At 39.3% G+C, this 115,343-nt stretch carries 75 protein-coding genes (2 of these 75 cut by a window edge); 34 read left to right on the top strand and 41 right to left on the bottom strand.

Annotated features, from left to right (window positions below; translation table 11 throughout):
• From ACY2A0_RS11510 to lipA, 11 genes are all read left to right on the top strand, one after another.
• A protein-coding gene (locus tag ACY2A0_RS11510; protein ID WP_461791519.1) for a phosphatidylglycerophosphatase A family protein crosses the window boundary here: on the top strand, positions 1–413 show its 3' portion. Its footprint begins 43 nt before the window's first position; the window shows 413 of its 456 coding nt (coding positions 44–456); the start codon falls outside the window, past its left edge; the stop codon is at positions 411–413.
• Positions 414–430: 17 nt separating this feature from the next.
• Positions 431–793 (top strand): GtrA family protein, encoded by a 363-nt coding sequence (locus ACY2A0_RS11505; RefSeq protein WP_461791518.1) that lies wholly within the window; start codon positions 431–433, stop codon positions 791–793.
• A gap of 1 nt (position 794) precedes the next feature.
• A complete protein-coding gene (locus ACY2A0_RS11500; RefSeq protein ID WP_461789600.1) occupies positions 795–3,353 on the top strand; it encodes a DUF5686 and carboxypeptidase-like regulatory domain-containing protein in 2,559 nt (852 codons plus the stop codon).
• Between the two features lie 3 nt (positions 3,354–3,356).
• Positions 3,357–4,634 carry a DUF4833 domain-containing protein gene (locus tag ACY2A0_RS11495; RefSeq protein ID WP_461789599.1) on the top strand — a complete coding sequence of 426 codons (1,278 nt, stop codon included), beginning with the start codon at positions 3,357–3,359 and terminating at the stop codon, positions 4,632–4,634.
• A 4-nt stretch (positions 4,635–4,638) separates the two neighbouring features.
• The gene (locus ACY2A0_RS11490) at positions 4,639–5,271 is read left to right on the top strand and encodes a sterol desaturase family protein (protein WP_461789598.1); all 633 of its coding nucleotides are present in this window, start codon (positions 4,639–4,641) and stop codon (positions 5,269–5,271) included.
• 39 nt (positions 5,272–5,310) lie between these two features.
• Positions 5,311–6,252 carry a phosphatase PAP2 family protein gene (locus ACY2A0_RS11485; protein WP_461789597.1) on the top strand — a complete coding sequence of 314 codons (942 nt, stop codon included), beginning with the start codon at positions 5,311–5,313 and terminating at the stop codon, positions 6,250–6,252.
• Positions 6,252–6,686, top strand: coding sequence for a GNAT family N-acetyltransferase (locus ACY2A0_RS11480; protein WP_461789596.1), 435 nt, complete (start codon positions 6,252–6,254; stop codon positions 6,684–6,686). The genes ACY2A0_RS11485 and ACY2A0_RS11480 overlap by 1 nt, the downstream gene beginning before the upstream one ends.
• An 89-nt stretch (positions 6,687–6,775) precedes the next feature.
• Positions 6,776–7,354, top strand: a complete 579-nt coding sequence (locus ACY2A0_RS11475) for a YdeI/OmpD-associated family protein (RefSeq protein ID WP_461789595.1) — start codon at positions 6,776–6,778, stop codon at positions 7,352–7,354.
• 4 nt (positions 7,355–7,358) lie between these two features.
• A complete protein-coding gene (locus ACY2A0_RS11470) occupies positions 7,359–7,916 on the top strand; it encodes a DUF4256 domain-containing protein (RefSeq protein WP_461789594.1) in 558 nt (185 codons plus the stop codon).
• 84 nt (positions 7,917–8,000) lie between these two features.
• Positions 8,001–10,100 carry a tetratricopeptide repeat-containing sensor histidine kinase gene (locus tag ACY2A0_RS11465; protein ID WP_461789593.1) on the top strand — a complete coding sequence of 700 codons (2,100 nt, stop codon included), beginning with the start codon at positions 8,001–8,003 and terminating at the stop codon, positions 10,098–10,100.
• A gap of 64 nt (positions 10,101–10,164) precedes the next feature.
• The gene (gene lipA / locus ACY2A0_RS11460) at positions 10,165–11,058 is read left to right on the top strand and encodes a lipoyl synthase (protein WP_461789592.1); all 894 of its coding nucleotides are present in this window, start codon (positions 10,165–10,167) and stop codon (positions 11,056–11,058) included.
• A 189-nt stretch (positions 11,059–11,247) separates the two neighbouring features.
• Here lipA and ACY2A0_RS11455 read toward each other — a convergent pair whose 3' ends face one another.
• The 6 genes from ACY2A0_RS11455 to uvrA all read right to left on the bottom strand — a co-directional run bounded on the left by ACY2A0_RS11455 (position 11,248) and on the right by uvrA (position 27,440).
• Positions 11,248–15,588: a pectinesterase family protein gene (locus ACY2A0_RS11455; protein ID WP_461791517.1), complete on the bottom strand. Its 4,341-nt coding sequence runs from the start codon at positions 15,586–15,588 to the stop codon at positions 11,248–11,250.
• Between the two features lie 117 nt (positions 15,589–15,705).
• Positions 15,706–19,326 (bottom strand): pectate lyase family protein, encoded by a 3,621-nt coding sequence (locus ACY2A0_RS11450; protein WP_461789590.1) that lies wholly within the window; start codon positions 19,324–19,326, stop codon positions 15,706–15,708.
• Positions 19,327–19,400: 74 nt separating this feature from the next.
• Entirely contained in the window at positions 19,401–20,687 is a 1,287-nt protein-coding gene (locus ACY2A0_RS11445; RefSeq protein WP_461789589.1) for a T9SS type A sorting domain-containing protein, read from the bottom strand.
• Between the two features lie 265 nt (positions 20,688–20,952).
• The gene (locus ACY2A0_RS11440; protein ID WP_461789588.1) at positions 20,953–22,446 is read right to left on the bottom strand and encodes an NAD(P)H-hydrate dehydratase; all 1,494 of its coding nucleotides are present in this window, start codon (positions 22,444–22,446) and stop codon (positions 20,953–20,955) included.
• 17 nt (positions 22,447–22,463) lie between these two features.
• Positions 22,464–24,377, bottom strand: coding sequence for an ATP-dependent DNA helicase (locus ACY2A0_RS11435; RefSeq protein ID WP_461789587.1), 1,914 nt, complete (start codon positions 24,375–24,377; stop codon positions 22,464–22,466).
• Positions 24,378–24,602: 225 nt separating this feature from the next.
• A complete protein-coding gene (uvrA, locus tag ACY2A0_RS11430) occupies positions 24,603–27,440 on the bottom strand; it encodes an excinuclease ABC subunit UvrA (RefSeq protein ID WP_461789586.1) in 2,838 nt (945 codons plus the stop codon).
• 630 nt (positions 27,441–28,070) lie between these two features.
• Between uvrA and fabV the strand changes: the two genes are divergently transcribed.
• Positions 28,071–29,273 (top strand): enoyl-ACP reductase FabV, encoded by a 1,203-nt coding sequence (gene fabV, locus ACY2A0_RS11425; RefSeq protein WP_461789584.1) that lies wholly within the window; start codon positions 28,071–28,073, stop codon positions 29,271–29,273.
• A gap of 194 nt (positions 29,274–29,467) precedes the next feature.
• Here fabV and ACY2A0_RS11420 read toward each other — a convergent pair whose 3' ends face one another.
• Positions 29,468–30,979 carry a SulP family inorganic anion transporter gene (locus tag ACY2A0_RS11420; protein WP_461789583.1) on the bottom strand — a complete coding sequence of 504 codons (1,512 nt, stop codon included), beginning with the start codon at positions 30,977–30,979 and terminating at the stop codon, positions 29,468–29,470.
• Between the two features lie 608 nt (positions 30,980–31,587).
• On the opposite strand from ACY2A0_RS11420, the gene ACY2A0_RS11415 reads away from it, so the two are divergent.
• Together ACY2A0_RS11415 and ACY2A0_RS11410 are read left to right on the top strand one after the other, a co-directional pair.
• Positions 31,588–32,475: a pirin family protein gene (locus ACY2A0_RS11415; protein ID WP_461791516.1), complete on the top strand. Its 888-nt coding sequence runs from the start codon at positions 31,588–31,590 to the stop codon at positions 32,473–32,475.
• Positions 32,476–32,572: 97 nt separating this feature from the next.
• A complete protein-coding gene (locus ACY2A0_RS11410) occupies positions 32,573–32,875 on the top strand; it encodes a hypothetical protein (RefSeq protein WP_461789581.1) in 303 nt (100 codons plus the stop codon).
• Between the two features lie 81 nt (positions 32,876–32,956).
• Here the strand turns inward: ACY2A0_RS11410 and ACY2A0_RS11405 are convergent, their stop codons facing one another.
• Both ACY2A0_RS11405 and ACY2A0_RS11400 read right to left on the bottom strand, forming a co-directional pair.
• A complete protein-coding gene (locus tag ACY2A0_RS11405; protein ID WP_461789580.1) occupies positions 32,957–34,003 on the bottom strand; it encodes a 2Fe-2S iron-sulfur cluster-binding protein in 1,047 nt (348 codons plus the stop codon).
• Between the two features lie 179 nt (positions 34,004–34,182).
• Entirely contained in the window at positions 34,183–34,962 is a 780-nt protein-coding gene (locus ACY2A0_RS11400) for a lytic transglycosylase domain-containing protein (RefSeq protein WP_461789579.1), read from the bottom strand.
• Positions 34,963–35,192: 230 nt separating this feature from the next.
• On the opposite strand from ACY2A0_RS11400, the gene ACY2A0_RS11395 reads away from it, so the two are divergent.
• Positions 35,193–36,584: a pseudouridine synthase gene (locus ACY2A0_RS11395; RefSeq protein ID WP_461789578.1), complete on the top strand. Its 1,392-nt coding sequence runs from the start codon at positions 35,193–35,195 to the stop codon at positions 36,582–36,584.
• Positions 36,585–36,654: 70 nt separating this feature from the next.
• A complete protein-coding gene (locus tag ACY2A0_RS11390) occupies positions 36,655–37,755 on the top strand; it encodes a lactonase family protein (RefSeq protein WP_461789577.1) in 1,101 nt (366 codons plus the stop codon).
• Here ACY2A0_RS11390 and bshA read toward each other — a convergent pair.
• The 3 genes from bshA to tilS form a co-directional block, all read right to left on the bottom strand.
• Positions 37,752–38,888 (bottom strand): N-acetyl-alpha-D-glucosaminyl L-malate synthase BshA, encoded by a 1,137-nt coding sequence (gene bshA / locus ACY2A0_RS11385; protein WP_461789576.1) that lies wholly within the window; start codon positions 38,886–38,888, stop codon positions 37,752–37,754. The genes ACY2A0_RS11390 and bshA overlap by 4 nt on opposite strands.
• Before the next feature lie 101 nt (positions 38,889–38,989).
• Positions 38,990–39,472 (bottom strand): hypothetical protein, encoded by a 483-nt coding sequence (locus ACY2A0_RS11380; RefSeq protein ID WP_461789575.1) that lies wholly within the window; start codon positions 39,470–39,472, stop codon positions 38,990–38,992.
• Positions 39,473–40,801, bottom strand: a complete 1,329-nt coding sequence (gene tilS, locus ACY2A0_RS11375; protein ID WP_461789574.1) for a tRNA lysidine(34) synthetase TilS — start codon at positions 40,799–40,801, stop codon at positions 39,473–39,475.
• 238 nt (positions 40,802–41,039) lie between these two features.
• Here tilS and ACY2A0_RS11370 point away from each other — a divergent pair, with 238 nt between their 5' ends.
• On the top strand, positions 41,040–43,235 hold the full coding sequence (locus ACY2A0_RS11370) for an OstA-like protein (protein ID WP_461791515.1): 2,196 nt from the start codon (positions 41,040–41,042) through the stop codon (positions 43,233–43,235).
• Positions 43,236–43,307: 72 nt separating this feature from the next.
• Here the strand turns inward: ACY2A0_RS11370 and ACY2A0_RS11365 are convergent, their stop codons facing one another.
• Positions 43,308–44,273 carry an isopenicillin N synthase family dioxygenase gene (locus ACY2A0_RS11365; RefSeq protein WP_113637353.1) on the bottom strand — a complete coding sequence of 322 codons (966 nt, stop codon included), beginning with the start codon at positions 44,271–44,273 and terminating at the stop codon, positions 43,308–43,310.
• A gap of 530 nt (positions 44,274–44,803) precedes the next feature.
• Between ACY2A0_RS11365 and msrA the strand changes: the two genes are divergently transcribed.
• A complete protein-coding gene (gene msrA, locus ACY2A0_RS11360; protein ID WP_461789572.1) occupies positions 44,804–45,400 on the top strand; it encodes a peptide-methionine (S)-S-oxide reductase MsrA in 597 nt (198 codons plus the stop codon).
• A 79-nt stretch (positions 45,401–45,479) separates the two neighbouring features.
• Here msrA and ACY2A0_RS11355 read toward each other — a convergent pair whose 3' ends face one another.
• On the bottom strand, positions 45,480–46,436 hold the full coding sequence (locus ACY2A0_RS11355) for an outer membrane beta-barrel protein (RefSeq protein WP_461789571.1): 957 nt from the start codon (positions 46,434–46,436) through the stop codon (positions 45,480–45,482).
• 265 nt (positions 46,437–46,701) lie between these two features.
• Between ACY2A0_RS11355 and ACY2A0_RS11350 the strand changes: the two genes are divergently transcribed.
• The 3 genes from ACY2A0_RS11350 (at position 46,702) to ACY2A0_RS11340 (ending at position 50,927) form a co-directional block, all read left to right on the top strand.
• Positions 46,702–47,298 (top strand): TetR/AcrR family transcriptional regulator, encoded by a 597-nt coding sequence (locus tag ACY2A0_RS11350; protein WP_461789570.1) that lies wholly within the window; start codon positions 46,702–46,704, stop codon positions 47,296–47,298.
• A 5-nt stretch (positions 47,299–47,303) separates the two neighbouring features.
• Positions 47,304–47,933 (top strand): NAD(P)H-dependent oxidoreductase, encoded by a 630-nt coding sequence (locus ACY2A0_RS11345; RefSeq protein ID WP_461789569.1) that lies wholly within the window; start codon positions 47,304–47,306, stop codon positions 47,931–47,933.
• Positions 47,934–48,212: 279 nt separating this feature from the next.
• Positions 48,213–50,927, top strand: a complete 2,715-nt coding sequence (locus ACY2A0_RS11340; protein WP_461789568.1) for a carboxypeptidase regulatory-like domain-containing protein — start codon at positions 48,213–48,215, stop codon at positions 50,925–50,927.
• 62 nt (positions 50,928–50,989) lie between these two features.
• On the opposite strand, the gene ACY2A0_RS11335 is transcribed toward ACY2A0_RS11340, so the two are convergent.
• From ACY2A0_RS11335 to ACY2A0_RS11320, 4 genes are all read right to left on the bottom strand, one after another.
• Entirely contained in the window at positions 50,990–51,349 is a 360-nt protein-coding gene (locus ACY2A0_RS11335) for a hypothetical protein (RefSeq protein WP_461789567.1), read from the bottom strand.
• A 69-nt stretch (positions 51,350–51,418) separates the two neighbouring features.
• Complete coding sequence (locus tag ACY2A0_RS11330) at positions 51,419–53,869, bottom strand: outer membrane beta-barrel protein (RefSeq protein WP_461789566.1); 2,451 nt, start codon at positions 53,867–53,869, stop codon at positions 51,419–51,421.
• A gap of 280 nt (positions 53,870–54,149) precedes the next feature.
• Entirely contained in the window at positions 54,150–55,763 is a 1,614-nt protein-coding gene (locus tag ACY2A0_RS11325) for a PspC domain-containing protein (protein ID WP_461789565.1), read from the bottom strand.
• Between the two features lie 38 nt (positions 55,764–55,801).
• Positions 55,802–56,152, bottom strand: coding sequence for a PadR family transcriptional regulator (locus ACY2A0_RS11320; RefSeq protein ID WP_461789564.1), 351 nt, complete (start codon positions 56,150–56,152; stop codon positions 55,802–55,804).
• A 750-nt stretch (positions 56,153–56,902) separates the two neighbouring features.
• On the opposite strand from ACY2A0_RS11320, the gene proB reads away from it, so the two are divergent.
• The 3 genes from proB (at position 56,903) to ACY2A0_RS11305 (ending at position 59,632) form a co-directional block, all read left to right on the top strand.
• Entirely contained in the window at positions 56,903–57,979 is a 1,077-nt protein-coding gene (proB, locus tag ACY2A0_RS11315) for a glutamate 5-kinase (RefSeq protein WP_461789563.1), read from the top strand.
• Between the two features lie 59 nt (positions 57,980–58,038).
• Positions 58,039–59,277, top strand: a complete 1,239-nt coding sequence (locus ACY2A0_RS11310) for a glutamate-5-semialdehyde dehydrogenase (RefSeq protein ID WP_461789562.1) — start codon at positions 58,039–58,041, stop codon at positions 59,275–59,277.
• Between the two features lie 193 nt (positions 59,278–59,470).
• Positions 59,471–59,632: a hypothetical protein gene (locus ACY2A0_RS11305; RefSeq protein ID WP_461789561.1), complete on the top strand. Its 162-nt coding sequence runs from the start codon at positions 59,471–59,473 to the stop codon at positions 59,630–59,632.
• 1 nt (position 59,633) lies between these two features.
• Here ACY2A0_RS11305 and ACY2A0_RS11300 read toward each other — a convergent pair whose 3' ends face one another.
• A complete protein-coding gene (locus tag ACY2A0_RS11300) occupies positions 59,634–60,776 on the bottom strand; it encodes a putative sensor domain DACNV-containing protein (protein ID WP_461789560.1) in 1,143 nt (380 codons plus the stop codon).
• A gap of 364 nt (positions 60,777–61,140) precedes the next feature.
• On the opposite strand from ACY2A0_RS11300, the gene ACY2A0_RS11295 reads away from it, so the two are divergent.
• Positions 61,141–61,854, top strand: coding sequence for a pirin family protein (locus ACY2A0_RS11295; RefSeq protein ID WP_461789559.1), 714 nt, complete (start codon positions 61,141–61,143; stop codon positions 61,852–61,854).
• Positions 61,855–61,938: 84 nt separating this feature from the next.
• Entirely contained in the window at positions 61,939–62,232 is a 294-nt protein-coding gene (locus ACY2A0_RS11290) for a response regulator (RefSeq protein WP_461789558.1), read from the top strand.
• Positions 62,233–62,296: 64 nt separating this feature from the next.
• Here the strand turns inward: ACY2A0_RS11290 and ACY2A0_RS11285 are convergent, their stop codons facing one another.
• From ACY2A0_RS11285 to ACY2A0_RS11255, 7 genes are all read right to left on the bottom strand, one after another.
• Positions 62,297–63,838: a S8 family peptidase gene (locus ACY2A0_RS11285; RefSeq protein WP_461789557.1), complete on the bottom strand. Its 1,542-nt coding sequence runs from the start codon at positions 63,836–63,838 to the stop codon at positions 62,297–62,299.
• 211 nt (positions 63,839–64,049) lie between these two features.
• Complete coding sequence (locus ACY2A0_RS11280) at positions 64,050–65,459, bottom strand: efflux transporter outer membrane subunit (RefSeq protein ID WP_461789556.1); 1,410 nt, start codon at positions 65,457–65,459, stop codon at positions 64,050–64,052.
• A 61-nt stretch (positions 65,460–65,520) separates the two neighbouring features.
• Positions 65,521–68,706 carry an efflux RND transporter permease subunit gene (locus tag ACY2A0_RS11275; RefSeq protein ID WP_461789555.1) on the bottom strand — a complete coding sequence of 1,062 codons (3,186 nt, stop codon included), beginning with the start codon at positions 68,704–68,706 and terminating at the stop codon, positions 65,521–65,523.
• 10 nt (positions 68,707–68,716) lie between these two features.
• Positions 68,717–69,913, bottom strand: a complete 1,197-nt coding sequence (locus ACY2A0_RS11270; RefSeq protein WP_461789554.1) for an efflux RND transporter periplasmic adaptor subunit — start codon at positions 69,911–69,913, stop codon at positions 68,717–68,719.
• A gap of 76 nt (positions 69,914–69,989) precedes the next feature.
• Entirely contained in the window at positions 69,990–70,586 is a 597-nt protein-coding gene (locus ACY2A0_RS11265; RefSeq protein ID WP_461789553.1) for a TetR/AcrR family transcriptional regulator, read from the bottom strand.
• A 145-nt stretch (positions 70,587–70,731) separates the two neighbouring features.
• Positions 70,732–71,106: a response regulator transcription factor gene (locus tag ACY2A0_RS11260; protein ID WP_461789552.1), complete on the bottom strand. Its 375-nt coding sequence runs from the start codon at positions 71,104–71,106 to the stop codon at positions 70,732–70,734.
• A 155-nt stretch (positions 71,107–71,261) separates the two neighbouring features.
• Positions 71,262–72,503 (bottom strand): MFS transporter, encoded by a 1,242-nt coding sequence (locus ACY2A0_RS11255; RefSeq protein WP_461791514.1) that lies wholly within the window; start codon positions 72,501–72,503, stop codon positions 71,262–71,264.
• A 119-nt stretch (positions 72,504–72,622) separates the two neighbouring features.
• Between ACY2A0_RS11255 and ACY2A0_RS11250 the strand changes: the two genes are divergently transcribed.
• Together ACY2A0_RS11250 and ACY2A0_RS11245 are read left to right on the top strand one after the other, a co-directional pair.
• The gene (locus tag ACY2A0_RS11250; RefSeq protein ID WP_461791513.1) at positions 72,623–73,906 is read left to right on the top strand and encodes a DUF2130 domain-containing protein; all 1,284 of its coding nucleotides are present in this window, start codon (positions 72,623–72,625) and stop codon (positions 73,904–73,906) included.
• A gap of 34 nt (positions 73,907–73,940) precedes the next feature.
• Positions 73,941–74,501, top strand: coding sequence for a hypothetical protein (locus ACY2A0_RS11245; RefSeq protein WP_461789549.1), 561 nt, complete (start codon positions 73,941–73,943; stop codon positions 74,499–74,501).
• A 58-nt stretch (positions 74,502–74,559) separates the two neighbouring features.
• Here the strand turns inward: ACY2A0_RS11245 and ACY2A0_RS11240 are convergent, their stop codons facing one another.
• The 3 genes from ACY2A0_RS11240 to ACY2A0_RS11230 all read right to left on the bottom strand — a co-directional run bounded on the left by ACY2A0_RS11240 (position 74,560) and on the right by ACY2A0_RS11230 (position 79,945).
• Positions 74,560–75,882 carry an OmpA family protein gene (locus ACY2A0_RS11240; RefSeq protein ID WP_461789548.1) on the bottom strand — a complete coding sequence of 441 codons (1,323 nt, stop codon included), beginning with the start codon at positions 75,880–75,882 and terminating at the stop codon, positions 74,560–74,562.
• 543 nt (positions 75,883–76,425) lie between these two features.
• Positions 76,426–78,198, bottom strand: coding sequence for a gamma-glutamyltransferase (gene ggt / locus ACY2A0_RS11235; RefSeq protein ID WP_461789547.1), 1,773 nt, complete (start codon positions 78,196–78,198; stop codon positions 76,426–76,428).
• Positions 78,167–79,945 carry an AMP-dependent synthetase/ligase gene (locus ACY2A0_RS11230; RefSeq protein ID WP_461789546.1) on the bottom strand — a complete coding sequence of 593 codons (1,779 nt, stop codon included), beginning with the start codon at positions 79,943–79,945 and terminating at the stop codon, positions 78,167–78,169. Before ACY2A0_RS11230 ends, ggt begins: the two co-directional genes overlap by 32 nt.
• A gap of 222 nt (positions 79,946–80,167) precedes the next feature.
• On the opposite strand from ACY2A0_RS11230, the gene ACY2A0_RS11225 reads away from it, so the two are divergent.
• On the top strand, positions 80,168–80,641 hold the full coding sequence (locus ACY2A0_RS11225) for a hypothetical protein (RefSeq protein ID WP_461789545.1): 474 nt from the start codon (positions 80,168–80,170) through the stop codon (positions 80,639–80,641).
• A 66-nt stretch (positions 80,642–80,707) separates the two neighbouring features.
• Here ACY2A0_RS11225 and ACY2A0_RS11220 read toward each other — a convergent pair whose 3' ends face one another.
• Positions 80,708–82,531, bottom strand: a complete 1,824-nt coding sequence (locus ACY2A0_RS11220; RefSeq protein WP_461789544.1) for a M61 family metallopeptidase — start codon at positions 82,529–82,531, stop codon at positions 80,708–80,710.
• 289 nt (positions 82,532–82,820) lie between these two features.
• On the opposite strand from ACY2A0_RS11220, the gene ACY2A0_RS11215 reads away from it, so the two are divergent.
• The 4 genes from ACY2A0_RS11215 to ACY2A0_RS11200 are packed head-to-tail and all read left to right on the top strand — an operon-like array spanning position 82,821 to position 89,227.
• Positions 82,821–83,897 (top strand): efflux RND transporter periplasmic adaptor subunit, encoded by a 1,077-nt coding sequence (locus ACY2A0_RS11215; RefSeq protein ID WP_461789543.1) that lies wholly within the window; start codon positions 82,821–82,823, stop codon positions 83,895–83,897.
• Positions 83,897–87,019 carry an efflux RND transporter permease subunit gene (locus ACY2A0_RS11210; RefSeq protein WP_461789542.1) on the top strand — a complete coding sequence of 1,041 codons (3,123 nt, stop codon included), beginning with the start codon at positions 83,897–83,899 and terminating at the stop codon, positions 87,017–87,019. The genes ACY2A0_RS11215 and ACY2A0_RS11210 overlap by 1 nt, the downstream gene beginning before the upstream one ends.
• Positions 87,020–87,027: 8 nt before the next feature.
• A complete protein-coding gene (locus ACY2A0_RS11205) occupies positions 87,028–88,344 on the top strand; it encodes a TolC family protein (RefSeq protein WP_461789541.1) in 1,317 nt (438 codons plus the stop codon).
• 19 nt (positions 88,345–88,363) lie between these two features.
• The gene (locus ACY2A0_RS11200) at positions 88,364–89,227 is read left to right on the top strand and encodes an N-acetylglucosamine kinase (protein ID WP_461789540.1); all 864 of its coding nucleotides are present in this window, start codon (positions 88,364–88,366) and stop codon (positions 89,225–89,227) included.
• A 1-nt stretch (position 89,228) separates the two neighbouring features.
• Here the strand turns inward: ACY2A0_RS11200 and ACY2A0_RS11195 are convergent, their stop codons facing one another.
• Together ACY2A0_RS11195 and ACY2A0_RS11190 are read right to left on the bottom strand one after the other, a co-directional pair.
• Complete coding sequence (locus tag ACY2A0_RS11195) at positions 89,229–89,489, bottom strand: PID-CTERM protein-sorting domain-containing protein (RefSeq protein ID WP_461791512.1); 261 nt, start codon at positions 89,487–89,489, stop codon at positions 89,229–89,231.
• Positions 89,490–89,640: 151 nt separating this feature from the next.
• Entirely contained in the window at positions 89,641–90,105 is a 465-nt protein-coding gene (locus tag ACY2A0_RS11190) for a hypothetical protein (RefSeq protein WP_461789538.1), read from the bottom strand.
• Positions 90,106–90,152: 47 nt separating this feature from the next.
• Between ACY2A0_RS11190 and ACY2A0_RS11185 the strand changes: the two genes are divergently transcribed.
• On the top strand, positions 90,153–93,878 hold the full coding sequence (locus tag ACY2A0_RS11185; protein ID WP_461789537.1) for a S8/S53 family peptidase: 3,726 nt from the start codon (positions 90,153–90,155) through the stop codon (positions 93,876–93,878).
• 457 nt (positions 93,879–94,335) lie between these two features.
• Here the strand turns inward: ACY2A0_RS11185 and ACY2A0_RS11180 are convergent, their stop codons facing one another.
• The 9 genes from ACY2A0_RS11180 to ACY2A0_RS11140 form a co-directional block, all read right to left on the bottom strand.
• Entirely contained in the window at positions 94,336–101,466 is a 7,131-nt protein-coding gene (locus tag ACY2A0_RS11180) for a T9SS type A sorting domain-containing protein (RefSeq protein WP_461789536.1), read from the bottom strand.
• Positions 101,467–101,732: 266 nt separating this feature from the next.
• On the bottom strand, positions 101,733–105,407 hold the full coding sequence (locus tag ACY2A0_RS11175) for a T9SS type A sorting domain-containing protein (RefSeq protein WP_461789535.1): 3,675 nt from the start codon (positions 105,405–105,407) through the stop codon (positions 101,733–101,735).
• Between the two features lie 195 nt (positions 105,408–105,602).
• Positions 105,603–109,682, bottom strand: coding sequence for a LamG-like jellyroll fold domain-containing protein (locus ACY2A0_RS11170; RefSeq protein WP_461791511.1), 4,080 nt, complete (start codon positions 109,680–109,682; stop codon positions 105,603–105,605).
• A gap of 377 nt (positions 109,683–110,059) precedes the next feature.
• On the bottom strand, positions 110,060–111,847 hold the full coding sequence (locus ACY2A0_RS11165; RefSeq protein WP_461789533.1) for a peptidase associated/transthyretin-like domain-containing protein: 1,788 nt from the start codon (positions 111,845–111,847) through the stop codon (positions 110,060–110,062).
• Between the two features lie 2 nt (positions 111,848–111,849).
• Complete coding sequence (locus tag ACY2A0_RS11160; RefSeq protein ID WP_461789532.1) at positions 111,850–112,794, bottom strand: FecR family protein; 945 nt, start codon at positions 112,792–112,794, stop codon at positions 111,850–111,852.
• 9 nt (positions 112,795–112,803) lie between these two features.
• On the bottom strand, positions 112,804–113,421 hold the full coding sequence (locus ACY2A0_RS11155) for an RNA polymerase sigma-70 factor (RefSeq protein WP_461791510.1): 618 nt from the start codon (positions 113,419–113,421) through the stop codon (positions 112,804–112,806).
• Positions 113,422–113,467: 46 nt separating this feature from the next.
• Positions 113,468–114,097, bottom strand: coding sequence for a DUF4833 domain-containing protein (locus tag ACY2A0_RS11150; RefSeq protein ID WP_461791509.1), 630 nt, complete (start codon positions 114,095–114,097; stop codon positions 113,468–113,470).
• Positions 114,098–114,156: 59 nt separating this feature from the next.
• A complete protein-coding gene (locus ACY2A0_RS11145) occupies positions 114,157–114,810 on the bottom strand; it encodes a head GIN domain-containing protein (protein ID WP_461789530.1) in 654 nt (217 codons plus the stop codon).
• Between the two features lie 22 nt (positions 114,811–114,832).
• Positions 114,833–115,343, bottom strand: partial view of a hypothetical protein gene (locus ACY2A0_RS11140; RefSeq protein WP_461789529.1) — the 3' portion only. The gene runs 662 nt beyond the window's last position; 511 of the gene's 1,173 nt are visible here — the last part of the coding sequence; its start codon lies off the right edge, out of view — the gene reads right to left on this strand; its stop codon occupies positions 114,833–114,835.

Below are 115,343 nucleotides of genomic sequence, written 5' to 3'. Positions count from 1 at the left end.
ATATAGGCAAAGGTGCCGGCACGTACGCGTCGGTATTCACCTGCTTTTTGTGGTACATTTTGCTAGCTAACGGATATGAAATGAAATTTGCACCGCTGGCAGTTACCCTATTTCTTACGGTTATAGGAATTATCAGCGCAAATAAAGTAGAAATACTTTGGGGCAAAGACCATAACCGAGTGGTTATAGATGAGGTTGCAGGGATGTGCATCAGTCTTTTGTTCATTCCACTGTCTGTTAAGTACATAATTGCCGGATTAATCTTATTTAGATTTTTCGACATAGTAAAACCGTTAGGTGTACGCCAATTAGAAAAATGGCCAGGCGGATGGGGTGTAATGGCAGACGATGTTTTGGCAGGGATTTATGCCAATGTGATACTGCAAGCGGTGGTGTTCTTTAATATTTTTTAAGGAAGATGTTAACCTTTTTGAAAGCACAAGCATCGTCACTAACGGCAACGTTAGTAGATTATGTAACTACTTGGTTTTGTGTGAGTATGTTAGGGTTTTGGTATGTTGCAGGGAGTGTAACAGGAACAGTTGTTGGTGGCTGTGTAAACTTCTATATGGGGCGTAATTGGGTCTTTAACTCGAAAGATAAAGACATTAAACTCCAAATTTTGAAGTACATTTTAGTATGGTGCGGTAATCTTTTGATCGTAACTACGGGAGTTTACATACTCACTCATTTTTTTGGCATAAACTATATGCTATCGAAGATTCTGGTTTCTGGACTAATAGGAACGGTTTACAATTACGTGATGCAGAAGCAATTCATTTTCACACAGTAAAATGAGAAATACATATAAAAAATTGATTTTAGCACTAACTTTTGTTAGTGCAACGGTAATGGGCATATCATCGGCATTTGCTCAAAAAACAGTAATTACAGGTACTGTTAGAGATGCCGTTACGAAAGAAACACTTCCATACGTTTCTATTTTTTTTAACGAAACACGCACAGGTACGCAAACCGACTTAGATGGCAATTTCAAGATTAGCACAAACGAAGATTATAACAAGTTAAAGTTTAATTACGTTGGCTACGAAGTGCTTTATAAAACCATTATGGTTGGCCAAACTCAAAAGCTAGATATTCTTTTAAAGTCTAACGCCCAATCGTTAAATGAAGTAACTATTATTGCCGGCAAACGAAGATATTCCAACAAAAACAATCCTGCAGTTGAGTTAATTAGGCAAGTAATTGAAAATAAAGATAAAAACCAACCAAAAGCCTACGAAACTGTACAATACAAAGAGTACGAAAAAATGCTCTTCTCTATGAGTAATATCTCCGAGAAATTTAAAAATAAACGCATCTTCAAAAATTATCAATTCCTTTTCCAAGAGCAAGACTCAACTCAATTGGGTGGGAAAAACTTATTGCCAATTTATATCCAGGAAAAGCTTGCCGACCAATACTTAAGTTTTGATCCAACTAAAAGCAAAACTGTTGTTTTAGCCGAAAAACAGGTGCAATTTGACAACAGATACATTGATAACCAGGGAATGAAATCGTATTTCGATAGGATGTATCAAAACATCAATATCTACGATAATAACATCTCTGTGATGAGTAACGACTTTTTAAGTCCGATAGCCAATTCGGCTCCAACGTTTTACAAATACTTTATAACCGATACACTTAAAAATCAAAATCCAAAAGTAATTGAGCTTTCATTTACGCCACGCACTAAAGGCGATATGTTATTCGAAGGCAAACTTTATATTACCATGGATGGAAATTATGCTGTTCAGCGTGCCACTTTTGGCGTTAATAAGAACATCAACCTTAACTTTGTTAGGGGAATGGAAATTGAGTTGGGCTTTGAAAAAAACACCGATAACCGTTATTACCTGAGCAAAAGTAATCTCGTGGCAGATTTCGGTATTAACAAAAATAAAGGAATGGGCTTCACAGGCGAAAGAACTGTAAGCTATGACAACTATAAAACCAATGTGGCCATTCCAGATACCGTTTTCTCTGGCAAAAAAATTGAAGTGCTAGCTGATGCCACTAAAAAAACAGATGCTTTTTGGTCGCAAAACCGTTTAGACTCTATTCCTCCACAGCAGCTAAAAATATACAGCAACATTGATACCTTACAAAAATTACCTTCGTTCCGTAGAACAGTTAAACTGGTAACCTTTGTTTTTGCAGGCTATTGGGATTTCGGTCCGTACGAGGTTGGCCCTACCAATACATTCTACAGCTTCAACAATGTGGAAGGCTTCCGTTTACGTTTGGGAGGCCGTACCACTCCTGCGTTAAGCAAGCGTTATTATTTCGAGAACTACGCTGCTTACGGATTTAAAGATGAAAAATGGAAGTTCTTCCTATCTGGCACATACTCTATCAACAACAAGTCTATTTACCAGTTTCCACAGCATTATGTGAGGGCAAGTTTTCAGAGAGACACTAAAATACCTGGACAAGAGCTTCAATTCGTACAAGAAGATAACTTTTTGCTATCGTTTAAACGCGGTGTAAATGACATGTTGTTGTACAACGATTTTTATAGGTTGGATTATGTTAGAGAGTTTGAAAATAGATTCTCGTACAATTTAGGTTTCAAAAAATGGTCGCAGATACCTGCTGGTGGCTTGAACTATGTTGATGCAAGCAATGCTTCAATGATCAACCAAATCACCACATCAGAATTTAGCGTTGGCTTGAGATATGCTAAAAACGAGAAGTTTTATCAGGGGAAAATATACCGTACGCCTATCATCGATAGATATCCGATTTACAACTTGAAATACACTATGGGTGTAAAAGGATTATTGGGCGGCGAATATAACTACCATAATTTCATGGGAAGCGTTGATAAACGTTTTTATCTATCGCAGCTGGGTTTTAGCGATGTACGATTAGAAGGCGGTTACATTATTGGTAAACTACCTTTCCCTTTGTTGGCAGTGCATAGGGCCAACCAAACTTACGCTTACCAACTTAACTCTTACAACTTAATGAACTTCCTAGAATTTGTGAGTGATAGGTATGCTGCTGTAAATATTGATCATAATTTCAACGGATTCTTTCTAAATAAGATACCTTTGCTAAATAAATTGAAGTTACGTGAAATTGTTTCATTTAAGGCGATTTATGGTGGGTTAAGAGACGAGAACAATCCAGAAAAAACAAACAACGGCATTTATAAGCTTCCGAGCTACGACAATGGAATGCAACGTACTTACTCGCTAAACAATGGGCCTTACATGGAGGGTAGTGTTGGATTAGGTAATATTTTCAAACTATTAAGGGTAGATTTGGTTAAGAGATTTAACTATCTCGATCATCCAGAAGTATCTGAGTGGGGAATTAGAGCCAGAGTAAAACTAGATTTTTAAACAATGAAATTGAGAGACAGCCTGCAACTGGGCATTTATAAAGTCATTAATCCTTTTGTAAAGGGCTTGATTAAGCTTGGGCTTACGCCTAATATGGTAACCACCATCGGACTAATGTTGAACATTGGGGTTGCAATTATTTTTATCATTGGCGCTGAGAAATCAAACCGAGGCGAATTGGAATATGTGGGCTGGGCTGGTGCCTTAGTACTTTTTGCTGGGCTTTTCGATATGCTTGATGGACAGGTAGCACGCTTGGGCAACATGAGCTCAAAATTTGGTGCGCTTTACGATTCGGTTTTAGACAGATACAGCGAAATGGTAATGTTTTTAGGTATTTGCTACTACTTGGTATCTCACCATTATTTCTTAAGTTCATTATTTGCATTTATTGCGTTAATTGGTTCAATGATGGTAAGTTACACCCGTGCTCGTGCCGAAGGATTAGGTGTTGAATGTAAGGGCGGTTTAATGCAAAGACCTGAGCGTGTGGTTACAATTGGTGTTTTTGCTATTGCTTGCGGTATTGCCTACAACTTTTTAGGTGGCGATTATAAAGTGTTTGTACCGGGCATCAAGTTTCACATCTTTGAGACGATGACCATATTTACTTTACCTATTGCGATAATGGCCGTTATGACCAATATCACTGCAGTAAACAGGCTAAGAGACGCTAAAAGAGCTTTAGACGCAGTAGAATTTCCGAAAGCAAACAACAAGGCAGCATTAGTAGCAGGCTTAATTTTATTTGCTGGCTTAGGAATTACAAGTGCTCCAAAAGCGATGGCGCAGAATGATGATCCTTCGCCGTTAACTTTCCCAATACCAAAAAACATTGCTAATCAGCTTTTTTATGTACAGCGTGATCCCAACATCAATACCATTATTTGCCAGCTAAATATGGATGAAAGTGGCAACTTGGTTAAAGAACAGCCAGTTAACGTTTTTTGGATGCGTTATGCAGATAAAGAAGGCAAAAAAGATCTAAATTACATCCAACGTAAATTTGCTTATGGCATCCAAACTAAGGATATCGGTAATGGCAATTATGAATTACGTTTCGTGTCGTACAAAAAATTTCCTTTGCTCCTTACCAAATCATCAGCTGATAAAAAATATCACGTTTACGTAACAGCAAATAATAAAAAAATACAATTGGAGCGTATCTTCTTACGCATTGAAGGTGGCAGCTTTTGGGTACCGAACGTGAAATACGTAGAACTTAAAGGCTACGACGCTAGCAATCCAAACAAACCAATAACTGAAAGAATAAAAGTTTAATAACATGGCAAAGAATTTCATATCAAATTCTAAGGAGTCAACAAGAATGTTTAAAAGCGACTTGCTTGAGCCGCTTTCGAAAGTGAAATACTATGTTCCGCTAATAATTTATGTGCCTTTGATACTTTTCTTGGCATGGAAAGCATTATTTGATGTTCAAACTCCAGTGCTTGATTTTATAGGCTGGCTTTTGTTTGGGCTTTTCATCTGGACAATTACCGAGTATGTGCTTCACCGTTGGATATTTCACTTTTATCCAAGCAGCACCTTGGGCAAGCGTATCCATTTTATTTTTCACGGTGTACACCACGATTATCCTAACGACGCCAATCGTTTGGTGATGCCACCATCAGCCAGCATTCCATTGGCATTAGCTTTTTACCTACTATTTAACTGGCTACTACCAGAAAACAAGATATACTCTTTTTTCATCGGTTTTATTGGCGGTTACTTATTTTACGACATGGTGCATTATGCTCTTCATCATGCTAATTTCAAAAGCGGATTTTGGAAAAAGCTGAAGCACCACCACATGTTACATCATTACCAAGATGCTTCTAAAGGTTTTGGCGTAAGCTGGATGTTTTGGGATGGTGTATTCAGGTCGGGATTTGAGAAGAAAACTGAGATAAAATAATCGTTCTCTTATGGCGAGACCGAGTATAAATAAAAACAAATGACATCTGAAATTCCGTCGCAAGAAAAAAAAATAAACCTTAAAAAAGATTTGCCCTTAACTTTGGGCATTTCTGTTTTATACTTGGTCCTTTCCTATTTCTTGGTAGGATTTAAAACAGACCAATTAGTACTTATTGGTATTTTTAATACACTTTATTACCTATCTACAACTACTAGGAAATTCATCATCGGCTTTTCTATTTTCATCGTTTACTGGATCATCTTCGATTACATGAAGGCTTTTCCAAACTACAATTACAACGCGGTACATATCGCGGATTTGTATCAGTTCGAAAAAAGCTTATTTGGGATTAGCCATGAAGGTAAATTATTAACACCTAATGAATATTGGCTACTGCATACTCATTCGTTTTTAGATGTGATGACCGGCGTGTTTTATTTGATGTGGGTTCCAGTGCCCTTAGCTTTTGCCGCATACTTATTTTTTAACGAGAAAAGAAACTTCCTTAATTTTCTACTCACTTTCGTTTGGGTTAATCTATTAGGATTTGTAGTGTATTATCTTTATCCAGCTGCCCCGCCTTGGTATGTGCAACAACATGGATTTGAATTTATAGCAAATACCCCTGGTAACACTGCTGGCTTAGTACGCTTTGATAACTTTTTCGGCATTGAACTTTTTAAATCCATTTACAGCAAAGGTTCTAACGTGTTTGCAGCAATGCCTTCACTACACTCAGCTTATCCGATAATTGTAGTTTATTACGGAGCTAAAGGAAAGTTCCGCAAAGCGAATATCTTTTTTGTAACGGTAATGCTAGGCATTTGGTTCGCAGCAGTTTACACTAGCCACCATTACCTGTCAGATGTACTTGCAGGCATCACTACAGCAATTGTTGGTATATTTTCTTTCAACTGGCTTAAAGAACGAAAACCATTGGCTAACTTTATACAATCGATGTTAAAATTGATTTCGTAATGGAGATTAGCAAGCTTACAAGTGTTACCGACGGTGAATCAGAACAGATATGCGAATTAGCGCTACAGCTAGGATACATTAACAACTTAAATTCCTTAAAACAAAGACTTGCTAACATTATTGCTTTAAACGATCATGCCATTTTTGTAGCTAAGGCCGATGGCGAGATTGTTGGCTGGCTCCATTGTTTAGTTTGTTTAAGGGTAGAAAGTCCAATTTTTGTAGAGATTACAGGTTTAGTTGTACACGAAAACAGTAGAGGAAAACAGCTTGGCCGACATTTGATTGAGGCAAGTAAAAAATGGAGCATCAGTAAGCAAATTGACCAAATCAAACTACGCTGCAACGTAATCCGCAAAGAGAGCCACCAATTCTATCTCTCGCTTGGTTTCTCTTTAAGTAAGGAGCAAAAAGTTTTCGAAATATTGATTTAAGGATATTCCACGACAATATAATATTATTTCGAGCCTGAAATTTTTCTTTAGCGCAGCTATTCCTAACTTTATCATATCAACCAAAGGATATGAACACCAAAGTAGACCAATTTTTAAGCAGAGCCGAGCAATGGAAGGAAGAATTTGAAACCTTGAGGAATATTGTGCTAGAGTGTGGATTAAATGAAGATTTCAAGTGGGGACAACCTTGCTACACCCTAAATAAAGCCAATATTGTTATCATACATGGATTTAAAGAGTATTGTGCTTTACTATTTTTCAAAGGTGCATTGCTCAATAATTCGCATGGGTTGCTCATTCAACAAACCGACAACGTGCAATCGGCAAGGCAAATGAGATTTACCCAAGTAAAGGAAATAACAAAGTTAAAGCAAGAAATTAAGTCGTGTATATTTGAAGCCATTGAAGTAGAAAAAGCGGGGCTAAAGGTTGAATTGAAAAAAACGGAAGACTTTGAAGTAGCAGATGAATTTAAAGAAAAGCTAGCAGCACTACCTGAGCTAAAAACTGCATTTGAGGCGCTTACGCCAGGTAGGCAACGAGCTTATTTATTTTACTTTTCCGACGCAAAACAAGCTAAAACAAGAGCAGCGAGAGTTGACAAATGTATTCCGCAAATTTTAAATGGCAAAGGTTTGAACGACTAACAAGATGAGCAAAAAACTTACTCCACAGCAAAGCCAAGAGCTATTAAGCATCTTAAAAATCCGTTTCGAAAGTAATATGAAACGGCATCCCAACATAGAATGGCTCAAGGTAGAAGCAAAGTTAGAAGCTGCCTCAGAAAAGTTGTGGTCGCTAAACGAAATGGACATTACCGATGGCGAACCTGATGTGGTGAAATATGATGAAACTACAGACACCTATACTTTTATGGATTGTGCGGCTGAAAGCCCCAAAGGCCGCAGGAGTTTATGTTACGATCACACCGCGTTGGAGGCTAGAAAAGAACATAAACCCAATGACAGTGCAGTAAATATGGCGCTTGAAATGGGGATTGAACTTTTAGATGAAGCTCAATATCGTCAACTACAACAACTTGGAGAATTTGACTTGAAAACTTCAAGCTGGATAAAAACTCCGGAAAATATCCGTAAGCTTGATGGTGCGCTATTTTGCGACCGAAGATATAATACTGTCTTTGTTTATCACAATGGAGCACAATCTTACTATGCAGCAAGAGGCTTTAGAGGACTATTAACGCTTTAGCGCATGTATTCCAAATTAGAGTAAATTAAAATATTTGTCTATATTTAAGCATGTTTTAAACAAACAAACCATAAACGCCCAATTATGCATAATGCCATCAAACGCTCAAAAACGCATGTATTTATTTGCATGTTGCTATTTTGTTCGTGTTTTGTTGCAAGTGCTCAAACTTCTAAGATAGATGACTTATTAAGTCAGCTGAAGCCGACAGATCCTGACACCACAAAAATTAAAGTACTTCGAAAATTATCAGCGGCTTATACCTCCGTTGATCCTATTAAAAAGTACTACTACGCTAATGAATACCTTCATCTTGCACAAAAAAACAATATTGACTCCACTATAGCCAATGCTTATTTGGATATAGGCATTTCGCATGCGGTAAGGAGTAATTTAGATAGCGGACTTTACTATTTCCGGCTGGGCCACGAAAAAGCGAAAGCCATCAACTACCTCAATGGCATGGCCAGAGGGTATGTGAATATGGGTTTTATACTAGATAGGCAAGATAAAAAACGGGAATCTGTAAAAAATTACGAGGAGTCGCTAAAAATATATCGACAGCTCAATCATAAGCGAGGCATTAACCAATGCATCATGAACTTGGGCTCTATCTACTTCGATTTAAAGGAATATAAAACTGCCGACCTTTACTTTAAACAAGTTTTAGAAAATGTACGCGAAACTCCCAATGATCAAGTTGGATTAGCCAATGCGCTTTTTTCTCTGGGAAATTCCAATAGAAAAATTGGTGATCCACGCGTTGCATTGGACTATTTCAAACAAAGCTTAGCTATTAGAGAAAAATTGGGCGATGTAAACGGAATCGCTTTAAGTAATTGGGGAATAGGCTTAGTGTTAAATAATTCGGGGAAATATACGGATGCCTTAAAGCATTTCGAGGTTGCACTTAAAAATAATAGGCAAACAAAAAATGTTTATCAAGAAGCTATTGTTTTAATGTCGATTTCCGAAACTTATCTCAACTTAAAAGACTATAAAAAGGCAGAACAATACGCTAAAACGGCTATGGTGAAGTCAAAGGAATCTGATTCAAAAGGCTTAGTAGCTCAATCATTGGAATATCTGATAAAGGTTGAAACTGCGCAAAAGAAATTTGCCGATGCGCTCGAACATCAGTCTGATTATTTAGCAATTACTGATAGCTTAAAGGAAACGGAGACCAAACGTGAAGTGATTTTAGACGACTTAGCACGAGTAAATACCGACAATAAAAAATTAGAAAAGCATAACGAGAAGATTAGTGCAAAAATTATTGACTACTCCTATGCTATTGCTATTATTTCGGTTTTACTGTTTATACTCATTATACTTTTAGTACTTTACTACAAGAAAAATGCGGGTTATAAAACTGCAAACGAACTGCTAAAGCAGCAGAAATTTCAAACTGCAGAAATTAACGAAGAACTAAGTGCACTTAATGAAGAGTTAAAAACTCAAATGGAAATAGTTTCAGCACAGAACATTGAATTGGAAAAGCTGAACAAAATAAAAAACAAGTTCTTTTCGATTGTATCCCATGACTTACGAAGTCCAATACATTCGCTTAAAGCACTATTTGGCATGTACAGAAGCGGCATATTAAGTGAAGAAGAGTTGAGCGATATTTTGCAACGTTTGGAGGAAACGGTTTATACCACGGCTTCATTTTTAGATAATTTACTGGAATGGTCTAAAAGCCAACTTGAAGGAATTGTTATAAATCCTTCGGAAGTAGATTTGAATGACGTAATTGATCACAACATTAAATTGATGGATTCGCAAATTAGAGCTAAAAATCTGTCGGTGCAAAATAATACTTCGAATGACGATAAAGTATTCGCCGATTTAAACATGGTGCATGTGGTGGTTAGAAATCTTCTTTCTAATGCTGTAAAATTTTGCGACGCTAACTGCCAAATCACGTTTAGCTCCCAAAAACTAAACGGACAAATTAGGTGTGCCATATCAGATACGGGAAGAGGAATTAGCGAAAGTGATTTAGAAAATCTTTTCAACTTAACTCACCATTCACAAACTGGAACTTCCGGAGAAAAAGGACATCATATTGGCCTTATTTTATGTAGAGATATGATTTTGCAGAACAAAGGCACCTTGGAAGTAGAAAGTAAACTTGGCGAAGGGACTACCTTTTACATTACCTTACCCACTGAAGCGGAATAAAACATTACAACTTTCCAACATTTCAACCTTATAACATTTAGGCAATATTGCGTAACTTTGTATTATGATTGAACTTCCAGTTGTTGCGCCAACTACCGAAAAAGCTCGTAAACCAGATTGGTTGAGGGTTAAGTTACCCATTGGTAAAGAGTATGCCCAGGTGAGAAGCCTTGTTGATGAGCACAAATTACACACGATTTGCGAAAGCGGAAATTGTCCAAACATGGGTGAATGTTGGGGTGCTGGTACTGCAACGTTCATGATTTTAGGGAATATCTGCACCCGTTCTTGTTCCTTTTGCGCTGTAGCAACTGGCAGGCCACTAGCTGTAGATACCGATGAACCTAATCGCGTAGCGAATTCAGTGAAGTTAATGGGTGTTAAGCATTGTGTTATCACTTCAGTTGACCGCGATGACTTGAAGGATGGAGGCTCGATCATTTGGGCTGAAACGCTACAAGCAATAAGAAGAGAAAGTCCAATTACCACCTTAGAAACGCTAATTCCAGATTTTAAAGGACAGTGGGATAATTTGTATCGCGTATTGGAGGAAAGACCGGAAGTAGTTTCGCACAATATGGAAACTGTTCGCCGCTTAACTCGTCAGGTACGTATTCAAGCTAAATACGATCGTAGCTTGGAGTGTTTAAAACGCATCTCTGATTTTGGTTTACGTACTAAAACAGGTATTATGCTTGGCTTAGGTGAAACCGAAGAAGATGTTTTTGAAGCAATGGACGATCTAGTGGCTAATGGCGTTCATATCCTTACTTTGGGCCAATATTTACAGCCCACCAAAGCCCACCATCCAGTTGTGGACTGGATTCATCCGGATCAGTTTGCCAAATACAAAGAAATTGGCTTAGCTAAAGGATTAAAGTATGTAGAAAGCGGGCCTTTGGTACGTTCTTCTTATCACGCAGAAAAACATTTGTTTGATATCGAAGGGATTGCTTAATAGCTTCTCCTATTTTCTTGATCACAGCTCATGTCTAAGTTGGCAAGTGCTGGTTCTACATCAATGTTGAAGTTTTGATTTACGCCAAGATTAGGCACAACCAACAATATTCCAAAGCAGCATAAAAAAACACCCCTAGTAATTAAACTAGCGGTGTTCGTTATTGTTAATTAAGGATGGTTCCCGAGATTATCTCTTCACTATTTTAATTACTTGCTTGTTTCCATCGGCAACTAAGCTTACCATATACAAACCTTTCGGCAGTGCCGCTAAATTAACTTTGGTACTGCTTTCTCCTTTCGTTGCTGTTTGCGTCAATTGTTTTCTGCCCTGCATATCCACAATCACAACGTCTGCATTAGCAGTCAGCAATTGATGATTTACAGTAATCCAGCCATCTGTAGGATTTGGATAAGCAGCAAAAGTGGCGTTAATATCACCAACATTAACCACTTTCAGATCGCCTAAAGTAAACTTACCATCTACATCATACTGCTTAAGTTGGTAGTAATTATCACCAGCTAAAGGCGTACGGTCAGTAAAGCTGTACTGATGCTCGCCATCAATATTTTTTGCAGCTTGAGTATTGATTACCGCAAAATTACCCTGACTACCTTTTCTAAGCAGCTCAAACTTAAGTGTGTTTACTTCGTTGGTGGTTTTCCAGCTCAAGTTTACCTGCGGACTTGTTGCAGTACCAACTTTCTTAACATCAAAAGCAATCAAATTCAACGGCAATACACCATCATTAACTACTACAAACGGACTAAATTGGTTAACGCCATTTATAGTTGCAACATAAGGATTAGTGCCCGTTACTGTTGCGCCGTAACCTATGTATGCACCATTATGGTAATTGGCTACGCTCACCGGACCTGTAGCTGAAAAGCCTGCGTTATGGTTGGCGGCAGTCCACTGAAATTGTAAGTTAGCATTAGCTCCGCTACCCAATGGCGTAATGTTCCACTGTAGATTAACGGATTTAGTAGCATTGGAAGGTAATGGATTATCGAAACCTGATTTCAAACTAAAAGAGAAATCACCCGAGGTACCTGTGTTAGCTATAGTAACTGGCGAGTAACCTAAGTTTGTTCCCAAAGGCACTGATATCGAAGTTGAACCAATATTTTTAACAACTAAACTTCCAGTACCACTTGTAACAACATAACCTGTAGCAGCATTATCTCTTGTGATGCTGCTTACAGTTAACGAGTTATTACCTAGTGTTAACACTCCATTTTCTACCGTTAAATTGCTTGAAGCTATTGGCGATTGTAATGTATAATTTCCAACTACATCAACTGTTAGGTCGGTTAGCAAATTACCCGCATCGTTGTACTTATAGTTACCTGTAGCACCCTTTAGGTTTAATTTCACTGATGCCGAGTTTGATTCAAATGTGCCACTGTTTACTACAAAGTCACCGTTTACATTAAAAATTGCATTAACTGTACTGTTTTCTCTTACCAATACACGGCCGCCGTTTTGCTCATAGCTACCCAAACCAATAGTTCCACTGCTATTTAATAAAGCCAAGTAAGTTGTTCCAGTACTATTTACTGTAAACTTGCCTCTAACATTTGAAACTAAATTACCTTGAAAAGCATAGTATCTAGATTGATTTGCGTTATCCCAAGTGACGTTATAATAACTAATTGTATTTTTAAGAATGCCTGTTTGAGATGTAGTTATTCCAGAAATTAAGAAAGTAGAGCCATCTTCAAACGTGATCGTACTTGGCATAGTATTGGAGTTTGCGGCATGTTCATAAACACCGCCATCTTTAACAGTAACAAAATTATAGTTAACCGATGAACTATTTTTCAATCGACCTTTAATAAATACGTTACTTCCTGTTTGGTCCACTTTTAAGGTTCCGTTGTTAGTCACCAACCCATTGATAATTAAATCGTATTTACCGTCATTATTAACTGTTCCATTATTTTCAAATTCGCCATCAATTTGATAAAGTTGGTCGCGGTGAAGGTTCAACGTTTTGCCACTCTCCACAATTAATTTACCACCACCTCTAACTACAATCGAATTCACATAACCATAAGATCCGCTTTGCGCTGTGGTTAAATCGGTTGCATTTGGAGCAATAACTGTATGGTTGGATTGAATAAAAGAAGTTTGTCCTGTACCAAAATGCGGTATCGTAGGTGCTGCTGCCCAAGTACCAGCCGTATTCTTTTCCCAGATACTAGGATCTAACCAAGATCCGCTGCTTACCGTTCTATAATCGCCATCCTTCGCAGCTAACGCGGCATCGCCCTTAACATCTAAATTTTTAAGTGTTACATACCTTCCTGTGCTTGAACTACCCGTCCTGAAATAAAGTCTAAACTTCAATTCCTGTGTAGGTGAAACCGTAATGCCTGTTGAGCCATTCAAAGCAAAAGCGTATCGCTTCGCTCCTGTATTTTGGTTGTCCAACAACCAAGTACCATTGGCAAAAGTTGGATACGAGCCAGTTACAGTTAAAGGATTGCCATTAACCATTCCCGAAGTTAGTAATGTACTCGTGGCAAAATTATCAGTTGAATATTCGATAGCGAAATGACCAGTTGTGCTGAACACCGCCAAATTGAACAATACCGAGTCTACTCTAAGTTCATAAGTAGTAGATGGTTTAACTGTTAATTCAATGTGTTTGGTCTTATCAGTCATGTTCTTCAAACCATTATCTACTTGCCAGCCTCCACCATCAGCTACTGGAGCAAACTGAATGCCCGATGCAGTAGAGTAAGCTGCATTTGCACCAGTGGTTTGATTAGATAATAGGTAGGTCTTTAAATCCAAAGAAGCGGACGTAACCCCATCTTTTAAGTAAGTTGCGCTTGCGTTTTGAGCGAAAGTTAAGCTAGCTAAAGTTTTACTATTTACTAATGGCGTACTTAATGTTTCGCCACTTGCAGTGATGGTTTTGTTGTGAGCGCCTGTTCCTGATACAAAAGTAATATCACCTGATGATAGTCCGGCAACAGCTGCGTTTAACCTCACTAAAACCGATTTTGAGGAAAGAATTCCGTTAGTAATTGGTAGTACGAGAGGACTGGCATTTGTTTTCCAAGTAACACCGTTATCAGCACTAACTTCAAATTTTGCCGGCGGCGTAATGGTGACGTCGGTTTGTAAATACTCGCCGCTTAAAATTAACACCTGTGTTGCCGATGGCTTATCTATACCTTGTTTAAAAGCTTGCAATGTTCCGCTTAAGTTCAAAACTGGAATAGCTGCAATAGTTGCGCTTTCTGAACGTGCCGTTCCGCTGGCCGATGTTGCTTCCACATAATATTCATAAGTTGACATTGATGGAGGCACGGTTTCTTTACCTGTTGTTGGCGCATAAGCCAAATTCACATCATTGCCCGAAATCGTTTGCTCATTCACCAAAGTTGGAGTTCCTCCATCTGCTACGCGATATAAACGATAGGTTACGTTACTTTCAGGCCAGTTTAAATTCCATTTGAAAGTAAGCTCATTACCAGTTTTTGTATACTTGAAATTAGAGATGGCCAACCTGTTAGCTGGCACAGCGTTTCCATCTAAAAATACCGCATAAGGATCCCAAACATTGTTATTTCTATCCTTGAAAACGATATTATTATCTAGATATTCCGCAGCCTCAACTGATGATAACTGCTTCGACCAACTTACACGAGAGCTCACATCCAATGGACTTCCATTCATATCCATTGAGCCATATTCAGCATAAATTACCTTGCTCACATCCGTACCCGCATCCCAAATAGCCCAACCTTCTGGCTTCACCACGTTACTCATTTTCGTGTTGATGAATACCGTTGCCGCTGTAGACTTAGGATCTGCGGTAGCTGCATCGTTTTGCCAAGGTCTACCCAACACATACTTAGTTACTCCCCTGTTAGCAATAATTTGGCAATTTCTAAATAAAAACCCTTTTGTTTCACGAGTGTTAGATGCCGTAATATAACTGCTTGCTTGGTTGTCTACCCTATCCCTTGGGTAAATTACACATTCATCGAAAACAGTTTTAGCGTTACCAAAAATAAAATCTACCACACCCTCAATGTAACACTTATAAAGCGACTGAGGATATTTAGAGTTGTAAGACAAAAACGTATCCTGACCACCTAAAAACCTACAATTTTTGAAAGATGCTCTATCGCCACTTACGTTGATAGCCAATGCTTGTGGAGCATCGCCAGTACTGTTTTCAAAGGTTACGTTAGCCGCACTAAAATCGTCAGAATTGATAATTACCGATGCTGAATTTGCAGTCCCATAAGTACCGCCGCCCGGCATTGTTTTACCATTTGCATTGTTATAGGTAATGATTGTTTTTGCTACATCCTCCCCAATAAATTGGATAAAAGGTTTTGCAATGGTTAAATTCTCGTAATAAACACCTTTCTTAATAAAAATCCGATAAGGTGATGTGGCATTTGAAGGAGCGCTATTTAGTGCAGCTTGAATGGTAGTGTGGGTACCTCCGCCGCTCGGGTCAACTGTTGCACTGTACTGTGCTTCGGCTTTAAACCCTAGCATAAATAACATTATGCTACAAACGATTTTAAACAGATGAGTTTTCATTTTCTTGGTTTACATTTTGCTTTCTAATGGGAAAATATGGAAGCGATTGCACTTCCATATTTTGTGGGTGGATTATTTTTTGATGATTTTTATTTGCTGATGTTGGCCGTCTACTTCTACTTTGAGCAAGTAAAATCCGCTGGCTAATGATGATAAATCCAAAGTAGTACTCAACTGCCCTTTAACTATGGCCGTTTTGCTTTTCTGCTGACCCTGCGTATCCAAAACCGTGATAGCGCCTTTTACTTGTGCCGCACTGTGTTTGATGGTAATAATGCCAGTAGTAGGATTTGGATAAGCATTCAGTTGTTCGGACACATCTAAAATGCTTACAGATCTTACCTCACTTAAAGTAGTTTTTCCATCCTTATCATATTGTTTAAGTTGATAATAGTTGTTGCCCGATAAAGGATTGCGATCAGTAAAGCTATAATTGTGCTCGCCTTCAATGTTTTTGGTAGCTTGTGAATTGATCACTACAAAATCACCGTTATCGCCTTTTCTGCGCAACTCAATTTTTTCGGTATTTACTTCTTTAGCTGTTTTCCAAGTTAGGTTAACCTGCGGATTGGTAGCAGTACCAGCTTTTTTGGCATCGAAAGCAACAAAATCCAAAGGCAACGTTTGTGGGAACCAGTCGATTTTATCTGCGCCAGCATAAATAGGCACAATTACACGTACTACAGAAGCTGGAAGCGGTGTATAACTATAATAACTTGACGGGTTGAAAACGTTAGCTGCATTCAGTTCATCAAACTTAACCGAACGACCACCCGGGTTGAGCATTGCCGGATTAATTTGTCCTGTGATTACAGGCAAGCCAGAATCATCGTATTCATTACCTACCTGTTTCAAACCAAATGATGGCTTATTACCAGTTTTGGAAGTGAACATATCATCAGTGTTATTACCAAAAACTGCTCTAAAATCGGCTAAAGTCCTGTCGGCGTACATGCCCCAACGGGTGTTCAGGTAAAAGTTATTTTCTGCAAAAACGTTAGCGCCATTAGCTGCCGCAATACCATAGAGTTTAACGCCGTCGCTCAAGCAATTCAATACGTGTACTTCACCAAATCTTACCCTTGGATTTCTGGAGTTAGTATTTAAGAAATGATTGGCGTAGTGCGTCACTTTCAAGCGGCCAACATCAGTACCGGCATTATTATCCGAATGACCGATTAAGCCTGTTTTCCAGCTGTTACGATAAATAGTCCATGAAATAGTGACGTAGCTTGCACCATCTTTAATGTCGATACCGCCATCAGGATGCTCCGAATCAGATGGCATAGTAGTTGGATGTCCAACCGTACAATGGTCAACCCAAATATGGTGAGTTTCCGTATTACCAATATTGATACCATCATCATAGTAATCTTGGAAAGTGATATTTCTGATGATAATGTTACTGCTTCTTTTTACGTTGATGCCAAACTTGAAGACAACGTTTTTACGGCCGATAATTGTGAGGTTAGACTGCTCTTGAATATCCAACATATGGTTGCCCCAAACAGCTATTGCCGGACTTAAAGCTACATCTTGGTAAACTCCTTCCTCCAGTACTATCGTTAATGGACTAGCGTCCATGTATTTATACCTGATACGATTATATAGCGTTTGTGCCAACTTGTTAAACTCAGCTGGACCATTAATGTAAATGGTTTTGTTGGTGAAGCCCGGTACAACGGCATCACCACCAGTAGTAGGTCCATTGAAACCATCGCCATTAGCTGATGCGAAACCTACCGGCTGTCTAAAATTGATATTTAGATTATCCGTAAATGTAGCGGTAATGGTCTTATTCCCGTCAACGGTAATGGTTTGCGTAGCATTATTGCCGGTTAAAGCGCCAGACCAGCCTTGGAACACCGAACCTAAAACTGTATTAGCCGTTACTGTTACCACTGTTCCATCTGGATATTCGCCACCTGCCGGATTTAAAGTAATGCTACCAATACCCGTTACACTAGTTGTGATGCGATAAGTATTGATCACCCTGAAATTAGCGGTTACCGTTTTATTACTGTTCATGGTTAGGGTTTGCGGGTTGGTGGTCCCACTTAAATCACCCGACCAATTGTCTAATTTCAATGCAGGTTTTTCTTCGGCCAAAAGCGTAACCTGCTCACCAGCAAAGTATCTGTTATTTGCCCTTGCAGGAGTTATTGCTACCGTTCCGCTATTGGTTGTAGCCACTGATAAGGTGTAAGAGCTACACTGTGTACCCGATAAATCTAATCTATCCAAATTTGGACCGTCGGTTGTTTCCCACGCTAATTTGATGGTATTTACACCAGCACTAAGATTTACAGAAGCCAGAACCTCGGTCCAATCTGTAAATGTTGCAGTTCTTGGGAAATCTACCGTTTGTACAAATACGTCATTCACATACAATGCCGCAGAGCGATTTTCATCCTTAGCAAAAGAATACCTAAACTTTGCAGTTTGTACGCCAGCTTGTTGGTTACAAACAGTGAACGTAATTTGATTGTCGCCTGTGGCTAAAAAATCGATAAAGCCAGTACCCGTAAATCCTGTATGCTGTGTATCTACTTTACCTGTAAAATTTGCGTGCTCTGCTTCATAAGTATTAAAAGTCAGGTTTGGATCAACCGTAACCACAGTTACCGTCCAATTTTTTGTAGTGCTATTTTGAGCGGTAACGGTATAAAGTACTGGCGAGGTAAAATCTTGGGCAGCACCTACACCCGGACTTACACTTGCCAAATTTGAAAGGCTAAATATTACTGGCGTAAGCGATGAAAGACTTACACCAATAGGCATAGTCACTAAAATTTGTCCTGTAGCACTATTAATTGAAGCATTGCCAATTTGATCATTGGAAAGCTTAAAGGCAGTAATTTCTTTTTCAGAAGATAGAATGAATGATGTAGTAACTGTCCAATTTTTAGTGGTGGTACCGTCTTGTGCTGTTACCACATAATTTACTGGACTGGTAAAGTTTTGTACCGAATTAGCTAAAGGACTTACTGTTGCGCCATTAGAGATTGTAAATGTAGTTGGAGCAACGTTGGTGATATTTGTTCCAGTAGCCACATTGATGTTAATTGTTCCAGCAGCGTAATTAATTGTTTCATTACCTACTTGTCCAGGCAATTTAAACGCAGTTACATCTACATCAGAACTTACCGTTGCTACCGCAGATGAGATGGTAAGTACATCAATATCGTTATCGTTTGCTGTAGCGTTTACGATCCTAACACGTCTGATATCCGTAGCTGCAATAGTTGCATTTTGAGTGAAATTAACGCTATACAAACCTGCAGCACACCCAGCAGCAGTGGAGTTGGTTGTCCCTATTTGCACCCAGTCACTTTCTGTGATTGTAGAAAGATCTGTTTTTGTAGTCGCAAAAAAGGTCATCGTTCTAATTGAAGCCCTACTGTTGTTAAATGTAAGCGATGAAACGCCATTACTTAAAATTGGAGTGATAGCGTAAGAACTCTCGCCGCCAATGAACCTAAAACCGTAGGTACCGTCGCACTTGCTTGTAGATCGATAAGCACCTTTCATTACCCAAGTGCCTGAGCTAAGTGTTGCTGAAGTTTCGGTAGTGGGTTTTGTTGTAGGCAAGCCCGTTTCGAACCCCTCCGTAAAGTAATTAGTTTGTGCTTTAGCAAAAACACTTAAAATGAGCAGGCATGCAAATGTTAACGTCTGTATCGTTCGTTTCATGGTGTCGAATTTTTGGGCAAAAGATTTCCATGCCAGCATTTTAGCTAGCATCGAAATCTGGAGAAATGATTAATTTATTTTTTGATGAATTTTTGAGACTGCGGTTTTCCTTCACCTTCGTAAACCAGCACATAGGTTCCAGAAGGTAAAGCAGAAACGTTGATAGTAGTGGAAGAAGAGCCTACAGAGGTATTTGCTTTAACTAGGCTTTTACCATCTAAACCAACTACTTTAAACACACTTGGCTGCTTTACATATTCGTGACTAACGACTAGTTCTTTACTTACAGGGTTAGGGAAGATATTTAAAGCAATGTTTTCTATTTTCACATCTGTTGGTTCGCTATTACTGTATTTTCCATCTTTGTCTCGCTGCTTTAATCTGTAATAGGAAGTTCCTGATAGTGGCCGCAAATCAGTAAAACTGTAACTGTGTGTACCAGGAGTGTTTTTACTCAAAACAGTGCCTACGGCTGAAAATTCTGTATTATCGCTTCTTCTTTCTACAATAAAGTCTTGAGTATTTACTTCATTGGCAGTTTTCCAAGCCAAATTTACAGTTTTGCCCAACGCATCTGGTTTAGCAGAAAAGGAAAGAAGGTCAAGAGGTAATGTGCTATCTGAAGTAACCCCAGAAAAACTAGAAAGTCTTAAGAATAAATATCTTGAAGAACCGGTTGTCCCGGTTAAATAAGGATAAAAACGCAAGTAAACTTTTTGACCATTATCTACATTAATTTTTAAATTGCTGTAGGTAATTGCTCTTTTATCTTGAGTTTGACCTGTAGTATTTGAAGCAACTAGTGGGATTGCTGTTGTTGCATCTGTTGCTGCGTACGTAGCAGCCGTACCTGCAGCGTCGTAATAGGTAGCCAAAGCGGGCATATCAAGAAAATTATTGCCATCTAAGGAGTATTTCACAACCATTCTAACGTTGCCGGTGCCGCCTCCTACTGCCACCACACTAATATCCGTTAACCTTAAAAATTTATTATTAGTTGGTTCTATAATATATTGAGCATAATGAGCTGTGTTTACCACATCATTATCAGAAAAATTAGGAACTGTCGCAGTCGCTCTAAATCTGCCCCAAGAATCATCAGCAGCTAATCCTGTTACAGAAGCGGCATTAGTACTGTTACTATAAGCATATAACTCTAAAGTACCCAGATTTCCAAAACTACCACTAGATGTTTCCAAAGCTGTACCTGCAACGTTTCCAGTAACTGTTTTTACGATACCATAGCTACCGGAACCAGTGCCTTTTGATTCCCACTTCACAGAAAACGGAGTTATTTGAGCTTTTGTTCCTACAGAAAAGAGCATACTGATGCATGCGAAAAAAAGTACACGTTTTTTCATATCAATTTGGTTATAAATTTGGTTAATAGATACTGAGAAGTGCTCTTAATCTTGCATGCAAAAGACTATGAAACACTACTTTATTTAAAATCTAATACAGATTTAAGCATTTGTTTTTTCTTGTAAAAGAGAAAACTGTGCAATCGTTCTCGGAAAAAGAAGGGCAAAAAATCAACAAAATTTGCCTGCAATTCAATTAGCGCCGTTTTTTTTATTAACTAAACGTATAAACAGGAGAGCAAAAAAAATTCAGTCAGGATAATATTTACACAACAACCACGTTGCGTAATAATTTTTTAAGTGTTTGCGGAATTTCTTTAGATAAATCGGATGCACCGACTACGGCTCGATTTCTAGCTAAATCGTCACCAGTTTTACCATGCAGAAACACAGCCAAAATAGCGGCCTCTGCAGTGCTATACCCTTGTGCCAAAAATGAGGTAATCATTCCCGTAAGCACATCCCCCATACCTCCCTGAGCCATAGCTGGATTTCCTGTGCTATTGATAAAAATATCGCCACTTGGCACACATATAAACGTATATTGATTTTTCAATACAATAACCAACTGTAGTTTTTGAGATTGCAAGCTTGCAGTTGCTACCCTATCCCACCAATTATTATGACTACCGAACAACCGATCAAACTCCTTCATATGTGGGGTTATGATGCTTTGAGGTGGTAATACCTGCAACAACTCCTTTTGATTGGCAATTATGTTAATTCCATCTGCATCAATTACCAGCTTTACATTCTTACCGGATAACTGTTCTAAAATCTCCACTTGTGCTTTTCCTGTTCCCAAACCTGGCCCAATAGCTACTGCCTGAAATTTATGCAGATCAATATCTTTGATAGCTTCCCTATCTAAAAACATCGCCTCTGGCAAAGCAACATTTAGCGCCGTTAAACCGCTTTGTGGAATACAAGCTGTTACCAGGCCAGCCCCAGCATGTAAGCAGGCGTTTGTACATAATAATGCCGCACCCATTGTTTCGGTATTTCCAGCAACAACCAAGGCATGACCATAACTACCTTTGTGCGAAAAAGCTGAGCGAGGTTTTAACATTTTACCTACTGCTGTTTCGGTAGTCAGTTTCCACGGAGTAACCACGCTTTGCAAGTAAGGTTCATCCAATCCTATGGGAACAACTTCAAACTTTTTCAAAGCAGGTAAACTTTCAGGAAAGAAGAAATTAATTTTAGGACGTTCAAAAGTGATGCAATAATCAGCACTAACGCCATTATAAACTGGTTCCAAAGCACCCTCGCTTTTAAACCCAGTTGGCACATCCACAGCTACCACATAAGCTCCTGACTGATTGATCAATTGAGCTAGTTTTTCATATTCGCCGCTTAGCGCCCGGTTTAACCCAGCACCTAAAACAGCATCAATTACCAGATCATTTGCCGACAATACCAGGTTACGGGCATCTTCTGGACTTATCAATCCTTCCAGACGCTTTAAGTTTATTTGATAATCTGCCGATGAGTTTTCAGAAAATTGTGTGAGAAATACATTTAAATTATGATAACCACGGGCTTTCAATAGCCTAGCAATCGCCAAACCATCGCCGCCGTTATTTCCCTGTCCGCAAATTACCACAACACGACGCGGCGTATCAGCAAACTTTTCAGTAAAGGCATTTACAAATGAAACCGCCGCCCGCTCCATCAAATCTATAGATGTTATGGCCTGATGCGGAATAGTGTAATAATCAGCTTCTTTCATTTGTATGGCAGTAATCAAATTCTCCATAAATTGAGTGATTTGGCTTAAAACAATTGTAAAGTTACAGTTTCTTGTACGCCCGAACGTTTTTCGGAGGTGTTAGTCTGCTTACGGCGGTGTTTGGTAATCCACTCCGTGTAGTTTTTGGCAGCTAAAGGTTGCGCTAACAATCCACTTCCAATATGCATCAAAGTAATGCTGTTTTCTATTTGTTGCCGTAATTTTTGCAGTTGATGCTGTATGTGCTGTTGCAGTTTGTTGGTTGGTTTAACACGAATCAATTTTAGCAAAGGATGGAGCAATTTGACAGAAAGTTCATTGGCAAAATAAGCATTTGCGGCTGTTATCCGATTTTGCAAGTTCTCTTGTGCTTCAAATCCATCTTGCAGGTACAAGTTATTGATCTGCTGCCTGAATTTCTCCAATAGCACATCTAGTTTTTTAATGGCGCTGGTTATTTCCTGCATTTGCGTTTTTAAGAATGGATTATTCACCTTATAGATTTCAGGATCTTGCTGAATTAAATCAACGCCACTCATCATTGAATTAAAGTTAAAGTGTGCCAAAACCAACTTTAAGATGTATTTTTCCTGTGCCTGCTTCATTAACAAATTTAAATCGCTGGCCATTGCCGGTCGAAGAAAATTGATGACCTCGTTGTTCGATCGTAAACTGTCTTTGTTAATTTTAGATTTTAGGATCAAACCCGATAGCGTTCGTACCCTACTTAAAGCCACGTAAACCTGTCCGCTAATGAAAGATTTACCGGCATCAATAATAGCATGATCAAACGTTAAACCCTGACTTTTATGTATGGTTACTGCCCAAGCTAGTTTAATTGGATATTGTAAAAATTCCCCAACTTGGTTTTGCGAAACTTGTTCATCCTCATCAATTTGATATTCAAAAGATTGCCAAGCGCTTTTGGTAAGCAACAAATCTTCTTCGCCGGGAAAAGCAACGCAAATTTCTCCGTTATCAATCGATTTTATCTTACCGATTTTTCCATTATAGAATTTACGTTCGTCACCAGTATCATTTTTGATGAACATGATTTGTGCGCCTACCTTTAACACAAGCTGCTGCTCCGCCTGTAGTCCTAAATCCTTAAACTCACCGTTAATTTCCGCGTCAAAAGTATGGCTTTCGCCTTGTAGCGCCTCTAACTTTTGTTGGTTAATGGCATTGGCTTCCGCATTGTGTGAAGTAATGATAATTGGATTGATGTCCGCATCATCTTGGAAATCAGGGTCAAATCGTTCATTGAGCAAAGCTAAAGTTTCGTCATCAATCTGATTATTCCTAATGTCGTTTAAAATTTTAATGAAGGTTTCCTCGGTTTGCCTATAAACTTTGGTTAGCTCAATTTGTACTACTGGATTTCGCCGTAGCACCAAAGCATCAAAGAAATAAGGCGAGGCATACGCTTTGCTCAATACCGACCAATCTTCTCTTTTAGTAACTGGCGGAAGCTGAAATAAATCGCCAATGAGCAGCAATTGCAAACCACCAAAGGGACTGCTGTTTTTTCGAACGGAACGCAATAAAGCGTCAATCATATCCATTGTATCACAACGCACCATCGAAACTTCATCAATTACCAGCAATTCCAACTCTCTAAATAGCTTCAGTTTTTCGTTGGTGTAACTTAAATCGTTTACCGTAGATTGAATGGAAGAAAACCCATCCTGAAGATGCTGCAAAGCTACATCACCCGGGAAGAAAGACCCCGGAGGCAGCTGAAAAAATGAGTTGATGGTAGTGCCTTTTGCATTCATCGCTGCCACTCCAGTGGGCGCAACAACAACCATTTTTTTGGCACTTTGCTGTTTTATACGTTTTAGTAACGTTGTTTTTCCGGTACCAGCCTTTCCTGTAAGAAAAACCGATTCATTGGTGTATTCAATGAACTCAAAAATTTGATCAGCAATCGGGTTGGCATCGGAAGTGGAACTCATAGCGCAAATTTAGCTAAATAATTTAGCAGAAGAAACCAAGCGCTTAATTAAAAAGTCGATGGGCAGGTAGATTTTGTCATATTATAAAAAATAACGGAATCAAACTTTTACCAGAAGTTTGCTATTAGATCCCTCCGAAGTCGGGATGACAAGGCGGGTTAGCAGTTAGGCATATCGTTATCCAGGGCGCAGCGAAATAGCTATACCTTATAAGATACACTTACCTTACATTTCCTTTTTCAAAAACTTGCCTGTCAAGCTAATCGGATTTTCAATCAAACCCTCTGGTGTACCTTCGAAAATGATTCTACCGCCGCCAGCGCCGCCTTCTTCACCTAAATCAATTACCCAATCGGCCACTTTTACTACATCCAAGTTGTGCTCAATCACCAAAACCGTGTTGCCTTTATCTACCAACTCATTCAGTACACCCAACAATACGTTGATATCCTCAAAGTGCAAACCTGTAGTCGGCTCATCCAAAATATAGAACGTTTTTCCAGTGTCTTTTTTAGAAAGCTCGGTAGCCAATTTCACACGCTGCGCCTCGCCACCAGACAAAGTAGTGGAAGCCTGCCCTAAACGGATATAGCCCAAACCAACGTCATTCAGCGTTTTAATTTTACGATAGATGACCGGCATATGCTCAAAGAAATGACAGGCATCCTCAATACTCATATCCAACACATCACTGATAGATTTGCCTTTATAGCGTACCTCTAAAGTTTCACGGTTATACCTTCTACCGCCGCATTCTTCGCAAGGCACCTGCACATCTGGCAAAAAGTTCATTTCAATTACTTTCATGCCCGCACCTTGACAAGTTTCACATCTGCCGCCTTTTACGTTAAACGAAAAACGACCAGGTTTATAGCCTCTAATTTTAGCTTCGGGCAAAGCCACAAACAAGTTCCTGATATCGGAAAAAACACCTGTATAAGTTGACGGATTCGAACGTGGTGTACGTCCAATTGGCGCTTGATCAATTTCGATCACTTTGTCAATTTCCTTCAAGCCATCAATTTTTTCATAAGGCAATGGTTTTTTCTTTGCTCTAAAAAAGTGATGGTTCAAAATCGGATAAAGCGTTTCAGTAATTAAGCTAGATTTACCACTACCCGAAACACCAGTTACCGCAATAAATTTACCCAAAGGAAAATCTACCGAAACCTCTTTTAAGTTATGTCCAGTAGCTTTAATGATGGAAAGTTTTTTACCGTTACCTTCTCTACGTTTTTCGGGCACCAAAATTGCTTTTTTACCATTCAAATAAGCCGCGGTTAAGGTGTTAGATTTTAGGATTTGCTTTGGTGTACCCTCCGCAACCACCGTACCGCCATGCACACCTGCCGCCGGACCAATATCCAGTACATAATCAGCCTCCAAAATCATATCCTTATCGTGCTCCACAACCAAAACGGTGTTTCCTAAATCACGCAAGTTTTTTAGGGCAGTAATTAAACGCTCGTTATCACGCTGGTGCAAACCAATACTTGGCTCATCCAAAATGTACATTACATTCATCAGCTGCGATCCAATTTGAGTCGCCAAGCGAATGCGCTGCGCTTCTCCCCCTGATAAGGTTCTAGAAGTACGATCAAGCGTAAGGTAGTTTAAACCTACATCTAACAAGAAACCAATACGAGCTCTAATTTCCTTCAAAATTTCCTTGGCAATGGTATTCTGACGATCGCTTAATCTGCTTTCCACTCCGTCAAACCATTGGTTTAAACTGGAGATGTCCATTTCGGCTAGCTCAAAAATATTCTTGCCATCAACCTTGAAATGCAAACTTTCCTTTTTCAAACGAGCGCCATGGCAAGTAGGGCAAGTTTCCAAACGACGGAAAGCTTCCATATCATCGGCAGCACCCTCTCCCCTTTTCTCCTGCTGCTCTTCCAGAAGTTTAATCAGTCCGTCAAACGTTACTTGGTAATTTTGTACGTTCCATTTATTATAGGCCACTTCTACCGAAATCAAATCTGGAGTACCATTTAAAATCAAATCAATATGCTCTTCACTCAGTTTCTCTAAAGGTGTAGATAACGAAAAATTGTACTTCTTCGCCACTGCTTTCAGCACTTGAAAAACCCAAATATCCCTGTACTCACCAAGCGGAGCCAAACCACCGTTAATAATGCTCAATTTTAGGTTAGGCATTACTGATTTTTTATCCACCACAAACACATAACCCAAACCATCGCAAGTTTCGCAAGCGCCATAGGGCGAGTTAAACGAAAAACTATTAGGTTGCGGTTCATCATAGGAAATTCCTGTAGTGGGACACATCAAAAACTTGCTAAAATGCGCTACGTTATTGTCCTTATCGCTAATTTTAATGATACCTTTTCCCAAACGCATGGCAGTTTGGATGCTATCGCGAAGTCGCTTATCATCTTTTGGATCAACCATTAAGCGGTCAACCACAATTTCGATATCGTGAATTTTATAACGATCTACCTGCATTTTGGCCACAATATCCTTAATCTCTCCATCCACACGCACTTTCACGTAGCCTTGTTTGCGTATTTGCTCAAATAGTTCGCGGTAATGTCCTTTACGGCCTTTCACCACTGGAGCCAAAATATTTACTGCGGATTTTTCAAATTTTTTATAGATATTTTGGAGGATCTGGTCTTCGCTCATGCGCTCCATTTTTTCGCCAGTATTGTACGAAAAAGCATCAGCCACACGTGCGTACAACAAACGCATGAAATCGTAAATTTCAGTAATGGTACCCACCGTTGAACGTGGGTTTTTGCTGGTGGTTTTTTGCTCAATGGCAATCACCGGACTCAAGCCCGAAACTTTGTCCACATCCGGGCGCTCCATACCGCCCATAAATTGGCGTGAATAAGCGCTAAATGTTTCCATGTAACGGCGCTGACCTTCGGCGTAAATGGTATCAAAAGCTAAGCTGGATTTCCCGCTACCACTTAACCCAGTAACCACCACCATTTTATTGCGTGGAAAACTCACGTCAATATTTTTTAGATTGTGCACCCTCGCACCGTAAACCTCAACCTCTTTTTGCTCGCCTAAATCAACCTGGTTTTTAGCCATATATGTATTCGCTCCGTTTTTTAAAGTATTTCTTTGTTAAAACACACAAAACCATCGCTTGTTCCTGCTACTTACCGATGAAGGGTTTCAGACCAAACCTTTGTGCCTATGTGTTAAAAAAAATAGCTTGCAAAATTAGCGAAATAAAAGCACAAAAGCTACGGCTACAAATACTTAAAAGCTTTAAATACCATCATCTTATCAGCCTTTTACATTTGACAAACATTTGTGTTGAATTAGATTTTTTGGAGCGCAATTACAGTGCTATTTACAGCGTTCGTCCCGCTTTCTGTTTCTCCCGATGAAAAATCGGGATTCACGCCAATCGGGGCTATAAATGGAAACACCTTGCTATTCACACCGGCCATGTACCACTACCTTTGTAAAATAAACCTTGGCGAAGTGGTTATGCGAAATGGAGCGCAGCACAATGCAGCATTTGAACGAAGCAAAGGACTGCACTTTCCGCAAAACCTGTTGGCTTTGCTTTTCAAAAAACAAATCTTCCTCTATAATGCAATGCCGTACTTAACATCGCACCGCCTGCCTCTACTAAATTTGTAGCGCACAAAAAAATAAGCTAGCTTTGAACTTGGATTGTTGGCCCTGCCAACTTTAAATAAACAAATTATGATTATTGAACCTAGAATGCGTGGTTTTATCTGTTTAACGGCTCACCCTGATGGTGCCGCTCAAAACGTGAAAAACCAAATTGAATATGTAAAATCTAAAGGTGCCATTGAAGGGCCTAAGAGAGTTTTGGTGATTGGTGCTTCAACTGGCTTTGGTTTGGCTTCGCGTATTACCGCAGCGTATGGCAATGGTGCTTCAACCATTGGCGTTTATTTTGAAAAAGAACCTAAGGAAGGAAAAACAGCTTCACCAGGTTGGTATAATACTGCTGCTTTTGAAAAACAAGCACAAGCTGATGGTTTATATGCCAAAAGCATTAACGGTGATGCTTTCTCTAATGAAGTAAAACAACAAACTATCGATTTAATTAAAGCCGACTTAGGTCAAATTGATTTGGTAATTTACAGTTTAGCATCTCCAGTAAGAACTAACCCGAAAACTGGCGTTACACACCGCTCTACCTTGAAACCAATTGGAGGTACTTTCTCTGATAAAACCGTTGATTTCCATACGGGCATTGTTTCTACTGTAAGTATAGAACCTGCTAACGAAGAGGAAATTGAAAATACCGTTGCTGTAATGGGTGGCGAAGACTGGGAAATGTGGATTGATGACATGAAAGCTGCTGGCGTGTTAGCCGAAGGCGCAGTAACCGTAGCTTACTCTTATATTGGCCCTGCGGTAACGGAGGCGGTTTACAGAAAAGGAACTATCGGTCGTGCTAAAGATCACTTAGAAGCTACTGCTTTTACCATTACTGATAAACTGGCCGACTTGAATGGCAAGGCTTACGTTTCTGTAAACAAGGCTTTGGTAACTCAGGCAAGTTCGGCTATTCCGGTTATTCCTTTATATATTTCTTTCTTGTATAAAACCATGAAGGAAAAAGGTTTACATGAAGGCTGTATTGAGCAAATCCAGCGTTTATTTGCGGAAAGATTATACACTAACAGCGATGTTCCCGTGGATGAAAAAGGACGTATTAGAATTGACGATTGGGAAATGCGTGACGATGTGCAGGCAGAAGTTGCTGAACTTTGGAAAACCGCTGATACTGAAACATTGCCACAAACTGGCGACTTAGCTGGTTATAAAAAAGATTTCTTGAACCTTTTCGGTTTTGACGTGGAAGGTGTTGATTACACCGCTGATGCAAATGAAATGGTAGAGATACCTGGTTTGCAGAAAGCAGAAGCATAGTATTTTTGCGCTTTGTCATTCTGAGCATAGCGAAGAATCTATTTAACCAGATTCCTCCTAACGTCGGAATGACAAAGCGCTTATTTCGTTATCGTCATGAAGCATAGAGAATAACCGACGTTTATTCTTCAATTGTTAGCCCCTCAAGGCACAAGTCTTCAAATCCATTAGCTAATTATCATCACATTAGCTAATCACCTATCCGCCACTTTATAAATCGGGTCATCCATATTCACTTCAATTACACCCGCTGCATTTCTAAGCAACAGTCTACTATCAGCACTGAGGTGCTTTAAGGTAACCAGTTTATCTAACTTCTTATAACGCTCTGTGATTTTGTGCACCGCATCAATGGCACTCATGTCGGCAATGCGGCTTTCTTTGAAGTTAATCACAATTTCCGCTGGATCATCCTGTACATCAAACTTTTCCAGGAAGGTGGTAGTTGAGCCAAAAAACAATGGCCCATAAATCTCGTAATGCTTTACGCCGTTCGCGTCAACAAACTTTTTTGCCCTAATACGGCGGGCACTTTCCCAAGCAAATACCAAAGCCGACAGAATTACACCAATAAGAACCGCTAAGGCTAAATTGTGCATAAAAACCGTCACTGCAGCAACAACCACCCCAATAAAAATATCGGCCTTTGGCATTTTATTAATGATACGAAAACTGCTCCACTCGAACGTGGTTACGGCAACCATCATCATTACACCTGTTAGTGCAGCCATTGGCAATTTTCCAATTACAGGAGCACCTACTAAAATAATCAACAAAATAGTTAGCGCACCAATAATTGCCGAAAGTCTTGCTCTTGCTCCCGCAGAAAGATTCACTAAGGTTTGGGCAATCATAGGGCAGCCACCCATCCCAAAAAAGAAGCCATTCAAAATATTGGCTGTTCCCTGCGCTACACTTTCTCGGTTGCCATCACCTTTATTGCCTACAATTTCATCCACTAAGTTTAGGGTCAACAAACCTTCTGTTAATCCCACCATAGCCATAATTAACCCGAAAGGAAATACAATTTTTAAAGTCTCGAAAGTAAAAGGCACTTCTGGAATATGAAACGGAGGAAAGCCTCCAGCTACAGAAGCAATATCACTTACTGTTTTGGTTTGTATCCCAAAAATTAAAACCACCGCAAATACCACCATAATAGCTACTAACGAAGCAGGTACTGCCTTAGTAATTTTAGGCCAAAGCCACACTACAAATATGGTTAATGCAGTTAATCCACCCATGGTATATAATGCCGAGCCACTTAGCCAATCGTTGCTACCTTGCACTTTAAATTGGTTGAGTTGCGATAGAAAAATGACTATTGCCAAGCCGTTAACAAACCCATACATTACTGATTGCGGCACCAGCCTGATGAACTTACCGAGCTTAAACAACCCAACCGCAATTTGGATAACTCCAGCTACCACCACCGCAGCAAATACATACTCCAGGCCATGTAGTTTCATCAGCGCAATTAGCGTAATTACGGTTGCACCAGCTCCGCCCGACACCAAGCCTGGCCTTCCGCCTAAAATAGCAGTAACTAAACCCATAATGAAAGCAGCGTACAATCCCATTAAAGGGGGGAAGCCTGCTAAAATTGCGAAGGACAGCGACTCGGGAATCATCGTCATGGCAACGGTTAAACCGGCTAGGATTTCGTTTTTATAATTGATGGGCTGCTTTAAATCAAAAAGGGGCATGTGAAATTAGTTATATCCGCAAAGGTACGTTATCTATACTTATGGTGCTAGCAATGTTGTTTTTACCCTCTCTACCCTTTGGGCATCTCTCCCAAGGGGAGAGAATAGCGAAATGCCTAAGCAATTTTACAATCTCTCTCCCCCTGGGAGAGATGGCGCAGCCATAGAGGGTTTATCCACAAAACAAAATCTGTGCATCTGTGGCTAAAGAGATAACCCATATTGGTGGCTTCCAATACTTCTAAATGATATGAATTACAATTACGAAAGGGGATTAAACTAACAAGGCTAAACAATTTATAAATAATATAATTCCAAACCCTCTCTGCCCTTCGGGCATCTCTCCCAAAGGGAGAGAGTAGCCCAGTGCCTTTGCAACTTTTACAATCTCTCTCCCCATGGGAGAGATGGTGCAGCCAGAGAGGGTTTATCCACAAAACAAAATCTGTGCATCTGTGGCTAAAAACAAAGTAGTACAGCGAAATGCCTATGCAACTTTATAATTTTCCTCCCCCCTGAAGAGATGGCGCAGCCGGCGAGGGTCTATCCACAAAACAAAATCTATGCATCTGTGGCTAAAAAGAACAACAATTCCTTATCTTTAAACCATGTCAAATATCCAGCTCATTATCGAAGAAAGACCAAGTGACATTGGAAATTTCTTAGTAGGCCGCCTACTTCCTTTCAGGGAAAAAAGATTGGTAGGCCCTTTTTGTTTCATTGACCACATGGGGCCAGTAACGCTTAATGAAAACGAAAATTTCGACATCCCTCCTCACCCGCATATAGGCTTATCTACACTTACATTTTTATTTGAAGGTGCAGTAATGCATCGCGACGGACTGGGTACAGAAGTAGAAATTAAACCCGGACAAGTAAATTGGATGACAGCCGGAAAAGGAATTGCCCACTCCGAACGTACGCCAGACTACTTAAGAGGAACCGTAAAAAACATGCATGGACTACAGATTTGGGTGGCACTGCCTAAACATCTGGAGCAAATGGAGCCAGAGTTTTTCCATGCCGATGGCAAAGATATCCCAGCTTGGGAACAAGACGATGTCAATTTCAAACTGATTGCCGGCGGCGCCTTTGGGAGAAAATCTCCAATACCCGTTTACAGCCCATTGTATTTCATCGAAATAAAAAATAAAGGACAAAAAACATTAACCATAGGCGAGGATTTATTTGGAGAAAGTGGCTTGTATATTTTAGAGGGAGGCATTGAAAATGATGGCAATACCTTTGGTCCAAAAAATTTCTTAGTGGCCAAAGACAGTAAACTTTGCGAATTTACCATGTTACCTAACAGTACGGTTTATATTTTTGGAGGCGAAGCTTTCCCCGAAGAACGTTTCATTTATTGGAACTTCGTAGCAAGCAGTCGCGAACTGATTGAAGAAGCAAAGCAAAAATGGCTGAACCAAGAATTTCCCCAAGTACCTGGCGAAACTGACTTCGTACCTTTACCGCCACAAAGTAAGAACGTAAAGTAGTACGTTTATGAGCGCTAAAGAAATTATAATAGCTAGCTTAATTCATCTGATAATTCCACTAATTGGATTGGCTTTTTATTTTAAAATTAATTTTCGAATGAAAGATGATAAAATTGAAAATGCTCCCATTATTTCTTTATTCTTCATCTTCGCAACTTACGGTTGCCTTTTATTAATTTTACTCACTAGCGTTTTTTGGCATTGGTCAGCAATGGCTTCGCTCGGCATGTTTTATTTGATACTTGGTGCGCCAATAATAATGGGTTTAATCGCTTTCCGCTACCAGAAGAAAAAAAGCACTTCTAAATACCACAATTGGACATTTATTTCTAGCGCATGCTATTTTATAATTGCTCCAATTACGTTTCTTCTCGTTTGCCTAAAAGAGCTTTCATTCTAAGCACAACTAATCATCTAAAAACAGAGTACTAGTTACTAGGCACGACAAAGTTTCTTCGTGTCTTTGTGCCTTTGTGGTTAATCACCCCCAAGTGATCGTGGTATCATTTTCCGTTGGGTGCCCAGTGCAAACCAACACCCTACCTCTGGCAATTTCATAATCGGTAAGCACTTCATTATAATCCATCCTTACGTTTCCCGAAATGCAAGTGGCCGCACAGGTGCTACATACACCGCCGCTACAGCTGTATGGAATTTTGATTTTATTTTCTAGCGCCACATCTAAAATTCGCTTAGGCCAAGGAACTTCCAAATGATGGGTTTCGCCCTGAAATATTAAGTTAACGCTATAGGTGTTTTTGTCAACCACTTTTTCAGTCGCATCATCCTCATCAATTTCATCCTCAGGCAACACAAAAGTTTCTCTTTTAACCTGATGGGGCAAATAACCTGCTCCCAATATGGAGATGCGGCAAACGTCCATATAATCCACCGGCCCGCAAGTATAAAATAGCGCATCTTCTTTAGCAAAAGACAAATGTTGGCGGATAAGCTCATGAACCAAGAAACCGTTCAATCTGGCACGCATCAAATTTTTTGAGTTACTAAAAAGGTTGATGAGTTCAAACCTATCGGGATAAATATGTTGCCATTCCCGCAGCTCCTGCAAAAAAAGTGTTTCTTCTGCCGAACGACTGCTATAAATGAGTACTATTTTTGAATGTTCTTCTCCTACCAGCGCTGTTTTTAAAATCGAAAAAAGTGGCGTAATTCCTACTCCTGCCGCAAACAAAAAAACAGTTCTTTGCTGATGTTTAGCTATATCGTAAAAGAAATTACCATTAGGCTCAGTTACTTCAACGATATCTCCAACCTTTAAGCTATGGTGTAAAAACCTAGAAATCTCACCATTTTCTACCAGCTTCACCGCTATGGAAAGTGGCTCATCAACTAAAGGCGAGCTATAGGCCGAGTAAGACCTTCTCAGCTCCTTTCCCTCCCGTTGAAACACCAGGGTTAAAAATTGGCCTGCTTTAAAAACTAGCTTATTTTCACTCAAAGGTTCTAAAACAACTGTAATCACTTCATTAACTTCCTGCTGAACCCGAGTAACCTTTAATTGCTGCATAGGTTCAAAAGTAGAAAGTCAAAAGTGAAAAGTCAAAAGTACAGCGCAGAAAATTGGAGATCAAATGCAGAACAACTCAACCTTACTTAGCTACGGGGCAAATGCTGAATAGAAAAGGCTGCCTCCATTAAGGAGACAGCCTTTAAATTGCTTATAAAAAAGCTATACCAATTTATATTTTATTCTACTGTAGTTCCGTTTTCCTCTACAGGTTTGTAAGCCAATAAGGCTTTTTGATTTTTGTAGCCATTACGCTTCGGATTTTCCAAAATCTCTTTCACTGAAATCAATTTGTAAACGTACAAACTTGTTTCTCTGTTCAATTTCATTTTAAAATAGTTATCCTGCCCTTGGCGATTGATCTGCTTCCGCATATGGCTATCACCAACATTATAGGCCGCTGCTACTAAAGTCCAGCTTTCAAAAGTATCGTAAAGATCCTTAAGATATTTTGCCGCTGCCACTGTAGACTTCTTAAGATTGTAGCGTTCGTCTACTTTCTTGTTTACTTTCAAGCCATACATCCGTGCGGTGCTTGGCATAAACTGCCAAAAACCTGCCGCTCCCTTAGGCGATACACCTGCTCTCAAACCTGATTCCACTAACGGAATATATTTGAAATCATTAGGTATACCATAGCTCGCCAAAATAGGCTCTACAATTGGAAACCATTCTGCTGCTTTTTTATGCAAACGATTTGTCTGCAAACTTCCATAAGAAAATGAAGCCAAAGTCTTCTTCATTTTTGTGTCTATCCGCTTATCGCCAATCGGCAATGATTCATCGGCAAACTCAAGTTGAGCTATTGTAAAAACCGGCTCTTCGGTGGTATCTGTACTATTGGTATAGTTATCTTTCTTAAGATTTTCTACTTTGGTTGGTAGCTTATAAGCAAACACTTTGGCCATCACCAGTAATCCAAAAATTACTGCCAATGGAATGAGGTGTTTCTTTAACATCTTCCTCCTTTTTTAGTTAACACTTAATACTTGGAGCGCAAAGATACAAATTATATATTTAATTATCAAGCACTTACAAAAATAAGAACGAAAAACGGCGTTTAAAGCATAAACAAGCAAGTTTTTAAAGCACTGATTTTTTGATAAATTCCGTATATTTCCAAATTGTTTATCCCAGTAAATTTGGTAACTTTGCAGCCGCATTATTTTATGCGGTTAAAAGCGTATCAATGACAAATAGTAACAAAGGGAAAAGTCGGGATGACAAGTCCAACACAGGTAAGCGTAGCGGAGAACAACGTGGTGGAGAACGTAGCGGAAGGAGAAGCTACTCAGAAGGCGACAAGCCAAAACGTTTTAATGAAGGAAACGGCGACCGCCGCTTCGATAACGACAAAAAAGATTTCAAATCAAACACTGGCAGACCTGCCAGAAATAATTTCAACGACAATCAGGGTTTCAAAAAGTCTTTCGACAAGAAAGATGATCGTCCTTGGGAAAAAAGAGAACGTACAGATCGCGGAGAACGTTCAGAAAGTAGAGAACGTACGGAGCGTAGTGGAAGATCAGAAAGAAGTAATTTTGACCGTAGAGATGGCGGAGAACGTACAGAGCGTGGCGGAAGGTCAGAAAGAAATAACTTTGACCGTAGAGAAAGCGGAGAGCGTACAGAGCGTGGAGAGCGCAATTTCAAAAAAGAAGATTCATTCGGAAATAAAAGAGGCTATACTAAAAGAGATGGCGCTGCTAAAGATGGTAACAGCAAATTTTCTGACAAAAAAGATAGCAGGTACGGCGATAACAGGCCGTTCAGAAAAAGAGAGGACGGCTTTAAGAGTAAGGATAAAGGCGAAAGAGTTACTCCTAACCTAAGATCAAGAAAAAATGCAAAGGAAGAAAATGATGACTTGATCCGCCTTAACCGTTACATCTCCAATGCCGGCGTATGCTCACGACGTAAGGCTGATGAACTGATCGAAGCTGGCGTAGTTAGTGTAAATGGCGTAGTTGTTACCGAAATGGGCCACAAAGTTGACCCTTACAAGGATGAGGTAAGATACAACGGCGAGCTTTTAAAAAGGGAAAGAAAAGTGTATGTTCTTTTAAACAAACCAAAAGACTACATTACCACTACCGATGACCCTCAAGAGCGCAAAACTGTGATGCACTTGGTAGAAAAAGCCAGCAAAGAAAGAATTTACCCTGTTGGTCGTTTAGATAGAAATACTACCGGATTGTTATTGATGACTAATGACGGTGAGCTTGCAGATCAACTGTCTCATCCACGCAATGGCATTACCAAAATTTATCAGGTTGAATTAAATAAAAACCTTATACAGGGTGACTTTAACAAAATACAATTTGGGTTAGAGCTCGAAGATGGTTTCATCAAACCCGACAATATCTCATACGTGGTTGGCGGGAGCAAAAACGAAATAGGCATTCAAATACATAGTGGCAAAAACAGAATTGTTCGACGTATTTTCGAACATTTAGGCTATGATGTTGTAAAACTTGATCGTGTAGTTTATGGAAATCTGACTAAGAAAGATTTACCTCGCGGCCGATGGAGATATTTGGACGAACACGAGTTGATTCAGATTAAGCATCTCATTAAATAAAATTCAAATGCGCAGCAATTACAGCTTGCGCATTTTTTATTTACCTTTATTGATCATTAAAACGGCTAATATGTTTAAGAGATTTTTTTTGTTTGCACTTTTGAGCGCTATCACGGTATTGGTTTATGCGCAAAAGCAAAAGCTAGTTGTTGGCACCTATACCAATAAAACTGGTAGCGAAGGTATTTACGTTTACGAATTTGACAGTAAAACGGCAGAGGCAAAGCAAATCAATGTAATCAAAAACGTATCCAACCCCAGCTACATTACGTTAAGCAAAGCCAGGGATTTTTTATATGCTGTTTACGAAGATGGCATCAATAGCGCCGCTAGTGCTTTCAAATTTGATCCTGCTACGGGGCAAGCAACATCATTAAATAAAGAAAGTACAAAAGGAGCCAATCCTTGCTTTATTTTAACCGACGGCAAAAACGTAATTACTGCGAACTACACAGGCGGCTCCATCAGTGTTTTTGGCATCAAGCCTGATGGTGCTTTAACTTCGCTCAAACAAAACATACAGCATACTGGAAGCGGCCCAGATAAGCGCCAGGCTAGCGCACATGTGCATCAAGTTCAGTTCACACCCGACAAAAAATACTTAGTAGCAACAGATTTAGGAGAAGATCGAATATACGTTTACAGTTACGATGCCACCGCTGAACAACCGCTTAAATTTAAAACTAGTATAAAAACAAATTCCGGTTCTGGCCCACGTCATTTAACCTTTAGCCCAAATGGAAAATTTGCTTACATGGCACATGAGTTCAACGGTAAAATAAGCGTCTTCAGTTATAGCAACGGCGTGTTCGCTTTACTTCAGGAAGTTGAAACCGTAGCAAAAGACTTCAATGGAAAAATTGACGCCGCCGATATCCATACCTCTGCAGACGGAAAGTTTTTATACGAAAGTAACCGCGGCGATGCCAATACCATTAATGTTTTTAGCATACAAAAAGATGGTAAGCTAACGTTTGTTGAAAGCGTGAGTACACTAGGCAAAGGACCAAGAAATTTCAATATTGATCCAAGTGGAAAATATTTGCTAGTAGGACATCAATACACCAATGATATTGTAATTTTCCATAGGAATACGGCAACCGGAAAACTTACCGACAGCGGAAAACGCATACAAGTAGGCTCGCCTGTTTGCTTAGTTTTTTCAAACTAGCTACCTGAACTTTTAGCAATTACTTCCTCATAATAAGCAATGTAACGGGGAAGTATTTTCTTTAAATCAAAGTCCTTAGCTCTGGTTAAGGCATTCTCTTTGAAATAATCTAAGGTCTTTTGATCGCTTAAAATAGTGATGGCTTTATTTGCCATATCATCAATATCACCCACATTACACATGTAACCGCAGAAATCGTCAACGTTAAGTTCAGGCAAGCCTCCGGCATTTGAAGAAATCACCGGCACCTTACAGGCCATTGCCTCCAAAGCTGCTAAGCCAAAACTCTCATTTTCCGAAGGGATAATAAATAGGTCAGACACCGATAGGATTTCCTCTACCGCATCCTGCTTACCTAAAAATCTAACGCTATCGCAAATATTCAATTCTCTGCACAAAGCTTCATTGGCAGAACGTTCAGGGCCATCCCCAACCATTAACAGTTTTGACGGAAGTCTACGCTGTACTTTTTCAAACATCCTAATCACGTCTTCCGTACGCTTCACCTTACGGAAATTAGAGGTGTGGATTAAGATACGTTCGTTATTTGGCGCAATGGCTTTCTTAAAATGATCTTTTGGCTGTAAACTAAATCTGTTGAAATCAATGAAATTAGGAATTACGTTAATTTCCTTAGTGATTTCGAAGTGCCCGTAAGTATCTTCCTTTAAATCCTCAGATACAGTAGTAATACCGTCACTTTGGTTAATAGAAAACGTAACTACGGGTTTGTAGGTGGCATCCTTACCTACTAAGGTAATATCTGTTCCGTGCAACGTAGTCACAAACGGAATATTGATGCCATACGTAGCTAGAATTTGTTTTGCCATAAATGCAGCAGAGGCATGAGGTATGGCATAATGCACGTGCAAAATATCCAACTGTTCAAAACGTACTACGTCCACAAGCTTGCTGGCCAAAGCAGATTCGTACGGTGCATAATCAAATAAGGGATAATCTCTTACCGAAACTTCATGATAAAAGAGGTTGGCGGAGAAAAAATCAAGACGAGCAGGCTGACTATATGTGATAAAATGTACCTGATGTCCTTCGTTAGCCAAAGCTTTGCCTAACTCGGTAGCTACTACTCCACTACCTCCAAAGGTAGGGTAACAAACTATTCCTATTTTCATTGATGTTGGTTGTGATGTAAATCTAAAGTAGAATTTACAAAGGCAAATGTAAAATATTACAGCTTGAAAGATTGTTATCTGTGGGTAATAAAATAGATAGACTAGGCTTTCATTTCATTTTGCAAAACCAAGTACATTTCATTTGGCCTTTGCGTGCCGATGTAGTACTCTAAACCGTCCCTATCGGTAAGCACAATGGCATCCCTACCTGATGAAAAAAAACGCACCGTACCATTCTTATGCAAATTGTAAACGGGGTTGTTAAAGAAAAATCTGCTGTAGGTAGTCTTTTTAATTTGCGTAATTTGATTTAAATCAATTACTACTTTTTTTGTAGTCCACAAGCCATCAATTATTACCTTTTTATTTTCGATAACCGTTTTATACTGAACCAGAAAAAGCAACACAATAGAAACCGCAATGATTCCAAAGCCTACCACCAAAAACAAATCAACGGTATTATCGCGATCTCGCTCATAAACATAAACAGCGAAGCAAAACGCAGCCATAATTAGCCTAATGGAGATACGAATATAATCTCTGCCGATGTATTGTTTTTCGATATAGGTGTATCTGCCGTCCATTTACAAATTTGATAATTCGAATATAGCAACTTTTTTTGTTGTTGCACTTAATTTATATCTTTCATCTTGCCTCATTCCAACTACCCAAACAATTTCGCCATTACCGTTAATCAATAATGGAGTCCTATCTTTTATGGGTAAAGGCACCTTTTCATCAACAAAAAAATCACTTAGTTTTTTGAAAGATTTCATGCCCAATGGCTTAAACTTGTCCCCATTTTGCCAATATCTAAATACTAACGGAAAAATTAACAAGTTGGCGTCAACATACGCAAAATTCTTTTCGGACTTAAAGTTCAAACGGTCCGTAAAGCTCAGCGAAATCAAATGTTCAGTACCAACTTCCAAGTGGCCTTCTCCGTGCAAATAAAGCAAAGGTTTCGCCGTTTCAACTGGCGATAAAATAAGCTCCAACCTGTCAACCGTTAAACGATGGCTTACGCTATAAAATGAAGTTCCGCTTGGCTTTTCTAGAGATGATAGAATTTCATCCACCACTGCTTCCGTAAAATGGAAAGGTTTTAGAAGCTCGTAAAAAAGCAACTTTTGTGGCGACAAACGTTTCACATCTTCAATACTAATGTGCAGTAACCCGTTCTCATCTCTACTTACATGGCTAGCAACCTGCTTCACAGCTTGCTGCAGCAACAGTTCTAATTCCTTAAACCTGGCGATATTTTTCTCGAACGTATGCTCCAAGTTGGGGTTGATATCCCGCAAATGCGGAACTACTTGCAAACGTATTTTATTACGAGCATACTTGCTAACTTCATTGGAACTATCCTCCACAAAGGGTAGCTGATTTTCATCTACCAGTTGATCAATTTGCACACGCGATAAAAAAAGCAATGGCCTGATCAAACGATCTCTTTTAGGTAAAATACCATGCATGCCACTTATACCAGTGCCACGTACCAAGTTCAGTAAAACAGTTTCTATCGCATCACTTTGATGGTGAGCCACGGCAATATAATTGTAACCGTTGGCCTTTCTCGTTTCTTCGAACCACTGATATCTTAGCTGACGAGCTGCCATTTGTATAGAAATTTTGTGTTCCTTCGCAAAACTCTCTGTATCAAAATGTACTACGTGAAAAGGAACTTCCAGCTCTTGAGCCAATAGCTTCACAAAGGCTTCATCACGGTGGGCTTCATCTGCCCTCAAATTAAAATTGCAGTGCGCTATACTAAAATTAAAACCTGCGAGTTTAAATAGCTGTGCCATCAAAACAGAGTCCTTCCCTCCGCTAACGCCCAACAATACATGATCGCTAACGCTAAAAAGATGCTGCTGGGTAATATAATCGGTAAACTGCTTTAGTGGTAACATTATTCAAAAGTAAGAAGTAAATTGGTTATTTGGTTATTTGGTTCATTAGTTCATTAGTTCATTTAGCAGCCGCATCCGTTTATTGATGATTGTTGCTTGGTTATTGGATATTGGTTATTAGTTATTTGGTTCATTGCTTGGGTAAACTGATAAAGCCAATTATAAACTGAATCTAAAATTGTAAATTTGTACTGTGCAAAAGTTACGCCTTTTATTCATATTGTTAATCTGCCCGTTTGTGTTACTTGCTCAAACCCGTACGCAAATTAAGTTGGAATCTGCTGAGAAAGCCGATATCGACGCAAAAAAATCAATATCCTATTTAAGAAAACCCGTTTTTAGCCACGAAGGCGCAATTTTGCGCTGTGATAGTGCAGTACTTTATGTGGACAGGAATTATTTTGAAGCTTTCAGAAATGTACACATCAATCAAGGCGACACGCTTAATATCTATTCTGACCTGTTAAATTACGACGGCAACGCCAAAAAGGCGCATTTGGAGAAAAACGTAAAGTTATTAGATAGGGAAAATACGCTAACTACCGATATCCTTGATTACGATATGGTGGCCAAAATTGGAAAGTACACTACAGGTGGTAAGTTGGTAAATAAAGATGCAACCATTACCAGCCAAGAAGGTTTCTATTTTTCGAACACCCGTGATGCTTATTTTAAGGTAAATGTACGCGTTGTTACCGCCGAAAAAACCACCATCAGTTCTGAAGAAACTTTACGATATAACACTGCAACCAATTGGACGTATTTCTACGGACCAACAAACATCAAAAATAAAGATGATAAGTTATATACGGAAGATGGCAGTTACAATACTAAGAGTGAAAATGCCATGTTTGGCAAGAAAAACTTATACACTAACGGTAGTCGCTCCTTAAAAGGCGATAGTTTATATTATTACGGAAAAACGGGTTACGGCAAGGCGGTTAAAAATATCGTTTTTAAAGACACCAAAGATCAAACTACCTTATGGGGACAGTTAGGTGAATATTACCGTAACGAAGAACGAATTGTAGTGACTCAAAAAGCCTATGTTGGTATCGGTACAAAAGATTCTATCACCGTAAACAATAAAAAATTACCTGATACGCTTTGGCTAGGTGCTGACACGCTAGAAAGCCAGCGCTCTTTAGTGAAAGATTTGAAATTACTCACCCGACCAGCAGTTAAAAAGGATAACGAAATTGGTGCAGAGGACGAAAAAGAAAAGGCGGAGAAAGAAAAAGAGAAAGCAGAAGCTAGAAAACTCCTTGCTCAATCAGCAGTTGAACCGAAAGACGATAAAAAAGCCAATGGTGCAGAGCGCAAACTCAACAAGAAAGTACAAAAGCAACTTGAGGAAGAATCCAAGAAAACCAATAAAGAGAACTCGCCGCCTCCTCCTCCAGATAGTTTGGCACTAAGTAAAATTAAACTGAGGCAGGATAGCTTGACGGCCGACAGTTTAATGAAGCTGAAGAAAATTGCTGAGCCTGTTAAAACCGAATCCGTAAAAAACGTGGCACCGCAAAAGTTAACTACTGGGGATAAAGCTAAATCTGCTACCTCAGCAAGCAACACGCCGTCAACAAAAAAAGCAGGCAACTTAGTTACATCAAAACTAACTACAGACAGTAGCACACTTACACCAGCGGATACCGTTAAGGCTAGGGTTATCAAAGCGTTTCACAATGTTAGGGTATATAAATCTAACATGCAGGCCAAAGCCGATTCTTTATACTATACTTCTGCTGATTCCACACTACGCTGGTACAATAATCCAATATTATGGTCTGATGGCACACAACAAACGGGTGACACCATCAACGTTTTCTTCAAAAACAGCAAAATCCACAATTTTCAGGTAATCAATAATGGTTTTATTGTAAATTTAGACGGCGACTCAACCAAATTCAATCAAGTTAAAGGTAAAATCATCACCGGATTTTTTGCAAACGGTGAACTGAGAAACATGTACGTGGATGGCAACTCGGAAAGCATTTACTACAGTAAAAACAACAAAGGCGAATACGATAATGTGAACCAAACCGTAAGCAGTAGACTAAGATTCAAATTCTTGGATAAAGAGCTTACCCACATTGTAACGGTAAGGGAAGTAGAAGGTGCGGTTGACCCTATAGATAAGCTCGGCAAAGAGCCACTTCTAACGGGCTTTATCTGGAAGCCTGAGTTACGCCCAGTAAGCAAGGCCGACATTATTAAAGGAGTAGCCGTAAAACCGAAGGCAACGGTACCGGCAAAAGGCAGCACAACAAAAAAAGGAAAAGTAGTCGCTACCAAAAGTAAAGTAGAAAGTAAGCCCCAAACTAAGGAAACCCCAAAACCAGAAAAAGCTCCAATGCCGCTTCCTGAATTTCCTAAGCTCACACCAAAACCTAGCGACAGTACGAAGCTAGATAGCTTGATCAAAAAGAATTAAAACAACAAAAGCTCCTGATTTGGAGCTTTTGTTGTAAAAAAGGTTATTGATTTACGATTAAAAATCGATGACTTACATTTTTTTCAAACCAATCTCTCTCAAACGCTCGTCTAAATACTCACCTGCCGTCATATCGCTGTACAGTTTTGGATGCGCTTCATCAATACAAGAAGTTAAACTTGTTAAATCCATATTGCTGCGTGGGTGCAAGAAAAACGGCACCGAAAAACGAGAAGTTTTCATCAGTTCACGAGGAGGATTAACCACCCTATGCGTTGTTGAGCGCAGCTTGTTATTAGTTAAACGCTGTAACATATCTCCTACATTTACCACAATATCAGTATGGTGTGCTTTAATTGGCAACCACTCATTGCTACGCGTTAGCACTTCTAAACCATCAGCACTAGCGCCAATTAATAAAGTAATCAAATTGATATCCTCATGCGCTCCTGCACGTACCGCATCAGGCGAAATCGAATCCGGATCTTCAATAGGAAAATAATGTATCCCCCTCAATATCGAGTTACCATTATGGACATGTTGATCAAAATAATCAATTGGCAAACCCAAATAAGTCGCAATTGCCCTTAATAAATGCTTGCCATTCTCTTCCAGTTTCCTGTAAATTTCCCTAGTTACGGTATTAAACTCCGGAATTTCCTCTACTACCTCATTTGCTGGATACTCATTTTTAATAGGATCTCCATCCTCCACCGTTTGGCCAATTTGCCAAAACTCTTTTAAATCAGCAGTTTTAGCGCCTTTAGCTGTCTCTTTGCCCGCACTGGTGTAGCCACGTTGTCCCGCCAATTCAGGCTTTTCGTATTTACGCTTAGTTTCAACCGGCAACGCAAATAGCTCCTTAATATTTTTGTATAATTGATCAATTAATTCCTGACTAACGCCATGGTTGGTAATCGTTACGAAACCCGAATCATTGAAGGCTTTCCCTAATTCATCCGAAAATTTCTTGCGTTGTTCTTCCGTTCCGTTTACATAGGTGCTTAAATCTAAACACGGGATATAAGGTGTTGACATATGATTTGTTTTAATGTTCAAGTTAAATTTAGAAAAGTTATGTTAACAAACCTTATTTTCCATCAAAAAATCAATACAAAAAACTCAAATACAACAATTTAAGTTATTAACAACAAGCCGTTTTAGCACAAATACGTGTATAAAATCATAATAATTTGGAGCGCAATTTCTAGTTATTATCGGTTCCGCAAGTCCCGCTTTCTGTTTCTCCCGATGAAAAATCGGGATCCACTACAATCGCGGCTAAATAACAAAAGACAGTAAGGCGGTAATTTAAGGGGGCTACTATCACTTAAGTGCAATTGCTATTATCATTGTCGGGCTTAAAACGAAACTGCACTAATTGACATAGGTTACAAAAGTTTCAATATTAAGCTGCTTGTCATTTTTATACCGCTAAAGAACTTTTGCGTTACGTTTTGCGTATATTTATTAAACTTTGTTAAAGGCATGTTTTAGTAAATATTTTCAAGTCGGAGATGTTTTTTTGAAAATGCCAACCACAAATAAGAATTTAAAAAACACATAAAATGAAAAGGATAATTATGACATCTTTAGTTCTCTTCTCCATAATTGGTGCCGATGCGCAAAAACCAAAACTAGAAAAAGCAACATTTGGAATGGGTTGCTTTTGGTGCTCCGAAGCAGTTTTTCAACGTTTAAATGGTGTAAGTAACGTACGTTCGGGCTACGAAGGCGGTAATGTGCCAAATCCAACCTACGAAGAGGTTTGCACAGGAACTACCAACCACGCCGAAGTAATTGAACTGCAATACGATCCATCTAAAATTAGCTACGATGAACTTTTGGAAGTATTTTGGAAATTACACGACCCAACTACCTTGAACCGCCAAGGTGCCGATGTTGGCACACAATATAGATCTGTAATTTTTTATCATAATGAGCAGCAAAAGGCAACGGCAGAGAAATACAAAGCCTTATTAAATAAAGAAAATGCCTTCGGTAAACCTGTAGTAACGACCTTAGAAAAAGCGCAACCATTTTACGTTGCTGAAAACTACCATCAGGATTACTATATCAAAAACGGACAAGCACCTTATTGCAGAGCGGTAATTTTACCAAAAATGGACAAGTTGGAAAAGCTGTTCAAAGCAAAAATCAAATAACATTCTTAAGATTTCACCTAAACAAAAAGCTCATGTTAGTTCAACATGAGCTTTTTGTTTAAAAGTTGGCTTACGCAATTTAGAATCCAATCTTAAGACCAACATTCATCCCTAAGCCTCCAATATTAATGTACGATCGCAAGTCATCACCTCTTTGATTTGGATCATAATTGGTATTGCCTGGCGTATTCGAGTTCTGATCAATCCTTTTATGATAATCGGTATAGCGCTGTGCAGTTGGTAAGTCATTGATGGTAATTGGCACCCTTGTACCCAACAAAGTAGTTCCCGTCCCTTCGAATTTACGCACCTCTTTCTCTTTACTACTTACCGAAACATTGCGATATTCTATTTCACTAAAGAAACTAATTTTATTTCCGATAGGAACGCTAAAACCTGCAGCACCTAAAAACCCGATGGTAGGTCTTGGTTCTATTCTTTCTTCCCTAGTTAATTCTACCGCCCTTAGCGCTGGATTTATTTGACTGGCCACAGCACCCGTTTGATCGTTAATGTCTGTACTAATTTCTAAAAATCCATAAACTGGCAATACTGCTCCCATTTTTAAGTAAGGTCTAAAATTTTTGGAAGTAGGCACGTGAAATACCAAGGTTGGTGTTAAGTCGAGTGCTTTCACTTGACCTCTTGAATGTATAGACAGTAATTGACTTCCATTGAACTGGTTATATCCAGTTTGGCGGGCCATGGTTTGCTTTTCACTTTCAAAATAGTTCACGCCCATCTCAAATGCTACTACCGAATTAAATCTAAATCCTCCTGTCAATCCTGCCCTCCAGCCTTGCCCAAAAGAGCCCGTAATTGCTTCTTCTGATATTAAGGTTTGCGCACCGGTTAACGGGTTGATATTAAAAACCCTGTCTCTAGGCTCTAGCTCGCCGACGTTAGGAAACTCCACCGGAGTAACTTTGATAAAATAACTTCCTGTAGGTTTTAAATAAAAGCCCCTACCGTCTTGCGCCAATACATTTACTGACGCAGCAACCATAACCACGGCTGATAATAATAACTTCTTCATCGCTCAAAAAAATTTAACGTTCAACACTAAATGCATTCAACTATGCATGCATAATAAAAACCGTGTCAAAGCAAAAATTGTTTCTGCTATTATTTAAGTTTTTGTTGAAATTTTGAGCATTTATTGGTTATTGTACTAAAACTCAAACCTAAAGTTAGTTTAAATGACCTGCAGATACTTCTATCATAATCAGGTAAAAAACCAAAAATACTCTTTTAGCTAACAGTGTTAACTTTTACTTTTGCTAACAGTGTTAACCAATAAAATGGAAATTAAAAAAAGTAGGCAAAAACAAAAGGAACTCACCAAAAATGCGATCCTAGAAGCTACCGAACAAATTGTGCTTTTGGAAGGATGGCAAGCGGTTTCTATTAGAAAAATTGCTGAAGCCATTGGCTATAGTTTACCAGTAGTTTATAATCATTTTGATAGTAAGGATGCCATACAGGAAGAATTTGTAAAACATGGTTTTAATTTGTTAGCAAATGCAATGCAGCAAACCAAAGAAAAATATAGCGAAGCCGAGATGCGGTTGACGCAAATGGCTTTGGCTTACTTTGAGTTTGCTTTTAAAAATGCAGCCTACTATAAAATGATGTTTGGCTTAGGTATACCTAGCTGTCAAAAAGTACAGGAAATTGCAGAAATTGGCAACTTTAGCAGCATCGTTATCGAGAGCATTAGCAACCTAATGGCTGAAATTGACGAGCAGCGCAAGTTCCTGAAATTCCACACGTTTTGGTCTATTTTACACGGACTTACCTCCATTAGTATGGTTAACATCACCGCAGCCCCAAATGAAATGCAGCAGCAAATTCTCTTGGATGCAATACAAGGATTTATAAAAAACATCAATCGTTAAAAATCATGAGCTTAATTGAAGCATTAAACTGGCGTTACGCCACAAAAAAAATGAACGGACAAGCCGTTCCACAAGAAAAAGTAGATCAAATTTTAGAGGCAGCACGTTTAGCGCCGTCTTCATCAGGATTACAACCTTTTAAAGTAGTGGTAATTACTGACCCAGAATTGAAACAGCAATTATTACCGCACAGCTTCAACCAATCGCAAATTGTAGATGCTTCGCATGTACTTGTTTTTGCAGCTTGGGACAACTACACCGAAGAGCGCATTGACGAAGTATTTAACCGCACCAATGCAGAGCGTGGTGTACCTGCTGATGCTAACGCAGATTACGTTGCTCGCTTAAAAAGCATGTACTTAACCCGCGATGCGCATATCAACTTTGAGCACGCCGCTCGTCAAGCTTACATTTCCTTTGGTTTGGCTATCGCCGAAGCTGCACTATTAAAAGTTGATGCAACACCGATGGAGGGCTTCGACAGTGCAAAATACGATGAAATTTTGAAGCTGAATGAACAAGGCCTAAAAAGCGTTACTATATTGCCACTTGGCTATCGCGATGAAGCAAACGACTGGTTAGTAAACTTGAAAAAAGTACGCCAACCTGAAGATAGCTTCTTTATCAAGAAATAATTTCATTGCCGTCGGCTTGGGCTGACGGCAATAAATCCTAAGCTGCATACGCCAGTTCTAGTGATGATCCTCCGCAGCCAGGAAAATCTCTCACACATCAAGGGTTTAGCCAAACTATAACCAGCCCTTACAAAATTCATATTGTAAAATTTTGTTAAACTTTGGCTACATATTCCCGCCGTTGAGCAATAAACCATATATTTAGCATTTCACCCGTCGTTGCGAAAGGAAGTAGCTCAAATTCGAGAAGCTTCACTGCAATAATGAATTTGTATAACAATGAAATTGACGAAACTAATACTACTGCTTTTTTGCTTTGCTATTACATCGGCCTACGCCCAACAAGACAGTCTCACTTTAAACAACATTATCAATAAAACAAAGCGCCTTTCTGATGAGCAACCGCTGGAGAAAGTGTATCTACATACCGACAAACCTTATTATGCAGTAGCAGATACCATTTGGTTGAAAGCCTATATCACCAGCCAAAACAATATGCCATCGCCGCTAAGTAAAATTGTATATGTTGAAATGTACAATGAGGTTGATTCTCTTATACAAACACTAAAATTGCCAGTAAAAAATAGTGTGGCATATGGTAATATTCCACTTCCAATGAACACCTATAAACAGGGCAACTATTATGTTAGAGCTTACACTTTATGGATGCTCAACTTTGATTCAGATTACTTTTTCTCTAAAAATATTTTAATTGGGGAGGCTATCGACAAGCAGCTCATTACCAACATCAATTTGGCTAACATAGCGGCAGATAAAAGCATTAAAACAACTGCTCGTATCCAATTTAAAGACATCAATAAAAAACCGCTAGCTAATAAAACTGTGAATTGGCGAGTATTTCACAATTATGATGTTTTCGCCCGAGGCAAGGGTACTACCGATGCCAATGGTTACCTTACAGTTACCGTTACTAGTAAGCCGGGAGATCCAATTAAGAAAGGAACATTAGTGGCCGATGTAAGTATGGGCGATAAAGAGTTGGCCAGTGCCAGTTTCAATATCAGACAAAATGATAATGGAATAGATTTCCAATTGTTTCCTGAAGGAGGTGAGTTTATCGTAGGAGTTCCTAATCAGCTGGGCTTCAAAGTAATTAAAGCGAATGGCTTGGGAACCGACGTAAAAGGAACTATCATTGATGATCAAAACGCTGAAGTTGGAAATTTTACTTCCTCATTTGCAGGCATAGGTAGCTTTTTTATCACTCCTGAAGCGAATAAAACTTACAGAGTGAAATTCACAAAGGACGGGGTTACCAGAACTGTGGATTTGCCCAAAGCAAAAGAAGGAATTATTTTACAAGTTACCAATCCATCTGCTGCTGACGCGATAAACTTACGAGTACTTGCTAGTACAGCGTTTTTGGAGGCAAATAAAGACAAAGCTTTTTACTTAGTTGGGCAAAATACTAATACCGTTGCTTATGCCGCTAAATTAAACTTAAAAAATCAAGTGATTAATGCTAAAATACCAAAACAAAATTTCCCATCTGGCATTGCTCAACTGACTTTATTTAACGAAAATAGCGAACCACTTAGCGAACGATTGGTTTTTGTGTTACACAACGACGCAATGAACTTAGCGCTAAAGGCAGATCTTCCTGCATACAAACCTCGCCAGAAAGTGAAACTCACTTTGGATGCCAAGAGTAAAGGCCAGCCGATAGTGGGTGATTTTTCGGTAAGCGTTACGGATGAAACCAAGGTTCCAGTTGATGAAAACAATGAGGTTACTATTTTAAGTTCGCTTTTGCTGACTTCCGATTTAAAAGGTTACGTAGAGAAACCTAATTATTATTTCAATAAAACTGATGAAAAGAAACTTGGCGATCTAGATCGATTGATGTTAACGCAAGGTTATAGACGATTTTCGTATAAAGAGATTTTGGCCGGCCGCTATCCTAAAATATTCCTATTGCCCGAACAAGGAATTACTATTTCGGGTACGTTAAGAGACTTAACCGGCATGCCGATAAGAAAAGGCGTAATGCGAATGATGGTTACTGGTAAGCCAATTGCCAAAGAAATTACAACCAGCAACGTTGGTGTGTTCAACTTTACCGATTTGAATTTTCCTGATTCATCACAAGTTGTGGTAACTGCCCGTTCCAATCCCAATTATACTAACTTGATGATTATGTTGGATGGGATTCCTAGCGCTGCTAAAGGCAATAACTTAAACGCCCCCGATGAAGTGGAAAACATTGATACTTTAATGTCTTCCTACTTAAGCAATAGCCAGAAACAATACCGCTTTATGCGCACTTTAAAAACGGTAGAAATTAGAGGTGCCGGCATTAAAAAACCTAGCCATTCTGATTATCCTGCACTAACGGGTTTAAGCCAAATTCCTGATAGATTTATAGATGGCGCACAATTGGAAGGTTGTAATTTGCTATTGGAATGTTTGAAAATACAAGCCCCAAGCTTCACCTTTGATTTTAACGAACAGAAATTTTATATCACTAGAGATTATAATCAAGGCGCTAGGACACCAGCCGCGATTTTCTTAAATGGTATGTTTGTAGATGCAAATGCACTGAACACGGTTAATGCCAATGACGTCGAATCTATCGAATTATTCTTAAACGATCCGCTTGGCACGGTTGATAGAATGTATAGCACTCGAGGTGTGATTGTTATCAATTCAAAAAAAATCCCCAAGGGCGAAAAAATGTCTAAGCAAGCTTTTCTTGATATGCTTCCTAAGAAATATGAAGTCAAATATTCTCCTATGGGTTATAGTAAAGAACGAACTTTCTACTCCCCAAAATATTTACCAAATGCGCCGATTACCAGCAATGACTTAAGGACAACCATCTATTGGAATCCGAAATTAATTACCGATGAAAAAGGCAACATCAGTTTTGAATTTAACAATGCAGACGGAAAAGGAACTTACAAGGCTGTAGTGGAGGGAATAGATAAAAATGGAAACATTGGAAGAACGGTACTGAGATATACCGTAAAATAATTGACTAGTATATTATTAGCAAAAACCAACTGACGTTTATCAGTTGGTTTTTTTTTGACCTATCAATTCAAAGCAGTTTTCACGTGGGCACTTAGCATATCAAAATATTCACGCCCAACAACCTTGTTTCGCTCCAACAGCATTTCCAATTCTAACTTTCCAGGGTGATATCTCACGTAAAAAACAGCTCCGTTAGTCAACTTTACTTCCTTCCCAACGGTTAAGTCGTTAGTTAAAAGCAAGCTATCCTTTCCTTTAAAAATTTCTTTTAGCATATCTTCCACCTTTGCTTGTTTATTTTTAGGATATACTGCCGAAAGTTCTAAACGCTCATTGGTTTTCTTAACCTTCAATGAAGTTTCTTGCTCGTTGCAAGCCGTTACTATAAAAGCCGTTGCAAGCAATAAAAATATCTTTTTCATGTTTCTATAAGTTGTAAATAGTTAGGAATCAGGCATCAGTTTTAAGTACTTTGACCAATCCGAAGTATGTTATCCTCCAGTTCTGCCTTTAATATCGTCCAAAGCAGTTTTTCTATTCCTCGCTGATTTCACTTGCTGGTTTCCGAACGCATAGTTCAAGCTAAAGGAAGCTTTTCTGCTCAGGTAGTAATTTTTGATATTCATGTTTACATTTTGATACTGCATTCGTCCCTCCCAATGGTTGGTAGCAAATACATCATCCACCGCCAATCGCAGTTTCAATTTATTCTGCATCATCGTTTTTTGAATACCAAAGTTTAAAGCATACTGCGCTACAGTAGTTTCCTCAACACCTCTGATCCTCGGCGAGTCAAACCAAAAACTTACCTCCGCTCTCAACGTTTTAGAGAAAGCAATAGCTTGTGAGGTATTGAAATTGAATGACACTTTGGCTCGTTGATAAGCCGCACCCACTAGCGTACCATCTTGGTAATCCTGGTACATTGCCGAAAAATTACTTTGCATACTCCACTGCTTAGTAACTTTAAGTGGTATGTATATGTTAGCGCTGTATAAATCCGCCCTTCCAAAGTTTTGGCGCTGTACTTCAATTTGCTTTGTTGCATCATTTTGACGGCTTACCTGTGTAATCATACCTTTTACGTTAGCATAATTAGCAGATAATGAGAACTCCTTAAAACTATAACCTAGTTCGTAGTTATCAGTAAATTGAGCATTTAAGTAAGGGTTCCCGCTATCAATGGTATAAGGATCCAGATACTGCACAAATGGATTTAACTGCTGGTAATTTGGCCGATCTATCCTTCTGCTGTATGAATAATTTATGCTATGGTTTTTACTTATTTCTTGCTTCACAAAAATGGAAGGGAACAAAGAGATGTAATTTCTATCAACCTCGCTGTTGGCCGTCACAGAGGTACCTGTGCTATGAGTGTGTTCAGCTCTTAACCCCAGTTGAACTTGCCACTTTTTCCAACTTTGCGAAAGGTTAGCGTAGCCTGCATTGATATTTTCCTTGTAAACAAAAAGGTTTGATCTACCAAAAACATCCGACCATTGCCCATTATTGAGCTGCTCAGAAACAAAATCATTATTGGTTTTTACAATACTGCTTTTTAACCCAGTTTCAAATTTTAGTGTTTTTGAAAAAGGCCAAGTAAAATCTGTTTTTGCAGCTAGCACATTTATTTTAGCATCTATAATATTGCGCAAGTTTGAAGCATTGGTTTGTTGTAATGCGGCATTCAAGTAAAGCGCATCAAAACTATCATTTCTGTCTAACCCATAACCTGCATAATCTAAATCAAATGTTATTGAAGCTTCGGCTTTATCTAAATCGTGTTTGATATTAAAGTTTGAAGTGATATTGTTGAACTTGCCATTATTACCGTTGTTTTGGTTGATATAACTAAGCTGCTGTGTACTTTGCTGATACTCGTTAATATTCGCACTGCTAAATCCTTTTTGCTCGTTATCAATGGTACCTAATTCTACCATTACACCAAGTACAGTTTTTTTAGAGGCATAATAATCAGCACCAATTTTCCCTGAATAACCCGAGCCTTTTTGACTGCGGTTAAAAGCTTGATTGAACTTTGTGACTGTATTATTTATATCTGCAGTCCTGTCTAACAAGGTCTGATTGTAACCAGTGCGAATATTATAGGAAGTATTTCCGAAAATATTCCATTGTGCCACTCTATGGTTCAAATTCAAGTTGGCACTATGACGATACAAATCTGAAGGACCGTTCTTTACTCCTCCTAAACCAGTATTTAAGGCTACGCTTCCATTGGTACCGTAGTTTTTATTTCGCTTCAGTTTAATATTGATGATACCAGCATTACCCGCGGCATCGTATTTAGACGATGGATTGGTAATCAATTCTATTGTCGCCACTTGGTCACTAGTCATATTGCTCAACACCGTATTGATATCTGTACCTGAGAGGAAATTAGTTTTACCATCAATCATCACAGTAATGCCAGCCTTATTATTTAGCTTAATTTGTTCAGTTTGCCTATCGATAGTCACTCCCGGAGCTTTCTCTAATAACTCCAACACACTATTTCCTGTAGCGGTAATGTTGTTCTCCACGTTAAGCACTGTTTTATCTGCTTTTCGTTCTACAAAAGGCTTTTGCGCTACCACACTTACTTCTTTCAACTGTTTGCTTACGCTTTGCATTTTAATCGCCTGCATTTGTAAGTCATTTCCATTAAAAACAAATTTGGCAGAGGCATAATTTTGATAACCCACCATTTTAACCTGCAACTGGTAAGTACCAGCGTCAACCGCAGAAAATTGGTAAATTCCATCCAAATTAGCGGCGGTTTGCTTGGTAATAGTGCTGTCTGCTACGTTCACCAATTTTACCAAGCAGTAGGGCAAAGCGTCGTTGTTTTCGGCAATCAACTTGCCGCTAATTGTGCCTTTTTTCTGGGCAAAGGAATTCCCCCACGCCAAAAGGCATGTCATTATCAAGAGTAATTTTTTCATCGCTGTTTTTTTTAAGAAAGTGCTAGGACAATGGTCAAAATCCTCCCCTAGCACCGTCATTGTTTATGGTTTTTTTCTAAGACTTAGAATTAGAATATTAGGTTACACAGACTTAACTATTCAGCTCCTTTGTTGCAATATTATTTATTAGTAATCTTTAAACGTCGTTTTTAAGCAGTGGCTCAACTTCTACTTTCATTAATTATTAGGCAATAGAATTCCCGTCTCCAATACCGGAGTTATTTTTTAATCTAAAAAATGAACTAATTACCTACTCGGGCTATTGCTGCTCGTTTTCCTTTGGATGATCTAGATCGTATTTACATTTCAAACCATCTTCAGTCATGACCCATTCGCGGTAGCCATTATTTTCGGCATTATCAGTGCTGCAACCGTAAACATATTGATAGAAGCTCCAGTACCTATCATTATTTTCATTGATTTTAACTTTTGTACCTATCGGAAGCTTTAATCTTAAATGAACATGCTGATCACGCCAAGGTGCGTTCTGTTTGAATTGAATCGCTGGGTTAAAAATCAAAGCTGAGTCTCGCTGTAAAAATTTATAGTTCACGTTTTGTACATTTTTCAAGGCTATCTCAAAGTTTCGACCCTGAGCTTTGTAGGTGGCAGAAATGGAAGCCTTGCCGTCAGTGCTTTTCTCAATTTCGAAACTTACCGTTCGAGGATTTCTAAAAGGGCCATTGTCAAAATTCTCCACTACGGTGCGCTTGCCCATATCCATATCCTCCAAATGGTACCTGATGCTATCCTGTTTGTTAAATACCATGCTCTTATCCACATCAATTACATAAGTTTGGTATGGTTTTAAATCTGTATGCTGCACTAATTCAGCCTCTTCTTTAAATTCACCAAAAATTTTAGCGGTGTAATAACCTGTAGTGCCCGCACCAACAAGCCAAACTATTAATAGCCCAAACCAAACGTATTTACTAATCTCAATTCTGTTATTTACCACTTTAAGTGCAAACAACACTAGCGCCAATACTGGAACAAAAAAGGTAAGGAAAGCATGGAAAATCAGGCCGTCTCTAAACGGTGTGTTAATTACATTCAATGGAAAACTTTGGTAGGTATTTTCATCCCAAAACCCCAGCAGCATTCCTAGGAAAACAATTAGGGTAATCATCATTCCAAAACCAAAAACAATGAAACAAATAGCCACCGTTTTTCCAAAAAACCTAAAAACACCTCTAATTAAACGTCCAAACATCTTAATTAGCTCTACCAAAAAATTCCCTGATTTTTTAACTACGGGTCCAAATTGGTCATTTGCCGATTTCATGTTTGCCTTAAACGCAGCTAATTCCTCATCGAAGCTTTTCTTGTAACCATATAAATTAGTCGCTTCACCTTTCATCTGCATTCTTTCCGATCTGCTGGACGCTCTAGGAACGGCAATCCATAAAATCAAATAAACCAGAATACCAGTACCACCTAAAAAGGTAAGTAAGAAAAATGCTAGTCTTATCCATCTAGCTTCCACATTTAAATAGTGTCCCAATCCGGCACAAACACCAGCTACTACGCCATCATGTGTATCTCTATAAAGTCTTTTAACTCCAATATAATTGATATCGGCACCCTCGTTCAACGTTTCCTCCTCTTCGTCCATGAAATCTTTTACACTACCCATTTGGGCAATCACACCTTGTACGTCGGCTACGTCAATTACCTGTTTTTGGCCTTTCTGTAAAATCTCCGCGAACATTTCGGCAATGCGGTTTTCAATATCCTTAACAATTTCAAAATCATCAGCATTTTTAGCGAAATGTTGCTTAATCTCGTTAAGGTAACTCATTAGTATTTCATAAGCTTCTTCCTCAATGTGGATAATGGAATTGCCTATATTGATGATAATCGTCTTATTCATATCTGTATGCTTTAGCAGTAGCAAGCCACTGCGTTGGTTTATTTTTCTTCAGTTGTTGGGTTAGCTCCTTGTTGTGATGTGGTAATGGCGTAAACTAGCTCTTGCCATGTGGTGTCCAGTTGGGTCAAAATTTGCCTGCCTTCTGGTGTTAACACATAATATTTACGTGGCGGACCAGAGGTGGACTCCACCCAATTGTAGCTCAACAATCCATTATTTTTCAACCGAGTAAGTAAAGGATACAAGGTACCCTCTACCACCAGTAGTTTTGCCCTCTTCAATTCGGCAATTATATCAGACGCATAAATCTCTCCTCGGGAGATGATTAAAAGCACACAATATTCGAGTATGCCCTTGCGCATTTGGGTTTGCGTATTCTCTGCTATCATAATACAAAGATATATGTTAAATAATGTACTATGCAATACATAGTACTATAAAAACATGGAAATATTTTTCAAATAACTGTAAATCAGTGTATTAATTTTACTTATTTTTTTGTTTAATTATTTGAGAAAGATTTTTTAACATATTTGAAAAGCGAATACATCACTATTTGGGCAAGATAGCCCCGCTGTTCGTTGCAATCTTTTTGTTTAATCATCCTGTCATTCCAAGGTACGAGGAATCTATTCTGAACAGCTTAAATTACGGATTCGGTGCCAGCAATAATAAAACAAAAAGTATTTCCACTTCCATCGGGTTTGTTGTACAAAAGCCTGCACCTACCACTTGCATACTAAAATCCCGAAACCTTGCGTTCCCTGCGTAACCCGTCGAATCTTGGCGGTTAAAATAAACTAAAGCAAAGGAAAAATAAGAAGCCGCTAAATACGCTAAATTTCCAACTTTGCGTTCTCTGCGTGACCCTGCGAAATCTTTGCGGTTAAAAACAAACTAACGCAAAGGAAAATAAGAAACCGCCAAGTGCGCTAAGCTTTCAACTTTGCGTTCTCTGCATGACGCTTCGAAATCTTTGCGGTTAAAAACAAACTTAATTTAACGCAAAGTAAAAATAAGAAACCGCTAAGTGCGCTAAGGCAATTCAACTCCAAAAATCCAAACAACTAACCAACCAAAAACCCAACAACTATGAAAAACCCTACTTATTTGGTAGATTAGCAATTCCAAACAAGATAATGGCATTACAGTACAAAAAAATAGTTATTAAGATAGGTTCTAATGTAATTACACAAGCTAATGGTTTACCTGATAACGAGCGCATTGCTCACTTGGTAGATCAATTAGCAGCTATCAAAAAACAGGGAATTGAAGTTATACTGGTTTCATCTGGAGCGGTAGCATCCGGACGCAGTTTAATTAAAATTAGCGAAAAACAAGACGCCGTAGCTACAAGACAACTACTTGCTGCCATTGGCCAAGTAAAACTCATTAACACCTATGCTGCCTATTTCGATAGGCATGAGATCCAATGTGCCCAAGTATTGGTGACCAAGGAAGACTTTAGGGATCGAGTGCATTACCTTAACATGAAAAACTGCATTCATATTTTACTGCAAAACCAGGTAATTCCGGTAGTGAATGAAAACGATGTGGTTTCTGTAACTGAGCTAATGTTTACCGACAATGATGAGCTAGCTGGCCTTATTGCCTCTATGATGAACGCTGATGCGCTTTTTATTCTTTCCAACGTAAACGGCATTTATGATGGTGATCCAAAGCTGGAAACCTCAAAAGTAATTGAAAAAGTAACGAGCGAATTTACAGACTTGAGCAACTTTATAAGTACTGGAAAATCGCAATTTGGCAGAGGTGGCATGATTACCAAAACTACCATCGCACAAAAAACTGCCAAGCTAGGCATTAACGTACACATCACTAACGGCAAAACTGCTAATGTATTAACCGATTTACTGGAAAATAAAATAGTTCATACCCACTTTCCTGCAGATAAAATCAAATCTGGTCAAAAGAAGTGGATTGCGCATGCAGAAACTGCTGCTACCGGAGCTGTGCAGCTAAACAATGGCGCTAAACAAGTGCTTACGTCTGGCAAAGCTACCAGCTTGTTGCCCGTTGGCGTCATTGCCATTAAAGCAGACTTTTTAAAAGGCGACATCATTAAAATTTTGGATGAAGACGAAAAGTTAATTGGACTGGGAATCGCAAAATATAGTTCCGACAAAGCCAGAGAGCGGATTGGCCAAAAAAACCAAAAGCCACTAGTGCATTACGACTATTTTTATGCGATTTAGTTGGCAGTAAGGTAAATATCTAAAGCCTAACCCCTAACACATAACACCTAGACACTAAAATGACCCACTTCGAAAATGCCAAACAAGCCACTAGAAACATCATTTCTTTAAACAAAGAGACGATTAACTTAGTACTTACTGATTTAACAGCTTCATTAATAGTAAATAGTGATTTTATCCTTACTGAAAATCAAAAAGATTTGGATAGGATGGCCAAGACAGATCCTAAATATGATCGTTTACAACTAACGAAAGAACGTATTGCGGCAATTGCCGATGACGTACAAAATGTAGTTAAGTTGGCCAATCCGCTAGGAAACGTAATTAACGACCGAACTTTACCAAACAATCTCAATATTAAAAAAGTTCGCGTACCCTTAGGAGTGGTTGGCGTAATTTACGAAGCTAGGCCAAACGTTACTGTCGACGTTTTTTCACTATGTTTCAAGACTGGGAATGTTGCCATATTAAAAGGCGGCAGTGATGCAGAATTTTCCAACTTAGCGATTACAAAAGTTATCCATGACGTATTGGAAAAACATCAGCTAAATAAAGATATATTGACTTTATTGCCAGCCGATAGAAGTGCAACTGAAGAACTATTAAATGCCGTTGGTTATGTAGACGTACTTATTCCAAGAGGCAGCCAGTCGCTGATCAATTATGTTCGAAAAAACAGTAAAATTCCAGTTATTGAAACAGGTGCTGGCATTGTACATACTTTTTTTGATGCTTCGGCCAATTTAGAAAAAGGTCAACAAATTATAGTTAATGCTAAAACGCGTAGAGTAAGTGTTTGTAACGCATTAGATTGTGTTTTGATACATGAAAAACGCACTTCAGACATTTCAACATTATTATCGCCTTTGGCCGAAAAAGATGTTGAGCTTTATGCTGATGAGGTTAGTTATGCCAGATTAAAAGAAAGCTATCCAAATCAACTATTAAAAAATGCGACAGCCGAGCATTTTGGAACAGAATTCTTATCATTGAAACTTGCGGTAAAAGTTGTGAAAGATATCATGGAAGCTTTGGATCACATTGCCAATTATAGTTCAAAACATAGTGAAGCCATTATTTCCGAAGATGCAGAAAATATAGCATTATTTCTCAATCAAGTAGATGCCGCAGCTGTTTACGCTAATGCATCTACAGCATTCACCGATGGTGCACAGTTTGGCTTGGGTGCAGAAATTGGTATTAGCACACAAAAACTTCACGCCCGTGGACCAATGGCGCTTGAAGAGCTAACAAGTTATAAATGGCTAGTTACGGGAAACGGACAAACCAGAAGCTAACTGTATGAATATTAACTCAATAAACTGGTTCATGTTTCAAAAAATAGACAACAATATTCTGCTATTTTGAGAGAAATTACCCGTTAATATACGGGTATCAATAAATAAAATACTTAAAAACGCTAATTATCAACATATCCACAATAATTGGCTTCGTCTTTGTTTATAGTTGAGTATAAAAGGAGGACGAGTTATGATTGCAAACCTACATCAAGCAGCTACCAACGTAATTTATGGAGTGAGAGAGCAAAAAGCTACTCAACCTTCTACTTATAGGCAACGTGTTGTAGCCGACCGCATCGTAATTTTAGTTCTACTACTGTTTGCTATAGTTGTTGGAATATTCACGGCATAAATTATAGCAGCAGTGCATCAATGCGTTGCGCCTGTACCATATTTAAAGATTTCGACCAGCTGAACACCGTAAAGTGCCCATCTTGTGAGGCCACTAGTGCTAAGGCATCTCTTTGATCAAATATAAATTGAGCTGCTGATAAATGCCTTGTACCGCCAATTTTTGCTGGATGTACCACTAAAGCCTCCGCATTATTAATGGGTTCAGTGTAGGAAATTTGCTGAATATGTTCGCTACTATTTGATCTGCCGGTTTTGGCGCCAAATGCTAAAAGCTCATATTCATCAGTGATAATAGTTGCGCCGTCAACCGCTGTTAACCCAGCTAAGTGATCAATTTCCCTTTTCAAAGCGGTTTGCCAAAAAATTTCACTCGAATCATCTCGATCCCTACGTACCAAATCTGCCAAGCCTTTAAATGCTGGTGTTAAAGCATAACTGATAGGATGAATTACAGATTGCTTCCAGTCATCTTTACCTTGAGGTACCACAAGCACGGCCCCACCTCTGCCATGGGCACGCATAGAAACCGCTAATTGGATGAGAATATTTGCAGCATCGCTCCAATAACTTTCTGCTGTTAAGTCAAGCAGTGACAGTAAAATACTGGGACACTCCCCAGTTTTAGGCGCATTTTCGTTGACAATTTTGATCTGATCACCTTTCAAAACAGCTACATTGGTAAATTTGCCAAAGCCAGCCATCCTGCGGTGCTTAACCACTAACAACGCCGGTTCTGATACATCTACTACGAAACAGTAATTAGGAATATTTAAGGTGGTGCCCCAAACGTACAAATCATAACCATCGTGCCATACCCCAATGTGGATACCGCCACGCTCAACACCCGGTGCCAACTTGGTCAATACGTTGGGGTTCAAAGGTAAATTCTGTTTAAACAGTAGTGGTTTAGTTGCTTGTTCGGGGGGCAAAAAAGCAATGGAGATTTTAGGCGAATGCCCTTCTTCCTTACGCAAACTGCTCCAAAAAGCAGCATCCAAAATGGCTTCTATTACACGGGCGGGCGGCTGTGGCGCCAAGTCTATTTCGCCTTTGGCACTCGCTTCGGCCAAATGTTCGGCAAAGTGAGTTTCGATGGTAGGTGCAACAATTTGCGCCGCTTGGTAAGTAGCCCTATTGATCATGTTACTAAGTTATCTATTTGGTTTTGCAAAATACGACTTTCGATGAATGAATGACTATTGAAAGACAGTTTTGGTTGTTTGGTTGTTTGGATAGGAAAGTCAAAAAAACTAAAGGTTTAAACACTCCCTAAATATATTCGTACCTTGTATGTCCATTTTTTTTTGACTTTTGACTTTTGACTTTTGACTTTTGACTTTTGACTTTTGACTTTTGACTTTTGACTTTTGACTTTTGACTTTTGACTTTTGACTTTTGACTTTTGACTTTTGACTTTTGACTTTTGACTTTTGACTTTCTTATCCTACATCAATAATCAACCGAAAAAACGCTTGTAAATTTGTATCAACAAAGGAGAAAAAAATTATGGCACAGACCGTATTACACACAGCTAACACCCGCGGAGCCGCAGATCATGGCTGGTTAAAAAGCTTTCACTCTTTCAGCTTTGCTGGATATTATAATCCAGATCGCATACATTTTGGCGCATTAAGGGTTTTAAACGACGATTTTGTAACTGGTGGAATGGGCTTCGGCGAACATCCGCACGACAACATGGAAATTATCTCCATCCCATTGGAAGGAGAACTACAACATAAAGATAGCCTGGGGAATACTGCCACCATTAAATCGGGAGAGATACAGGTGATGAGCGCAGGTACAGGAGTTTACCATTCCGAGTACAACCCTGATGCAGCTCAACCTGCCAAATTTCTACAAATTTGGGTGTTCCCAAATAAAAGAAATGTGGAACCACGTTACGATCAGATTACAATTGACGCTAGCACAAGAAATGAATTTGTACAGGTATTATCTCCTAATGCAGATGATGCTGGTGTATGGATTTACCAAGATGCTTGGTTCAACATGGCAAGATTTGATGTTAACACCACCAAAACTTATCAACTGCACAAAGAAGGTAACGGTGTGTACATCTTTGTACTAAAAGGTACCTTAAACATTGATGGCAAGGATGTAAATACTAGAGATGGTTTCGGTATTTGGGACACAGATAAGTTTGAAGTTACAGCAACATCAGATGCAGAATTTTTAGTGATGGAAGTTCCAATGAAATTCTAATCAAAAGTTTAATTCAGCTACAGTGCACGGATCAAAGCGGATTTTCCTCACGAAATGTGCATTGTAGTTTAAACAGAAAAGCGAATGGTCAATATTCTTATAGTTTGTACAAACCAGCCTATCGCCGAAACCATAAAACGTTTAATCGAAAAGGTGGAAAATTGGAGCGCCGATGTAGCTTTGACTCTAAATGATGCCATAGCAACCTGCAACAACGTTACATACGATGTGATTTTGATTGGTGCTGGCATTACAGATGCAGAAGAGCAAGTGCTATGTTTGGACTTAAATAAATCCGCACCAAAAACTCGAGTTGTAAAGCACTATGGCGGAGGTAGCGGGTTACTATACGCAGAAATTCATCAGGCCTTAGCCTAAAAAAAAAAGCGTCCCAATAGTAAACTGGGACTCTTTTTTATGATTAATTTAATAAGTGATTTAACTAGTAAGTAGCAGCTAATTTCAGTGCATTGTAAGCATTAACTACACCGCCAGTTACACATAAATCTTTTAAAGAATCTGCTTTCTCTACTGATTTCATGATAATTTCTTTAACCTGTGTAGCTTTCAACTTAGGATAGTAAGAACGAATTAAGGCAGCTAAACCTGCAACCACTGGTGAAGCCATACTTGTTCCATTCTCATCTTTGTAAGTTTGGTTAGGGAAAGTAGAATAAATACCGAAACCTGGAGCAAAAACATCAACGCTAGTTTTACCATAATTTGAGAAAGACGCTTTCAATCTTTTATCATTGTAAGGCGTTGATGCACCAACGGTTAACCAAGCAGATGCTAAAGATCCATCTTCATACTTATTAGTAGGGAAGTTATTTTCTGAATCTAAGTTCTTATTGTCGTTACCTGCCGCGTGAACTAATAAAACATCCTTACTTATTGCATATTTAACTGCATCATCTACCACTTTTTTATCCCATGAATAAGCTTTACCGAAGCTCATGTTCAATACTTTTGCACCATTATCAACAGCATAACGGATCGCATTGGCCACGTCTTTATCACGCTCATCCCCATCTGGCACATTGCGCACCGCCATCAACAAAACGTTATCAGCAACGCCATTAATTCCTATCGTATTTTTTCTGTCGGCACCAATGATACCCGCCACGTGTGTACCATGCGAAGGATCTGGTCCCTTAGAATCGTTGTTTCCATAAAAACGTTCATTGCTGTTATTTGGATCGTCACCAACTACCGACCTAGGATCATAGCTCAAGTTGTAGTTATAATTTACTTGTCCGTAAAAATAATCGTAACCACCTTTAATCTGAGCTTCATAAAAATCTTTAAAATCGGAATTAGCCAAACCTCTAATCAAAGTGTTTTTAATACTTGATTCAACCTGTCCTTCAGGTGTATAATTTTTGATGTCTTCTAAAGTCGGATTTTCCTTTCCGATTTTCTTTACTAGGCCATCAACTGCATTTTTAAAATTCTCGAATCTTTGTAAACCTGTTTTTGCTTTTTCTAGTGCATCTTCAAATTCCTTTTTATTGGCTAAATAAGCCTCAAAATCTTTCTTATCTGCTGCTTTAACGTTGGCTTCAGTAACATTTGCAAAACGGGCGGCATCTCTACGAACTAAACGGGTTATTTCTACCGTTTCATGATTAACATTTCCTTCTTTACCCCCTAAAAAGCTCCAGCCGTTAACATCGTCGATGTAACCGTTTTTATCATCATCTTTCCCATTGCCCGCTTTTTCTTTTTTGTTCACCCACATCACAGATTTCAAATCTTCGTGGACACCATCAACGCCGCTATCTAAAATACCAACGATAACAGTATTTGATTTTTTACCTTTTAAAAGCTCGTTATATGCCTTTTCAGTACTAATACCGAATACACTATCCGCTTTCAAATCTAAATTAAACCAATTTTTCTTTTGCGACTGGGCAGATGCAAACATAGGACCAGCTGCCAATAATGCTAGGGCAACTAGACTTCTAATTTGATTTTTATTCATTTGTGCTAATTATAAATTAAGTTGTTAAGAAACGGCAATTTACACTGTTTTATTATGATTAGCAATTTTAAAACGCAACACAATTGCATTCTCTTAATTTTAACCAACCCTTGTCGATTTTACAAGTACAGCCTGATCACATATGACGCTATTTTGATGGAGTTCAATGAGTTGAAAAAACGTACTGAATTTCAAATCTACTTAGATGAACTTATTGCCAGCCGCCACCTAAGGCCCTGTATAATTCAACACTTGCGCTTAACTGCGCTGTTTTCAAACTTGCCAAATTTAGCTCGCCCTGCAGTAGATTAGATTGTGCACTGATCACTTCTAAGTAACTTGCCATCCCACTTTTAAACAATAAATCGGCATTTTTAACCGCTTGCTTTAAAGTTTGCACCCTAGTTTGCGCAATAGAAAACTCTGCTTTTAAGTTCTCCAATTTAGTTTGTTCGTTGGCAACCTCTACTACGGCTTTTATTACCGACTGCCTGAACTGCAGCACTAATTTTTCTCGTTCTACCTTTGCTAGCTCAAATTGAGTCTTAAGCTCTTTACGGTTGAAAATTGGCTGTACAATACCAGCTCCAACTACGCCAAACAACGATGCCGGAACGTTAAACCAATTACTGGCTTTAAACGAGTTAACTCCACCACTAGCAGAAATGATTAAGGAAGGATAAATTGCCGCATTAGCAACCCCCACCTTAGCATTGGCAGCCCTTAAACCTAGTTCAACACTCTTTACATCGGGACGCATAGCAAGCATTACTGAGGGCAGGCCTGCGGCAAGTTGAGTGGGTACTTCAAGTTGGGCTAATGTTGTTTTGCGTTCTATGGCGTTTGGGAATCGTCCTGTCAACTCGCTCAAGGCATTTTCTTGGATTTGAATAGCCTGTGTGATTTGTGGAATTAACTGATTTGCGCTTAGCCACTGTGCCTTGGTTTGAGCTACTGCAAGCGACGTTACTTGACCAGCTTCAAATTGCTGCGTAACCATTTTTAAAGTGCTATCGGTAAGCTTCAGGTTTCTATTAGCAATATCCAACTGCGCATCCAGCAACAATAACTGATAAAAACTATTGGCAACCATGGCAACTACTCTGGTTTGCACAGCCTTTTTAACTTCTGTTGTTTGTAAATAAGTTGCAAATGCCGCTTCCTTCTGTTTGCTAATTTTACCCCAAATATCTGCCTCCCAACTTAACGCTAGATTGGCATTGTAATCTTCAATATGAGTAGTATTTAGAAACTGCGAGGCACTAATTCCATTTAAACTGTTATCTGAAGGACGACTGGAACTTGCAGCCACTTGCAGACTAAGTTGTGGCAAACTCCCCATTTTTGCTCTGGTTAACAACAAATTTGCTGCCTCAATATTTTTGATAGCGATTTGTAAGTCTAGATTCTTCTGTATAGCGCTGTCTAACAACTGCTGTACAAATTGATGCGCAAAAAACTCTTTTACCGAAATTGAACCAACGCTTGCCGTGTCGGTAACATTTAATCCTCGATATTGTGACGGTGTGTCCTTAATAAGGTTAATTACACTTCTAGGGATGTTACAGCTATAAATTCCTAAAAGTAACACGCCAAAAATGATATGTATAATATTTCTCATTATGTTTTTGATTAAAATGAGGCTACCACAATAACTTTGGCAGCCTCAAAAACTTGAATTACTAATGTTTGTGTTCCAAAACTTCAGTTTGAGTGCCTTTAGCAACGGATAAAGGCACGCCAGTAACCTTTTCCTGCAAATATTGAAAGATGACAAACAATACAGGGATGATGAACAATCCGATTACCACACCAGAAACCATTCCACCAGCCGCACCGATACTAATGCTATGGTTCCCCTGCGCAGATGGACCAGTAGCAAACATCATTGGTATCAAACCAACTACAAACGCTAGTGAAGTCATGATGATTGGGCGCAACCTCAACTTTGCGGCCTCCAATGCAGCAGCTAATAATGGCTTTCCTGCTCGCCTTCGCTGTGCTGCAAATTCGATGATTAAAATCGCATTTTTTGCAAGTAAACCGATAAGCATAACCAACGCCACCTGCACATAAATGTTATTAGCTATACCTGTAAAGCCGATGGCTGCAAATACACCGAACATTCCCACTGGAATAGAAAGTATTACGCCAAGTGGAAGTAAATAACTTTCGTATTGCGCCGCTAACAAGAAATAGATAAATACCAAGCAAAGTATAAAGATCACTGTAGACTGGCCTCCAGAAGATATTTCTTCTCTTGTTTGCCCCGAAAATTCGTAGCTATATCCTGCCGGTAATTCTTTAGCAGCTACTTCTTCAATCGCCTTAATGGCATCTCCAGAACTGAAGCCTGGCTTGGGAATTGCATTGACTGCGATAGAGTTAAATAAGTTATACCTAGATACCGTCTCAGAGCCATAAATGCGCCGCAAATTAACCAAAGTATTGATTGGTACCATTTCACCAAGTTTGTTCTTCACAAAAACCCGATCTATGGCACTTGGATCTGCCCGGTCGGCAATGTCAGCTTGAACCACTACCCTGTAGTATTTTCCGAAACGGTTAAAATCTGAAGCTTGCGCACTACCGAAATAGGCCTGCATAGTTTGCAGAATATCTTTGACATTCACGCCCAATTGGTCAGCTTTTTCGTGGTTAATATCAAGTTCCAACTGAGGATAATCCGCTTTGAAACTGGTGAAGGCCACCGCAATAGCAGGTTGTTTCATCAGCTCCCCAATGAAGTGCTGAGATATGCCGCTGAACTTGTCCAGCTTACCACCAGTTTTATCCTGAAGCACTAAATCCAATGCTTCCACGTTGCTAAATCCAGGAACTGTTGGAAAACTAAAAACAAAGAAACTACCTCCAGTGATGCTCCCCAAAGCACCTTGCACCTGACCCATAATTTCCTCGATACGCTTTACTTTTCCTCTTTCGTCAATGGGCTTAAGCAACACAAATACAACTGCCGCCGACGGGCTGGTAGAGTTGGTCAATAAGTTGAATCCAGAAATTGCAGTAACAAACCTTGATGATTCTAATTTCCTCAACGTATTTTCTGCTTCAGTCATTACTTTTTGAGTACCATCAAGTGAAGTTCCTGAAGGTGTTGATACAGAGATAGCAATGAAACCTTGATCCTCAGTAGGAATAAAGCCAGATGGCGTAGTTTTTACCATCCAAATGGTAACCAACGTAATTATAGCCAAACCTCCTAAACTCAGCCATCGATTTTTGATCAAAAACCTTAAGCTGTTTACATAGCGATTAGTCATCGCATTAAAGCTGCTGTTGAAACCACTAAAAAACTTTTCTTTGAAGCCTCTTTGGCCTTGCGCTGTTTCACCTAGCGAAGTTGCGTGGTGATCCTTTAAAAATAGCGCCGCCAATGCCGGACTTAACGTTAGCGCATTAACTGCCGATATCACAATTGCGATGGCCATAGTAAAGGCAAACTGACGGTAAAACAAACCCGTTGAGCCCTCCATAAAACCAACAGGTAAAAATACCGCAGCCATTACCAATGTAATTGAAATAATAGCACCAGTAATTTCGCTCATGGCCTCATGCGTGGCTACTTTTGGAGGCAGGTGCTTATGTTCCATCTTGGCGTGTACCGCTTCAACTACTACAATCGCATCATCCACCACAATACCGATAGCTAAAATTAATGCAAATAAGGTTAGCAGATTAATGGAAAAACCAAATAATTGCATGAAGAAAAACGTTCCTACGATGGCAACAGGTACGGCAATGGCAGGTATAAGTGTAGACCTAAAATCTTGTAAAAAGATAAACACTACGATAAATACCAAAATAAAAGCTTCAATCAGCGTATGAATTACTTGGTCAATGGATTGATCTAATGCAACTTTAGTGCTGTAGAAAATATTGTGCTTAATCTCCTTGGGAAAGTCTTTGGAAGCCTTTTCCATCAACTTGTTAATTGCAATTTGGATTTCATTGGAATTAGACCCTGCCAACTGAATTACACCAATCACTATCCCTTTTTGTCCATTTAAACGCGTTAAGCTATTATAAGAATAGGCACCTAGTTCTACTCTGGCGACATCTTTTAAACGTAGTATAGAGCCATCGTTATTTGATCTAATGGCTATATTTTCGTAATCTTCAGGTTTGGTGAGCTTACCTTTATATTTGATTACATATTCAAAAACTTCCTTACTTCGCTCTCCAAATTTACCTGGGGCAGCTTCTAAGCTTTTATCTTGAATAGCCGCCATTACTTCATTAGGAGTAACTCTGTACGTGGCCATCTGAGTTGGATTTAACCAAACACGCATCGAATAGTCCTTAACTCCGCCAAAAATACTTGCCGCTCCAACGCCCGGTATCCTCTTAATTTCAGGAATAATGTTTATTTGGGCGTAATTAGCAACAAAAGTTTGATCATATTTAGCTTCATTTTCGGTGTACATACCGATAGCCATGATGAAGCTATTTTGCTGTTTAGCAGTTACTATACCTTGCTGTACTACTTCTGCTGGAAGCTGACTGGTAGCCTGTGCCACTCTATTTTGCACATTCACCGCCGCTTGATCTGCATTGGTACCTAATTTAAAAAACACGGTGATGGCTAACGAACCATCGTTACTAGCAGTGGAAGTCATGTAGGTCATGTTTTCCACTCCGTTTATCGATTCCTCAATGGAAGGTGCTACTGAACGCAACACCGTTTCCGCATTTGCTCCTGGATATACGGCAGTTACTAAAACTGATGGCGGCGCAATATCCGGAAATTGCTGAAGCGGTAATTTAGTTAAGCCTAGCACGCCAAGTATCACCAATAATATGGAGATAACGGTGGCTAATACAGGCCGTTGTATAAATATTTTAAACATTTTGATTGTGTTATTTTTTCGAAATTAATTGTGCTACTTTCTCCGATTTTCTATCAGGCTGTATCAATTGTCCATCTTGAAGCCTATCCAAACCGCTCAATACAATTTGATCTCCAGATTTCAATCCGTCTTTAATCAGATAATTGGTGTCAGATTTACCGTCAACGGCAACGGCAACTTTGTTTACTTTGTTGTCCTTGTCTACTACGTATACGAAAAGCTTGTCTTGCATTTCTACAGTGGCTGATTGAGGAATCAACAATGTATTGTAATGCGGTAAGCCCAATCTAACTTTACCTGTATTTCCAGATCGTAACAAACCTTTAGCATTAGCAAAAATCGCCCTCAGTGTAATGGCTCCTGTGTTTTTATCAAACTGTCCGTTAACCATGTCAACCTTACCTTTAATTGGATAAACGCTTTGATCGGCCAGTACTAAGTTCACGGCTGGCAGGTGACGAAGCCTATCAGAAACTGACTTACCTTCATAGTTTTCGTTAAATTTGATGAAATCCGTTTCAGCTAGCGAAAAATAAGCGTACACTTCATGAACGTCAGAAAGTTGGGTGAGGGCCTCAGGATCATTAGGGTTTACTAAACTTCCCTGTTTTTTAGGCAAACGCCCAATATAACCGCTGCTTGGCGCTTTAATTTGTGTATAGCCTAAGTTAATTTGGGCAGTATTTACATTAGCTTTTGCTTGCTCTACGTTGGCTAACGCAATTTGGTGTGCAGTTTTAGCAGTTTTTAACTGAAAGTCGGAAACCACCTTTGATTGTACTAATGGCGTAAGTTTATCTACTTCAAGTTGCGCATTTAACACTGCCGCTTTAGCCGCCTGTAGTGCAGCAGTAGCATTGTTTAACTGTGCTCTAAATGGTAGCTCAGAAATTTGAAATAAAAGTTGACCCTTGCTTACAAGTTGACCTTCGCTAACATATATTCTGTCGATAGTTCCGGCAATTTGCGGTCTTATTTCGATATCAGTAATGCCTTGTATGGCTGCCGGATAGTCTACAAAAGTTTCCTGACTAGTAGCATTAACGGTAGAAACAGGCAATGATGGTGGCGGAGCTAACGCCATTGGTTCCGATTTACCTACGCAACTTGACAAAAACAAAACCACAGTTAAAATTAACAAAATTATCCATTCGTTAAATAATTTAACACCGTTAAATACTGGTGCTGGTTGGTATATATATTTCATATTATTGGGATTTTTTAATGAATTTTACGTTAATAAATTAATTTAACACTGTTAAATAAAAGAGCAAAAAAAAGGTTTAGTCGTTGATGGTTTTTATAATAGCTTTGATCGCACTTCTTAGAATTTGCTGATTGATGTCATCATTAGCGCCTTTTTGCACCAAATTAATGGATACCAAGCCATGAATCAGCGACCAAAAAGTGTAATACTTTAAGCAAGATGCATCTTCAGAAATAGGTTCTTTCAGTAACTTCTCTATAGCATCATAAAACAGATCTGTAGTATACTCTGCTTCAGGCATTGTTTTATACATCTCACAACAATTCACCTGCACACCATACATCAACTGATAGTACTCCGTCTCTTCAAAAGCGAAATCCCAGTAAGCTAGCCACATTGCCTCCAACTGTTCTTCTGCGTTTGTTTTGGCATCTCTAGCTGCTTTAACTTTTAGTCCAAGATTAATATATCCTTGCCTAGTTAACTCTAACAATATACCTTCTTTGTTCGGAAAATATTCGTAGATAATTGGAGCCGTATACTCTATTACATCAGCAATTTTACGCATGCTCAGCGCTGTCCAGCCTTCTTGTTTCACAATCTGTAAAGCAGCGGCTAAAATACCTTTTCGGGTATCTTCTTTTTGTCGCTGAATTCTTTCCTTACTCCCCATTGTGATTAGGCATTAAACAATTTAACACTGTTAAGCAAAGATATAAATGCTTTAAACATTGCTTATCATTTATTTGTCAGAAATTTTATAATAAAAAAAAGCCTTCTATTTGATAGAAGGCTCATATCTAAATAATTGAATATTTTTAAGCTACTCGTTTTTCGCCAATTAACCTTTTAATACGTGATTCGATGTAATCCAAATCGAAAGGTTTGTTGATATAATCGTCGGGGCTAGATGCTTCACTTAAAGCTTCGTTTTGTACATTAGCCGACATCAATATTACCGGAATATGCTTTGTGAAAGTGTCGTTTTTCAAATCTTTACAAATGTCAAGTCCATTACCGTCAGGCAGCATAACATCTAAAATAAACAAATCTGGAATGGAATCTTTTAATTTGCTTTTCAACTCTTTAAAAGTTGATGATACTTGGATTTCGTAACCTTCATCTTTTAAGAGGAACTCAATAATGAAAGCGATATCTTTATCGTCTTCTAAAACGTGGATGCGTTTTTTCATGTGCTTAATTTAAATAGTCTAATTTTGGCAATACTAAAATTTGCGTTGTTAGGTAAAAAACAACAGTGTTTTAAAAAAGTTTTGATAATTTTTAAATTTTTAAAAAAGCTAATTAAGGTCGCTACGCAACGATATAACTAGAGGCTTTTTTACAACTATTCTAGCTTAAGTTTACTAAAAAAATAGGCACAACAAAATAGCAATACCGTAATTGCAATCCATAAAATATTATAACCAAATCTGTCGGCAATGTAGAATCCACTAGCTGGGCCAATCACCTGAGCTACAGACCAACTGAGTGTATAACCGGCAGCATAAAGTCCTCGATTGTATTCATTGCTTCGTTTAACTACAAAAGTGTTAAAAAACGGGAGAGAGAGCATCTCACCAAAAGTAAAGAACAAAATACTTGATACCGCAACGATAACAGGAACTGATTTTGGCAACATCAATACACCAAATGAAAGAGAAACAATAATTACTCCTAAAACGATGTAGTAAATTGGCGATCGTTTATTTTCTATTTTACTAATCATCACCATCTCGAACAGCGCAATCACGATTCCGTTGATACCTAAAATCAGTCCGATCAACGCCTCGTCCAGATGCCAAACTTTTTTATAAAATACCGGCACCACCCTAAACATCATAAAAAAACAGATCGTAAACATTACCGATAAAACTAGGAACTTCAGGTAAGGAACATCGTTCCAAGGCTTACGTACGCTTAAATTTTCTTGCGCTGTTTTTACTTTAGCTATAATTTGTTTGGCAGGCAATAGAAAAAATATCGATGATGCCACCAAAATGCTCACTCCTCCCTCCACTACAAAAAGTAATTTATAGTTGTAAGAAGCGATGATACCAGCCATACTCACACCAAAGGCCCAACCGATGTTAGTTGCTAAACGATTAAGGGAATATGAGCGTGTTTCTGTTCCGGGAGCGGCATAAGATGCTATTGCAGCATAATTCGCTGGCCTAAAAGCTTCCGAAAAAAAGCTGATCACTGGTGATAAAATGCAGATCCAAGTAAAGTCTTGAACTACTGCAAAAAGTAAAAAAAACAATCCGCTAATTGCAGCAGCCAAAATTTGCACTGGTCTGAAGCCAAACAGATCCGTTAGTTGACCACCCACTGCAGCACCTGCAATAGCGCCTACGCCAAAAAGAGAGGTAACAATTCCAGCGTCAGCTTCCGCTCGGTGAAGCGATTGCGTGACATAAAGCCCCATAAAAGGCGCAGCCATAAAACCACAACGGTTAATTAAAATTACTACACTTAAAACCCAAGTTTGCCGGCTTAAACCAGAAAATGAAGTTTTATAAGCGTTGAGTACACGGTGTAACATTGAAATAGTTTGATGCGCAAAATTACAGAAATAAACTGCAGCCATACGGACGATTAATCATTTTTAGTTCAATTGCTAATTGGTTATTGTAGCAAAGCCGATATTATTGGTGCATCTGTGGCTAACAATGCTTAAATTTGATGTCCTTTCAAAACAGAGTAAATATGCCAACTGAAATTAAGTGCCCTAATTGTAGTCATTCTTTTCCGATGGAAGAAGTAATGGTGGAAGAATATAAAAAGGATTTGCGGGAGAAAATGCAGTCGTTTACTAAACAAAAAGAAGACGAGTTCCGCAAAAAAATGGAAGCCATCGAAGCTGCAAAAAAGCAACAGGAAGAGAGTTTTGAAAGTTTGAGGAAACAGCAGGAACTAGCCTTTGAACAGCGATTGACAAAGGAGAAAGAAGCGCTGCAAGCGAGTGTGAGCGAAAATTTACGCAAATCTATTAGTGCCGACTTTGAAAACAGGCTTAAAATTTTAGATGAAGCGAACAAAGAGAACGAAGAAAAGTTGAAAACGGCTCGCCAAAAGGAATTGGAATACATGCAAATGACCAACGAATTGAAGCGTAAGCAGGAAGAGCTCGATCTGGAAATACAAAAAAAGCTGACCGAAGAACGCGAAAAAATGGCGCTCGAAATCAGAAATATTGAGAACCAACGTTTGCAACAGGCTGAATTGGATTTTAAAATGAAGCTTGCTGAAAAAGATAAACAGCTGGAAGATCAGAAGAAATTGGCTGAGGAGATGAAGCGTAAAGCAGAGCAAGGTTCAATGCAACTGCAGGGAGAAGTACAAGAGTTGGCTTTAGAGGAACTTTTGCGTAGTTCTTTCCCGTTTGATCTGGTACAAGAAGTTGGCAAAGGTGTACGCGGCGCTGACTGCATTCAAACTGTTAGAAATAATTTCGGACAGGAATGCGGCCATATCATTTACGAAAGTAAACGAACCGTAGCTTTTGCAAGCGATTGGATTGAGAAGTTAAAAACTGATATGCGAAGCCAAGGTGCTGAAATTGCAGTATTAGTAACGCAAAATATGCCCAAAGATATGAGTTGCTTCGGCTTAAAAGATGGCGTGTGGATTTGTACGTTTGGTGAAGTGCAAGCGCTAGCAGCAGTACTGCGAGACGGCATTCTTCGTTTATTCAATGCTGCAAAATCTCAGGAAAATAAAGGAGATAAAATGCACATGCTATACGATTACCTAATTAGTAACGAATTTGCAGAGCAGTGGAAAGCCATAAGAGAAGGATTTATGAGCATGAAATTATCGATACAACGGGAGCGAGATGCAATGGAAAAACTTTGGAAAGCAAGGGAAAAACAGCTTGATAAGGTGCTCTTGAATGCCGCTCACATCCGTGGATCTATTGAGGGCATATCTGGCAACGATAATATTCAGCTAAGCTTAACAGACGATGATGATGACTTGTTCCTAGAATAAATTTAACATTGCATATTAAACGATTTTCGATGCTATGCGTTTATGGAAACAATGGACGCCTATCATCAATAGAGGTAAAACGTCTTTAAAATTAACTGAAGTTCTAACTAAAAAAGCGATTATGAATGTAAAACTTAAACATTTGGCTTGGACATTTCTGGCAATCCCACTAGCTTTTAGCTGTACACCATCTGGCAACAACAGTGAAAAAGCAAATACAAAAACAGTGAAAGATACCGTTAAGCAGTGCTACACGGCTACATTTGAAGGCGATACCGCCTTAATGGACCTAAAAATTATCGATAGCGTAGAGGTGGAAGGAAAATTGTTGATTAACTACGCTAACAAACCACATAACGATGGCATTGTTAGAGGCAAATTTAGTGGCGATACACTTATTGTTGATTATAGTTTTAAGACGGGAACCAATACAACACAGTTTTCCAACCCTTTAGCCTTTATTAAAAAGGGTGATAGTTTAAAAATGGGTGTTGGTGTAATTGAAACCTCTTTGGGACGATCTTACTTCGCTAAAGATAAACCTATCAATTTTGAGAGGGGGAAGTTTAACTTCCAACCAACCGATTGTAAATAAAAAAAGGGTTCCAAATTGGAACCCTTTTTTGTTCATAGGAATTTCGTTTTCACGTAGATTAGTATAAGGTAAATTCTACCCTTCTGTTTTGCTGACGACCAGCTGCAGTTTTGTTAGTTGCAATTGGTTGATCAGGGCCGTAACCAGTAGCTTCAATTCTAGAAGCGTTAGCACCTTGAGATACTAAATAAGCTTTTACTGACTCTGCTCTTTCTTTAGATAAACGCATGTTTAACTCTCTAGATCCTGTGATATCAGTGTGACCAGCTAATTTTAAGCTAAAGTTTTTCTCTACCAATAAAGCAGCAACTCTATTTAAGGTTGGGTATGATTTAGAACGGATGGTAGCTTTACCCAAATCAAACTCTAAGTTATCAATTGCGTCTTTTACTACTTTACGGTCTGCTTCAGTTACAATTACTCTTTCAGTTACTTGAGGAGCAGGAACTTTTAATGGACAACCAGAACCATCTACCACTGTACCAGCTGGCGTGTTAGGGCATTTATCCAATTTGTCAGCTACACCATCGCCATCGCTGTCTTTCAATAGATCAGCCATTTCGCTACGCAATTTAGCATTTTCAGCTTTTTGTGCATCTAAGTCTGATTTTAATGAATTTGCTGTGTTTTTAGCAGCCAAAGCTTCTTCATAAGTGGCCGCAACCGGGCTATAGAATGCTAACTGTTTTCCTTTACCCAACGCAAACTCTAAACCAGCATAAGCATAGTTATATTTATCGTTGTTGCCTCTAGCAGCGTAACCATCAAATTGATCGCCATCAACAAAGTTGATTGTCCAACCCAAATCGAAGTTTACACCTTCAGATAAACGGAATTTAGCTCCAACTCCTACTGGGATAATCAATTTATCAACTGCAGAGCGAGTTGTAGATGCTCCCGAACCGGCAGCAACTGTGGTAGTTTCGTAGTTTACCAAACCACCCCCTGCTAATGCATAAAGTTGCGCATTGTTGTGTTGGTTAAACATGCTCCAGTTTACCATATTTAACTGAGCACTTAAAGTTGCCGAATAGCGTACATCAGTTTCGAACGATGCGATAGGGCTTGGGTTAGTAGTACCATCATTGAATGGTTCGGCATTATCACCTTTAACTGTACCTCTTACCCCATCTAAACGCAAAGCGAATGCTGGACTAATTTGCTTTTTGATATAAAGGCCATAGCCTAAACTTGATTTCCAATTTGAGAAGTCGTTTTGGCCACCTAGCGGAGATACACCGGTTAACACACCGCCGTTTAATCCGATTGACCAAGTTTTAAAAGATGGTTTTTGCCCCATGCTATCCTGAGCTAAGGCCGCGTTGCCGATAAACAATCCAGCCATTGCAACTGGAAAAAGTTTTAAGAGATTTAGTTTCATAATATTGATTTATAAGCTTTACTATTTTGCCTATAATTGGTCAATAGATATACCAAAAAGGAGTATAATTCAAAATAAAAACATGTAAATCACTATAAAACAAGCTCTTAATAAAACGAAATAAAATTTGGCATAATATTGATAAAGTGTTCAGTTTGCTATACACTTTAAAAAATTAAGCCTAAATAAAACGGCAAAAGTTAGATTATATTTTTGTGCCTAACTTGAGTAACGGAGCTTTTACTTAATGGTAATTTTCCGAAATGTGCTGTAATAAATAAATTTTTATAACGTGATGCAGGGTCGTTATTTATAGATATTGCACTGGATTTAGAAGAATAAAGACCCGCTATTGCAAGCTTGTTTTTATGAACCGCTCAGTTTTAAGATGCGCAAAAGTAAAGCGGTGTATTATTTCAGGCTAATTGCAATGCCGATGTGGCGTATTTTCGCTCGTTAGAAAGCGTAATCTAATGCCCTAAAAGAAAAGACGAGATTGCACCTCAAGCACAACCTCATCTTTATGAAAATCTATGTTATTGGTTACCAACCCCCGGCGGTATCATCGCCTCTGGGATCAGCACCTGTTTGGAAGGTTCCTTTTTTAGTTAGCAAGATGGCATCCACTCTACCAATACTTCCTCTCCTATCAAACTTATACCCTTTGGCTACCAACTTCTGCTCCGTATCAGCGTTAAGTGCATCGGCCTCCAAATTGGTAATATCTGGTAACCATTGGTGATGGAATTTCTTTGCATTCACCGCTGTCTGCATATCCATTCCAAAATCAACTACGTTAACAATAGTTTGAAAAACAGAAGTAATAATCGTTGAACCGCCTGGCGTACCCACTACCATAGCAAGTTTTCCATCTTTTTCCAATATGGTAGGCGTCATTGAGCTCAGCATCCGTTTTTTTGGAGCTATAGCATTCGCTTCATAGCCAATTAATCCAAAATAGTTAGGTGTTCCAGGCTTAACTGAAAAATCATCCATCTCATTATTTAAAAAGAAGCCCGCCCCTTTAACTACCACGTAATTGCCGTAAGAAGTATTGATAGTTGTGGTGAGTGAAACCGCATTTCCATCTTTATCAACAATTGAAAAATGGGTGGTTTCTTCACTTTCTTTTTTGGCGAATTCCCCAGCTTGGATATCGGTACTTAGGGTTGCTTTATTCCAGTTTAAGTTCGACATTCTTGCATTATTGTAGGCTGGCTCTAACAACTCCTTTTGCGGCACTTTCCAAAAATCAGGATCGCCCAAATGTTTTGCTCTATCCGCATAAACTCTTCGCTCTGCTTCAATCATCACTTGCACGGTCGAATCAGCATTGTGGCCCCATTTAGCTAGAGGATAAGGCGCTACACACTGCAGCAATTGCACCAATGCTATACCACCGCTTGAGGTTGGCGGCATGGTAATTACTTTGTAACCGCGATATTCGCCGGTAATTGGTGTGCGCCAAGCTGCTTTATAATTCTTTAAATCTTCTTTAGAAATCAAACCTCCGCCGCGTTTCATCTCTTCGGCAATAAAATCAGCCACTTGTCCTTCGTAAAAACCAGCCCTTCCTTTATCCCGGATCAATTTCATGGTGTTGGCAAGTTCCTCTTGAACCAATAAATCTCCTTCCTTCCATTCTTCACTTTTAACAAAGGCGGTACCTAGCGGATTAAACTGTTGAAACTTCTGCTTCAACCTGTTTAATTCCCTTGCCTGCATCTTTGTGATGTTGAAACCGTTCTTAGCAAGACGATAGGCGGGCTCAACCAAGTCTGCCCATTTTAATTTACCGTATTTTTTATGCAGTTCTACCATACCAGCTACGCTGCCCGGTACTCCGGCCGCTAAATGTCCTTCTTTGCTTTTTTCAGAAATTGCATTTCCGTTAGCATCCAAAAACATATCTCTATTAGCCAATGCAGGTGCTTTCTCCCTGAAATCCATAGAATTGATTTCGCCTTTAGCTGAACGATAAATTAAGAAACCGCCGCCGCCGATATTACCAGCATTTGGGTAAACCACTGCTAACGCAAATTGGACCGCAACAGTAGCGTCGACTGCATTTCCTCCTTTTTTCAAAATAGCTACTCCTACCTCGGTAGCAGATGGGTGAGCGGAAACCACAGCGCCATTTTTAAATTCGAGCGCACTTTTGGTCTGTTTATCTCCTTTGCTTAAAAATTCAAACGCTTTAACACTATCTACTACTTGGGCTTTGGTTGAATAACTTGTTGCAACAAATAATATTAACCCAACTATTTTTAAATGGGCTAAGGCTTTACTTATTTTCTGGATGATAATTTTCTGCATCTTTATATATCTTGTCTATAATTTCGTTGTTTTTTTCGAGTATTATTTTTCGTTTTAAACTTAATTTCGGGGTAAGCTCTCCTCCATCAATGCTCCATTCTTTAGGCAAAAGTGCAAATTGTTTCACCTGCTCCCATTTCCCGAACTCCTTATTCGCTTCGTCAATTATTTTTTGGAATTTGGATTTAACTTCTTCATTGTTAACTATGGTTTCGTTAGTACCAAACTCAATTCCTTTAACTTTACACCAACTTTTTAATGCTTCAAAATTTGGCACTATTAAGGCAGAAGGGAATTTTCTATTCTCACCTACTACCATAATTTGCTCTACTAGTGGAGCTTCTTTAATTTTATTTTCAACGATTTGAGGCGCCACATATTTACCACCAGCAGTTTTAAACATTTCCTTCTTGCGGTCGGTAATTTTCAGGTAACCATCGTTAAGTTCTCCAATATCACCTGTGTGGAACCATCCTTCGCTATCTATAGCTTCATTTGTTAATTCGGGCTTATTGTAATATCCCTTCATTAAATTATGGCCTTTTACCAATATTTCTCCATCTGCTGCTATTTTAACCTCTACCCCTTCTATTGCCTTGCCAACACTGCCGAATTTAATAGCGTCGAAATGATTTACCGTAATCACTGGTGACGTTTCTGTTAGGCCATAGCCCTCAAAAACTGGCAAACCTGCTGCCCAAAAAACACGAGCCAAACGCTGGTTTAAGGCCGCACCACCAGAAATGATCACTTGAATATTTCCTCCAAGCGCCTCCTGCCATTTTTTAAACACTAACTTTCTAGCAACTGCTAACTTTAGGTTATACCACCAACTATTATTCGTATCGTATTTTTCAGCTAAAGCCAGCGACCAAAAAAAGATAGCTTTTTTGATTCCAGTTAAGGACTTACCTTTCTCTACTATCTTATCATAGACTTTTTCTAACAGTCGAGGGACCGTGGAAAATCCGCTTGGTTTTACGAATTGGATATCAGCAACGATAGTGTCCATACTTTCTGCATAATAAATGGCAATGTTAAGGTAAGCATATAAATAAGAAATCATTCGCTCGAAGATATGTGACAAAGGCAAAAAGCTCAATGCATGCGTCACATTATTTGGCAAAAGCACCGCGGATTTCTTAAAATTTTGAACCAGGTTATCGTGTGTGAGCATTACCCCTTTCGGTGTTCCGGTGGTACCAGACGTATAAATTATGGTTAAAATATCACTAGGATCAACTGCCTGACGGTAGGTTTCTAAATCGACTGCGTTTAATGAGGTCCCAATTTTTGTAAGTTCTTCCCAATGCTTAGCTCCACTAACTTCGTCAAATGTATAAATCTCTACCTGATGCGTTAATTCAGCACACACACTTTTCATCTTTAGGTAAAGTTGTTCATCGGCTACGAAAACTACACTTATTTCGGCATCTCCAATGATAAACTTCACATCATGCTCAGCCAAGGTAGGGTAAAGTGGGATTTGATAAGCGCCCAACTGCATGATAGCGTAATCGCAAATGTTCCACTCAGGCCGGTTTGCCGACATTATAGCTACTCTGGACCCTTTTGCAATACCAATGGAAGTTAACCCTCGGCTTAAATTATCGGTAATTTCACAAAACTTTTGTGTACTAAATTTACGCCACTCGCCTTGTATTTTACCACTAACAAACTCTTCTTTCGGAAATTTTTCCAAGTTATATTTTAGAAGATCAAAAACTCGTGTTACTGAAACTGACATACTTAGATATTATATTGGCTAAACAAATTAAACAGCACTTCTCCTCTGTTAAACATCCTAATTTAAGCTTTTTACACGAGGTTTATACTATGCAAGCATAATTTTTTATGGTTTGCAATTGCTGAAACCAAAACAATTAAAAAACTGCTTTGTTAAGTTTTGACATGAATAGGCATAGAAGTTGTAATGCCGACAATAATTACACAAAAACAATTTAATTTTATGAAAAAACTACTTTTTACAATTATCGCCAGCGCAGCTTTTTTAACAATTAACTTGTCGAACGCAAATGCGCAGTACAAAAACGCCCTAGGTTTAGGTGTTGATTTTGGCAACGGAGCTACTTTAGTAGGACCGTCTTTCAAGCATTTTTTCAACAGTCAAGGTGCAGGACAATTAGAGCTATTATTTGGTGGAAACAGCACACGTTTGCAAGCTTTTTATCAATACCACGGCAATATTACTGGAGCTGATGGATTAAAATGGTACGTTGGTGGTGGTCCGGGTTTAAACTTTTTTAGCGCAGGCCCTTATGATAGGACCGACTTTTTGCTTATTCCGCAAGCTGGTTTAGATTTTAAAATCCCTGGCGCTCCTATTCAAATGAACTTCGACTGGAGACCGACTGCATTCATTGGCGACAACTCAGATTTTGAAGCAGGAAGATTTGGTTTCGGTTTCAGATTCACTTTCTAAGAAACAATACTACCTAAAATAAAAAAGTCCCGGCGAATTGCCAGGACTTTTTTTATGGATTCAATTCTATTTTACACCAATCCATCTTCGTCTAACTGCTAGTTGTTGTGGTGTGGCATCCTCTTTATAAACAGCTTTAATGCGTACGTTAGGACTTTCTTTTAACGTCAGAGCAATTTTTCTTTCCAAACCATCTCTTCTAATTGTCACTTCTACAACATCACCTACTTGTTTTTTTGCAATAGAAGGCAGAGTTTCTAAAGTTAAACCTGGATTTGGCAATCTAATGTTCCTCATCTCATCAACAATAGTAGACCCGTCAATCGCCAAGATATCGTCATTTACATTTATGCCCTGTACCCAAGCTGGCGAATTTCTCGCAACGCCGCTTACAGTAACCATCCTATCAACTTTTAAAGCGGCACCAGTATAGGGCTTGTTTGGCGAAGCAATTTCTTTTGACGACTCGATTCCTGCATAAGCGAAGTATTTTTCGAAATCAACATCATCTGTTCCATCGATATATTTTGCCCAGAATTTGGTAAAGTTAATTCCACTGATTTTTTCAACCATCGCTTTAAACTCAGCATCAGTATAGCCACGTTTTTGTTGTTTCCCCTGCTCATACATCGCCTTCATTACGTCGTCCAAGCTTTTTGCGCCTTTTGTAGCATTGGCAATTTCCAAATCCATTAATAAGCCAATAATTTCGCCTTTGCTGTAATACGAAATTGCACTGTTTTTGGAATTTTCATTTGGACGATATCCGATGATCCAGGCATCAAAACTTGATGAGGAAGCCGATTGAACTTTTGACCCAGGTGTATTAATTACGGTTCCCAGGCCACCAATGATATCGTTTAAGAAAGTAGTTTGATTAGTGATACCAGCTCTAATTAAAAGCTTGTTTTCATAATATGAAGTGAACCCTTCAGCGGTCCATAAATTAGTGGTGTAATTTTCGTTATCGTAATCAAACGGGCCTAAAGCAATTGGTCGCAAACGCTTCACATTCCATAAGTGGAAATATTCATGAGCTACTAATGAAAGGAATCCTTTATAGCCTCTTTCAGTACCGTAAGCATTTCGGCTAGCACCTAAAACGGTAGAATTAAGATGTTCTAAACCGCCGCCACCTTGCTCATAGTTATGTACGATAAATGTGTAATGTTTATTTGGATTTTCACCAAAAATGGCCGTTGCCTGCTCAATTACTTTTGCCATATCTACTTTTAGGCGTTCCTTATCATAATTACCGCCACCATACATGGCAACTTCGTGCTTCACACCAGCAGCGATAAAATCAAATACATCTTGGTTGCCAACTTCTATCGGGCTATCAAACAGAATGTCAAAATCAGGAGCATAGTAAGTAAATTTTTGACCAGCTACTGGTTCCAAGCCAGTGCTCACTTTATCCCATTTACCAAAAGGGATAATTTTAACTGTACTCGGACTTTTGATCATCCCCGCAGGATACATGAAAATTCCCGCGGAAGATAAGAAGGCATGAGATTCATCTATAAAAGCAGTACGAACAGAAATTTCAAAAGCGTAAACTCGATAATTTACCTTTATTGCCGCCGCCTTGGCATTATAAACTCGCCAAGTATTTTTAGTAACCTTTTGCACTTTAGCAGGCTTGCCATTTGCTGTAGCAGAAAAACCCTCCACATTTTTACCAAACTCTCTCACCAAGTACGAACCTGGTGTCCATACAGGCATTTTCAAATCAACATAATCCTTTGCCGCAATGCCTGACATATTCATTTCTATCTCTGCATAATGCGCCTGTGGTTCTTTAAAAGAAACCTCAAAACCAATTTTAACTTGCGATTTTGCTGCCATTGTTAACGTTAGCAATAATGCTACTCCTAGTATTTTTTTCATTGACTTATCGTTTATACCACCAAGGCCTTAAGTTCACAAAGCTTGCTATAATTTTAGCGTTGATAACTCCTTTATATCGCTATTCTCACTTTGTGTCTTCGTGGTAAAATGTTTAGGCCTCGGCACAAAAATAAAATTTAAAACTACTTTCTTCAATGTTTATATGCATACCGCTGTAACATAGTTAGTACATCTTTATATATGGAAAAACAAATAGATATTTTTGTTTGTATACACTTGGTTATTTTCATAGTGTAGCATAAATTTTAAATATTGCAACCAATTATTAATGAAAAAAAGATACATATTCTACCTTATTTTGGCTTTGGGCCTTGCCTATTTGGTATATCATAGAATTTCTGAAAACAAGAAAATTGAAGGACCCGGCGGCGGAAAGGGCGCCAAAGGTAAAGGTGGCGCACCACTAAATGTGGATGGAATAGTAGTTGGAACTACAGATTTTGCCAGTAACCTGGAAATAACCGGCAGTGTAGAAGCTAACGAAGCAGTTACCTTAAGAAGCGAGGTTGCAGGCTTGGTGACTGGTATTTACTTTAAAGAAGGTAGCAATGTAAGTAAAGGTGCCACTTTAGTAAAAATCAACGATAGAGACATACAAGCGCAGCTCAAAGAAGCTTTAACTAAGCAAAATCTATCGGCAACCAACGAAAACAGAGCTAAGCAATTGCTGGATAAAGGCGCCATAAGCCAGGAAGAATACGATACTTCCTTAGCTGAACTTCAGACTTTAAAATCGCAGGCACAATTGATACGAGCGCAATTGGCGAAAACTACCATTGTAGCTCCTTTTAGTGGTAAGGTTGGTTTACGCAACATTTCAGTTGGAGAATATCTCACGCCAAACACCACTATCGCAAATTTATTGAGTACCAACCCAATAAAGATCACCTTTTCTGTTCCGGAAAAGTATGTATCACAAATTAAAACTAACAGCACTATTTCGTTCAATATTGACGGCAGTAATAAAAACTTTAGCGGAAAAGTATTTGCTATAGAGCCGGGAATCAATGAACAAACCCGCACATTGCAAATCAAAGCATTGTCTGAAAACGCTGACGGAACATTGGTACCGGGCTCATTTGCTAAAGTAAAACTGCCGCTGGCAACTATTAAAGATGCCATATTAATTCCTACTGAGGCAGTAATTCCGGTGTTAGAAGGCAAGGTTGTTTACATCACTAAAGGCGGGAAAGCACAACAAGTTCCTGTAGAAACTGGTACACGCACTGCCGAACAAATTCTGGTATTATCTGGATTGAAAGTAGGTGATACGGTATTAACTACAGGTGCAATGGCATTAAAACCAGAAGCTGAAGTAAAAGTAAAAATAGCTAAAAAGAAATAATGAGCATTTCGACCACCAGTATTAAACGGCCAGTTTTGGCTATCGTGATGAACCTCATTATTATACTTTTTGGGGTTATCGGCTATAATTTTTTAGGTATTAGAGAGTATCCATCCATTGATCCAACCATTATTTCCGTTCGTACATCTTATCCCGGTGCTAATTCGGATATCATTGAATCACAGATCACAGAGCCTTTAGAAAAGTCTATCAACTCCATTGATGGAATAAGAAATATCACCTCATCCAGTAACCAAGGCACTAGCAACATCACGGTAGAATTTAATCTTGGCAAAAACATTGATGAGGCGGCTAATGATGTTCGTGACAAGGTATCGCAAGCTGCGAGAAATTTACCAAAAGATATAGATGGCTTGCCCACCGTAAGTAAAGCTGATGCCAATTCGGATGCAATTATTTCTATGACCATCCAGAGTGACAGGCGTGGTGTGACGGATTTAAGCGACTTTGCTGAAAATGTAATCGCAGATAGGATCCAAACTATCCCCGGTGTAAGTAGCATGCAAATACAGGGGCAGCGAAAATATGCGATGAGGGTGCGGATTGACCCGAACAAACTAGCCTCCTACGGCCTTACCTCGCAAGATATTGTAACCGCTTTAGATAGAGAAAACGTAGAACTGCCTTCGGGCAAGCTAACTGGAGCTGCTACAGAGCTTACAGTAAAAACGCTTGGAAAACTCACTAATGCAGAGCAGTTCAACAACCTAATTATTAAATCTGACAGCAACAGCGTTGTTAAACTACAAGATGTTGCCATTGCCGAAATAGGTTCTGAAAACGAGGAAACGGTACTGAGGGAATCAGGCAAACCAATGGTTGCCATCGGCATTATTCCGCAGCCTGGTGCTAATTATTTAGACATTAGTAATGAATTTTATAAACGTTTTGATAAACTGCAGGCCGACATGCCTAGCGACATTAAGCTCAAGGTTTCGCTGGACAGCACTCAGTTCATCAAAAGGTCGGTAACTGAAGTAGCTGAAACTATCCTCATTTCGCTGGTATTAGTAATCCTCATCATCTATCTATTCTTTAGAGATTGGGGAATTGCATTTAGGCCGTTAATTGATATTCCTGTATCGTTAGTAGCTACTTTTTTCATCATGTATATTTTTGGGTTTTCCATCAATGTATTGACTTTACTAGCTATTGTTTTAGCCACAGGTTTAGTGGTGGATGATGGTATAGTTGTAACAGAAAACATCTTTAAAAAAGTGGAAGAAGGCCTGTCTCCAATTGAAGCAGCTATTAAAGGTTCCAATGAGATTTTCTTTGCAGTAATTTCTATTTCCATCACCTTGGCGGCAGTATTTTTACCGGTAATATTCCTTCAAGGATTTGTGGGCCGTTTATTTAGGGAATTTGGTGTGACTATAGGTGCAGCGGTGCTTATTTCGGCATTTGTTTCTCTTACCTTAACGCCAATGCTTAACGCCTATTTGATGAAAAAAGGCGGACACAAACCTTCAAAATTTTACAGACTTACCGAACCCTATTTCGTTAAGTTAAACGATGGCTACCAAAGCAACTTAGAGAAATTCCTAAAACGCAGGTGGCTTGCCGCTCCGATAATTTTGGTTTGCGCTGGATTAATTTACTTATTTTGGAACATCCTTCCGAAAGAAACGGCGCCATATGATGACAGAAGTGCGATTAACATGAGCGTATCCACACCAGAAGGAACATCTTTTGCCTATACTGATAGGTTCATGATGAAAATTAACCAAATGGTGCTGGATTCTGTTCCTGAAAAAAATGTGAACATCACCATCACTTCACCTGGTTTTGGCGGCGCAGGTTCAACCAACTCGGGTTTCGTTCGAATGGGTTTGGTTAGTCCAAGTGAAAGGGAAAGAAGCCAGAAGGAAATTGCGGACCAACTCACCAAAATCACAAGAAAATATACTGAGGGCAAGGTAACAGTAACGCAGCAGCCTACCATTTCGGTTGGCCGAAGAGGCGGTGGCTTGCCGATCAGTTACATCATTCAAGCCCAAAATTTCGAGAAACTTCGTGAAAAAGTACCGCAATTTATGGAGGAGGTATCGCAAGATCCAACTTTTACAACATCTGATGTGAACTTGAAATTCAATAAGCCTGAAATTAACCTGACTATTGATAGGGAAAAAGCCAAAAATTTAGGAGTTTCCATTGTTGATATTGCACAAACACTACAGCTGGGTTTAAGCGGACAGCGATTTTCTTATTTCTTCATGAACGGCAAACAGTACCAAGTAATTGGTCAATTTGACGTGAGTAACAGGAAAGATCCACTTGATTTGAGTTCTGTGTACGTGAGAAATGATAAAAATCAATTGATACAGCTAGATAATTTAGTGACTACAAAGGAACAAAGCAGCCCACCACAACTGTATCGCAATAATCGTTTTATTTCGGCAACGGTATCTGCAGGACTAGCTCCTGGCAAAAGTATTGGCGACGGGATTGATGCGATGGACAGAATTGCCGCCAAAGTACTCGATGAAACATTCACCACTGATTTAAGCGGCGAATCACGAGACTTTAGGGAAAGCTCGTCGAACACTTTATTCGCCTTTGGCTTAGCATTATTGCTGGTATACCTGATTTTATCCGCACAATTCGAAAGTTTCAAAGATCCAATTATTATCATTTTAACAGTGCCAATGGCGGTTGCCGGAGCATTTTTATCGCTATGGCTGTGTGGACAAAGCTGGAACATTTTCAGTCAAATTGGAACTATTATGCTAATTGGCTTGGTAACCAAAAATGGTATTTTAATTGTTGAATTTGCCAACCAGCTCAAAGAACAAGGAAAAACTGTACAGGAAGCAATTAGAGAAGCTGCCGTTTCGAGGCTACGCCCAATTTTGATGACAAGCTTGGCAATTGCTATTGGTGCACTGCCAATTGCGATGGCTTTAGGTGCCGCGGCGAAAAGCAGGATGAGTATGGGTACTGTTATTATTGGCGGAACGATGTTTTCACTTATCCTTACGCTATTTGTAATTCCTGCCATTTACTCGCTTTGGTCAAAAGAGCACAAGGAAAATACAGACCTAAAACAATCGTTGGCAGCTGCAATGGCTGATGAGGAACAATCAAAAAACAAAAGCTAACGTCGACAATGAAAAAGTATATTTTTAAGACGCTCAACACCATATTCACTTGCCTCCTATTTACCTCAACAGTTTTTGGGCAAGAAAAATTAACTTTAGAAGAAGCCATTAGCTTAGCCCTAAAAAATAACTATGATATTAGATTAGTTAAAAATGATGTTGCTATTGCTAAAAACAATGCCAACTGGGGCAATGCGGGAATGCTTCCACTAGTTACTGGTGATTTTAGTACCGGGGGGAGCAGGCAAAACACGGTACAAACGCAAGCAAGTGGCACAGAGCGTAGAATAGATGGAGCGAGAAATAGCAACATGGCCTACGGCGTTGGGTTAAACTGGACAATTTTTGACGGCTTCAGCATGTTTGCGAATTATGACCGTTTGAAAGCGCTACAACAGCAAGGCGAGAAAAATGCAACTGCTCAAATTTTCAATACTATAACTGATGTATTAAATGCCTACTATAATGTGGCCAAACAGCAACAGTTGGTGGTAGCGGCAGATAGCACCATAGATATTTCTGCGTTTCGTTTACGCATTGCCGATAATAAATTGAAATTGGGTAGAGGTTCTAAATTAGATGTTTTAGCGGCACAAGTAGATTACAATACAGATACTTCTGCTTATCTACAGCAAAAAAATCTACTTAACAACTACATGGTTACGCTGAATCAGTTGCTAGCGAGAGATGTTAATACAAAGTTCACTGTTGAGAATTACTTCGAAATAGATGCTGGTTTAAACTATACCACTTTGGCGTCACAGCTGGAGCAGCTCAACCCCGACTTGCAAAGTGCCATATTAAATAAAAAAATTGCGGAATTGAATTTGAAACAAGTTCAAGGTAATCGATATCCACAAATTAGTATCAACAGCGGCTATGATTTTAGCAAAAGTGAATCTCCTACTGGATTTAATACGCAATTTAGAGCCCGCGGTTTTAGTTACGGTTTAACAGCAAGCATTAATATTTTTAACGGTTTTCTGCAACGTCAGAATGAAAGAAATGCTAAAATAAATATCAACTCAGCCGAACTTCTAATTAATCAAACCAAGCAAAATTTAAGTGCCCAACTTACGAGTGCGTATCAGGACTATAGCACATTTTTAGAATTAGCTAAATTAGAGCAAGGAAATGTCAATATTGCTAATCAAAATCTGGATATTACATTGGAAAAATACAGATTAGGCAATATTACTCCGTTAGAACTACGAGAAGCGCAAAAAAATGCAATTGAAGCGAATAATAGATACCTAGAAATAAAATATCAGGGAAAATTGGCGGAAATTTACTTAAAGCAGGTTAGCGGTACGTTAAATTTGTAATAATTTTTTATTTTAGTGCATGATTTTAGTTGCCGATAGCGGATCGTCCAAAACAGATTGGATGGCGTACAGTCCCGAACAAACATTATCGTTCAATACCCAAGGTATCAACCCTTATTTTGCAAATGCACAGGATATCGTTAGAATCTTATCAAAAAACAAAGAGATTGCTGCGATTGCCAATGAGATAAAGGAAGTTTACTTTTTTGGAGCGGGCTGTTTAAACCCTGATAAGCACGAAATTGTATCCAACGGACTATCATCTTTCTTCAAGAATGCTTTTATTAGTGTTGATCACGATTTGCTAGGCTCAGCCTATGCCACTTGCGGAGATAAAAAGGGTTTGGCCTGCATCTTAGGGACGGGATCTAATATTGCCTATTATGACGGCGAACATGTGTTTGATGGCAAGCACGGATTAGGTTATATTTTAGGCGATGAAGGTTCAGGGACTTACTTCGGTAAAAAAATGCTGATATCCTATCTACACAAAACCATGCCTGCTGATTTGAGAGATCACTTCTCTTCGGATTTTGAAGTCACAAAGGACATTGTAATAGAAAACATTTACCAAAAGCCATTCCCCAATTCGTATTTAGCTACTTTTAGCCGCTTTATGATTAAAAACAGGCAGCATCCTTTTATTCAGAAAACATTACATGAAGGATTTCAGGAGTTTATAGATAGCAATGTAAAAGATTACAAGAACTATAAAACGCTGGAGTGCAATTTTGTAGGTTCAATTAGCTATTACTATCAGGATGAACTAAGAGCCGTTTTCGCAGAAAATAACCTAAAAATTGGAAAAACCCTTCAGAAGCCTATCGAAGGAATTTTTGAATATATTCTCAAAAGAGAGGGAATTTTAGAAAAAGTAGATTAGGTTATTTGTCAGAATCTTCCTCAACCAAGTTATTACGTTTGTCGTAGGCCTTTTTCAAACCATAGGCTACACCTGCAGCAATTAATATACTTGCACCGCCATCAATTGGCACATCATCGGGATTAAAGTCCTCACATCCAGGTTGTGGATTGAAAGGATCACAAGGACCATCTGCAGCTTTTGCGTGTATACTACATAGCAAAGCCGCCAAAACACAAATAAAAGTTGCCCTATAAATTATCTCAGCTACGTTACGCCTCACCGGTAAATGTTAATTGTAAAATACTTTTAATATAAGAGATAGTTAATCTCATGCAATAATAGGTGTTTTTTAGCTCAAAAAAGAATTTTTTAAAATAAAATTTCTTTTTACACCTCTAAAAATCAGAATATTACCACATACACAACACCACTTAATATGCTGCTTTATAATTGATTTCAATTTTCATTTCGCTTACCTTTCCCTGCTCCACTTTTACCGTATTTATAAATCCATTTCCATCAAAATTATTAGCAAAAAACTCTCCGGTTGGCTCCACAGTAAAAACCGAATAAACTCCATCAGGCAATTCAGAAGAAAATATTCCTTTATTGTTTGATTTTACTTTCTTAACTAAAACTGCATTTATTTTTTTGAAAAGAGGCGCTTGCCCTTCCACACTACTAAAATTTACAGCCTTGTAAATCAACAACTGTCGCTGCACTGCTTTGCCTTTACCCAAATTAGGTTCATCTGGCGAAGGCATTAAGTTTCCCTCCAGCCATCTAACGGTTCCATAAACACCTTGATTAATAGCGGGTTGGCTATTTTTTTGCGCAGCACAGCTTAGGGCCAGTGTTACAGCAATAAAAAATACTAGCTTTTGTATAGAAATCATCCTAATTATCTTTAAAATTGCTTTAAGTTAAGTATTTATCTGAATTTATGTACAACTCAAGGCTTTCGATTTTCCTCATCTCCATATTTGGTTTTGCAATCCACATTAATTCCTTTGCACAAGCTGATAAACAAAACCAAACAAACGCTATTTTTTTGAAGCAAAATGCGCTACAGTTGTTTAGCACAGAAAAAAAGAGATTATCAAAGGCCATTTCTTTAGCCGCAGAAAAAGGTTGGGAAGTTTTTGGAACCACCAAAGACGGTAGAGTTTTTACCCTGTATGGCGTAGATGACTTCGGGCTCCCACTTTATAAATATACTGAAAACAACAAAATATCAGCCGCAACCATTAATACCAATAAACTTTATACAGGTGGGGCCTTGGGACTAAACTTAAGCGGTAGCACTTTACCTAATGATAAAGTGGCGATATGGGATGGAGGGGCTGTTTTGACTACGCATGTTGAATTTCAAAACAACCGAATCGAGATCAAAGATGGTACCACCGTAACGTCCACTCACTCTACCCATGTTGCTGGAACCATTATGGCTGAAGGCAAATACGAGAATGCTAGAGGTATGGCTTTTGGATTGCCTAAACTTCTATCATTTGACTTTAATAACGATAACTCCGAAATGTCGACCTATGCCACCAACTTGCTGTTGTCGAACCACTCTTACGGCACCATTGCGGGTTGGTATGAAAATACCAGCATCAATCCGAGCAGATGGGAATTTAGAGGACAATTTGGTGCTAACGAAGATTATAAATTTGGCTATTATGACAGTGATGCCAAGGAATGGGACAGGATATGTTACAACGCCCCATTTTATTTGCCAGTGAAATCGGGAGGCAATTATCGAAATAGTAACGGCCCTGCAATTGGCGACACCTATTATAGATATAACACAAGTGGAACGCTGATTAACGCTGGTCCGAGACCTGCAGGGATATCAAGTAACGACGGTTATGATATTTTGGGAACTTACGCCGTAGCAAAAAACATCATGACCGTTACAGCAGTTAATCCACTGCCATACGGGACGGTTACTCCGGATGATATTTCCATATCCTCTTTTAGTGCTTGGGGGCCTACTGATGATGGAAGGATAAAGCCCGACATAGCAGCGGACGGTGTTAGCGTAACTTCAACCAGCAACGCAGGACCTTCATCGTACACCACACTTTCTGGCACTTCCATGGCTGCTCCATCCGTTACTGGATCATTAGCCCTGCTCCAAGAACTGTACTTTCAAAAAAATAACAGCTTTATGAGAGCTGCAACATTGAAAGCATTGGCTTTGGGAACGGCAAGTGAAGCGGGTGCAAATCCAGGACCAGATTATATCTACGGTTGGGGATTAATGAACACCGAAAGTGCTGCGAAAGCTATTTTGAACAAAGGTACAAAGAGCTTAATTAGTGAAAAAGCACTTACGCAAGGTGGCAGTGAAACTTTTACCGTTATCGCTTCAGGCGACGGCCCTTTAGTAGCCACTATTTGCTGGACGGATCCTGAAATTGACATCATTCCAATTGAAAATGCCTTGAATAATAGAACGCTAAGACTTGTAAACGATCTGGACATGAGGTGTAGCGATGGCAATACCAGCTATCTACCTTGGATATTGGATCCTAACAACCCATCTGCTGCGGCAACAAAAGGCGATAATTTTAGAGATAACGTAGAACAAATTTATATTGCTGATGCTGTACCTGGAAAAGCATATAGTTTTACGGTAACACATAAAGGTACGCTACAACGCGGATCTCAGGCCTTTTCCATTGTAGCAACAGGCGTTGGAGGAAAAGCATATTGTGCATCGGCTCCTAGCTCGTCTGCTGATTCAAAAATTACCGGTTTCAGTTTGGCTAACATTAATTATACTGCCACCACCGGCTGCACCACTAACAGCGATTTTACGGGGCAAACCATATCGCTGGAGCTAGCTAAAACCTATCCTCTAAGTTTATCTTTAGGAACATGCGGTGCTAACTTTAATAAAGCGGCAAAAGTTTACATCGATTGGAATGCAGACGGTGATTTTGAAGATGCTAATGAGCTTGTTTCTACCACAAACGTGGTTAACGGTGTAGGAACATTCAATTCAAACATCATCGTACCAAATAATTTAAACATCAATACCTACACCTTATTAAGAGTAGTGCTTACTGAAACTAATGATGTAAGTACAATTAGCCCCTGTGGCAATTACACAAAAGGTGAAACATTAACGTATAGAGTAAAATTCATTAATTCAAGTACAGATGCTGGCATCTCCAATATTTCGCAGCCTATAAATAATTGTGCTAATGCACAGCAAATGGTTAAGGTAACGATACGCAATTATGGTTCACAAACAATTACCAACGTGCCTGTTACAGTTAGCGTTTTTGACGGCGTTAATTTAATAGGCAATTTAAGCGGAACATACACAGGAGCCATTAAGCCCTCAGAAGAAACTGAATTTCTATTACCTGGCAGCTTCGTAGCACTCGCCGGAAAAACCTACAACATCAAAGCCAAAACTACGTTAGCTCAGGATTTGATTAGCACTAATGATGAGCTGAGCGTAAACCAGCAGACAGCATTAGCTCCAGCAGTTGGAAGCACCAATGCGTACTATTGTAACAACACTAGTCGATATCAACTTTCTGCCGCTGGTAATGGCATTGTATACTGGTATAAAAACGATACAGATTTGATCCCGTTTGAATACGGAAATAATATCAGTACGAAAATAGCCCCAACTAATGGGAAATACTACGCTAGCTTAAATGAATACAGCGGATCAGTAGGTCCAAAAGACAAAAACGAAACTAGACTAGGACCAGGAACCTATTTGCAAACTACCGGCGCAGTGAACGTGAATGTGCTTGCACCTACTATAATGGAAAGTGCCAAACTATATATTGGCCATAGCGGCACTATCACATTTTCGGTACAAAATAGTGTTGGAGTAGAGGTATCAAGCACTACATTAGAAGTAACCGCAACCAGAACTACACCAGTGGCTGGCACCGCGGCAAACGATTTAAATGATCAAGGGCGAGTTTACACGCTAAATTTAAAATTTCCAGAGGCAGGCAATTATAGCATTTACATCACCTATAAAAATGATGCAACTATTTTCAGGAACAACGGGGTAACTAGTCCTATTTATCCATTGAGTTCAGCATTAAACATATTTAACATCACCAGCAATAATGCTTCTACACCGGGTTCCTTTTACTATTATTTTTATGATATCAAGGTTAAAGCCTTAGGTTGTGCATCAGCTACACGTACTGAAGTTCCATTTGTTGGTGCTGGAATTACACAAAACGGCAACGAACTAATAGCTGCTTTTGATGATAACAATCAGTGGTTTTTAAATGGCAAGATGATAGTAGGTGCAACTTCAAAAAGCTACAAACCAATAACCGCCGGACGATATACGGTGCAAACAAATATTAATTCTGGATGCACAGCGATGTCAGATGAATTCCTTTATCTTCCTCAGGATAAAGGAGACACGGAATTAAAGTTACAAGTATTTCCTTTACCAGCTTCCAATAGTTTAACCGTGGCTTTCGAAATTCCTAATACTGAAAACATACAACTTGCTTTGTTTAATATAATAGGCCAAAAAATTTACGAGAAAAACAAAAGCAGCCAAAAGGGAATTGTTATCGAGAATTTAGATGTATCGAGATTATCTAGCGGCACCTATATTTTGAAAATAAGAGTTGGCGAATCAGTGTATACCAAAAAAATTATGGTACTATAGCTCGTTAAGCTGGACATAGATTCATCAGTTAGCTCACATGATGATATCTCATCATGTGAGCTATTGGTTTACCATGGTGGCCTAATCAATCTTTGACTATTATTGGCAGCCAAAAGTCATGTTAGTTTTACGCGAACATAGAAGGTGAATTTAATCATCAATAAATCCAACTAGGACATCTAAGATATTGTCATCACAAAAAATGATGCACTTTAAACTAAGAATTTTAATTCCTGTAGTAGGATTGCTGAGTTGCTGAAAATACAGTCAAGCTCACTTTAAGCTTATGCTTTTCGTAAAAAATAAAATGAAGAGACAATAAAAAAAGGGCCTTTTCAAAAGTGCCAATCCCCTATCTTGAACTTATTCCAAGATTGATAGATTATGCGTTACCGCTAATCAGAGAAGATTCCGCAGTTGCGGTTAACTTTTGAAAAAGCCCTTGTTTAAGGCTAAATTATTGCTTAGCTATCTTTACTTGACCTACGCGTTTTGAACCGTTTTCATAAAGCTCTATTACGTAAGTACCTTTGGCATAGCTCGACAGATTAAGTTCATAACCATTCAGCATTTGATCTTTTGAAACCGCTTGAGTTAGTAGCACCTCCCCGTTTACATTAACTAGCTTTAAGGTTTGGCTTGATGCAGCTAAAGATCCATTAAATCGGATTCTAACATTAGAGATTACTGGATTAGGATAAGCACTTAGTATTTCTACATTTTCGCTTAAGTTCCCAGAATAATGTACCGACTTCGGCTCAGTTTCAGTGATTTTATTATCATTATCTATCTGAACAAGCTTGTAGTAATTATTTCCAATCAAAGGATTTCTATCGATAAAGGAATAATTACCAGCTAAGCCTTTTGATGGTTCTACAAAAATTTGCTCATAATTTTTGTTATCTCCTGATCTTTTTAATTCAAATCTATTATTATTAGTTTCAGATAACGTGGTCCATTTTACTAATACGCCTTGCGACACCTTATTAGCAGTGAACGTTGCATAAGTTACTGGAAGCGTGGTTGGAGCTTCAAAAGACACACTAAACCTGTTTGTACCATAACTTGCTGCCTGCGTTTTGTCGATTGTAAATGAATGTACATAACCAGATGATACCGCAGCTGATGTACCCAAGAAATTATCATTAAGTTTCACTAGATATCCTGAAGGCACATCTTGGTAATCAACAGACAATTGATAATTACCATTTTTATTTCCTTCGCTTACATTAAGTTTGACACTTGTGCCGTTAGCTACTGCAGGCATGTAATTGATTGCCAAACTTCTGTTATCACTCGAAAGACTTGATAGGAACAATTTCTGCTCAGCAGCATCCGATAGATAGGTTGCATCTTCTGTAACATTATAAGCAGCTGATTTACCCGTTTGGAAAACTACCGCAGTCTCTTCTTTATAAGGTAAGCCATTGCCTGTTAAGGATAAACGCACCAAAGTGAATGGCGTAGATTGAACCACAGGTTCAGTATTATTAGCCATAACAACTCTTTCAATTGCGATAGGATTTTCCGTAGCAGGTGTCGACATTAATAACGGCGATGCCTGGGTACTAATTTTGGCACTCTCAGCAAAAGTGATGCTACCAGAGCCGTTAGCTTGCACAAAAAAGCCTTGTCCTGCCGGAATGATATTACTTGCGACATTGGCTGGCACACCCACTGCGCCATCATAGGTGGCATAGCTTCTTGATGCAGGGTTCCAAATTCTAATGATGTTATTTGTAAGGCCAGATTTGGTAATTCCAGCAGAATTCCAGTCTATGCTTGAAGCATACGGATTACCTACTAAATTTCCTCCGTTAGTAAGGGTTACCGCTACATTTTGCTGATTTAATACGCCGACGAAATCAATCACTGTATTTTCTGGATCAACATATGGAGAAGTAGTCTTTCCAGTATAGTTTGACCTATCGCCTCTGTAATAGATATAGGCTCCCTTTCCAATATTAACCGAAGTATTAATGTTAGGTATGGCAGTAAAGCCAGAAGTACCGTAGGTCCAAGCGCTGGCTGCATTACCAGAGCTACTATCAAAACCGTTAGTGCTACCACCCGCACCTGTTACAATCACATCATCAATAAATTGATTAAAGCTATAGGTTCTGTTAGAAGGGTTTCCATTATCAAAAACTGGTGATGAGAACATGCGATAGGTTCTATAAGGATCCTGAGTACCGCCTGTAACAAAACGTTGAACATTCACATTTCCAGTAATTGCCGCTCCGGAAGGAATGGCTGCTACCCTACCAGATCCAGATGCGCTAGATAATATCGTTAAATTACCATTGGCATTTAAGGTAGTACTTGAACCGATGTTCAGTACGCCATTTGTAGCTATGGAGAAGCTTCCACTAGCCAGCGTTTTTGTTCCGCCATTACTAAATGTAACATCTCTAAATTGAATTGCAGAGCCAGCGTTAGATAAGCTTTGAGTACTGCCATTATAACTAATATTTACAGTACCAGCACCTAAGCTAAAATTACCTCCGTTAACGGCGAAATTCCCAGCTACACTTAAATTTTGTGTGCCACTAGTTTTATTTACGGTTACCGTACCTGCAGTTTGTGTGTAATTTCCTGTGATGGTGACACTACCTCCCGTTGAGGCTAGATTTAACGTACCATTACCAGTTGATGTTACCGTGAAATTTCTTGCGGTAAAATTATTTACTAAAGACGGTGTACTTGCCGCTGTTTGACCAGGACTGTTCCAAACAAAATCTGAAAATGTTTGATTGCTACCCAATACATCTCCTGCAAAACTGGTGTAACCAATTACTTCACAAATAGCGCCTGTATTCCAAGTAGCGGTAGGGATAGTACCCGAAGTTGTGGTAAAATTATGCTGATATTTTCCACCGTTATCCACTTGTAAAACGCCGCTTACAGTAATTGGCCTACCATTATTGCTTAGTATGCCTTTAACAACAACCGCAGGGCCGCTAGCAATGGTTAGCGTACCGCCAGTAAGCGTTAATTGAGCACCACTTTCAATTAAAACGTCATCAACTGTTTGATTGCCCGTAATGCTAATGGTATTTCCTGTTCTTACCGTCACTGTAGCTGCTGTATTTGAAGGCGCTAAAGTTGCCGCCTGCCAGCCGGAGACTCCATTTGTAGATGTTTCCCAACTTGTAGAAATATTCCAATTACCAGTTGTTACAGCACTTCTAAAATAATCTGTAGCATTACTTGGGTTAAGTATCGGTATTCCAGCTGTGGTATAAGGTGTTTTAGTTCCGTCAGTTACGTCTGAAGCTGTTAAGGTGTTGGTGTTGCTTATCGTATTTAATCTTACGGAAAAATTAGTTCTAACGCCGCTTACTAAAGCTGCATCAGCAGGTAGCGTGCGACTTGGGTCAGTAGTAGTAATTCCAACAACGTCAGTTACTGAAGTTACCGTATTAAAGGCAGCATCCGTTGCCCTAACCGTAATATTAAACGCTACTCCAGCACCTTGATTTGAAGGAGTTCCAGTTTTACCGTTTGGATGTCCCGCAACATAAGTTTCGCCCGGCAAAATAATCAACAACCTACTAAAAGTATTGATATTTACTGCAAAAAGCGAACTGGCACTTGATGTTTTAGTATTATCAGTTTGATCGGCTACGGTTAATCTTTTATTTGCAGTTGCGGAACCGATACGATATGTTACTGGAGTTGTCAAGGTTCCGGATGACAAAGCAGTTGCCGCAGGAAGTTGCGCATAAATATCATTTGTAGCGGTAAAGCTTACTAAATCAGTAACTGTATTTACCACATTCCATGCCGCATCAACGGCATTAATGGTTACATTAAATGGTGCACCGGCAAGCTGTGGGCTTGGCGTACCTGTTTTACCTGTTGCTGTTCCTGGCGCAGCAGTTTCACCTGGCAACAACAACTGCAACTTCACGAATGTGCCGGGAACTACGCTTACAGCAGCACTATTAGCAAAACCTCCAGCAGTAACATTTGTTGCAGTAATGGTAGTTGATCCAACAGACCTCAATGTGATGCTGAAGTTAGTTTTCGTTCCAGCAACCAAAGCAGCATTTACTGGCAGCGTCGCATTTACATCGTTAGAAGTAATTTGTACTGTATTCGTATTTGTAGTAATTCTATTCCAGTTGGCATCTACAGCGTTTACTGTAAAGTTAAATGCCGTTCCTGCACTTCTGGCTGTTGGCGCACCTGTTTTACCAGAAGCTGTCCCAGGAGCAGCGGTTTCTCCTGGAAGTAGCACCTGCAACTTTGCATATGCTCCAGGGCTTACCAAAAAGTTAGGACTAGTATTGGCAGTTTTAGTAGGATCAGTGATATCCGAAGCGGTAATATTCCTATTTCCACCAGTAACCAGCGTAACATTGGTAAGCGTAACTTCACCAGATGCATCCATCACAAAATCAGCAGGCATGGTTGCGTTCACATCACTTGAGGTTAGTCGAATAACGTGAGAAGATCCAGTTATCAAGTTCCAAGCAGCATCAACCGCCCTAACTCTTACTGTAAATGGTGTACCGGCGATTTGGCCTGTAGGTGTACCTGTTTTGCCAGAAGCAGTGCCAGGTGCAGCAGTTTCGCCCGGAAGCAAGACTTGCAATTTGGTAAATACCCCTCCGATAACGGTGATAGTTGATGAACCAGCACTTACTCCGCCCGGGTTGGTAGTATTGGTAGCTGTGATATTTCTAGAACCTGGAGTTACTAAGGTAACGTTAAAGGTTCTGGTTCCATTTGCGGCAAGCGTATTGTTTGCTGGTAAAGTTGCTCCTGGATCTGTAGAAGTGATATTAATAATATCGGCATTTCCAGTTACCCGGTTAAAGTAGGCATCAACAGCATAAACAGAAGCCACTACTACAGCGCCAGCATTTACCCCCGTTGGCGTGCCCGTTTTACCGGTAGCTGTTCCGGGAGCTAAAGTTTCGCCTGGAAGAGTTAATAAAAGTTTACTAAACGTTCCCGCAGCTACTACAATTGCCGGACCGGTATTGGCTGTTTTTGTACCATCGGTAATATTAGTAGCGGTAATGGTTCTATTCCCTGCAGTAACTAGTGTAACCGCCGAGGCACCAGAAAAACTAGCTACACCATTCACCATGAAAAGATTAGCTGGCATTGCTGCATTGGCATCCGAAGTAGTTAAACGAACCTCGTCGGTAATGGTAGTAACCACATTCCACGCAGCATCTACAGCATTAACAGTTACATTAAATGGCGTACCAGCCACTTGTCCCGTTGGAGTTCCTGTTTTACCACTAGTGGTTCCAGGAGCTGCAGTTTCGCCAGGTAATAGTAATTGCAACCTTACAAAAGGTCCGGCAACAACATTTACGGTTTTACTATTTGCAGGTGTGCCAAGTGTGCTATTTATCGCATTTAAAGTAATGCTTCCAAGGGTCCGTAGCGTTACATTCACACTTCTAGTTCCGGCTACTAGTGCCCCGTTTGCAGGCAAAGTTGCATTACTATCATCTGAAGTGATTTGAACTGTATTGGTATTAGAGGTAATTCTATTAAAATAAGCATCAACAGCATTGATTACAACGGCAAATTGAGTACCCGAATTTCGATCAGTTGCCGTTCCCGTTTTTCCACTCATTGTGCCGGGAGCTGCAGTTTCACCTGGTAACAATACTTGCAACTGCGAATAAGCACCAGCAGCCAAAGCAAAAGTTGGACTGACGTTAGCTGTTTTTGTCCCATCGGTGATATTGGTAGCGGTAATAGTTCTATTGCCTGCGGTAACCAACGTAACAGCAGAAGCCCCTGAAAAACTAGCAACGCCATTTACCATTGAAATATTAGCTGGCATTGTAGCATTAGCATCAGTAGTGGTTAACTGGATTTGGTCGGTAATTGTATTGATTACGTTCCAAGCTGCATCTACCGCGTTAACTGTCACATTAAATGATGAACCAGCAACCAGTCCCGTTGGTGTACCAGTTTTACCTGTAGTTGTACCGGGAGCAGCGGTTTCGCCCGGAAGAAGCAATTGAAGTTTCACAAAAGGCCCAACCACAACGTTTACGCTTCTACTATTGGCAGGTGTGCCAAGCGTAACGTTCACAGCATTTAGATTGATACTGCCCAAACTCCTCAACGTAACGTTAAAGCTTCTCGTACCCGCAGACAATGTATTGTTTGCTGGTATAGTAGCATTTACGTCATCAGAAGTAATCTGGATAGTATTTGTATTAGATGTAATTCTATTAAAATTGGCATCTACGGCATTAACCGTAATTGCGAATTGTGTACCTGAAGTTCTATCGGTGGTTGTTCCTGTTTTCCCAGTAATTGTACCTGGGGCGGCAGTTTCGCCAGGCAATAATATTTGCAACTGGGAATAGGCACCAGCAGCCAAAGCAAAAGTTGGACTAGTACTGGCTGTTTTTGTTCCATCGGTAATGTTGGTTGCAGTAATTGTTCTATTACCTGCAGTAACCAAAGTAACGGCTGAACCGCCAGAAAAGTTAGCTACGCCGTTCACCATGAAAAGGTTGGCTGGCAGTGTGGCATTGGCATCAGTAGTTGTTAAGCGTATTTCATCTGTAACGGTATTAACTACATTCCATCCAGCATCCACAGCATTAACTGTTACATTGATAGGTGTGCCAGCTACAAGTCCTGTTGGGACACCAGATTTACCGGTTGCTGTCCCTGGAGCAGCAGTTTCGCCAGGCAAAAGCAGCTGAAGCCTAGCAAAAGGACCAGTAACAACACTTACGCTACTGCTTGCATTGGCCGGCGAACCAAGCGTTACATTGGTAGCGCTTACCGTAGCACTTCCTAACGTACGAAGAGTAACGTTAAAATTTCTAGTTCCTGATGCTAAAGTATTGTTCGCAGGCAATACTGCATTTACATCACTAGAGGTAATCTGCACGGTATTATTATTGGTGGTAATTCTGTTAAAATATGCATCAACAGCGTTTACAGTAACCGCGAATTGCGTACCCGAGTTTCTATTGGTTGGCGTACCAGTTTTACCTGAAATAGTTCCTGGAGCGGCAGTTTCACCCGGAAATAAAACCTGTAGTTGTGAGTAGGTACCCGCAACTTCTGATAAGTTTGCTACTACAGTATTGTTCACAAAGCCAGAGATAGTGCCATTATTAGGACCTGCCGCCGTACTGCGCCTCAAGGTGGCAGCTGTTGCTTCGTTTAACGTGGTGGTTGATTGTACTGAAATTCCTGAGATGGTAATGATGTTATCTTTCGCAGTAGTACCAGTTACAGAATATGTTACGGTTATCAACCCGCTCTGCACTAGAATAGATGCAGCAGTAATATTAGTACCACTAAAATTGACCGTACCTACACCGGGCTCAATTTGCCAATGTGCTTGTGAGGGCACCAAATAGATCTTTTGGTCGGTACCAGCTTGAAAAGCTGCATTATTTTGTTCAGCAATGATAATATCGCCGATTGCGGTATAGCCAGCAGCGGTACCCCCAACCGCTTTGTCTGTTGAAATCCCTACCCCACCTGTTGGCTGTGTAATTGTTACTTGGGCAAAAGCACTCGTAACACTTGCCAATAAAAAAAATAATAATAAAAGGGTTTTTACCTTAGTAAAAATTTGCATATAATCCTGTTTAGCTCTCTTTCTTTAAATGATTTCTTCAAAACCTATAGTTCTGGAAATCAAATAATTTGGCTAAAATCGAAAAATTACGCAATTAAAACAATACCTAGAAATGGTTATAAACAGATTTTTTTTACAAAACCGCATTTAAACGCAAAAAGAGTACTTTTTATTTCATGAACTAAAAATTTTCTGAAATAATGTTAAACAACAGAATCAATTTCTCGAACTAGCCTTAGGAGCTTAAACGCCATTAACAACTCTTTTTATTTTCTAATGAGTTTTTTTGCCCCTAATTTTTTACTTGTAACAGTGTCTACCAAAGTGACAAAATAAACGCCGGGAGGAACCATCGAAAGCTCACCTTTCGCACCGTTGATGATTTCATCTTTACCTGCTTTGACACTGTACACTTCTTTACCGCTTGCATCAGTTATGTTAATTAGGTAGTTGTTAGAAGTTAAACTTCCGTTATATTTTAAAGTAAATGTAGATTGTACTAGCGTTGGATATACGACAACTTCGTTGCCTGTGGTTTTGTCTAAATCAAATTTAATAGCAACACGCTCTTTGTAAGTATTGGCCTTACCGTCAAGGTCAACCTGTACTAATTTATAATAGTTATTCCCAGCCACAGGCGATTTGTCTAAGAAATTATAATTACCAGAGGTATTAGGCATCACTTTACCAATGCTAACATATTGCTGTGTATCATCAGCTCTTAAAATTTCAAAGTGATCATTATTGATTTCTGAAGAGGTTTTCCAGCTTAACAGCGCACCTTCACTTTTTTTAACACCAGAAAAATTAGAGATTACTACAGGCAAAGTAGTAACTGGAGTTAAAAGAACTTCGAACCTGCCGTTTCCAAAGCTGGCCGATTTAGACCTATCAACCGTAAAATTATATTCGAAACCTTCTACGATATCGGTGATATTATTCAAATAGTTATCTTTCAGTTTTGCTTCATAGCCAATTGGCATATCCTCTAAGTTAAAAGAGAAAGTATAGCTGCCATTATTGGACGCATCTACTCCTAACTTAAATGATGATATTTCTGAAATGTGCGGCATATAATTTATAGCCATTTTTTTACCTTCAGCAGAAAGGCTAGATAAAAACACCGCTTCCCCACCAGATCTCTCAACATCAAAACCAGCAACAGTTGCAAGCTCTCCCCTTCTTAAAATTATCAGTGTCTCATCACCATTCTCCGTATTGTCTCTGGATAATTGCACCCTCATTTTTGTAGCTGGCTCAACATAAACTGGATTGTCCCCACCTTCCATAGTAACAACGCCCAAATTGCTCGGCTCCACGGCCATCAGCTTGTTAAATGTCGCCGATGATTGATTTACCGCACTAACTTTCGAAGCTTCCGTGAAAGTGACCGAACCCGAAGAGGAATTTGTCAACTGAACAAAAAATGCCTGACCAGAACCGATGTATCTACTTCCATCATTTATACCATATTCACCATTAAATACTGAATATTGTCTATTTTTTGGATTCCAAATCTTGATTACACTACCAACATTTGCTGTTTTTGTAACCGCTAGCCAGTCGATAGTAGCAGCATATGGGTTGCCCAACAAATTGGTGCCAGTTAATGGAACGGTAACGCTTTGCTGCGTCAAGGTTCCTTGAAACGTCATCACTAAGGACTCTGCATCTACGTATGGCGCAGTAAACTTTCCAGTAGCATTAGTTCTGTCTCCTCTATAATAAATGAATGCGCCCCTGCCCACGTTCAAAGAAGTATTAATATTAGGAATTGGCGTAAAAGCACCAATGTAAGTCCATGCACTGGTCTCGTTAGTTGAATTTACATCAAAGCCGTTAGCAGCACCGCCAACACCGGTTATCAACATATCATCAATAAACTGAGTAAAGCTATATTTGCGGCCGCCATCAACATTTGCATTGGTAAAGCTGCTTGTATTATCATATACAGGAGAAGAAAGCAACCTATTGGTTCTCCACATATTTTTATTTCCACCTTGGATATATTTTTCAACGGTAACTGAGCCTCTAATTGAAGCGTTGGAAGGAATTGCCGCAATGGAAGCTGAACCATTTGCATTTGACTTTAAAGTAAGTAAACCATTGCTTTGTAGAGTGGTATTGGCACCCATTGTAAGAAATTTCTCAACTGCAACGGCGAATTTCCCCGGACCTGTAAGCGTTTTAGTGGCACCGCCAGTGAAAGTAACATTACCGAAAACGACTCCATTTCCACTATCAGAGCCTTCGTCTTTTATAGTTTGATCGTTAGCACTGTTAAACTGCAGCAAAACACCTTCATCAGTTAAATTGATTTTTCCACCACTAGAAGTCCAATTGCCAACTAAAACCAAATTGCCAGTCCCCTTAATGGAAGAAGCTCTCGAATTAACGAAGCCTCCGTTTACCGTAAGCGTAACACCTGAATTTATGGTAATTGCAGGTGCATTGCCATTAGCACCGCCAATAGTAAGATTACCTACCGCAGCGCTAGCTGAAATGGTTGGCATTTGAGTAAAACTTTTGTTTACACCGATACGTACAAAATCGTTACCAGTGGGAGCAGTAGATGGCGTAGTATTATCTGCGAGGCTCCAATTGGATGCAGTTGACCATGAGTTTGTACCGCCTATCCAATCGTAAATTTTGCCAGAGGCCGATGGTGTGGCGGCTGAATTGCTCACCGTTCCAGAAGTATTAGTGTAATTATCCGAATTGCTTGCCCCTTGAAGAAGCGAAACTCCCGTTACTGCAAAGCTATTGTTAAAATTTGGATTAGCTAGAACGTTAGCGCTTAGAAACAAATAACCAGCGGTTAACGTTGAGCCGTCAGCTGCACCCAAAGACCAGAAGCGAGCGAAAGGACTACTTGCGCTGCCATAATACTGTATAGCCGAGTCAAAAACGTTGCCTGAAGCCAGCGTTACCAAGAAGGTATCATCAGCATTTCCAAATACACCATCTATAGATTTATTGATTTTAACGGTGTTCCTATCGATAATGGACGTAATATTCCCTGTTAAATCTACTTTAAATTGATAGATATCGAAATACCCTCTGGTTTGAAACTGAAGGCCATAAATTATCGCATTTTGTTGGTTGGCATAAAGCGGATTACTGATTCCATTAGCTGCAGCATTTGCTCCATAAACCTGAAGCTTCATGCTATACATTTTAATTTCATCGAATTTAAAGCGTCCAGCAGTAGTTGAGTTGATGTGTAGCCCAGAATTAGCGTAGGTATTTAACGTGCCGTGGTAAGCATCGCCTCTGTCTGTAGTAGCTTCTTTAACCGTGGCGGTATATTCATCAACAAATAAGTGCCATACAAACTGCCCCTGCCTTTTTATCCGTTGTACCCTGATGGCGTAGGTTTTATTCTCCCATCCAGTACCCAACGAAGACATATTGAAATTTATCAATTGGTTATATCTATTGCCCCAAGGATCATTATCATATCTCCACCTTAACGCTAAATTAGATCCATCTTGTGTTAAGTAGTAACCCGTATTTGGATTGGAAAAACTGCCTGTAGACAAAAACCAATATTTCCAACTATTTTGCCCGGTAGTGATTACGTCCGATTTGTCAGCCGTATTAGTGCTATTTTTGTAGATAAAAGTCCACTCCCAACCAAAATTCTCATTATCTAAATTGGTATTGTTGCCAATGAAAGAAAATTGATAAGCAGATGGTACATTATTACCCGAGCTTTGCAAACAGTAACCGCTGGCAGTAGCTAAATTATTTGTAGAATTAGAAGATATAGAAAGGCCGGCACTACCACCAATGGAAGTAATTCCACTGCCAAGCTGACCACCATCAAAATTGTTGTAATAATAATCAGTTGCAGTATAAACCTGAGCGTTAACACTGAAGTTAAAAAGCAAAACAAAAAAGGTAGATGCAGCTAAAAAAAATGGGAACTGTCTTTTCATCGCTAAACAAAAAGGCAATTCCCAAGCCATAAACGATAATATGGCCTATATGGTTATACAACTACTATTTTTAAAACTTCAGCCGAATACCCCAGTAAAAACAACTGGAATTAATTCTACAAATTGAGCAATTAAATACACACATTCAATCCAAATATTTGTGTTTGAACAGCCTAAACGTTGTTTATTCCCAATTTACCGTTTAATTATTTTTTGGATGGATATGATTTTTCCATCTTTTGCATCCACTATATTTAAAAAATAAATTCCATTTGGTAAACCTAAAACATCTAGGTAGATTCCTTCACTAAGCAACTTGTCAAGGGCAGTCGTATGCTTTACATATTTGCCAGAAACATCTAATAAATTAATCAAAAATTCGCCGCTTAAATTAGGGGCTTTAACATAAAGTCGATCGCTTACCGGGTTTGGATAAGCGCTCACCATTGACGTATTTCCTACACCAAAATCGACTACCGCAAACTCGGTTTGGTGCACCCGTCCATCCGCATCCAACAAAACTAATTTGTAGTAATTTTTTCCCGCCATTGGCGCTACATCTAGAAAGGATTGTCGGTGGCTAGCATTGCCTTCAAACAACTGGATTTCATCTTCCGCTGAATTTATTCTATATAGTTTTACTTTCGAAGTTGGCTGAAATGTCTCCAAAGACCAATTAAGCCAAATACCTGTTGCTTTTGCAGTGCCATTAAAGCCGTTAATTAGCAAAGGCAGTACCGTGGGGGGTTCTATCACGATACTAAATCTGCCGGCACCATGAGTAGCTGGAATATTTTTATCTACATTAAAGTGATAGATTTGCCCGGCACTAATCATTGTGACAGTCTGCAAATAACTATCTTTCAATTTGATTTGATGGGATGCACTATATTCACTCACATTAAAATCGAAAAGATAATTCCCCGCATTAGCAACTGCAACATGTAAGGGAATTTCGGTAGACGACGCAGGGAGTGGCATAAAATTAATAGCTACTTTACGAGTGCCTATTAAAGATGATAAGTTAACCACCTCCCCATCCAGATGAAGCGCATCCTCAGCGGTAAAAGCAGCATTGGCACCATCTTTAAAAACTAAAACGGTCTCATCTTCACCAAACGATGCCAAAGGTTTAAACTTTATTCGGAGCAACTGGTTGGTCGATTGAACCGCTGCGCCATCTGACAAGACCAATTCTTCTGTTTTAACATTTGATGACATAATGAGTGCCGGCTGGCTGGCTAACAGCGCTTTGATGCTTTCTTTAAATTTAATTGATCCGGCAGCGGAGGTTTGTACAAAAAACGATTGTCCTGATTGTATGTGCCTGCTGCCACCTAGCAAGCCCACACCGTTGGCATAGGTGGCGTAACTTCTAGTTGCCGGATTCCATATCCAAATGGCATTATTAACATTAACGCGATCTGCACCCCAATTGCTAGAATCCCAATCGATAGCAGACGCATAAGGATTACCAACTAAATGGGCGCCAACAGGTAGTGTTACGCTGATATCCCCTTGGTTTAGTATTCCATCAAAACTCACCACTGTATTTTCCGGATTAACATAGGGAACATTTGTTTTTTGCGCAAAATTTTCCCTGTTTCCCCTAAAATAAACGTACATACCCTTTCCTGCATTTACCGCGGTGTTAATATTTGGAATTGGCACAAAACCAGAACTGTATGTCCACGCACTAGCCTCTCCGCTTGTAGTTACATCAAATCCCGCAGCACTTCCACCAGCGCCAGATATAATAATATCATCAATAAGCTGAGCAAACTTAGCGCTTCGGTTGCCTTCGGTGTTTACGTTAATAAATGTACTTGTGTTATCATAAACAGGAGACGACAGCATCCGACTAGTACGGTAGGGGTTAATACTGCCACCTTTTAAGAAACGCTCCACTCTCACCTGACCTTGAATAGAGGCGCCCGATGCTACCGGAGCAACACTAGCCGTAGACGTTTCGACAGAAGCTAAAGTTAAAAATCCGTTCGAATTAAATGCGCCAGCACTTGCGGTGAGCAAGCCAGTAATGCGCAAACTTCCATTTAAAGTCACGCCTGCTGAATTGCTAAACTCCATATCTTTGACGGTATTTGAAGCAAAAACATTTGCCGGAACAGTTTGCGGTACTGATCCATTAAATGTGACCTTACCGGCGGTAGAATTAATGGCATTAACGCTATTTAATGCGCCTGAAATCCGCAGGTTTCCACCATTATTTACTGTTAAGCTGCGTCCTGATTGCACCGTTAGATTAGCTGTGTTGACAGCTGAAGCGATTACCGGGTTATACGTTGGCCCAGTAGCTGGGATGGTCACATTTACCACATTGGTTGGAATCGCCAACCCGCACCAATTGGCCTGGTTATTCCAGTCGGTATCTTTTCGGCCTGCCCAAAGTCCCATATCTGTTTGCAAGGGACTAACCCTTACAGCGGCAGTTATTGTGCTACAACCACCCGGAACCGTTAAGGTTAGCGTATAAACGCCAATTGTGTTCGCATTAAGTTCGATTCCAGAGGGATTTTGCTGCACTGAGGTAAACCCATTCGGACCAGACCAAGAATAACTTGCACCAGCTACCAATGGAGCATTTAAATTGAAGGTATAACCGGCACAAATTGGCGCAGTTGTAGTTGCTACAAAAGTAGGTTGATAAAGATTGGCAACTTCTGCAGCAGATAAACCACGGTTATAAATCACCACGTCATCAATAGCTCCATTAAAGTAGGCTTGGGTACGTGCACCAGACGGCCAGTCAGTCCAGGAATTATCCATTCTATCGTAGCCTATACGCCAATAACCAGTATACGATTGTGCTGTTGTCACATTGGCATTACTGGCTAATAACGTACCGTCCACATATAAAAACATACCTGAAGCAGAAAGTATGCCCACTACATGATGCCAATTCCCATCGTTAAAAGAAGTGGTAGAATTTATTGTTCTAACCGCACTGGGATACACTCCAAAATATAATCGGCCATTAGGAACCATGTAAATATGGCGGTCATGTGCCGAGCTGCTGCCGGTTTGCGCATCGCCGAAGCTGATCAGCTTACCGCCTTCGGTTGTGGTAGTTTTAAACCAACAAGACACAGTAAATGCGGCTGGAGAACTGTATGAATTACTTGTGGACATGTAATTGGTGGTTCCATTTAAGCTGTAAGCCCTGTTGGCGTTCCCAAACCTATCATTAACAAATGTTGCAGTACCGCCATTAAATTGCCCATTGTTAACCGCAAGTTCATCGTTTGCATTACTATTAAACCTGTAGTTAACCAAAATTCCTGTAGGATAAGTTTGCGGACAAATCGCAGTAATAGCATTTCCTTCCAGTGCAGTACTCAAGGCTTCCCTAAGTGCAAAAACTTTATAGTAGTACCTTGTATTCGGCGATAAGCCGGTGTCGGTAAAACTAGTTGCGTTCCCTCCTAAAACATTGCCTATCTGCTGAAATCCGGCTGATGCCGAGAGCGAACGGTAAATGACGTAACCAATATTATCGGCAGCAATATCTGCCCAGTTCAATGTTAACTGCGCCGGGCCTGCGGCACTAAATGACAATGTTGTAGGTGGCGCTACTATGCTAGCAAAATTAAAGCTATCATCCGTAGTTGGTTTAACTAGGTTAACCGTATTTTCTACATCATACCTCACTGTTGAAGCGCTGTTAGGTGATGCCATTGTAATGGACGCAAATTGGTTGGTACCGCCAGATATTCCTATAGAGGCTCCCGCACCATTGGGCGGCGCATTATCGTTAATACGGGCATAACTAAATAAGATAACGCCATTTTTCTCATGGAGCTTTGCCTGAAACGACAGCCTTGATGTAGCGGAAGCTGTCCACTCCATATCTCGCCATTGTACAGTCAACAGCCTATCGCCTTCTGGCCCTGACAAGTTGTAACTAATATCTCCAGCCAGTAAAACAGTAAGTATTCCTGGTTGTATCCTTAAATCATCCCAAAATGGAGCAATCACCGGTCTATTAGCTGCAAGGCTATTAGTTGGCAGCGCATTACTTATGCCCTGCCCTAGGGTAAGCCAACCATTGGTACTAATAGCAAAAGTAGTGTACTTAGTACCCATATACCAAAAATCAAATCCTATAGGAATACCCGCCCCACCGCTTCCGTTGTAGTAGCCTTCGTTAGTGTTACCGGTTAGCGTTGGAAAAGTTGCAGAGGTCAAGCCTCCATAGGTTATCGTTGGCTTGGTAACAGTGTAGCGACTGATATCTTGCGCAACTACATTAAACATCAAAAAAAATAAACATAAGGACACAGCCCAGCGGAAGGGTAATAAAGAAGTTGCCATAACATGTAATTAAATTGTACGGCATCTACACTTAATGAAAGCGCAACAGAACAAGGAGCATTAAAATCACGCAAAAAGCCTAGGACATGTTAAACAAAGTCACTAAATGCAAATGCATTAAACCTACAGCACCTGTGTTTACAAGAATAAACTAGAGTTGAGAGCCCAAGCGTTAATTATTAAGCGGACGGCATTTTTAATTCATTTTTCTAAACTCAAATGCTTAACACAATTTAAAAATATTATACACTATGATAAAATGAAACACTGAAAAATAGGCCAAAACGAGTATAAAGACTGAAGATTTCAGTACTTATACGTCAGAAAATATTTACACCAAGTATAAAGCCGAGCCAACCGTTGTATTTGCCAATAACTTTGGCGTTAGAAGGAACAATATTACTACTATAACCTTTGGCGCTAACATGTCCGAATGGAGCATCGGTGATATAATAGTTGAGGCTTGGGCCGCCGTAAATACTAAAGCTGCCAGCCAATTTTAGCTGTACATTTAACTGAAATTTATTAAGCAAATTGGCATAATCCCAACGGCCTAAGTGCAAGTACTGCGATGTTAACTCGGTTGAAAACGATATTGTTTTACCGGGGAAGAAATCATGCCCAAAACCCAGTCCAACGGTTTCAATGTTTTTATCTTTCACTAAGTTTTTACCTAACAGTAGTATGGTGTAAAGTTTGGCATTACCGCCTTTAAAGGCGATATTGGCATTAATTAAGTCATTAGTAGATATACTGATTTTATGATAGCCATTCCTTATCAAATTAATTAAACCCAAACTAAACCCGGAAGAAGTATCAGCGAGATTGACTAGCCCCAACTGAAAACCTTTATTGTGTTTTGCGTAATTGACCACACCAGAAAGTTGTACTCCCTTCAAATCAGCAAAGGTAATGTTGCTGACCCCAGATAATTGAAATCCATGCACTGTTGATTTAGCTATATTAGCTGCACCGGCAATTTGGATTCCGTGTATTTCGTTATTTACAAAGTTTCCAACCCCGGAAATCTGCATTCCCTCGGTTAAGCCGTTCACATAATTAATTGTTGATATCTGGATACCATTAGCCTTGCCCACTACTTGGTTATAAAGTCCAGACACCTGTAAACCATTAGCATTTTGTGCAACCATATTCACTACGCCTGCTACTTGCGCACCTTCTGTGTTTCCACCTATTGCATTAAGTACACCAGCCATTTGTAAATACCGTACATTTGCCTTATTTAGATTAAAAACCCCTGCTATTTCCGCTCCATTAACACCCGCGGTATATCCACCTATTAAATTCAACGAAAACTTATTCACTACGTTTCCGCTCATGCTGCCCCGTGAGCTCAAGCCCGGGGTAAAAGAAGCCTGAACAGGCATACTTGCCAGGAAATTAGGAATGTTTATGTTTTGAATACGCTGCTTTGATGAGGTAAGCCACCTACTGATTTTTATATTATCTAACAGGTTGGCTACAAAAGTCCCTTTCTCCTTATCTGGATCATCGTAAGCTTGTGGCTTTACATCAATACTAGATAAAAAAATGATGGAAGTATCGCGATAGGTTTCTTTACTAGCTGTTAAAATAATAGCCGTGTGGTTGCCTTTGAATTTCAAACTAAAAAAACCTTCTTCATCGGTTAATGCCGATTGAAGCAGTCGTTTCTCGTAAACACTAGCATTTTTGAGGTACTTACCCGTCTTTGTATCCACCACCCTTCCGGTAATACTATATAAATTCTCAGCAGTTACAATACTTTCTGCGTCAATAGTGCAATGGTTCACTGCGTATCTTAAAATGATATATTCTTCATTCTCCTTATAATCAACCGTACCATTAAATAATTCATCAAGCAAATCCCTAATTGGCTTATTACGTACATTAACGTTCACCAAACTATCTTGACCAAACAAGGCTCCATTGTAGGTAAAATAAAAGTTTCCAGCTTTTGCAACTTGCTTTAAAACATCGCTAACTTTTTGAGATCTTAGATTTAAAGTAACTCGCTTAGCCAAATTACTTTGATTATAATTTATGGAAGTTTGTCCCGAAGCAAAAAAACCTGTAAGAAGCAGCAATAAAATTAGTTTATTTTTCATCTCTACTTTTTAGACAACCAAATTTTACCTTGGTTACGCTGCATTTTTAAATCTAAAGTTTCACAAATGCGATGTAGGTTTTGATCGAGCGCATATTTTAAAGGCAAGGTGGTAAAAATCTTCTCGTTTTTAATGTCATCACTTAAAATGATTTCTTCATTATAAGCTTCTCCTAAAATTGAAACCAACTTATCTAGTGGCGTATTATTAGCTTCAAAAACACCGGTGCGGTAATAATTATATAGTTCATCTTGAGTGCGTACTTTTTTAAACTCGCCCTCCTTTGCTATTAGCAATACACTTTCTCCTTTAGTAAGCTTCAATTGCTGACCCTTTTTGCTTACGCTCACTATACCTGTTTCAACAATTACCTCCACGCCATCATGGAATTTCTTAACATTGAAAGAGGTACCAACTACCCTAACTTCCACATCATCAATTTTAATGGTAAATGGATGCGAGCGATCATGAGCAACACTAAAAAAAACCTCGCCGTTTTTGATTTCCAACTTACGGTTAGTTTTAAAGTTTCCGGCATAGCTGATATTAGTGTTTTTGTTCAATGTAAGTTCACTGCCATCTGGCAATTGATGCTGCAACACCAACTGCTTACTACTTAACATTGTAACACCAAACCAGTGTTGATAGCTTAGCCAAGCGCCTATGCACAGCATAAACACAGCTGCTATACGTAACCAATAGCTACTAATTGGCATTTTCTTGACTGCAGCTTTATTTCCATTTATACGTTGCTTAAATTTTTGCCAAGCTAGTTCTTCATCCACGTCTGATTGTTGAGCCAAAGCTGCACTCTCGTTCCAAATGCGCTCAAATTGCTGATAATATTTTTCATTTTCACTATTAACGGCTATCCACGACTGTACTGCTTCCTTTTCTTCATTAGAAGTTTCTTTAAGCAAAAACTTGATCAATAATTCGTCTTTCATATCGTCTGCTTAATTTAAAAAGTCGTTGTGACTCATTAGCCCCAACATTAACAACACTAAAAAATCAGCTAATTTTACCCGAAGTATTTTAAGCGCTTTACCCATTTGGTTTTCTACCGTTTTTACGGAAATCCTCAACCGGTCAGCAATTTCTCTATATTTCAACTCTTCAAAACGGCTCATCTGAAATATCAATCTACACTGCTGAGGTAATAGCTGCATAGCTAGCTGTAATTCTTTTTGCAGCTCGGAGAACTCCACTTTTCCAGATGCCGCCTCTTGCAGTGCATTCATGCTATGTAAAGTAAAATCTTGGTATTTTGCCTTTACTTGTTCATGCTTTAACAAATTCAAACTATCATGATACACACATTTATACAGGTATGCTTTAATTGATGTGTGTGCTTCTAATAGGCTCCGTTTTTCCCAAAGCTTCAAAAACAATGACTGCACAACCTCTTCGGCGATATCGACATCTCTTACCAATAAATTGGCATAAGCGTGCAAAGCTTTATAATGTGTTTTAAAAAGCTGTTCAAAAGCAAGATCATTATATGTTTGTGAGGTATTATTCACGTTAAGGTGGGTCAAATATATTGGTTTGTTTTTAGCTGCACAATTGGTCATTTAACTTGGAATAAAGTAAGCGGAAATTAGAGTATTAGGAATGTAGTTATGAATCAGTTATTAAATGAATGCGTTTTAAAATTTGTGCGCCATCCTCGGTATAGATCGTAAACAAATCAATATATCTAGCTTTTGCAGGTCCCGATTTTCCGCCTACCATTTTCACAAAAACACGTTTTAATAATAGTTTTTTGCCTCCGTCTTTAATATAAAGTTGATACTGTTTACTATCAGCACCTTTTTGAAGATACATGGCTAACTGATGATATTCGGTCAAACGTACCTCGAAAACGCCATTACCCAAACTTTTGCTTACTATACCATAATTTATTTTTCCGCTAATGGCTGATACTGCAACTGCCGCTCCCGTTTCGTTGTGCTTAATTACACTTGCTTTTATGGGGCGTTTTTCATTGATATTCCCATCTTCATTTAAGTTGAGCTGATAAAAAACTGTGATAGGATCTGCCGTCCTATGCAAGAAGAACAACGGGTGCTGTATATGAGATTGATGGGACTGCGCAAATAGGAGCTGAACTACCATTAGCGCCATTAATATCAAAGCCAAGGTTTTTAGCACTAACAAAAGGTTAATTTTTGGTTTAAGTAAATTTTTACAAAGTAACTTTCCAAGGCTGAAAAAGCTTCGTAAGGACTGAATTTGATCCGAGGTCATAATTCTTAAATATTTAACGATGTGCTATTTCCCAAAACTATATCACAGCTTACGACACTTTAGAATTTAATGACTTTGCCAGAACCGCTTATTTCTTGTTGTAAGCTAGGGTTACCACGATAGTACACTTTGCCGCTGCCGCTAATTGTTGCCTTTAGTTGTTGCTGCACTTGAAGTTTAGCATTACCGCTACCCGAAATGGTTAAATCAGCTTCCAAAGCACTCAACGGTTCTAAGTTTACATTGCCCGAACCTGAAATAGTGATGTGCGCCTGAACTACCGCCATTGAACTTAATGCTTCAACTTTACCCGACCCACTTAATCTCACCGCCAAATTTTGTAAAACCGGGAATGTATTAATAATATTTACATCGCCGCTACCACTCAGCTCAATTTTTTGAATAGCAGGCAAAGTGACTTCTACTTCAATATCATCCCTGCTAATGTTGATATTTTCGAATCCTAAATACAGGGTAGTGCCAACTACTCTGGTTTCGAAATACGGAATCAAATTGCTTGAACCCTTTACTAGCACCTTAAATTCGTCGCCGTAAAAAACTTTTACAGGTGTTGAGCCGCTTGACCGAATACCGTTAAAGGCACCGAGATCACGATGCTCGGTAATGATGTTGCCATTAGCTGTAATGCGATCTTTTTTACAGGCGGATAGGCCAACAACCAAAAGTAATCCAATGAAAAGAAATTGTTTCATTATATAGTGTGTTTATAATTTACTAAAAAACGATTTGAAGACCACCGTGATAACCAATGTGCAACGACTGCCTATAATCAGACGAGCGATTTTGCCAAGTGTGCAATACCAAACCGTCATTTGCCGGGTGTAACGCTAAACCTTCGGCGGTATTAGTACTTACGAAGTTGATGGAAGGCCCGCCAAAAAATTCAAGCCAAGGAGCAATTTTTACTGCAGGCAATAACCTTAGTGTACTTTTACAATACTCGCCATCCTTAAAGTCTTCTAGGGCAGCTTGAGTTAATTCTACATTTAACCTAAAATGTTTTGATTGATAGAAATGTGCGCCAAAACCCGCCTCAAAGGCGTACACTTCATCGACGTTTTTCCAATTATAACCTACTCCAACAATCCCGTAAAGGTATTTTCCACCCGATCTAAAAGTGAACATGGTAGTTTGAGTTTCGTCAATGGTTGTGGCTATGCTTTTCTCCCCATTTTTGATTATGTTAATGATTCCAATTGGGCAATCACTACTTTCAGCAACATTA

Origin of the sequence: Pedobacter sp. (assembly GCF_965249885.1) — a bacterium.
Taxonomy (GTDB): domain Bacteria; phylum Bacteroidota; class Bacteroidia; order Sphingobacteriales; family Sphingobacteriaceae; genus Pedobacter.
Note: the sequence above shows the minus strand (reverse complement) of the source record. Positions and strands in the feature narration are given on the sequence as shown.

Bases quoted from the DNA above. Each gene is read 5' to 3' on its own strand.
- ACY2A0_RS11210 (WP_461789542.1), top strand. From the start codon at position 83,897: ATGAGCATTTCGACCACCAGTATTAAACGGCCAGTTTTGGCTATCGTG.
- ACY2A0_RS11225 (WP_461789545.1), top strand. From the start codon at position 80,168: ATGAAAAAACTACTTTTTACAATTATCGCCAGCGCAGCTTTTTTAACA.
- ACY2A0_RS11250 (WP_461791513.1), top strand. From the start codon at position 72,623: ATGCCAACTGAAATTAAGTGCCCTAATTGTAGTCATTCTTTTCCGATG.
- ACY2A0_RS11200 (WP_461789540.1), top strand. From the start codon at position 88,364: ATGATTTTAGTTGCCGATAGCGGATCGTCCAAAACAGATTGGATGGCG.
- ACY2A0_RS11175 (WP_461789535.1), bottom strand. From the start codon at position 105,407: ATGAAAAGACAGTTCCCATTTTTTTTAGCTGCATCTACCTTTTTTGTT.
- ACY2A0_RS11405 (WP_461789580.1), bottom strand. From the start codon at position 34,003: ATGCAGCAATTAAAGGTTACTCGGGTTCAGCAGGAAGTTAATGAAGTG.
- bshA (WP_461789576.1), bottom strand. From the start codon at position 38,888: ATGAAAATAGGAATAGTTTGTTACCCTACCTTTGGAGGTAGTGGAGTA.
- ACY2A0_RS11255 (WP_461791514.1), bottom strand. From the start codon at position 72,503: ATGGCTGCAGTTTATTTCTGTAATTTTGCGCATCAAACTATTTCAATG.
- ACY2A0_RS11465 (WP_461789593.1), top strand. From the start codon at position 8,001: ATGCATAATGCCATCAAACGCTCAAAAACGCATGTATTTATTTGCATG.
- ACY2A0_RS11440 (WP_461789588.1), bottom strand. From the start codon at position 22,446: ATGGAGAATTTGATTACTGCCATACAAATGAAAGAAGCTGATTATTAC.
- ACY2A0_RS11275 (WP_461789555.1), bottom strand. From the start codon at position 68,706: ATGTTTAAAATATTTATACAACGGCCTGTATTAGCCACCGTTATCTCC.
- ACY2A0_RS11345 (WP_461789569.1), top strand. From the start codon at position 47,304: ATGAGCTTAATTGAAGCATTAAACTGGCGTTACGCCACAAAAAAAATG.
- ACY2A0_RS11380 (WP_461789575.1), bottom strand. From the start codon at position 39,472: ATGGACGGCAGATACACCTATATCGAAAAACAATACATCGGCAGAGAT.
- ACY2A0_RS11160 (WP_461789532.1), bottom strand. From the start codon at position 112,794: ATGAAAGACGAATTATTGATCAAGTTTTTGCTTAAAGAAACTTCTAAT.
- ACY2A0_RS11420 (WP_461789583.1), bottom strand. From the start codon at position 30,979: ATGCCCCTTTTTGATTTAAAGCAGCCCATCAATTATAAAAACGAAATC.
- ACY2A0_RS11350 (WP_461789570.1), top strand. From the start codon at position 46,702: ATGGAAATTAAAAAAAGTAGGCAAAAACAAAAGGAACTCACCAAAAAT.
- ACY2A0_RS11305 (WP_461789561.1), top strand. From the start codon at position 59,471: ATGATTGCAAACCTACATCAAGCAGCTACCAACGTAATTTATGGAGTG.
- ACY2A0_RS11495 (WP_461789599.1), top strand. From the start codon at position 3,357: ATGAAATTGAGAGACAGCCTGCAACTGGGCATTTATAAAGTCATTAAT.
- tilS (WP_461789574.1), bottom strand. From the start codon at position 40,801: ATGTTACCACTAAAGCAGTTTACCGATTATATTACCCAGCAGCATCTT.
- ACY2A0_RS11490 (WP_461789598.1), top strand. From the start codon at position 4,639: ATGGCAAAGAATTTCATATCAAATTCTAAGGAGTCAACAAGAATGTTT.
- ACY2A0_RS11320 (WP_461789564.1), bottom strand. From the start codon at position 56,152: ATGATAGCAGAGAATACGCAAACCCAAATGCGCAAGGGCATACTCGAA.
- ACY2A0_RS11150 (WP_461791509.1), bottom strand. From the start codon at position 114,097: ATGACCTCGGATCAAATTCAGTCCTTACGAAGCTTTTTCAGCCTTGGA.
- ACY2A0_RS11190 (WP_461789538.1), bottom strand. From the start codon at position 90,105: ATGATTTCTATACAAAAGCTAGTATTTTTTATTGCTGTAACACTGGCC.
- ACY2A0_RS11155 (WP_461791510.1), bottom strand. From the start codon at position 113,421: ATGACCAATTGTGCAGCTAAAAACAAACCAATATATTTGACCCACCTT.
- ACY2A0_RS11280 (WP_461789556.1), bottom strand. From the start codon at position 65,459: ATGAGAAATATTATACATATCATTTTTGGCGTGTTACTTTTAGGAATT.
- ACY2A0_RS11245 (WP_461789549.1), top strand. From the start codon at position 73,941: ATGCGTTTATGGAAACAATGGACGCCTATCATCAATAGAGGTAAAACG.
- ACY2A0_RS11390 (WP_461789577.1), top strand. From the start codon at position 36,655: ATGTTTAAGAGATTTTTTTTGTTTGCACTTTTGAGCGCTATCACGGTA.
- ACY2A0_RS11205 (WP_461789541.1), top strand. From the start codon at position 87,028: ATGAAAAAGTATATTTTTAAGACGCTCAACACCATATTCACTTGCCTC.
- ACY2A0_RS11145 (WP_461789530.1), bottom strand. From the start codon at position 114,810: ATGAAACAATTTCTTTTCATTGGATTACTTTTGGTTGTTGGCCTATCC.
- ACY2A0_RS11300 (WP_461789560.1), bottom strand. From the start codon at position 60,776: ATGATCAATAGGGCTACTTACCAAGCGGCGCAAATTGTTGCACCTACC.
- ACY2A0_RS11365 (WP_113637353.1), bottom strand. From the start codon at position 44,273: ATGTCAACACCTTATATCCCGTGTTTAGATTTAAGCACCTATGTAAAC.
- ACY2A0_RS11165 (WP_461789533.1), bottom strand. From the start codon at position 111,847: ATGAAAAATAAACTAATTTTATTGCTGCTTCTTACAGGTTTTTTTGCT.
- fabV (WP_461789584.1), top strand. From the start codon at position 28,071: ATGATTATTGAACCTAGAATGCGTGGTTTTATCTGTTTAACGGCTCAC.
- ACY2A0_RS11270 (WP_461789554.1), bottom strand. From the start codon at position 69,913: ATGAAATATATATACCAACCAGCACCAGTATTTAACGGTGTTAAATTA.
- ACY2A0_RS11215 (WP_461789543.1), top strand. From the start codon at position 82,821: ATGAAAAAAAGATACATATTCTACCTTATTTTGGCTTTGGGCCTTGCC.
- ACY2A0_RS11445 (WP_461789589.1), bottom strand. From the start codon at position 20,687: ATGAAAAAACGTGTACTTTTTTTCGCATGCATCAGTATGCTCTTTTCT.
- ACY2A0_RS11325 (WP_461789565.1), bottom strand. From the start codon at position 55,763: ATGAATAAGACGATTATCATCAATATAGGCAATTCCATTATCCACATT.
- ACY2A0_RS11185 (WP_461789537.1), top strand. From the start codon at position 90,153: ATGTACAACTCAAGGCTTTCGATTTTCCTCATCTCCATATTTGGTTTT.
- ACY2A0_RS11355 (WP_461789571.1), bottom strand. From the start codon at position 46,436: ATGAAGAAGTTATTATTATCAGCCGTGGTTATGGTTGCTGCGTCAGTA.
- ACY2A0_RS11240 (WP_461789548.1), bottom strand. From the start codon at position 75,882: ATGAAACTAAATCTCTTAAAACTTTTTCCAGTTGCAATGGCTGGATTG.
- ACY2A0_RS11450 (WP_461789590.1), bottom strand. From the start codon at position 19,326: ATGAAACGAACGATACAGACGTTAACATTTGCATGCCTGCTCATTTTA.
- ACY2A0_RS11340 (WP_461789568.1), top strand. From the start codon at position 48,213: ATGAAATTGACGAAACTAATACTACTGCTTTTTTGCTTTGCTATTACA.
- ACY2A0_RS11480 (WP_461789596.1), top strand. From the start codon at position 6,252: ATGGAGATTAGCAAGCTTACAAGTGTTACCGACGGTGAATCAGAACAG.
- ACY2A0_RS11180 (WP_461789536.1), bottom strand. From the start codon at position 101,466: ATGCAAATTTTTACTAAGGTAAAAACCCTTTTATTATTATTTTTTTTA.
- ACY2A0_RS11435 (WP_461789587.1), bottom strand. From the start codon at position 24,377: ATGAGTTCCACTTCCGATGCCAACCCGATTGCTGATCAAATTTTTGAG.
- ACY2A0_RS11335 (WP_461789567.1), bottom strand. From the start codon at position 51,349: ATGAAAAAGATATTTTTATTGCTTGCAACGGCTTTTATAGTAACGGCT.
- proB (WP_461789563.1), top strand. From the start codon at position 56,903: ATGGCATTACAGTACAAAAAAATAGTTATTAAGATAGGTTCTAATGTA.
- ACY2A0_RS11330 (WP_461789566.1), bottom strand. From the start codon at position 53,869: ATGAAAAAATTACTCTTGATAATGACATGCCTTTTGGCGTGGGGGAAT.
- ACY2A0_RS11475 (WP_461789595.1), top strand. From the start codon at position 6,776: ATGAACACCAAAGTAGACCAATTTTTAAGCAGAGCCGAGCAATGGAAG.
- ACY2A0_RS11500 (WP_461789600.1), top strand. From the start codon at position 795: ATGAGAAATACATATAAAAAATTGATTTTAGCACTAACTTTTGTTAGT.
- msrA (WP_461789572.1), top strand. From the start codon at position 44,804: ATGAAAAGGATAATTATGACATCTTTAGTTCTCTTCTCCATAATTGGT.
- ggt (WP_461789547.1), bottom strand. From the start codon at position 78,198: ATGCAGAAAATTATCATCCAGAAAATAAGTAAAGCCTTAGCCCATTTA.
- ACY2A0_RS11260 (WP_461789552.1), bottom strand. From the start codon at position 71,106: ATGAAAAAACGCATCCACGTTTTAGAAGACGATAAAGATATCGCTTTC.
- ACY2A0_RS11170 (WP_461791511.1), bottom strand. From the start codon at position 109,682: ATGTTTAATGTAGTTGCGCAAGATATCAGTCGCTACACTGTTACCAAG.
- ACY2A0_RS11395 (WP_461789578.1), top strand. From the start codon at position 35,193: ATGACAAATAGTAACAAAGGGAAAAGTCGGGATGACAAGTCCAACACA.
- ACY2A0_RS11455 (WP_461791517.1), bottom strand. From the start codon at position 15,588: ATGCTAGGGTTTAAAGCCGAAGCACAGTACAGTGCAACAGTTGACCCG.
- lipA (WP_461789592.1), top strand. From the start codon at position 10,165: ATGATTGAACTTCCAGTTGTTGCGCCAACTACCGAAAAAGCTCGTAAA.
- ACY2A0_RS11470 (WP_461789594.1), top strand. From the start codon at position 7,359: ATGAGCAAAAAACTTACTCCACAGCAAAGCCAAGAGCTATTAAGCATC.
- ACY2A0_RS11310 (WP_461789562.1), top strand. From the start codon at position 58,039: ATGACCCACTTCGAAAATGCCAAACAAGCCACTAGAAACATCATTTCT.
- ACY2A0_RS11400 (WP_461789579.1), bottom strand. From the start codon at position 34,962: ATGTTAAAGAAACACCTCATTCCATTGGCAGTAATTTTTGGATTACTG.
- uvrA (WP_461789586.1), bottom strand. From the start codon at position 27,440: ATGGCTAAAAACCAGGTTGATTTAGGCGAGCAAAAAGAGGTTGAGGTT.
- ACY2A0_RS11290 (WP_461789558.1), top strand. From the start codon at position 61,939: ATGGTCAATATTCTTATAGTTTGTACAAACCAGCCTATCGCCGAAACC.
- ACY2A0_RS11285 (WP_461789557.1), bottom strand. From the start codon at position 63,838: ATGAATAAAAATCAAATTAGAAGTCTAGTTGCCCTAGCATTATTGGCA.
- ACY2A0_RS11230 (WP_461789546.1), bottom strand. From the start codon at position 79,945: ATGTCAGTTTCAGTAACACGAGTTTTTGATCTTCTAAAATATAACTTG.
- ACY2A0_RS11220 (WP_461789544.1), bottom strand. From the start codon at position 82,531: ATGAAAAAAATACTAGGAGTAGCATTATTGCTAACGTTAACAATGGCA.
- ACY2A0_RS11415 (WP_461791516.1), top strand. From the start codon at position 31,588: ATGTCAAATATCCAGCTCATTATCGAAGAAAGACCAAGTGACATTGGA.
- ACY2A0_RS11410 (WP_461789581.1), top strand. From the start codon at position 32,573: ATGAAAGATGATAAAATTGAAAATGCTCCCATTATTTCTTTATTCTTC.
- ACY2A0_RS11485 (WP_461789597.1), top strand. From the start codon at position 5,311: ATGACATCTGAAATTCCGTCGCAAGAAAAAAAAATAAACCTTAAAAAA.
- ACY2A0_RS11295 (WP_461789559.1), top strand. From the start codon at position 61,141: ATGGCACAGACCGTATTACACACAGCTAACACCCGCGGAGCCGCAGAT.
- ACY2A0_RS11265 (WP_461789553.1), bottom strand. From the start codon at position 70,586: ATGGGGAGTAAGGAAAGAATTCAGCGACAAAAAGAAGATACCCGAAAA.